This is a genomic window from Xanthomonas sp. NCPPB 2632, assembly GCF_041228075.2.
GTDB lineage: Bacteria > Pseudomonadota > Gammaproteobacteria > Xanthomonadales > Rhodanobacteraceae > Luteibacter.
In genome coordinates this window covers 3,489,163-3,604,505 of record NZ_CM192979.1, presented here as the reverse complement: position 1 = coordinate 3,604,505, position 115,343 = coordinate 3,489,163, and the positions used below count along the sequence as shown (strand labels likewise).

Annotated in this window: 84 protein-coding genes, 1 tRNA gene and 1 pseudogene (2 of these 86 only partly in view); 39 read left to right on the top strand and 47 right to left on the bottom strand. The window is 64.3% G+C overall.

What is annotated here, in order from left to right; translation table 11 throughout:
- The 3 genes in view from AB8808_RS15330 to AB8808_RS15320 are tightly spaced (each overlapping or abutting the next) and all read right to left on the bottom strand, a layout consistent with a single transcriptional unit that may run on beyond the window.
- Positions 1–582, bottom strand: partial view of an SDR family oxidoreductase gene (locus tag AB8808_RS15330; RefSeq protein WP_369930497.1) — the 5' portion only. It extends 216 nt beyond the left edge of the window; the window shows 582 of its 798 coding nt (coding positions 1–582); it begins with the start codon at positions 580–582; the stop codon falls past the left edge of the window.
- Positions 579–1,412, bottom strand: coding sequence for an amidohydrolase family protein (locus AB8808_RS15325; RefSeq protein ID WP_369930496.1), 834 nt, complete (start codon positions 1,410–1,412; stop codon positions 579–581). Before AB8808_RS15325 ends, AB8808_RS15330 begins: the two co-directional genes overlap by 4 nt.
- Positions 1,409–2,431: an aldo/keto reductase gene (locus tag AB8808_RS15320; protein WP_369930495.1), complete on the bottom strand. Its 1,023-nt coding sequence runs from the start codon at positions 2,429–2,431 to the stop codon at positions 1,409–1,411. The genes AB8808_RS15325 and AB8808_RS15320 overlap by 4 nt, the downstream gene beginning before the upstream one ends.
- A 350-nt stretch (positions 2,432–2,781) precedes the next feature.
- On the opposite strand from AB8808_RS15320, the gene AB8808_RS15315 reads away from it, so the two are divergent.
- The 3 genes from AB8808_RS15315 (at position 2,782) to AB8808_RS15305 (ending at position 8,258) form a co-directional block, all read left to right on the top strand.
- Complete coding sequence (locus AB8808_RS15315) at positions 2,782–5,511, top strand: TonB-dependent receptor (RefSeq protein ID WP_369930494.1); 2,730 nt, start codon at positions 2,782–2,784, stop codon at positions 5,509–5,511.
- A gap of 96 nt (positions 5,512–5,607) precedes the next feature.
- The gene (locus tag AB8808_RS15310; RefSeq protein ID WP_369931270.1) at positions 5,608–7,206 is read left to right on the top strand and encodes an alpha-L-fucosidase; all 1,599 of its coding nucleotides are present in this window, start codon (positions 5,608–5,610) and stop codon (positions 7,204–7,206) included.
- Positions 7,203–8,258, top strand: a complete 1,056-nt coding sequence (locus AB8808_RS15305; RefSeq protein ID WP_369930493.1) for a glycosyl hydrolase family 18 protein — start codon at positions 7,203–7,205, stop codon at positions 8,256–8,258. Before AB8808_RS15310 ends, AB8808_RS15305 begins: the two co-directional genes overlap by 4 nt.
- Here AB8808_RS15305 and AB8808_RS15300 read toward each other — a convergent pair.
- The 6 genes from AB8808_RS15300 to AB8808_RS15275 are packed head-to-tail and all read right to left on the bottom strand — an operon-like array spanning position 8,242 to position 17,702.
- Complete coding sequence (locus tag AB8808_RS15300) at positions 8,242–9,621, bottom strand: alpha-L-fucosidase (protein WP_369930492.1); 1,380 nt, start codon at positions 9,619–9,621, stop codon at positions 8,242–8,244. The two genes, AB8808_RS15305 and AB8808_RS15300, sit on opposite strands and share 17 nt — an antisense overlap.
- Positions 9,622–9,651: 30 nt before the next feature.
- Entirely contained in the window at positions 9,652–11,487 is a 1,836-nt protein-coding gene (locus tag AB8808_RS15295) for a glycoside hydrolase family 35 protein (protein WP_369930491.1), read from the bottom strand.
- On the bottom strand, positions 11,484–14,087 hold the full coding sequence (locus tag AB8808_RS15290) for a glycoside hydrolase family 3 protein (protein ID WP_369930490.1): 2,604 nt from the start codon (positions 14,085–14,087) through the stop codon (positions 11,484–11,486). Before AB8808_RS15290 ends, AB8808_RS15295 begins: the two co-directional genes overlap by 4 nt.
- Positions 14,084–16,432, bottom strand: coding sequence for a beta-N-acetylhexosaminidase (locus tag AB8808_RS15285; protein WP_369930489.1), 2,349 nt, complete (start codon positions 16,430–16,432; stop codon positions 14,084–14,086). Before AB8808_RS15285 ends, AB8808_RS15290 begins: the two co-directional genes overlap by 4 nt.
- Positions 16,429–17,466, bottom strand: coding sequence for a glucokinase (locus tag AB8808_RS15280; RefSeq protein ID WP_369930488.1), 1,038 nt, complete (start codon positions 17,464–17,466; stop codon positions 16,429–16,431). Before AB8808_RS15280 ends, AB8808_RS15285 begins: the two co-directional genes overlap by 4 nt.
- Positions 17,466–17,702, bottom strand: a complete 237-nt coding sequence (locus tag AB8808_RS15275) for a hypothetical protein (protein WP_369930487.1) — start codon at positions 17,700–17,702, stop codon at positions 17,466–17,468. Before AB8808_RS15275 ends, AB8808_RS15280 begins: the two co-directional genes overlap by 1 nt.
- A 21-nt stretch (positions 17,703–17,723) precedes the next feature.
- Between AB8808_RS15275 and AB8808_RS15270 the strand changes: the two genes are divergently transcribed.
- The 14 genes from AB8808_RS15270 (at position 17,724) to AB8808_RS15205 (ending at position 33,836) form a co-directional block, all read left to right on the top strand.
- Entirely contained in the window at positions 17,724–18,041 is a 318-nt protein-coding gene (locus tag AB8808_RS15270) for an STAS domain-containing protein (RefSeq protein ID WP_354515049.1), read from the top strand.
- A 10-nt stretch (positions 18,042–18,051) separates the two neighbouring features.
- Complete coding sequence (locus tag AB8808_RS15265; protein ID WP_036140506.1) at positions 18,052–18,414, top strand: response regulator; 363 nt, start codon at positions 18,052–18,054, stop codon at positions 18,412–18,414.
- A gap of 50 nt (positions 18,415–18,464) precedes the next feature.
- On the top strand, positions 18,465–20,441 hold the full coding sequence (locus AB8808_RS15260; RefSeq protein WP_369930486.1) for a chemotaxis protein CheA: 1,977 nt from the start codon (positions 18,465–18,467) through the stop codon (positions 20,439–20,441).
- 346 nt (positions 20,442–20,787) lie between these two features.
- On the top strand, positions 20,788–21,303 hold the full coding sequence (locus tag AB8808_RS15255; RefSeq protein ID WP_036140509.1) for a chemotaxis protein CheW: 516 nt from the start codon (positions 20,788–20,790) through the stop codon (positions 21,301–21,303).
- A gap of 84 nt (positions 21,304–21,387) precedes the next feature.
- Positions 21,388–23,112: a methyl-accepting chemotaxis protein gene (locus AB8808_RS15250; protein ID WP_369930485.1), complete on the top strand. Its 1,725-nt coding sequence runs from the start codon at positions 21,388–21,390 to the stop codon at positions 23,110–23,112.
- Between the two features lie 2 nt (positions 23,113–23,114).
- Entirely contained in the window at positions 23,115–23,990 is an 876-nt protein-coding gene (locus AB8808_RS15245) for a CheR family methyltransferase (protein ID WP_369930484.1), read from the top strand.
- The gene (gene cheD / locus AB8808_RS15240; protein WP_036140514.1) at positions 23,987–24,646 is read left to right on the top strand and encodes a chemoreceptor glutamine deamidase CheD; all 660 of its coding nucleotides are present in this window, start codon (positions 23,987–23,989) and stop codon (positions 24,644–24,646) included. Before AB8808_RS15245 ends, cheD begins: the two co-directional genes overlap by 4 nt.
- 90 nt (positions 24,647–24,736) lie before the next feature.
- Positions 24,737–25,864 (top strand): protein-glutamate methylesterase/protein-glutamine glutaminase, encoded by a 1,128-nt coding sequence (locus tag AB8808_RS15235; protein ID WP_036140516.1) that lies wholly within the window; start codon positions 24,737–24,739, stop codon positions 25,862–25,864.
- 16 nt (positions 25,865–25,880) lie between these two features.
- The gene (locus AB8808_RS15230; RefSeq protein ID WP_285401929.1) at positions 25,881–27,062 is read left to right on the top strand and encodes a methyl-accepting chemotaxis protein; all 1,182 of its coding nucleotides are present in this window, start codon (positions 25,881–25,883) and stop codon (positions 27,060–27,062) included.
- Between the two features lie 11 nt (positions 27,063–27,073).
- Positions 27,074–27,379: an STAS domain-containing protein gene (locus AB8808_RS15225; RefSeq protein ID WP_036140518.1), complete on the top strand. Its 306-nt coding sequence runs from the start codon at positions 27,074–27,076 to the stop codon at positions 27,377–27,379.
- Positions 27,380–27,971: 592 nt separating this feature from the next.
- Positions 27,972–28,916, top strand: coding sequence for an IS110 family RNA-guided transposase (locus AB8808_RS15220; protein ID WP_369929567.1), 945 nt, complete (start codon positions 27,972–27,974; stop codon positions 28,914–28,916).
- Positions 28,917–29,210: 294 nt separating this feature from the next.
- Entirely contained in the window at positions 29,211–30,884 is a 1,674-nt protein-coding gene (locus tag AB8808_RS15215) for a collagen-like triple helix repeat-containing protein (protein WP_369930483.1), read from the top strand.
- 88 nt (positions 30,885–30,972) lie between these two features.
- Positions 30,973–32,634: a ShlB/FhaC/HecB family hemolysin secretion/activation protein gene (locus AB8808_RS15210; RefSeq protein WP_369930482.1), complete on the top strand. Its 1,662-nt coding sequence runs from the start codon at positions 30,973–30,975 to the stop codon at positions 32,632–32,634.
- Between the two features lie 95 nt (positions 32,635–32,729).
- Positions 32,730–33,836: a catalase family protein gene (locus AB8808_RS15205; RefSeq protein ID WP_369930481.1), complete on the top strand. Its 1,107-nt coding sequence runs from the start codon at positions 32,730–32,732 to the stop codon at positions 33,834–33,836.
- Between the two features lie 4 nt (positions 33,837–33,840).
- On the opposite strand, the gene phbB is transcribed toward AB8808_RS15205, so the two are convergent.
- Together phbB and gluQRS are read right to left on the bottom strand one after the other, a co-directional pair.
- Complete coding sequence (gene phbB, locus AB8808_RS15200) at positions 33,841–34,581, bottom strand: acetoacetyl-CoA reductase (RefSeq protein WP_036144051.1); 741 nt, start codon at positions 34,579–34,581, stop codon at positions 33,841–33,843.
- A gap of 57 nt (positions 34,582–34,638) precedes the next feature.
- Complete coding sequence (gene gluQRS / locus AB8808_RS15195; RefSeq protein ID WP_369930480.1) at positions 34,639–35,529, bottom strand: tRNA glutamyl-Q(34) synthetase GluQRS; 891 nt, start codon at positions 35,527–35,529, stop codon at positions 34,639–34,641.
- Positions 35,530–35,718: 189 nt separating this feature from the next.
- On the opposite strand from gluQRS, the gene htpX reads away from it, so the two are divergent.
- The 5 genes from htpX (at position 35,719) to AB8808_RS15170 (ending at position 42,387) form a co-directional block, all read left to right on the top strand.
- A complete protein-coding gene (gene htpX / locus AB8808_RS15190) occupies positions 35,719–36,609 on the top strand; it encodes a protease HtpX (protein WP_369930479.1) in 891 nt (296 codons plus the stop codon).
- Between the two features lie 64 nt (positions 36,610–36,673).
- Positions 36,674–38,539, top strand: coding sequence for a molecular chaperone HtpG (htpG, locus tag AB8808_RS15185; protein ID WP_506193227.1), 1,866 nt, complete (start codon positions 36,674–36,676; stop codon positions 38,537–38,539).
- Positions 38,540–38,734: 195 nt separating this feature from the next.
- On the top strand, positions 38,735–39,658 hold the full coding sequence (locus AB8808_RS15180) for an AEC family transporter (protein ID WP_369930478.1): 924 nt from the start codon (positions 38,735–38,737) through the stop codon (positions 39,656–39,658).
- 39 nt (positions 39,659–39,697) lie between these two features.
- Entirely contained in the window at positions 39,698–40,096 is a 399-nt protein-coding gene (locus tag AB8808_RS15175; protein ID WP_369930477.1) for an RNA-binding S4 domain-containing protein, read from the top strand.
- A 239-nt stretch (positions 40,097–40,335) separates the two neighbouring features.
- Positions 40,336–42,387 (top strand): hypothetical protein, encoded by a 2,052-nt coding sequence (locus tag AB8808_RS15170; protein ID WP_506193226.1) that lies wholly within the window; start codon positions 40,336–40,338, stop codon positions 42,385–42,387.
- A gap of 451 nt (positions 42,388–42,838) precedes the next feature.
- Here the strand turns inward: AB8808_RS15170 and mutS are convergent, their stop codons facing one another.
- From mutS to AB8808_RS15155, 3 genes are all read right to left on the bottom strand, one after another.
- Positions 42,839–45,430 (bottom strand): DNA mismatch repair protein MutS, encoded by a 2,592-nt coding sequence (gene mutS, locus AB8808_RS15165; protein ID WP_369931268.1) that lies wholly within the window; start codon positions 45,428–45,430, stop codon positions 42,839–42,841.
- A 181-nt stretch (positions 45,431–45,611) separates the two neighbouring features.
- Positions 45,612–47,765, bottom strand: coding sequence for a M13 family metallopeptidase (locus AB8808_RS15160; protein ID WP_369930475.1), 2,154 nt, complete (start codon positions 47,763–47,765; stop codon positions 45,612–45,614).
- A 150-nt stretch (positions 47,766–47,915) separates the two neighbouring features.
- Positions 47,916–48,491 (bottom strand): DUF1349 domain-containing protein, encoded by a 576-nt coding sequence (locus AB8808_RS15155; protein WP_369930474.1) that lies wholly within the window; start codon positions 48,489–48,491, stop codon positions 47,916–47,918.
- Between the two features lie 355 nt (positions 48,492–48,846).
- Here AB8808_RS15155 and AB8808_RS15150 point away from each other — a divergent pair, with 355 nt between their 5' ends.
- Genes AB8808_RS15150 through AB8808_RS15140 form a run of 3 tightly spaced genes read left to right on the top strand, consistent with a single transcriptional unit; the run spans position 48,847 to position 64,038 of the window.
- Positions 48,847–50,502 carry a ShlB/FhaC/HecB family hemolysin secretion/activation protein gene (locus AB8808_RS15150; protein ID WP_369930473.1) on the top strand — a complete coding sequence of 552 codons (1,656 nt, stop codon included), beginning with the start codon at positions 48,847–48,849 and terminating at the stop codon, positions 50,500–50,502.
- A gap of 44 nt (positions 50,503–50,546) precedes the next feature.
- Positions 50,547–63,779, top strand: coding sequence for a hemagglutinin repeat-containing protein (locus AB8808_RS15145; RefSeq protein ID WP_369930472.1), 13,233 nt, complete (start codon positions 50,547–50,549; stop codon positions 63,777–63,779).
- A 10-nt stretch (positions 63,780–63,789) separates the two neighbouring features.
- The gene (locus tag AB8808_RS15140) at positions 63,790–64,038 is read left to right on the top strand and encodes a MafI family immunity protein (RefSeq protein WP_369930471.1); all 249 of its coding nucleotides are present in this window, start codon (positions 63,790–63,792) and stop codon (positions 64,036–64,038) included.
- Between the two features lie 57 nt (positions 64,039–64,095).
- Here the strand turns inward: AB8808_RS15140 and AB8808_RS15135 are convergent.
- Positions 64,096–65,204 (bottom strand): IS3 family transposase gene (locus AB8808_RS15135; RefSeq protein WP_369926556.1). Its coding sequence is split into 2 segments (ribosomal slippage): positions 64,096–64,943 and positions 64,943–65,204, totalling 1,110 coding nucleotides; the frame shifts between segments, so codons are not numbered across the junction.
- Between the two features lie 81 nt (positions 65,205–65,285).
- On the opposite strand from AB8808_RS15135, the gene AB8808_RS15130 reads away from it, so the two are divergent.
- Positions 65,286–65,657 carry an HI0074 family nucleotidyltransferase substrate-binding subunit gene (locus AB8808_RS15130; RefSeq protein ID WP_369930470.1) on the top strand — a complete coding sequence of 124 codons (372 nt, stop codon included), beginning with the start codon at positions 65,286–65,288 and terminating at the stop codon, positions 65,655–65,657.
- Complete coding sequence (locus tag AB8808_RS15125; protein WP_369930469.1) at positions 65,654–65,983, top strand: nucleotidyltransferase family protein; 330 nt, start codon at positions 65,654–65,656, stop codon at positions 65,981–65,983. Before AB8808_RS15130 ends, AB8808_RS15125 begins: the two co-directional genes overlap by 4 nt.
- On the opposite strand, the gene AB8808_RS15120 is transcribed toward AB8808_RS15125, so the two are convergent.
- Genes AB8808_RS15120 through AB8808_RS15110 form a run of 3 tightly spaced genes read right to left on the bottom strand, consistent with a single transcriptional unit; the run spans position 65,918 to position 71,608 of the window.
- Positions 65,918–67,129 carry a phosphatidylinositol-specific phospholipase C1-like protein gene (locus AB8808_RS15120; RefSeq protein ID WP_369930468.1) on the bottom strand — a complete coding sequence of 404 codons (1,212 nt, stop codon included), beginning with the start codon at positions 67,127–67,129 and terminating at the stop codon, positions 65,918–65,920. The genes AB8808_RS15125 and AB8808_RS15120 overlap by 66 nt on opposite strands.
- 17 nt (positions 67,130–67,146) lie before the next feature.
- Complete coding sequence (locus tag AB8808_RS15115; RefSeq protein WP_369930467.1) at positions 67,147–69,393, bottom strand: GH92 family glycosyl hydrolase; 2,247 nt, start codon at positions 69,391–69,393, stop codon at positions 67,147–67,149.
- Positions 69,394–69,421: 28 nt separating this feature from the next.
- The gene (locus AB8808_RS15110) at positions 69,422–71,608 is read right to left on the bottom strand and encodes a TonB-dependent receptor (protein WP_369930466.1); all 2,187 of its coding nucleotides are present in this window, start codon (positions 71,606–71,608) and stop codon (positions 69,422–69,424) included.
- A 277-nt stretch (positions 71,609–71,885) separates the two neighbouring features.
- On the opposite strand from AB8808_RS15110, the gene AB8808_RS15105 reads away from it, so the two are divergent.
- From AB8808_RS15105 to AB8808_RS15095, 3 genes are all read left to right on the top strand, one after another.
- On the top strand, positions 71,886–72,587 hold the full coding sequence (locus AB8808_RS15105; protein WP_036140546.1) for a TetR/AcrR family transcriptional regulator: 702 nt from the start codon (positions 71,886–71,888) through the stop codon (positions 72,585–72,587).
- Positions 72,588–72,694: 107 nt separating this feature from the next.
- Positions 72,695–73,480: a lysozyme inhibitor LprI family protein gene (locus tag AB8808_RS15100; RefSeq protein ID WP_369930465.1), complete on the top strand. Its 786-nt coding sequence runs from the start codon at positions 72,695–72,697 to the stop codon at positions 73,478–73,480.
- Between the two features lie 27 nt (positions 73,481–73,507).
- Positions 73,508–75,397, top strand: coding sequence for an XVIPCD domain-containing protein (locus tag AB8808_RS15095; protein WP_369930464.1), 1,890 nt, complete (start codon positions 73,508–73,510; stop codon positions 75,395–75,397).
- Between the two features lie 61 nt (positions 75,398–75,458).
- Here AB8808_RS15095 and AB8808_RS15090 read toward each other — a convergent pair whose 3' ends face one another.
- The 29 genes and pseudogenes from AB8808_RS15090 to AB8808_RS14950 all read right to left on the bottom strand — a co-directional run bounded on the left by AB8808_RS15090 (position 75,459) and on the right by AB8808_RS14950 (position 106,329).
- Positions 75,459–76,979, bottom strand: coding sequence for a peptidoglycan-binding protein (locus tag AB8808_RS15090; protein WP_369930463.1), 1,521 nt, complete (start codon positions 76,977–76,979; stop codon positions 75,459–75,461).
- Between the two features lie 41 nt (positions 76,980–77,020).
- Positions 77,021–77,563: a hypothetical protein gene (locus AB8808_RS15085; RefSeq protein ID WP_369930462.1), complete on the bottom strand. Its 543-nt coding sequence runs from the start codon at positions 77,561–77,563 to the stop codon at positions 77,021–77,023.
- 53 nt (positions 77,564–77,616) lie between these two features.
- Positions 77,617–79,299: a type IV secretory system conjugative DNA transfer family protein gene (locus AB8808_RS15080; RefSeq protein WP_369930461.1), complete on the bottom strand. Its 1,683-nt coding sequence runs from the start codon at positions 79,297–79,299 to the stop codon at positions 77,617–77,619.
- A gap of 108 nt (positions 79,300–79,407) precedes the next feature.
- A complete protein-coding gene (locus AB8808_RS15075) occupies positions 79,408–80,646 on the bottom strand; it encodes a glucosaminidase domain-containing protein (protein ID WP_369930460.1) in 1,239 nt (412 codons plus the stop codon).
- Positions 80,647–80,663: 17 nt separating this feature from the next.
- On the bottom strand, positions 80,664–81,353 hold the full coding sequence (locus AB8808_RS15070; protein ID WP_369930459.1) for a hypothetical protein: 690 nt from the start codon (positions 81,351–81,353) through the stop codon (positions 80,664–80,666).
- A gap of 6 nt (positions 81,354–81,359) precedes the next feature.
- Positions 81,360–82,844 (bottom strand): XVIPCD domain-containing protein, encoded by a 1,485-nt coding sequence (locus tag AB8808_RS15065; RefSeq protein WP_369930458.1) that lies wholly within the window; start codon positions 82,842–82,844, stop codon positions 81,360–81,362.
- On the bottom strand, positions 82,841–83,431 hold the full coding sequence (locus tag AB8808_RS15060; protein WP_369930457.1) for a hypothetical protein: 591 nt from the start codon (positions 83,429–83,431) through the stop codon (positions 82,841–82,843). Before AB8808_RS15060 ends, AB8808_RS15065 begins: the two co-directional genes overlap by 4 nt.
- Positions 83,432–83,446: 15 nt before the next feature.
- A complete protein-coding gene (locus AB8808_RS15055) occupies positions 83,447–84,937 on the bottom strand; it encodes an XVIPCD domain-containing protein (RefSeq protein ID WP_369930456.1) in 1,491 nt (496 codons plus the stop codon).
- Entirely contained in the window at positions 84,934–85,506 is a 573-nt protein-coding gene (locus tag AB8808_RS15050) for a hypothetical protein (protein WP_285401962.1), read from the bottom strand. Before AB8808_RS15050 ends, AB8808_RS15055 begins: the two co-directional genes overlap by 4 nt.
- 277 nt (positions 85,507–85,783) lie before the next feature.
- A complete protein-coding gene (locus AB8808_RS15045; protein WP_369930455.1) occupies positions 85,784–86,356 on the bottom strand; it encodes a hypothetical protein in 573 nt (190 codons plus the stop codon).
- 98 nt (positions 86,357–86,454) lie between these two features.
- Positions 86,455–87,036: a hypothetical protein gene (locus AB8808_RS15040; RefSeq protein WP_369930454.1), complete on the bottom strand. Its 582-nt coding sequence runs from the start codon at positions 87,034–87,036 to the stop codon at positions 86,455–86,457.
- 2 nt (positions 87,037–87,038) lie between these two features.
- Positions 87,039–88,310 carry an XVIPCD domain-containing protein gene (locus tag AB8808_RS15035; protein WP_369930453.1) on the bottom strand — a complete coding sequence of 424 codons (1,272 nt, stop codon included), beginning with the start codon at positions 88,308–88,310 and terminating at the stop codon, positions 87,039–87,041.
- 4 nt (positions 88,311–88,314) lie between these two features.
- A complete protein-coding gene (locus tag AB8808_RS15030; RefSeq protein ID WP_369930452.1) occupies positions 88,315–89,622 on the bottom strand; it encodes an XVIPCD domain-containing protein in 1,308 nt (435 codons plus the stop codon).
- Between the two features lie 324 nt (positions 89,623–89,946).
- Positions 89,947–90,456: a hypothetical protein gene (locus tag AB8808_RS15025; protein WP_369930451.1), complete on the bottom strand. Its 510-nt coding sequence runs from the start codon at positions 90,454–90,456 to the stop codon at positions 89,947–89,949.
- An 804-nt stretch (positions 90,457–91,260) separates the two neighbouring features.
- Complete coding sequence (locus AB8808_RS15020; RefSeq protein ID WP_369930450.1) at positions 91,261–91,770, bottom strand: DUF4189 domain-containing protein; 510 nt, start codon at positions 91,768–91,770, stop codon at positions 91,261–91,263.
- Entirely contained in the window at positions 91,767–92,894 is a 1,128-nt protein-coding gene (locus AB8808_RS15015; protein ID WP_369930448.1) for a TrbL/VirB6 family protein, read from the bottom strand. The genes AB8808_RS15020 and AB8808_RS15015 overlap by 4 nt, the downstream gene beginning before the upstream one ends.
- Positions 92,895–92,999: 105 nt before the next feature.
- Entirely contained in the window at positions 93,000–93,890 is an 891-nt protein-coding gene (locus tag AB8808_RS15010; protein ID WP_369930446.1) for a hypothetical protein, read from the bottom strand.
- 32 nt (positions 93,891–93,922) lie between these two features.
- Complete coding sequence (locus AB8808_RS15005) at positions 93,923–96,391, bottom strand: VirB4 family type IV secretion/conjugal transfer ATPase (protein ID WP_369930445.1); 2,469 nt, start codon at positions 96,389–96,391, stop codon at positions 93,923–93,925.
- A 64-nt stretch (positions 96,392–96,455) separates the two neighbouring features.
- The gene (locus tag AB8808_RS15000) at positions 96,456–96,764 is read right to left on the bottom strand and encodes a VirB3 family type IV secretion system protein (protein ID WP_354514989.1); all 309 of its coding nucleotides are present in this window, start codon (positions 96,762–96,764) and stop codon (positions 96,456–96,458) included.
- Positions 96,757–97,185: a TrbC/VirB2 family protein gene (locus AB8808_RS14995; protein ID WP_354514988.1), complete on the bottom strand. Its 429-nt coding sequence runs from the start codon at positions 97,183–97,185 to the stop codon at positions 96,757–96,759. The genes AB8808_RS15000 and AB8808_RS14995 overlap by 8 nt, the downstream gene beginning before the upstream one ends.
- Positions 97,186–97,933: 748 nt before the next feature.
- Positions 97,934–98,434 (bottom strand): annotated as a pseudogene (locus tag AB8808_RS14990) (lytic transglycosylase domain-containing protein); the annotation flags it as partial.
- A gap of 39 nt (positions 98,435–98,473) precedes the next feature.
- On the bottom strand, positions 98,474–99,514 hold the full coding sequence (virB11, locus tag AB8808_RS14985; RefSeq protein ID WP_369930443.1) for a P-type DNA transfer ATPase VirB11: 1,041 nt from the start codon (positions 99,512–99,514) through the stop codon (positions 98,474–98,476).
- Between the two features lie 17 nt (positions 99,515–99,531).
- The gene (locus tag AB8808_RS14980; RefSeq protein WP_354514985.1) at positions 99,532–100,797 is read right to left on the bottom strand and encodes a TrbI/VirB10 family protein; all 1,266 of its coding nucleotides are present in this window, start codon (positions 100,795–100,797) and stop codon (positions 99,532–99,534) included.
- On the bottom strand, positions 100,794–101,564 hold the full coding sequence (locus AB8808_RS14975) for a TrbG/VirB9 family P-type conjugative transfer protein (protein ID WP_354514983.1): 771 nt from the start codon (positions 101,562–101,564) through the stop codon (positions 100,794–100,796). Before AB8808_RS14975 ends, AB8808_RS14980 begins: the two co-directional genes overlap by 4 nt.
- Positions 101,564–102,529, bottom strand: coding sequence for a VirB8 family type IV secretion system protein (locus AB8808_RS14970; RefSeq protein WP_369930442.1), 966 nt, complete (start codon positions 102,527–102,529; stop codon positions 101,564–101,566). Before AB8808_RS14970 ends, AB8808_RS14975 begins: the two co-directional genes overlap by 1 nt.
- 27 nt (positions 102,530–102,556) lie before the next feature.
- Positions 102,557–103,015, bottom strand: a complete 459-nt coding sequence (locus AB8808_RS14965; RefSeq protein WP_354514979.1) for a hypothetical protein — start codon at positions 103,013–103,015, stop codon at positions 102,557–102,559.
- 779 nt (positions 103,016–103,794) lie between these two features.
- On the bottom strand, positions 103,795–104,337 hold the full coding sequence (locus AB8808_RS14960; RefSeq protein WP_369930441.1) for a hypothetical protein: 543 nt from the start codon (positions 104,335–104,337) through the stop codon (positions 103,795–103,797).
- Between the two features lie 20 nt (positions 104,338–104,357).
- On the bottom strand, positions 104,358–105,566 hold the full coding sequence (locus AB8808_RS14955; protein WP_369930440.1) for a peptidoglycan-binding protein: 1,209 nt from the start codon (positions 105,564–105,566) through the stop codon (positions 104,358–104,360).
- A 7-nt stretch (positions 105,567–105,573) separates the two neighbouring features.
- Entirely contained in the window at positions 105,574–106,329 is a 756-nt protein-coding gene (locus AB8808_RS14950; protein WP_369930439.1) for a hypothetical protein, read from the bottom strand.
- Positions 106,330–106,582: 253 nt separating this feature from the next.
- On the opposite strand from AB8808_RS14950, the gene AB8808_RS14945 reads away from it, so the two are divergent.
- The 9 genes from AB8808_RS14945 to AB8808_RS14905 all read left to right on the top strand — a co-directional run.
- A complete protein-coding gene (locus tag AB8808_RS14945) occupies positions 106,583–107,092 on the top strand; it encodes a CinA family protein (protein WP_506193225.1) in 510 nt (169 codons plus the stop codon).
- 97 nt (positions 107,093–107,189) lie between these two features.
- Positions 107,190–108,230: a recombinase RecA gene (recA, locus tag AB8808_RS14940; protein WP_036140566.1), complete on the top strand. Its 1,041-nt coding sequence runs from the start codon at positions 107,190–107,192 to the stop codon at positions 108,228–108,230.
- Positions 108,217–108,723 carry a regulatory protein RecX gene (locus AB8808_RS14935; protein ID WP_369930438.1) on the top strand — a complete coding sequence of 169 codons (507 nt, stop codon included), beginning with the start codon at positions 108,217–108,219 and terminating at the stop codon, positions 108,721–108,723. Before recA ends, AB8808_RS14935 begins: the two co-directional genes overlap by 14 nt.
- Positions 108,724–108,793: 70 nt before the next feature.
- A complete protein-coding gene (alaS, locus tag AB8808_RS14930; protein WP_369930437.1) occupies positions 108,794–111,427 on the top strand; it encodes an alanine--tRNA ligase in 2,634 nt (877 codons plus the stop codon).
- A gap of 303 nt (positions 111,428–111,730) precedes the next feature.
- Positions 111,731–111,940: a carbon storage regulator CsrA gene (gene csrA / locus AB8808_RS14925; RefSeq protein ID WP_354514968.1), complete on the top strand. Its 210-nt coding sequence runs from the start codon at positions 111,731–111,733 to the stop codon at positions 111,938–111,940.
- A 76-nt stretch (positions 111,941–112,016) separates the two neighbouring features.
- Positions 112,017–112,109 (top strand) — tRNA-Ser (locus tag AB8808_RS14920).
- 134 nt (positions 112,110–112,243) lie between these two features.
- The gene (locus tag AB8808_RS14915; protein WP_369930436.1) at positions 112,244–113,683 is read left to right on the top strand and encodes a sensor histidine kinase; all 1,440 of its coding nucleotides are present in this window, start codon (positions 112,244–112,246) and stop codon (positions 113,681–113,683) included.
- 179 nt (positions 113,684–113,862) lie between these two features.
- Complete coding sequence (locus tag AB8808_RS14910; RefSeq protein WP_369930435.1) at positions 113,863–114,939, top strand: site-specific integrase; 1,077 nt, start codon at positions 113,863–113,865, stop codon at positions 114,937–114,939.
- Between the two features lie 67 nt (positions 114,940–115,006).
- Positions 115,007–115,343: the beginning of an AbiU2 domain-containing protein gene (locus AB8808_RS14905; protein ID WP_369930434.1), read on the top strand. It continues 389 nt past the right edge of the window; the window shows 337 of its 726 coding nt (coding positions 1–337); its start codon is at positions 115,007–115,009; its stop codon lies off the right edge, out of view.

Sequence of the window (115,343 nt, the reverse complement as noted above, 5' to 3'; positions counted from 1 at the left end):
GATCGCGTTGCAACGGATGCCACGGGCGACGTAATCGGCGGCGATGGAGCGCGTGAGGCCGATGACCGCGGCCTTGCTGGTGCCGTAGGCGAAGCGGTTGGGGACGCCTTTGATGCTGGAGGCCACGGACGCCATGTTGAGGATGCTGCCCGCACCGCGTTCCAGCATGCCCGGAAGCACCGCGCGGCAGGTATGGAACATGCTGTCGACGTTGATCGCGAACGAACGGCGCCACGCGTCGATGTCCGTGTCCAGCAGGGTGCCCGCATGCACGTAGCCGGCGCAGTTGAAGAGGATGTCCAGCGGGCCCGCGTCGGCGACGAGCGCTGCGATCGCCGCCGCATCGGTCACGTCGAGGCGTTGCGTGCGCAAGGCACCCCGCACGGCCGACGGCGTGGCGGCGAGGTGCTCGTCGAGCGCGGCGGCCAGTCCGGCCAGTCCTTGCTCGTCGATATCCGTGGCCAGCACGGTGGCGCCTTCGGCGGCGAAGGCCAGTGCGGTGGCGCGGCCGATGCCGGCGCCGGCAGCGGTGATCAGGGCATGCTTGCCGGCCAGGCGGCCGGAACGGGCGGACGATGTCATGGGGAAGACCTCGATGCGGCGGAGTAGAGAGCGATGGCGTTGTCGCCGAAAACGGCCGACTCGGCATGGGGGGCATGACGCAGCACGCAGGCGCGGGCCACGGTTTTCCAGGCGTCGTAGGTAGCGTGCGTGGTGACCACAGGCCAGTCGCTGCCCCAGATGAGGCGCGAGGCGCCGAAGGTCTCGAACAGGTGGCCTACGTAGGGTTCCAGCGCGCGCGGATCCGCGATGGCGCCGGTGCGGTCGAGCAGGCCGGAGAACTTGCAGTGCACATCCGGCATCTGCGCCAGTCGCGCGATGGCGCCGGCCCATTCGGCAAAGCCGCCGCCGGTGATGTCCGGCTTGGCCGCATGGTCGATCACCGTGCGCAGGCCCGGATGCCGGGCCAGTCGCATCGACAGCGTGCGCAGGTGGCGACCGTCGACCAGGGCCTCGAAGACCAGGTCGCGGTCGCGCAGGTGATCGAACGCCCGGTCGAGCCCTGGCGAGGCCAGCCAGGTGACATCGGGAATATCCTGCACCATCGGGCGGATGCCGCAGAGCAGGCCCTGGCCGTCCGTGAGCAGCCAGTCCAGGCGCGCACCGACATCGGCCGCTTCCATGTCGATCCAGCCGATCACGCCCAACACCTCGGGCCGTGCGCGGGCCAGTTCGAACAGGAAGCGCGTCTCGCGTTCGTCCGGCGCGGCCTGGACGAGGAAGCAGGCATCCGTCGGCGCGCCGGCATCGTCGGGCAGGAAGGCCGCTTGCAGCGACGGCGGTGCATTCGCCAGCCAGCCGTAATGCAGGCGCGACGGATCCCAGTAATGGCGATGTGCGTCGACGATCATGGCGTGGGCACCCCGGGCGCAAGCAGGCCTTCGTCGATCAACGCCCGCCATGTCGCAGCAGGCACGTCGGCGGCGCGACGCCGCAGCGCGGTGTCCACTTCCGCCACCGAACGCAGGCCGCAGACGACGCTGGCCACGGCGGGATGGGCCAGCGGGAAGTGCAGGGCGGCCGCACCGACGTCCGCGCCCGTGCGCCGGCACACGTCGTAGAAACGCTGCGCGCGCTCGCGTACGGCGGGCGACGCCGGTGCGTAATCGTAGGTAGCGCCGGGATGGTCGGCGTTGCCGAGCAGGCCGGAGTTGTAGGGACCGGCCACCAGGATGGCCACGTCGTCGGCCTGGGCCTTCGCCATCACGCGCGTGCTGGCGGTCTGTTCGAACAGCGTGTAACGACCGGCCAGCATGATCGCATCGAGCGGGAAGCGGGCCATGACGTCGAGGCAGACAGCTTCCTCGTTGACCCCGATACCGATGGCGCCGACCGCGCCTTCGTCGCGCAGGCGTGCCATTTCCGGCAGCGCTTCGTCGAGGGCCTGTGCCAGTACCTCGGCATGCCGAGGGCCGTGCGTCAGCGCGCCGATGTCGTGCAGGAAAAGGATATCGATGCGATCGGTGCGCAGGCGACGCAGGCTTGCCTCGAAGCTGCGACGCACGCCGTCGCGGCTATAGTCGAAACGCGCGACGCGACCGTCCACGGCAAAGCCGTCCTGGTCGCCGTGGCGGCCGGAAGCATCCTCGACCAGCCGGCCCACCTTGGTCGACAGCCCGTAGCTGTCGCGCGGCAGATCGGCCAGCGCCTCGCCGATACGGCTTTCGCTGAGGCCGAAGCCGTAATAGGGCGCGGTATCGAAGTGGCGGATGCCACCCTCCCACGCCTGCCGGAGGGTTCGCAGCGCCTCGGCCTCGTCCACCTCGGTGTAGAGGTTGCCCACCGGCGCGCCACCGAAGGCCAGCGACGAAAGTGTGGCGCAACGGGCGGGCGGCACAGTGGCGGTCGGGCTCGCGGACGGCAGCGGCATGGGGGCTCCAGGGAAACACACGGCAGACGGTATCGCCTGCACAGGTATAAATACTACGTTTATAGGTGAACCCGTGTACAGGTGACGGCGCGATGAAATTTTTGTTGCAGCGCAACTTGAATCGTGCGAAACATATCTGAATACTGCGTTCGCCAGTGAACGGATGGTAGGTAGCGACACACCAGGGATGACAACGTTGTCGGCGAGGGGTCGATGACGCGTGCCACGAATACATGGGCTGTTAGCCCGCGCCGTCGCCGACGGTTGCGGTTCCGTACGGACGAAGCGCACTGCCTGCCGGGCGGATCGCCAGCATCCGGAATAAGAAGAGTTTGGGGGAGAACATCCGCATGACCATCAACAAGACCCTGCTGTGCGCCAGCATCCTTTGTGCATTCGCCGCCGCGGCGCACGCACAGGACACCACGACACCCCCCGCCGCGCCCGCCAGCGCGCCCGCGGACCCGAACAAGCCGGATGCGGCCAAGACCGCCCAGGAACGCGCCGCTGAAAAGCAGGCTGCGACGCTGCAGGCCGTGACCGTCACCGGTTACCGCGGCAGCCTGGAGAAGGCGATCGACATCAAGCGCAACGCCAACGCCGTGGTGGATGCGATCAGCGCGACCGACATCGGCAAGTTCCCGGATACCAACGCGGCCGAGTCGCTGTCGCACCTCCCGGGCATCACGGTGGACCGCCAGTTCGGCGAAGGCGAGAAGATCAGCGTCAACGGCACCGACGCCGCGCTCAACCGCGTGCTGCTGAACGGCCAGACCATCGCCTCGGGCGACTGGGGCGGCAACCCGACCGACACCAGCGGCCGCACGTTCAACTATTCGCTGCTGTCGCCCGAGATCATCGGCAACATGCAGGTGTACAAGTCGCCCGAAGCGCACATCGACGAAGGCAGCATCGGCGGCACGGTCATCATCCAGACGCGCAAGCCGCTGGACCTGCCGGCCAACACGCTGCGCGGCTCGCTCGGCTACAACTACAACGACCGTTCCGCACAGGGCAACCCGCGCGCCTCGGCGCTGTGGAGCTGGAAGAACGACGACAGCACGCTCGGCTTCCTGACCAGCGTCACGCACGACAAGGAAAACCTGTCGCGCGCCGGTATCGAATTCTTCGGCTACACCACGGGCGACAAGATCACCAGCAACCCCACGGTGACCGGCGACCCGAACTACGCCAATTCCAAGATCCCGGTGGGCATCAACAGCGACTACTTCCAGCAGACCCGTGAGCGCAACGGCCTGCAGTCCACGTTGCAGTGGCGCCCGGACGATCACAACGAATTCAACCTGACCGGCCTGTACGTCAAGGGCAAGTACGACAACTTCAGCGAGGCGCGCTATGTGTGCCCGGGTTGCGGCGACCTCAACAAGCTGACCAGCATCACCAACAGCAACGGCTACATCACCAATGGCGTGGTGTCGCCCAACACCGGTAACGGCCAGCCGTATGCCGAGCTGGATACCAACTACCGCAAGACGGAAGTCTCCACCAAGAGCATCAACCTGCGCCACGATTTCACCGGCGACGAGTGGCAGTTCACCAGCCAGGTGGGCTACACCAGCGCCAGCGGCGGCAAGGACCCCGAGTACCTGATGAAGTACCTGCTGAAGAACGGCGGCTACAACTTCGGCTACGACGGCCGCAACACCAGCACCAACTACGACAACGGCTCGGCCGCCAACTGGGGCCTGCCGGGTTCGCCGGCCAACTCGCCCCCGGGCGATCCGACCTTGCCGGGCCAGAACCAGGCCGGTGGCATCTACTACGAGCAGACCACCGACCGCGAGCGTTACGCGCAGTTCGACGCGCTGCGCGACCTGTCGTGGGGCCCGATCAACCAGATCGAAATGGGCGTGAAGTACACCAACCATTTCAACGGCACGCAGTCGCGCGGCAACCGCATCAACACCACCGATCCGGTGTCGTTGACGGACTTCGATCCGGGTTCCACCCCCAGCGGCCTGTACGACGGCCTGCACGCCAGCGGCAACATGACCGACTGGGCCACGGCCAGCCAGAGCAGCGTGGTCAACTACCTGAAGTCGCAGCCGCAGGGCCCGTACACCATCAACTACCCGTCGATCTTCGGCGTGGCGGAGATCACCAAGGACGCCTACCTGCAGCTGGACTTCGAATCTGGCAAGTGGCGCGGCAACGTCGGCGTGCGTTATGTCGACACCAAGGACACCTCCAACTACTACGTGAACAACAACGGCGGCACGTACAGCGCCGTGTCGAACACCACGCACTACTACAAGCCGCTGCCCTCGCTCAACGTCGCTTACGACCTGGACGAGGACAAGGTGCTGCGCGCGTCGATCGCCAAGGTGATCGCCCGCCCGCGTTACGGTGACCTCGCCGGTGCCACGTCGCTCAACGGCGCATCCACGGGCAACTTCACCGCCAGCGCCGGCAACCCGGACCTGAAGCCCTACCAGTCGACCAACTTCGACGTGTCGGCGGAGTGGTATTTCGCCCCGGCCAGCCTGCTCTCGGTCGAAGGCTTCGTGCGCAAGATCGACAGCTACATCGTGACGACCACCAGCGAGCGCTCGCTGACCGATCCGACCACGGGTCAGACCAACCTGTACCAGGTGACCTCACCGGTCAACGCGTCCAACGCCAAGGTCTCGGGGCTGTCGCTGATCTACCAGCAGGACCTGGGCTACGGCTTCGGCATCCAGACCAACTACACGTACAGCAAGGCCACCACGCAGACCCAGGCCGATGGCGGCAAGCTCAACCTGCCGTACCTGTCCAAGAACACGGTCAACATCATCCCTTACTACGAGCACGGTCCGTGGTCGGCGCGCATCAACTACAGCCGCCGTTCCCCGTACTTCACCCAGGTGGGTCGCCTGAATTCCAACGTGTTCGCCGATGCGTACAAGGAACTGGACCTGAGCGCGTCCTACCAGGTCAACGAATGGATGGGCGTCACGCTGAGCGCGACCAACCTGCTGGATTCGACGTACTACCAGTACGCCGACATCAAGTACGCTCCGATCGGTGAGTACAAGAGCGGCCGTACGTACTCGATGACCCTGAACTTCAAGCTTTAGCGCGCTACCGGCGGCGATCGTCTCCCTGCGGCGCCGCCGGGTTTTTTTACGGAACGAGGAGTGCTTTCGATGGTGCGACGATCCCTGGTCCCCCTCATGGTGGCGGCGCTGGCGTTCGGTGCCGCCCATGCGGGCGAAGCGACGGCGCCCACCGCCGGCACCGTGTCCCCGCAGGTACAGGACCTGCGCTGGCAGCAGGCCACCGCCCGGTTCGCCCCGGCGCGCAAGGCCATCCTCGATCATGTCGGTACCGACGTCGCCAAGGGCCCGTTCCGGCCCGACTGGGCTTCGTTGAAGGGCTACCGCTCGCCCGCCTGGTACGACGACGCCAAGTTCGGCATCTTCATCCATTGGGGTGTCTACTCGGTGCCGGCCTTCGGCAGCGAGTGGTATTCGCGCAACATGTACCAGCAGGGCACCAAGGAATTCGCGCACCACGTGGCCACCTATGGCCCGCAGTCGCGTTTCGGCTACAAGGATTTCGTGCCGATGTTCAAGGCGGAGCGGTTCGATCCGGACGCTTGGGCGGCGCTGTTCCGTGAGGCGGGGGCACGCTACGTGGTGCCCGTGGCCGAGCACCACGACGGCTTCGCCATGTACGACTCGAAGCTGTCCGAGTGGACGGCGGTGCAGAAGGGCCCGAAACGCGACGTCATCGGCCTGCTGGCCAAGGCGATCCGTGCGCAGGGCATGCGCTTCGGCGTGTCGTCCCACCGGGCCGAGCACGACTGGTTCTTCGATGGCGGTCGCCACTTCGATTCAGACGTGAACGATCCCGCCAATGCCGGGCTCTACGGGCCGGCGGTGGACCACCTCAGCAAGGACGACCAGAACCTGGCCGACGACTGGACCTTCGTCTCGCAGGCCTGGCTGGACGACTGGCTGGCCCGCACGGCGGAGCTGATCGACGATTACCACCCGGACATCATCTACTTCGACTGGTGGATCGGTCACCCGACCTTCCGCAACACGCTGCCCACCCTGTTGTCGTACTACTACAACCAAGGCGCGAAACGCGACGGCGTGGTGGTCAACTACAAGCTGGGTGACTTCCCCGAGGGCGCCGGCACGCTGGATATCGAGCGCGGGCAGCTCACCGGCATCCACGCCACGCACTGGCAGACCGACACGTCGGTCAGCGAGGCCTCGTGGGGTTACATCGACCACGACACCTACAAGTCGCCCACGGTCATCATCCACCTGCTGGCGGACGTGGTCTCCAAGAACGGCAACCTGATGCTCAACATCGGGCCGCGCGCGGACGGCACCATCCCGCAGGGCGCGCAGGATACGTTGCGCGGCATCGGTGCGTGGCTGAAGGTCAACGGCGAGGCCATCTACGGCAGCAAGCCGTGGCGGGTGTACGGCGAAGGCCCCACCGAGGTCATCGGCGGCACGTTCCAGGATACGAAGACCAAGCCGTTCACCGCCGACGATTTCCGCTTTACCACCGGCAACGGCAAGCTCTACGCGATCGAACTTGGCTGGCCGGCGGCCGGCAAGGCCACCGTGCACGCGATCAAGCCGACCGACGCCGTGTCGAAAGTGGAGCTGCTCGCTGACGGTAGCAACGTGCCCTTCACCCAGGACGGCACCGGGCTTCACCTGCGGGTTTCCTCCCATCCCGTCGGCAGCGACGCGTACGTGTACCGCATCACGCTGGCCACACCGACTACCTCCAAGGCTTCCCCATGAATCGCTGGAAACTCCTCATTGTCGCCGGCCTGTTCTCGCTGCCGCTGGCCGCGTTCGCCAAGGCGCCCGTGGCGCTGTTCTACCTGATGGGCACGCAGAAATCGGTGGCCTCGTTCGAGGCGCACGTGGACAAGATCGACCTGCTGGTGCCCACCTGGTACGGCGTGGACGAAAACGGCCTGGTCTCCGGTGGTCCCGACGACTACGTGTTGAAGATCGCCCAGGCACACAAGCTGCCGGTGATGCCCATCGTGTCGGCTGCGGGCGACCGCGCCAAGTTCCACGCGCTGCTCACCAACGAAACCGCGAAGAAGGCGATGATCGCCAGCATGATCGAACAGGCGAAGCTGCACGGCTTCGTCGGCTACCAGTTCGACTTCGAGAATATCGCCTGGACCGATCGCGACGCGCTCACCCTGATCACGCGCCAGACCTACGAGGCGCTGCACAAGAACGGGCTGAAGCTGAGCATGGCCGTGGTCCCCAATGCACCGGGGTATGCTGGGCAGGGCGCCTTCGGCAAGTGGATGTGGGAATACTGGCGTGGCGCGTACGATCTGAAGGAGCTGTCCAAGGTGCTCGACCTGGTCTGCCTGATGACCTACGACCAGCACACGCGCTGGACCACGCCGGGCCCGGTGGCGGGCATGCCCTGGGTGATGGAACAGCTGCAGTACGCGATCAAGATCGTGCCCAAGGACAAGCTGTCGCTGGGCATCGGCCTGTACGGCTACCGTTGGTTCACCGGCAACCCGGTGGGCGCGGACGGCAAGGAAAACTCGAACATCTCCGGCACCTATATCGATGCCGACGAATCGTTCCCGCTGGCGAAGCAGTTCGGCGTCACCATGCAGTGGGATCCGGTGGAGCACGAGTCGTGGTTCTACTTCTACCGCGACCAGATGCGCGAGTGGGTGTTCCTGCCCGATGCGCGCGCCTTCCGCGACCGCTACGACGTGGTCAAGCAATACGGGCTGGAGGGCTTCTGCGCCTGGGTGCTGGGTTCGGAAGACCCGAAAATCTGGGACGAGCTGCCTAACGCGGTGCGTTGACCGCGAACAGCTTGAACTCGCGGATGCGCGCCGTGCCCACGGCGGACAGGATGTTCAGGCGGACGCGCCGTGCGGTAACCGGCGCGAAGCGATCGATCTTCATGTGACCGATCGCCTGGGCCTGGGCGACGGTTTTCCATCCGTTGCCGTCCCAGATTTGCACCGCGTAACCGTGCACGTTCTGGCCGCCGTCCAGCCATTCCATCGTCATGGCGCGGTCGAAGGTGACCTCGCGACCCAGGTCCACCTCCAGCGTGGCGTTGGCCGACCCGTTCGGTGCGGACCAGAACGTCGACGGATCGTCATCCAGCGCCGCCGCGGTGTTGGCGTCGGTGGGCGCGTGCTTGGCCACCAGGTTGGCCGCATCGCCGTAGCGTGCCTTGAGCGCCTTGCCAAAGTCGGCCAGCCGGCGCACGTCGGCCTCGGGCAACAGGCCATGGGTGTCCGGCGCCACGCCCAGCATCAGCTGGCCGCCGTGGCCGACGCTGCTTTCCCAGTTGTCCATCAGTTCGTCCACGGTCTTCAGCGACGTGCCGAAGTCCGGCCTGGAGCTGTAGAACCAGTGGCCCTTGTGCAGCGGCGTGTCCACTTCCAGGGGCCGCCAGCGAAGCTGTCCGTGGCGGTCGATGACGTTCCAGTTTTCGCCCTGCACCACGCCGTCCTCGTTGCCGACCCAGCGGATGTCGCCGTAGTCGAACAGGGCGACATCGGCGAAGATCATCGCGTTGGTCTGGTAGGTCCGCAGCGTTTCCACGTATCTGGCGAAGTCGTAGACATGCCCCGCGCTGCCGGCGCCGTCCAGCCACCACTCGGTGAGCGGTCCGTAGTGCTGCACCAGTTCTTCCAGCTCGGACAGGTAGTACTTGTCATACGCAGCGGCGTTGGCGTAACGCGGATCGTGTCGGTCCCAGGGGGATAGATAGATGCCGAAGCCCAGGCCGTTCTTCTTCGCCGCGTCGGACGCCATGCGCACCAGGTCGCCCTTGCCGCCCTTCCACGGGCTGGCCTTCACCGAATAATCGGTCTGGTCGGTGGGCCACAGGGCGAAACCGTCATGGTGTTTCGCCACCAGCACCATGTAGCGCACGCCGGCCGCCTTGACCGCGCGCGCCCACTGGTCGGGATCGACCTTGTCGGGGTTGAACACGCTGGGCGACGCGGTGCCGTCGCCCCACTCGCGGTCGAGGAAGGTGTTGGTGCCGAAGTGCACGATGACGCCGAACTCCAGGTCCTGCCAGGCCACCTGCTGCGGCGACGGCTTGACGTCGGTGAACGACTCGGCCGGCGCGATGCCCGGCAGGGCCGCCAGCAGCGCCGTCGCGAGGCAGGTCTTCAGGCGGCGGAACGGAACGGACGTCGACATGGGCAGGCACTCCAGCACAGGCGCAAAAAGTCAGGGTTGTTTGGCGGGGTCGGACCACAGCCGGTGATCGACACCCCTTACGACGGGTTTGTCGCGCGTGTCCAGGTCGAACACCACGACGTCGTTGCGGCCCCGGTGGAACCAGGGGCCGGGCGCGTAAAGGTCATGCTGGGGTCCGATCGACCAGATCCGGCCCAGGTTTACGTCGTTGAGCCACAGGGCGCCCTTGCCGAACGCCCGTGTGTCCAGGAACGTGTCGGCAGGCGTCCCGATATCCACGTGGCCGCGGTGGAACGCCGGGCCCGCGACCGGGGCGGTCGTCCAGCCGCGCAGCGTGCGCAGTGTGTCCATGGGCAGGGGATACACCTGCCAGCCGGTCAACACATCGGTGCCGAGCATCACCGGATCGACCAGGCCGGCGCGGCCGTCGTCCAGGTGCGGCCCGTAGTTCACGCGGCCGGTGTTTTCCACGAGGATATCCAGCGTGTGCTCGCCGCTGCCGACATCGAGCGGCACGGACACCTGCTTCAGTCGTCGGTCGACCGTGCCGCGCGCGTCGCGATCGAGGTAGATCGCTGCATAGTCGCGCACGTCGCCCAGGTACAGCGTGCCGTGGAACGAACCATGCACCGTGGTGCGGTAGAGGATGTAGCCGTAGGACTGGCCATACGCTTCCATCGACCGGGGTTGCTCGGACGCGTGCGGCGCCGGCAGGTTGTCCCACAGCGATGCGGATTCGTCGAGGGTGAAGGCGGGAAGGCTGCGCAGGGGCGGCGACGCCGGCACCGGGGGTAGGGCCTGCCCGGTCGCCTTCGCGATCACCTCGCGAAAGCGCAGGTACTTCGGGGTCGGGCGTCCCGCTTCATCCAGCGCGGCGTCGTAGTCGTAGCTGGTGGTCTGCGGCGTGTAGTGGTCCGAGGGGTTGCCCTGGAAATTGGCGCCGTTCATGAAGCCGAAGCTGGTGCCCCCATGCACCATGTACACGTTGACCGAGTCGCCCCGAGACAGCATCCAGGCCAGTTCGTCGGCCTGTTGCTTCGTATCGGTGTCGGCATGCTTGCCGCCCCACGCATCGAACCAGCCGGCCCAGTATTCGCCGGCCATGCGCGGTGCATCCGGCCGGAAGCGCGCCAGCGTCTCGAAGCTTTTCTTCGCCTCGCCCGGCGCGAAGTCGATCACCGCCGTCACATCGGGCAGGGTGCCATTGGCGAGCAGGTCGGGGCCGTCGTAGGTGAGCAGCAGGTCGTCCGCCAGGCCCGACCGCTTGAGCATGTCGCGGATCTGGCCGAGGTAGGCCTTGTCGTCGCTGTAAGAGCCGTATTCGTTTTCCAGTTCGGTGGCGACGATGGGGCCGCCTCGGGCCGCGAGCAGGGGCGCCAGTTCCTTGCCCAGGCGTTGCAGGTAGCGATCGGCGGCGGCGAGGAAACGCGGATCGCGAGTGCGCACGCGCATGCCCGGTTCGGCGAACAGCCAGGCGGGGAAGCCGCCGGCATCCCACTCGCCGCACACGTACGGTCCCGGACGCAGGATGACGTTGAGGCCCTCGGCCTGGGCCGCTTTGACGAAGGCGGCCACGTCGTTGTTGCCGCTGAAGTCGAACCGCCCGGGCGCCGGTTCCACCGCGTTCCAGAACACATAGGTGGTGATGGTGTTCAGGCCCATCGCGCGCGCCTTGCGCAGCCGGTCGGTCCAGTACGCCCGCGGCACCCGCTGGAAATGGATGTCGCCGGCGATGATCTGGTAAGGCTTGCCGTCACGCATGAAATGCGCGCCGGACACGGTCAGCGGCGGGTTGGCGAAGGCCGCAGGCACCACCACGAGCAGGCCGGCCACCAGTAACGCGAGACGCGGCACGAGGCGCGTCATCGCGGCAGCACCTGCCGGCCCTGGAGGGTGAACTCCAGCGACTGGCCCGGCGCATCGCCCGGCTGGCCGCCGCCGAGGAAGAGTCGGTAGCTTCCGGGGACGACGGCACGCTGTCCGGCCGCATCCACGGAGCTGAGCCGGCGGGGATCGAGGACGAAGGTGATCCGGCGTGTTTCGCCGGCGCGCAGATGCACGCGCTGCAGCCCGACCAGCGTGCGGTGCGGCGCGAGTTTGTCGTCCTCGGGAAAACCGAGGTACGCCTGGACCACTTCGTCGCCGTCGCGCTCGCCGCTGTTGCGCACGTCCACGCTGGCGGTAAGGGTATCGCCAGCCGTCAGCGCCGGTTGCGACAGGCGTGCCTCGGCGTAAGCAAAGCGCGTGTAGCTGAGCCCGTGGCCGAAGGGGTACAACGGCGTGCCGTCGAAGTAGCGGTAGGTGCGCCCCTTCATCTGGTAACTGGTGAAGGGAGGCAGGTCGCGCACGGAACGGTAGAACGTGACCGGCAGGCGCCCGGCGGGGTTGTCGTCGCCCGCCAGCAGGCGCGCCACCGCGGTGCCGCCGCTCTGGCCCGGGTACCACGCGGCGACGATGGCGGCGGCGCGCTCGTTCGCCTCGTCCAGCGCCACCGCGCTGCCGGACATCAGCACCACGACCAGCGGCTTGCCGCTGGCCGCGGCACGCATGAGCAGGGCGCGTTGCGCAGCGGGCAGGCCGATGTCGGTACGATCGCCACCGGCAAAGCCCGGTACCTCGATCCGCAGTTCCTCGCCTTCCACGTCGGGCGACAGGCCGACGAACGCCACGGCGACATCGGCGTCGGCCAATGCGCGGTCCACCTCGGCCAGCTGCGCGTCGGCGGGCGCCAGCCACTGCAACCGCACGCCCTGGTCGTTGCCGCTGTGCACGTACTCCAGGCGGATGTCGTGCGGTCGGGTGTCGTCGAAGTGCAGGCGGGCCTGCATGGCCGTGTCGCTACCGTCGTCCTGCACCACGAGCTTGCCGTCGACGAACAGGCGCACCGGATCGTGGCCGACGCAGTCGAAGCAGCGATCCACGTGCACCGCCAGCGTGTAGTCGCCGGGGCCGGGCGGCAGCAGAACGCCGGTCCAGCGCACCGCGTAGGTGCCCTTGGGCAGGCCCGCGGGGGTCACGTGGTCCCAGTCGAAGTCGATGCTGCGATCCACGCGCGTGGCGCTGGGCTTGCCCTGGAAACCGGTGCCGACGAAATAGCTGCCGCTGAGGCCGATCGCGGCGCCGGGTGCGGCCTGCGTGCGCAGTGCGGTTTCCGGTACCGGCACCGGCACGCCCACGGCCACCGGCGAGCCCTGCGCATAACGAATGCGTTCGGTGCCGAACCGCGTGCGCAGTCCCTGTAGCGGCGTGACCGGTGCGCGCGACGTGGCGTGGTAGTTCGCTTCCAGGGTTTCCACGGTGTCGGCGTTGGGTCCGATCACCGCGATGCGCGGGGTGCCGCGCAGGGGCAGCGCGCCGTTGTCGTTCTTGAGCAGCACCATCGATTGCGCCGCCGCGTCCACGGCAAGCGCCGCATGCGCCGGCGACTCGGCGGGCCGGGCACGGGGCGATGCGGACGCGTCGAGTTCGCCGAGCCGGTAGCGGGCCGCGAACAGGCGGACCAGGGCCGTATCCAGCACCGACACGTCCACGTCGCCGCGGCGCACCGCCTCGCCAAGCTCCGCATAGGCGAAGCCGCAATCCAGGTCGGTGCCCGCGCGCAGGGCGGCCGCCGAAGAGCCGGCGTTGTCTGCGCGGTAATAGTGGAACTTGGTCATGTCGTCCACCGCATCGCAGTCGGACACGACGAAACCGGTGAAGCCCCAGCTCGTGCGCAGCGTGTCCTGGAGCAACCCCGCATCCGCGCACACCGGCGTGCCGTGCAGCGCGTTGTAGCCACACATCACCGAGCCCGCGTGGCCTTCCGTGATCGCGGCGCGGAACGCCGGCAGGAAGGTCGCTTCCTTATCGTGCGGCGACACGTCGATATCGAAGCCGTGCCGACCGGCTTCCGGTCCGCTGTGCACGGCGAAGTGCTTTGGCGTGGCGATGGCGCGCGGGTGCGCCGCGTCGGGCCCCTGGATACCCTGCACGAAGGCCACGGCCAGTCGGCCGGTGAGGTAGGGATCCTCGCCGTAGGTTTCCTGGCCACGGCCCCAGCGGGGGTCGCGGAAGATGTTGATGTTCGGCGACCAGATGGTCAGTCCTTCGTAGCGGCCGTGGTCGTGGCCCGCGCCGATGGCGTCGAAGCGTGCGCGCGCTTCCTGCGCTATCGCCTCGCCCACCTGTTGCAGCAGGTCGGGATTCCAGCTGGCGGCCAGGCCGATCGCCTGCGGAAACACCGTGGCATAGCCCGCGCGTGCCGCACCGTGCAGGCCCTCGTTCCACCACTCGTAGGCGGGAATGCCGAGCCGGGGTATCGCCGGCGCCGCGCTCTGCAACTGCGCCACCTTCTCGTCCAGGCTCATGCGCGAGACGAGGTCGCGGGCGCGTTGCTCGGGTGGCGCCGCTGGCGTCACGGCAGACGCGTGGCCCACCCACAGCAGCAACGCGGCTGCGACACGCCGTGTCGCGTGACGGCCGCTCATCGCGCCGGCCCGGTCAGTTTCACCGCACCCAGGCCGTAAAGCGGGCCGGTGATGGGTGCGGTGCTACGCAGGCACAGATCGTGGTCGCCACGCACCGCGGGCAGCGTGCCTTGCAGGACGAAGCGCTCGCCCAGGGCTTTGCCCGGTGGCAGGGGCAGGGTGGCCAGTAGCGGGCCCATGCAGGTGTCCTGGTGGACTTCCAGCTCGCCGTAGGCGGTTTTCGCCGGGTAGGACACGACCTTGGACAGTTCGTGCGCCAGGCCGTAATTGCGGGCCAGCCGGGCCACGTCCACGCGGATGCCGGTGATGCCATCCAGCGGCGCGGCCGGGTAGGCCCAGCAGGCGTGGAACAGGTCGATGTCGAATACCGCGGTGTCCATCGCGCCCAGGTCGGGCAACAACGGCATCCGCAGGCCCAGGCTGCCGTCGGCGCACTTCGTCAGCTCGCCGGTGCGTCGGGTGAGCAGCGTGTCGCGGTCGATCGTGCGGCTGCGTACCGCGGCCATCCGTGTGCCGTCGGGAGCGAACGTCGCGGCGCGAACGGTGGTCGGCAGCGTCACGGCGAAGGGCGCGGCATAGACCTTGGCCTGCGTATCGGGCAGGCTGCCGTCCGTCGTGTAGCGGATCGTGCCGAACGTCGTCTGGGCGTCGATCCGCACCGTGGCCTTGCCGGCGCGCAGGATGCCGGACACCGGCTCGTCCAGCTGGATGGCCGGGGCGAACGCGGTATCCGACGCGTCGATGTCGAGTGCCGCGTAGCGACGCACCTGCGCGGGCAGCCGCTGCAGGAAGCTGTCCCAGTTGCGCACGTCTCGCGGCGACCAGGCGATTTCCGCCATGGCATCCAGGCGCGGGAACAGTGCGTGCTGTATGTGGCGCGTGGAGGGAATGAACTCGCTCCAGAGGGTGGCCTCGGTACCCAGCACATGCCGGGCCTGTTCCGGCGTCAGCGACGCGTCCACCGGTTCGAAGCCGTAGACGCGCTTGAGGTCGAGCACGGACAGGCGGCCGTTGGGCTCGTCGGCGCGGTCGCTCTGCAGGTTGTCGAAATACATCCAGCCGGCGGGCGCGAGCACCACGTCGTGGTCCTGCTTCGCCGCGGCCACCGCACCCTCGACGCCGCGCCATGACATGACCGATGCCGTGCGCGGCAGGCCGCCTTCGAGGATTTCGTCCCAGCCGATCAGGCGCCGGCCGTGTTTGGCGAGGTAATCGCCCAGGCGGTCGGTGAACCAGCTTTGCAGGGCGTTTTCATCTTTGATGCCCAGCGAGGCCATCTTCGCCTGCACGGCGGGCGACTGTTTCCACTGGTCCTTGACCGCTTCGTCGCCGCCCAGGTGGATATACGTGGACGGGAACAACGCCATCACCTCGTCGAGCACGTTCTCGATGAAGGTGAAGCTCTTGTCGTCCACGTTGTAGAGATAGGGATTGACGCCCCAGTCCACGGAAACCGCGGGGTGCTCGCCGGTGACACCGACCAGCTCGGGGTAGGCAGCTACCGCGGCCTGTGCATGTCCGGGCATGTCCAGTTCCGGCACCACCGTAATGTGGCGGGCGGCGGCGTAGGCCACCACGTCGCGCACCTGCTCCTGCGTGTAGAAGCCACCGTAGCGTTCCGGCTCGCCGAATGTGCCCGCGCCCGGCGGCGTCCGCCAGGCGCCCACGTCGGTAAGGCGGGGGTAACGCTTGATCTGGATGCGCCAGCCCTGGTCGTCGCTGAGGTGCCAGTGGAAGACGTTGAGCTTGTGCTCGGCCATGGTGTCGAGCACCTGCTTGACCGTAGCCACGTCGTGGAAATGCCGGGCCACGTCGAGCATCAGGCCGCGCCACGCGAAGCGCGGCCAGTCACGGATGGCGACATCGGGCAGCTGCGTCGCACCCTGCCGGCCATCCGCGCTCGCCAGTTGCCACAGGGTGACCGCGCCGTAGAAAAGACCCGCGTCGCCGCGCGAGGCGATCCGGGCGCCGTCGCCGGTAATGTCGAGGGTGTAGCCGTCCGCCTGGGTCACGCGGGCGGCCGGATCGGTGCGCAGCACGATGGCGCCATGGGGTGGCTGCCGTGTGGCGACGGGCGTCAGGGACAGGCCGCGGCTGCGTTTCAGTTCGGCGGCCAGGTAGACCGCGGCGGCTTCGGCGCCACGGTCGCCGGGCGCATAGGCAATGACGGTATGCGCGTCGATGGCCAGCGAGCCCTCGGTCTGCCGGATGTCGGCGGGCAGGGGAATGAGCGGCAGCGCGTCGGCGTGAACCAGGCCGCCGGTACAGGCCAGCGCGGCGGCCAGGGCCAGGCGGCGGCCAAGGTGCCGTGCTGCGGGCTTCCGGCCGTTGCTGCCGACGGTCATCGTGAGCCCACCCGCGAGCCCGCGCGCATCGTGGCCGCGCCCAGCACGCCAAGGTGACCGTGCTCCACCAGCCACACCGGCACGCGCTCCAGGAAAGGTCGCATGACGCCCTTGTTGAAAAAGCGCTCGCGGAACCGGCTGGCCAGGACGAAGTCGCTGATCTGGGGAAGGATGCCGCCGGCCAGGAATACGCCACCGTGCGCGCCGTAGAGCATGGCCAGGTCGCCGACGAAACCGCCCAGCACGGCGCAGAAGACGTCCAGCGCGGCATGCGCGGTCGGATCGGTACCGGCCATGCCGGCCGCGCTCACCTCGCCGGGGGTGGCCAGCGACGCGTCCCGCCCGTCCAGTTCGGCGAGGGCGCGATAGGTGGCCAGCAGGCCGGGTCCCGACAGCAGCGACTCGACCGACACGTAAGGCCGGGTCCGGGAGAGGATGCGCAGGATGGCCGCCTCGCGCTCGTCGCCGGGGGCGAAGGCGATCTGGCCGGCTTCCGTGGGTAGCACCCTGGCCTGCCCGTCGCCGGGCAGCAGCACGGCCGAGCCCAGGCCCGTGCCCGGTCCCATCACCACGACGGGACCGTGCGCGCCGCCCGGGATGCCCGGAAGCAGGGAGATCGCCTCGGCGTGGTCGATGAACTGGCTGGCGAAGGCCACGGCCTCGAAGTCGTTGACCACCTCCAGCGCGTCGCCCGCCACGGCGCGGATGTCGCCCAGCGCGACCGGCCACGGCAGGTTGCTGTTGGCGACCTGATCGTCCAGCACGTACCCGGCGATGGCGATGGCGCAGCGCTCCACCCCCAGCGGTGCCAGGTGGGCGTAGGTGACCAGGAAGTCCTCCAGGATGGCCGCCAGGCTGGGCCATTCGGCGCCGACATAGCGACGGTGACACAGCAGCTGGACGGTGGCCTGCGCCGGCCCCTGGGGATAGACCAGCGCGACGCGCGCATGCGTGCCGCCGACATCCGCCGCGAGCACCGGGCGTCGTGCCGAGGCGATGTCCGTGACGACCGGCTGGTTGGAGAAGGTTCCCATCATTGACCCCGTGATTGCTGGCGATCGCGGCGTGACGAAAAGGCCATGCGGCGCGACGATACGGTTCGAGTTTTTTCCGCCATGACAACGTTGTCAATGAATATCATGTTCACTGGTGAAGATGGGTGATTTTCATAATGGTTGGCGGCGGATTTCATAATCGGTGACGCATCGCCTAAAGCTTTCCCCCGTGGGGCCGATAAGCCCATCGAACGACCCCAGGCGATCTGCGCCACGGGGTCCCCATGGTACGGACGATGGCCAAGAAATCCTCCAAAGAAGCCACCAGCACAGCGCTGGCACTCGATGCCGACCTGCGCATCGCCGCAGCCCCCGCGCTGCGCGATACGCTGTTGGCGGCGCTCGCCAGCGGCGGTCCGGTCGGTATCGACGGCAGCGCGGTGGCCCAGGTAGATACGGCGGCGCTACAGTTGCTTGCCGCGTTTTCCCGCGATGCGCGGGCGGCAGGACGCACGGTCACCTGGACAGGCGTCAGCGATCCCCTCCAGCGCGGCGTGGCCGTGCTGGGTCTCAACAGTCTGATTGAACTGCCGGCCCACGCCGGCGTGAACTGAAGGTGCTTCGATGGCTAAGATTCTTGCGGTAGACGATTCGGCTTCCATGCGCAGCATGGTCGCCTTCACCCTGCGTGGCGCCGGTCACGACGTCGAAGAGGCCGACAACGGCCAGGCGGCGCTCGATTCCGCCGCCGTGCACAAGTTCGACCTGATCCTCGCCGACGTGAACATGCCGGTGATGGACGGTATCTCGATGGTTCGTGAGATCCGCACCCGTCCGGACTACCGCGGCGTGCCCATCCTCATGCTCACCACCGAGTCCAATCCGGAAAAGAAAATGGAAGGCAAGGCGGCCGGTGCCACCGGCTGGCTGGTCAAGCCGTTCGATCCGGAGCAGCTGCTGGCCACCGTCGGCCGCGTTCTCGGCTGATCCTTCCGCAACTCGCTTCCTTACACGTTCCGGTCATCCAGGGTTCCCCCATGTCCAAAGTCGATCTGGCGCAATTCCACAAGGCGTTCCATGAAGAGAGCCTCGACGGTCTCGACGCCATGGAGCAGGCGCTCCTCGCGTTGGACGAGGGTGCCGAAGACCCGGAACTGATCAACGTCGTGTTCCGTGCCGCCCATTCGATCAAGGGCGGTGCGGCCACGTTCGGTTTCACCGACGTCGCGGCCTTTACGCACGTGGCCGAAAACCTGATGGACGAGGTCCGCAGTGGCCGCCGTCCAATGGAAAAGGCCGTCGTCGAACTGCTGCTGCGCTCGGGCGATACGGTGCGCGACATGCTGTCCCTGTCGATGGCCGGCCAGCCGGCCGCCACGGCGGAAAGCCAGGCGCTCCTGGCCGAGTTGTCGGCCATGGTCTCGGGTGCGCCGGTCGCGCCGGTGGCGGTCAAGGCCGCCGCACCGGTGGAAGCCATCGAGGGCTGGGACATCGCGTTCCGCCCGTTCGACTACCTGCTCAAGACCGGCAACGATCCGGCACGCATGTTCCGCGAGCTGGAGGCCATGGGTCCGCTCACGGTCACCTGTGACACCAGCAAGCTTCCCGCGCTGGCCGACATGAACGCCGAGTCGTCCTATCTCGGCTGGACGCTGAGCCTGGACGCCGGCGCCAAGCGCGCCGCCGTCGAAGGCGTGTTCGACTGGGTCGACGGCGACTGTGACCTCACGGCCACGCCGCGCCTGTCGGCACCGGTGGCCGCGCCCGTCGTCCAGGCCGTCGCGCCGGTGGCGGCCGCCGCGCCACGCGCCGTCCGCGAACCCGCGGTCAACAGCGAGTCCAGCTCGGTCCGCGTGGGCATCGAGAAGATCGACGTCCTGATCAACCTGGTCGGCGAGCTGGTCATCACCCAGTCCATGCTCACCCAGTTCAACGATGGTGTGGACGAATCGCAGCTGGAAATGTTCCGCCAGGGCCTGGCCCAGCTGGGCCGGCACACCCGCGAGCTGCAGGAAAGCGTGATGAGCATCCGCATGCTGCCCATCAGCACGGTGTTCAACCGCTTCCCCCGCCTGGTCCGCGACCTCGCGCAGAAACTCGACAAGAAAGTCGTGCTGGATATGCGCGGCGAAACCACCGAACTCGACAAGACGGTGCTGGAGAAGATCGGCGATCCGCTGGTCCATCTGGTACGCAACGCGATCGACCACGGCCTGGAAATGCCGGACAAGCGCCTGGCCTCGGGCAAGGGCGACACCGGCACGCTGCGCATGGAGGCCTTCCACCGTGGCGGTTCCATCGTGGTCGAAGTGGCGGACGACGGCGCCGGCCTCAATCGCGACGCCATCGTCGCCAAGGCCGTGTCGCGCGGCATCATCGCCTCGGGCGAGCACCTGTCCGACGACGCCGTGGCCGACCTCATCTTCGAGGCGGGCTTCTCCACCGCCGCCGCCACCACCGACCTGTCCGGCCGTGGCGTGGGCATGGACGTGGTACGCCGCAACGTCATGGACCTGGGCGGCACGGTCAATATCCGTAGCGTGCAGGGCCGGGGCACCACCTTCACCATTACGCTGCCGCTGACGCTCGCGATCATCGACGGCCTGACGGCGGCGGTGGGCGAGGAAACCTACATCGTGCCGCTGGTGTCGATCGTGGAGTCCGTGCAGGTCAAGCCCGATGCGACGCGCAGCGTGGCCGGCGGCGGCGAGTTGTTCCGCTTCCGCGACCAGTGGCTGCCCATCGTCCGCTTGTTCGACGTGTTCAACTGCGAAGGCCAGCGCCGCACCATCGACGAGGGCATCGTCATCGTGGTGGAAGGCGAGGGCAGCCGTATCGGCCTGTTCGTCGACGAGCTGATCGGCCAGCAGCAGGCGGTCGTCAAGTCGCTCGAGGCGAACTACCGCCGGGTCAGCGGCATCTCCGGCGCCACCATCCTCGCGGATGGCTCGGTCGCCCTGATCGCCGACGTCGCCGGCCTGGTCCGCCTCCAGGCCCGCCGCAAGGCCGCCTGACGCCCGCACCGCGGGGCACTCCCCCCCGCGGTGCATGTCCATATGTAGGAGCGCGCGCTCGCGCGCGACATCTTCTTGCGATCACCCCCGAGCTGGCGCGCCACCCCGGGGGCACGGCCCCAAAACATGTCGCGCGCACGCGCGCGCTCCTACACGCGGCCGTCCCATACGCGCCGTTCCGATGCCCGCCCGTCCTGCGCGCGCGGCCCATGCACGCCCGTCCGGGCCTGCCTGATCCACATCCGCGCACATCCCGTTGAAATTGGCCCTCAAGCTCCGCTGGGGATAGCCGATACCCCAAGGGAAGGGGTCCCGAACCGCCGATCCGATCCGCCGTGGGAACGACATGAACCAAGCAGCCAATACCGCCATCGACGCGTCCGAAGAGGCCGCGCAGTATCTCACCGTCAACCTCGGCAACGAGGAATACGCGGTGGATATCCTTGCCGTCCGCGAGATTCGCGGCTGGACAGCCGTCACGCGCATCCCGCAGGCACCGCCCTACGTGCTGGGCGTGCTCAACCTCCGCGGGGCCATCGTCCCGGTGCTGGACCTGCGCCTGCGCTTCAGCCTGGATCGCGAGGACTACACCGCCACCACCGTCACGGTCATCGTGATGGTCAACGGTCGCCAGTTCGGGGTGGTGGTCGACGCCGTCTCCGATGTGGTGGAAGTCGCCCCCGGCAGCATCCGCCCGGTGCCCGACATGGGTACCACGGTCGATACCGAATACCTCAAGGGCCTGACCTCCGTCGGGGAGCGCATGGTCCTCCTGCTCGACGTGGATCGCCTGCTGCAGCCGCAGGACGCCCAGATGCTGGAAGCCGCCCTGGCCTCCACGGATGTCAAAGCCGTCGCCTGAGCCCGAGCGTGCGGCGGTGGCCCCGGCTGCCGCGACACGCGATGCCTGGTTTGCCTTTGCCGCACCTTGCCGATTGGAACCGTAATGAAGAAGTTCAAGTTCAAGAAGCCCGCACTGACCGTTCGCGGTCGTCTCTACGGCGTGCTCGGCCTGCTCACGATCATGCTGCTCGGCGGCGCCGCCGTGGGCCTGGGCGCCATGCACTTCCAGAACGAAGGCATGCGCAAGATCTACCAGGAAGGACTTGCACCCTCGGAGATGCTCGCGCGCATCGCCACCAATTCGCTGATGTCGTTCGTGGTGCTCGGCGAGGCCGGCACCAAGGTCAGCAATGCCGACCAGGTGAAGCAGAAGCTGGCCGAGTTCGACAAGTACCAGGCGGACAACGACAAGACGCAGGCCGAGTTCCTCAAGATTCCCATGTCGGCCAACGTCAAGAAGCTGTACGACAAATGGGAAGCCACCGCGTCCGATTACGACCAGGCCAAGGCCGACATGATCGACGCGCTGAAGCAGGCCGACGAAGGCGCTTCGGACGTCCTGGAAATGCAGGTGCGTCCGTTGCTGATGGATCGCCAGTCGCAGCTGACCAAGCTGATCGAGGCCAAGCGTGAAGAAGCCTCCGAGATCTATGCCACCGAATCCTCGCAGTACGCGCTGATCCGCACCTTGAGCATCGGCTCGCTCGCCCTCGGCCTGGCGATCTGCCTGCTGATCGGTGTGCTGGTGATCCGCTCGGTCATCCGTACGCTCAACGAGGCGGTCGGTATCGCCAACGAGATTTCCGAAGGCAAGCTGGGCCACGACGTGCAGGTCACGCGCAACGACGAACTGGGTCAGCTGCAGTCGGCGTTCCGCGCCATGGACGAGCGCCTCAGTGCCATCGTGACCGAGGTGCGCCACGGCTCCGGTTCGGTCAGCACCGCCGCGCAGCAGATTTCGCGCGGTAACGACGACCTCTCCCAGCGCACGCAGGAACAGGCTTCCAGCCTGGAACAGACCGCGTCCTCGATGGAAGAAATGACCTCCACGGTCAAGCAGAACGCCGAGAACGCCAGCCACGCCAACCAGCTGGCCCGCGGTGCCCGCGAGCAGGCGGAGAAGGGCGGTGAAGTGGTCGCCCAGACCGTCGTGGCCATGCGCGAGATCAACAGCTCCAGCAAGAAGATTTCCGACATCGTCAGCCTCATCGACGAAATCGCCTTCCAGACCAACCTCCTGGCGCTCAACGCCGCGGTGGAAGCGGCTCGTGCCGGTGAGCAGGGTCGCGGCTTCGCCGTGGTCGCCACCGAGGTCCGCAACCTCGCCCAGCGTTCGGCGGGTGCGGCCAAGGAGATCAAGGGCCTGATCAACGACAGCGCCAGCAAGGTCCGGGCCGGTTCGGAACTGGTCGACCAGTCCGGCAAGGCGCTGGCCGAGATCGTCGAGAGCGTGAAGAAGGTGACCGACATCGTCGCCGAGATCGCCGCAGCCAGCTCCGAGCAGTCCGCCGGCATCGACCAGGTCAACCACGCCGTGCTGCAGATGGACGAAATGACCCAGCAGAACGCCGCGCTGGTCGAGGAATCCGCGGCCGCCGCGCGAGCCATGCACGAGCAGGCCACCGAGCTCAGCCGCCAGGTCTCGTTCTTCCGCGTTACCGGCAACGTCGCCTCCACGCCGGCCGCCAAGGCGCCGCGCAAGGATGCCACGCAGCAGGAAATGGAAACCGTCTTTGCCGCGGTGCGCAGCACGCCTGTCGCCGCACCCGCCACCCGCGCATCGCGTCCGGCCGAGTCGGCCGACACAGGCGCCTGGAAGGAGTTCTGATCATGAACGCGCTCGTCCATTCCAGCGACACGGTCGCGCAGACGAGCGCGTCGAGTCCGAACCTCGGCGATGCCGAGTTCACCTTCCTGCGCGAGTTCGTGCTGCAGCATTGCGGCATCTCCCTGGGCGAGCACAAGCGCCAGCTGGTCCAGGGGCGCCTGCTGCGGCGGCTGCGCACGCTGCAGCTCGACGGCTTCGCCGCCTATTGCGACCTCCTGCGCCGCGATCCGGACGGCGAGCTGGGCGAACTGGCCAGCTGCATCAGCACCAACGTCACCTCGTTCTTCCGCGAGATGCACCACTACGACATGCTGGTCGACGAACTCCTGCCGCGCTGGCTGGAGGAAAAACGCAACGGTGGCCGCCTGCGTATCTGGTCCGCCGGTTGTTCCACCGGTGAAGAACCCTATGCCATCGCGATGGTGCTGGCCGAGGCCATGGAGCGTACGGGCATCCAGGTCGACGCGAAGATCCTCGCCACCGATCTTTCGCCCCAGGCGCTGGAATTCGGTCGCAAGGGTGTCTATCCGGTGGAGCGCCTCTCGGGCGTGAGCGATGCCAGGCGCAAGCGCTGGTTCCTGCGCGGCGAGGGTGCTTTCGACGGCTTTGCCCAGGTGCACCCGCGCCTACGCGAGCTGGTCACCATCCAGCCGCTGAACCTGCTCCACGATTGGCCCATGCAGGGCAAGTTCGACGCCATCTTCTGCCGCAACGTCGTCATCTATTTCGACAAGCCGACCAAGCAGCGCCTGTTCTCCCGTTACGCCGGCATGCTGGACAGCCGCGGCTACCTCTTCCTCGGTCACTCGGAATCCATGTATGGACTGTCCGAGGACTTCGACCTGATCGGTCGGACGGTCTACCGGAAACGCACATGAGCGACACCTTCGTTGCGCAACCCAGGACCTTCGCCAATTTCGATCCCAAGGCGGTGCTGCCCGGGTTCGAACACATCCGGCGATTCTGGGACCCTGCGCAGGAAGTGGTCACGGTCAAGATCCTGCCCGGTGAGTACTACGTCAGCCGGCAGGAGGAGATGATCTCCACCGTGCTCGGATCGTGCGTGTCGGCGTGCGTGCGGGATACGCGCCTGCGCATCGGCGGCATGAACCACTTCATGTTGCCCGAGCCGGCCGGCGAGCGCGACAGCTGGAGCTCCACGGTCGGTCGCGCCGCGCGTTACGGCAACGACGCCATGGAACAGCTGATCAACGCCATCCTCAAGGCCGGCGGTCGCCGTGACGACTTCGAGGTCAAGATCTTCGGCGGCGGCCGCGTGCTCGCCACCATGACCGACATCGGCCAGCGCAACATCGCCTTCGTGCAGCGCTACATCGCCACCGAGAAGCTGCGGCTCTGCGCCTCGGACGTCGGCGACATCTTTCCGCGCCAGGTGCAGTTCTTTCCGTTCAGCGGCAAGGTGCGCGTGCGCCAGTTGCGCGCCGCCCACGACAACAATCTTGCCGATCGCGAGAAACGATACCTCAAGCGATTGGCCGACGATCCGATAAAGGGAGAGGTGGAACTTTTCTGACGCGCAAATCGTCAGTTCGTTCCACCCAGACATTCAGCGCCGTTCGGTTCCACCGACGGGGACGTCACGCCACCCGAGTTGCAAGCATCCATGCAGAAAGTTCGCGTTCTCATCGTCGACGACTCGGCCCTGGTACGTAAGGTGCTGTCGACCATGCTCGAGTCCGATCCGGGCATCGAAGTGGTCGGCACCGCCGCCGATCCCCTGATCGCCCGCGAGAAGATCAAACAGCTCAACCCCGACGTGCTCACGCTCGATGTCGAGATGCCGCGCATGGACGGCCTGACGTTCCTCGAGAACCTCATGCGCCTGCGGCCGATGCCGGTGGTGATGGTGTCCACGCTGACCGAGAAAGGCGCGGAAGTCACGCTGCGCGCGCTCGAGCTGGGTGCCATCGACTTCTTCACCAAGCCGTCGGCCGACCTCGCCAACACCTTCATGGAGCACGCGCCGGAGATCTGCGCCAAGGTGCGCCTCGCCGCCGGCGCCAAGCCTCGCGAACGCTCCGAGGTCACCCGTCTTGACGTGCCGCGGTACGACTTGCCGCGCATGGACGTGCCGCCGCGTCTTTCCGCCGACGCGGTGCTGCCGCGCGCGCAGACCGCCGGCAGCCGCGGCGGTACCCGCATCATCGCCATCGGTGCCTCCACCGGCGGCACCGAAGCCATCCGCGTGGTGCTCGAGGCCATGCCGCCGACCGCCCCGCCGATCGTCATCACCCAGCACATCCCCGCGGCGTTCAGCGGTCCGTTCGCCGCACGCATGGATACCTGTTCCGCCATGCGCGTGTGCGAGGCCCGTGACGGCCAGCCGATCCAGGCCGGTCATGCCTATATCGCGCCGGGCGGGCAGCACCTGCTGGTGATGTGGGATGGCGCCAAGCATGTGTGCCGCCTGCACGACGGCCCGCCGGTCAACCGGCACAAGCCTTCGGTCGACGTGTTGTTCCGCTCCATGGCCGCCAGCGTCGGCGCGGCCACCGTGGCCGTGCTGCTGACCGGCATGGGAGACGACGGCGCCCGCGGCCTGGGCGAACTGAAGGAAATCGGCGCGCCCACGCTGGTCCAGGACGAAGCCTCATCGGTCGTCTGGGGCATGCCGGGCGCCGCCTGGAAAGCCGGTGCCGCCAGCGAAATGCTGCCGCTGGACGCCATCGCCGCGCGCTTGCTCGCGCTTGCCCAAACCCCCGTTTCCGCCGTCGCCCGCGTCGGCACCTGAAGAACGAGACATCATCATGGTCATCCCGAAGAACGAACGCAGCATCGGCTTTATCGCCAGTGCCATCGCCCTGGTCATTGTCCTGGTGTTTCACGCTGCCTGGGTCGCCCCGGTCGTCGTGGCGCTGCTGACGGCTACCTGGATCGCCATCAGCCTGGTGCCGGCCCCGTTGCCGGAGGTCGAGGTGGTGCTCAACTCGCACGCCACCAGCGACGAGGCATCCGTACGCGAGGCCATGGAAGACGTGCGCAGCGCTATCGTCGACGAACTGGGTCACGCCAGCCGCGAACTGCACCAGGCGCTCGACCTGGTCCGTGATGCGGTAGCCGAACTGGGCGGCGGCTTCAACGGCCTGTCGCACAAGACCGGCAAGCAGCAGAAGCTGCTGACGGAGATCATCGAAAGCGGTGGCCAGGGCATCTCGGTGCAGGATTTCGCCTCCCGCACCGCCGGCCTGCTCGAGCATTTCGTCGGCCTGATCGTCCAGCTGTCGCGCGAAAGCCTGCGCATCGTCTACCGCATCGACGGCATGGCGAAGGAAATGGACGCCGTGTTCGCGCTGCTTAAGAACGTCAACACGATCGCCGAAGAGACCAACCTGCTGGCGCTCAATGCCGCCATCGAAGCGGCGCGTGCGGGTGAATCCGGCCGCGGCTTCGCGGTGGTCGCGGGTGAAATCCGCAACCTCGCCCAGCACAGCAACCAGTTCAACGAGAAGATCGGCACCCACGTGGAGCGCTCGCGTACCGCCATGGAACAGCTGCGCGAACTGGTCGGCCACATGGCCTCGCAGGACATGAACGTGGCGCTGTCGGCCAAGGGCGACATCGACCAGATGATGTCGACGATCACCGAGTCCAACCAGCGCACCAGCGCCGCGGCGGACGAGGCGGCCACCATCAACCGCGGCCTCGGCAACGACGTGTCCACCACCATCCGTTCGCTGCAGTTCGAGGACATCCTCAGCCAGCTGCTGCACCAGACGCGTTCGCGCCTGGTCGAGCTGCAGGAGATCACCGCCGACTGCACGCGCGACATCGAAGAACTCGCCTGCGCGCCGTCCGACCCGTCCGAGCTCGGCGGCCGCGCCCAGCGTGTGCGTGCCCGCCTTGCCGAGCAGCGTGAACGTGCCCGCCTGCGTGCCCGCGGCCCCGCCCTCCAGCAGTCGATGGCTGCCGGCGACATCGACCTGTTCTGAGGAAGACACCCATGTCCATCAACGTTCACAACGATGCCGAGCACGGCTGCCTCACCCTCCACCTGGGCGATCGCTTCGACTTCTCGATCCACCGTGCCTTCCACGATGCCTGCCTGGGCGACGTGCTGGCGGCACGCAGTTATGTGCTCGACCTGGAGCAGGTGACCAGCATGGACAGCTCCGCGCTGGGCATGCTGATGCTGCTGCGCGAGCATGCCGGCGGCGATCGTGCGGAGATCCGTATCGTGAATGCCGGGGCGGATTTGCGGAATACGTTGCGTATTGCGGGGTTCGATAAGTTGTTTACCGTGCATTGAGCGGTTTTTTCAGGTTTTGAAACACGCCCCGGTATCGGGGCGTTTTTTTTGGGCTGGTGGGGCGGGCTCGGCGTTGCCATCGCGTTGGCCGGCTCGGCTACGCCATCGCGTTGGCGGGCTCGGCTTTGCCATCGCACTGGCCGGCTCGGCTACGCCATCGCATTGAACCGCTCGGCTACGCCATCGCACTAAACCGCTCGGCTTCGCCATCGCGTGCGGTTGTAGGAGCCGACGATGTCGGCGAACCCTTGCCATTCATTGGGCGAGCGAAGCCTTGCGCCTGTCAAAGCCGGCTTCGTTTTTCGCTCGGAAACGCCAGCACGTATGTCATGCATGGCCTCTTTCGCCATGGCCACGTTTAGGGTTCGCGCACGTGCGTGCGCTTGTGTCTTTTCGATGGGGTAGATTCGAAGTCGAGAGCGGAGTGTGGCAGGCCGATTGTGCGCGGTGCCTTGAGCACGTGTAGGAGCCCGGGCCGCCACACTCCCTTCTTTCCACCAAGCCCGAACAGTTGCCCGAGTTAACGGCTCGAACATCACAAGCGTGGGCCCGTGGAAAGTGCTCTCTATCCCGCCCTAGCTGGAACGAGACGATGACTTTTTACCTCGGTATCGACGTCAGCAGCAAGACGCTTGACGTGGCTTTCTTCCGTGCCGGTGAACAAACCGGCGCCTGTGAGCAGTTCGACAACAGCCCAGCCGGTGCGAAGAAACTGCTTCGCGTCATGGCCAGGCTGGACGTGCAACACGTGGTCCTGGAGGCCACCGGTGGCTACGAGAACCTGATTCTGGATGCCATCGCCCAGATCTATACGGTGACCCGGATTGCCTCGCATCGTGGCACCGCTTTCGTGCGTAGCCTGGGCAAGTTTGCCAAGACCGACAAGGCCGACGCCAGGGCCTTGGCCCACATGGCCCAGACCATCACGCCGCAGCCCTATAAGCCGCCAACGCCGGCGCAACGCCATCTGCGCGGCCTGGTGAAGGGCCGGGATCAGTTGATCCGGCAGCGCGACGACAACCGCCGCCGGATCAAACGGTGCGAGTCGATGGTCGTCCAAGGGGCGCTAGAGCGGGTAGGCGCCCTGCTGACCGCGGAGATCAAGGCACTCGAAGGGCTCATGGCGGAAGCCGCCAAAGCCGCCGATGCGCCGCTTGCTGAGCAACTGCTCCAGGTGCCTGGCCTGGGCAAGATCGCCGTCGCCACGCTGCTGGCCTTCCTACCGGAGCTGGGCCAACGCGGCAATCGGCAGATCAGCGCGCTGGTCGGCGTCGCGCCGTACACCAAGCAGAGCGGGCGGCGGGACGGCCCCCGCCAGATCATGGCCGGCCGGCCCTTCGTGCGGCGCATCCTTTACATGGCCGCACTCGCCGCCATCCGCAGCACCCAGTCACCTCTGAGAGCCCACTATCAGGCCCTTAAAGCGCGAGGCAAGCCTCCGAAGGTGGCCATCGTGGCCTGCATGCGCAAACTGCTCATCACCCTCAACGCCATGGTCCGCGATCAGACTCAATGGCACGGCACGGTAGAGGCCTGAAAAAGACAGTTGCTCCTACAACGACGTCAGGGAAATGACGTGGATTTTTTGGCGTTTTGACTGGCTTGCACGAATTCGTCGTTTTGCTCGATCCAGTGCGTCGGGGGGTTGACGCAACTACACAAATGGCCGAATCGGCTTGGAATATGCGGGTTTATTGGCCTAATTTGCGTAATACGGCACAGGTGGCGGGCGTTACATGAATCACCGGGTGTGACGTGGGTCACAGTCGATGTTCCGCTCCCGCAGGTTGGGAGCAGTGTCCAAAATGCCGTGCGTTCGGAGGGGTGAATCATGAGCGAGCAGAAATTCAGCAAGGTTCTCACACGTACCGTCCTCGTCAGTTGCCTGCTCGCAGGTGCTGTGTCGATGACGGCCTGCAGTGGTCATGGCTCCACCCGCTCCGGCAGCAAGACGGGCAGCAGCGTGAGCCCCGGTACGGCCGGCGGTCCCAGCGGCAGCGGTAGCGACGGCGCGGGAAGCGGCGGCTCCGGAAGCGGCGGTACGGGGAGTGGCGGTTCGGAAACGGCAGGCGGGCCTTCGGATACGGGTAGCGCCGGTGGAACGGGCGGCACCGGTAGCACCGGCGGCGACAGCACGGCGGGCGGCCCCAGCGGTACGGGCACAGGCGGCACCGGCGGCGGTACGGGCGGCACGGGCGGCGGCACAGGCGGTACCGGCGGCGGTACGGGAGGCACCGGCGGTACGGGCGGTACCGGAGGCGGTACCGGCGGTGACGGTGGTACGGGTGGCGGTACGGGCGGTGGCACCGGCCCGACGAATGCGGCGGCCAGCACGGCCGTCGGATCGCTGGCGACGGGAGCGGGCGGCATCATCGCGGCGATCGGCAGCACGGTGACCGGCGTCGGTGCGCAGTTGCCGACGACCACGGTGCTGGGCGGTACGGCGGGCCTGACCGATGCGCTGAGTTCGGCGGTGCAGGGCGTGGGTGGTGCGGTGACGACGCTCGGCAATGCCACCAGCGGCGGCCTGGGCCAGATCGGCAACATCGCCGATCCGGTCGGTACGACGACGGACAGCCTCGGCAATGTGGTGACACAGGTCGGCGGTGCGGTGAACAATCTGGGCGACGGCGTCGCGACGGTGGGTGCGGGCACGCCGATCATGCCGATCACCCAGGCCGTAGGCAGTGTCGTGGGCTATACGGGCTCTGGCGTGGGGCAAGTGGGGTCGTCGCTCGATGGCGCACTGGACTCCGCTTCGGGCAACTCGTTGACGCAGGCCTTGAGCAACGTTCTGACGCCGGTGGTCGGCGCGCTGGGCGACAGCGCCTCGCCGATCAACTCGGGCAACCTGGTCGCGGCGGTCGGTTCGGCCAGCGGCAGCCTGGTCAGCGGCGCAAGCGCGGGCGTGTCGTCGCTGGGTAGCAACATCGCCGCGGTGCAGGGACCTGGCACGACGTCGGGCCTGACCGCAACGGCCGGCCTGGCGGTGCAGAACGTGGCATCGACGCTGGCGCCGGTGGGCGCGGGCCTGTCCAACGGCCTGGGCAAGGCAGGCGTCGGCGGCGGCGATACCGTCGGTACCACGCTCGCAGGGGCCACGGCGGCCGTCACCGGTGCGGGTAACACGGTGTCCGGCCTCGGTACCGGCGCGCTCGCGCCGTTGGCTCCGGTGACCTCGGCGCTCGGTAGCACGGTGTCCAGCGTCGGTAACGGTGCCACGGCGGCTGTTTCCAACGGTGGCGCGCTGTCGGGTGCGACCTCCGCGGTCAGCACGGTGGTCAATACCGTCGCCGCAGCCACGGGCACTCTCTCTGGCGCCACGGCAGGCGGCGGCTCGACCGGCACGGCTCCGGCCGGCCTCGGCGGTGCGCTGGCCGGTGTAACCAACACGGTGGGCGGTACCGTCGGCGGACTGGTCGGCGGCCTCACGGGTGGCGCATTGAATGCGAACGAAGGCTCCAAGCTCGGCTTGAAGATCGGCGTCGGCGGCGGTACCCGCTGATTCCATCGTGATGTCGAAGACGGGCGGCGCTCCGGCGTCGCCCGTCCACCTGTTCCGTTTCCGGTCCGATGGACCCAGGGGAGTGTCCATGAATCGATGGCTCGGCTTCCTTATCGGTATGGCCGTTGTGTGTTCTGCGCAGGGGCAGGTGCGTGCCCCTGCCAATCCGCTGCAAACCCTTCCCCGTACCGAGACGCCCAGGCAGGCGCCGGTCAAGGTGAATGTCGAAGGGCCCAGCCAGGCCGTCGAGGCGTTGCTGGCCCGTCACCTGACGCCCACCCGTTTCGACGTGACGGGCGTGAAATCCATCCCGTTCGACAAGGTGGCCGCCGAGTTCGCGCCGATGCGTGGCAAGGACACTACGGTTCGCGACCTGATCGCCGCTGCCGACCGCGTCACGGCGATGTACAAGCAGGCCGGCTACGCGCTGTCGTTCGCGTTCGTGCCCAACCAGAATTTCTCCGGCGGCGTGGTGCGTGTGGCCGTCGTGGAAGGCTATGTGTCCGAGGTGCGCGTCACCGGCGATGCCGGCAACATGGAGTCGCGCATCCGTGCCATCGCGGCGCACGTGGTCGGCGAGCGGCCACTACGGCAGCAGACCTTCGAGCGCTACACCCAGCTGCTGGGCCAGTTGCCCGGGCTGACCATCGGCGCGAACGTGCCGCCGCCCACCACGACCGACGGCGCGACCCGTCTGGAACTGAGCGCGAAGCGGCAGCGTTACGACGTCAGCTACGGCATGGACCTCAACCATCCCGGCGCGCAGGGCGTGTTCACGCTGCTGGAAAACGGTGCCACGCCGCTGGGTGAGCAAGTCAGCCTGTCCACACTGTTTCCCAATGGCGGCGGCCAGCGCCTCTACGTGCTCGGGTACATGCAGCCGTTCGGCTCGCAAGGCTGGCAGGGCAAGGTGGACGCCACCCGCTATTGGGGTACGCCCGACACCGACAACCAGTTGCCGGCGTACCTGGATCACCGGCTCACCCAGGACCGGCTCGCCCTTTCGGCCGTCTATCCGCTGTTGCTGACCAACAGCAAACGTTTGAACCTGACGATGGGGATCTATGCCTCGAAGCAGGACGATCGCTACCGCAACACGCTCAACGGCGCGATGGTGGCGTTGCAGTCCAGCGTGCGCGTGCTGAACGCCGAGTTGTCGTGGCTGCAGGTGGGCACGCAACGCACGCAGCAGTTCAGCGCCGCGGTGTTCCATGGTTTCGCGGGCATGGGTGCCTATTCCCGCGCGGTCAGCAACACGGGCCCGCTGGCGATCGCCACGCCCGATGTGAGTTTCACGCGCTACACCACCAGCATGAGCTGGGCCGAACAGTGGAAGCACCGCTTCGGCACGGTATTCCGGGCGACCGGGCAATACAGCGACAACGCCTTGCCATCGACCGAGCAGATCAACTTCGGCGGACCGAGCTACGCCTATGCGTACGATCCCGGCGACGCCGCGGGTGACAGCGGGTGGGCCGCCTCGGCGGAAGTGAACCGCAGCTTCGTCATCGGCAGCCGCTGGGTCAAATCCGTGGTGCCGTACGTCGTGTACCAGAGCGCGCACGTTTACCTCAACGGCGCGCGTCCCCTGATCGACAAGCTGGACTCGGCAGCCGTCGGGGTGAGAGTGTCGGACAACCGGCACTATTCGGTGGATTTCGCACTGGCCCGACCCACGGGCGACCGGCCGCCGGAAAGTAACGATCGCGATACGCGGTGGAACCTGACCTTCAGCTACAAGTTGATGTAGCGGAGGTTCCGTTCACACACCGGGCGGCGCACCGACCCGGTGTTCACAAGCACGGCGGCACGATCCTTCCACGCCACCTGCCCGGAAGCCGCCCCATGCCCCTCTCGTTGACACCACCGCCCATCCTTTTCGACGAATCGCTCGAGCACGTCGGTCCCGACGAGGCCGAGACCGCCGAGCAGCTGATCGAAACGCTGACCAGGATCAACGAGACCACGCTGGAGCACGAGAAGCACGCCTACCGGTCCGTGCATGCGAAGAGCCACGGCCTGCTCACGGGTGAACTGGTGGTGCCCGACGGCCTGCCGATTGAGCTGGCCCAGGGCATTTTCAGGAAAGCCGGGCGTTACCCGCTGGTGATGCGCCTGTCGACCGTACCGGGCGACATCCTGGACGACAGCGTGTCCACCCCGCGCGGCATGTCGATCAAGATCATCGGCGTGGAAGGTGACCGTCTGCCCGGCAGCGAAGGCGATGCCACGCAGGACTTCGTCATGGTCAACGGCCCGGCATTCGGCGCGCCCACGGCGAAGAAGTTCGCCGGCACGCTCAAGCTGGTGGCCGCCACCACCGACCGGGCGGAAGGGGCGAAGAAAGTCATTTCCGCTGTGTTTCGTGGCACCGAGCGCCTGATCGAGGCCTTCGGCGGCAAGAGTTCCACGCTGCTGGCCCTGGGTGGCCAGCCCGAGACCAACCCCTTGGGCGACACGTATTACAGCCAGGCGCCGATCCGTTTCGGCGACTACGTGGTGAAGGTGTCGGTGGCTCCGCATTCGCCCAACCTCACCGCGCTCACCGGTGCCGAACTGAACGTCAACGGCAAGCCCGACGGCCTGCGTGATGCGATGGTCGAGCATTTCGCGCGCGAGGGTGGCGAATGGGATGTGCGCGTGCAGTTCTGCACCGATAGCGAGAGCATGCCGATCGAGGATGCATCGGTGGCCTGGTCGGAAGAGAAAAGCCCGTACATCGACGTGGCCCGCATCGTGTTGCAGCCGCAGTCGGCGTGGGACGAAGCCCGCAAACAGGCAATCGACGATGGGCTGTCCTTCAGCCCCTGGCACGGCGTGACCGCGCATCGCCCGCTGGGTTCGGTGATGCGCGCACGACGCGTGGCCTACAGCGTGATGGCGAAGTTCCGCGCTCACCATAACGGTCTTGCGATCAGCGAGCCGACGTCTCTGGACGACCTCAAGCTCTGAAGCCTTACCAGCCCATGTAGTGGCCGCCGTTGATGGCGAGATTGGAGCCGGTGATCCAGCCGGAATCCTCCGACGTCAGGAAGGCCACCGCATGGGCGATTTCCTCCGGGCGCCCCAGGCGTCCGACCGGAATCTGCGCGACGATCTTCGCGCGGATGTCTTCGGGCACCGCCATCACCATGTCGGTGCCCACGTAGCCGGGCGACACGGTGTTGACCGTGATGCCAAAGCGCGCGTTTTCCTGGGCCAGCGAAATCGTGAAGCCGTGCATGCCCGCCTTGGCCGCGGCGTAGTTGGCCTGGCCGTACTGGCCCTTCTGCCCGTTGATCGAGCTGATCTGCACGATGCGTCCCCACTGCCGCAGGCGCATGCCCTCGATGACGGGGCGGGTGACGTTGAAGCAGGCGTTGAGGTTGGTGTTCACCACCTCGGTCCACTGCTGGTAGTCCATCTTGTGGAAGGTGGTGTCGCGGGTGATGCCGGCGTTGTTGATGAGGATTTCCACCGGGCCGGCCAGGGCTTCCACCTCGCGGACCATGGCTTCGGCCGCATTGGGATCGGCCACGTCCCCCGGCACCATCACCACGTCGATGCCGTCGCGGATCATGTCCTCGCGCCAGGCGGTCGCGCGGGCCTCGTCGCGGTAGTTGGTGGCCACCCGATGCCCTTGCCGGGCCAGGTAGCGCACCAGCGCCGTACCGATGCCGCCGGTGCCCCCGGTGACCAGTGCCGTGCGTTGCGTGATGCCCTGCTTCATGTCTGACCGTATCCGTGGGTGATCCGCTGCGCGGTAAGCCGACTTTTATAGCGTCGGCGTGTGGGTAAGACTACTGCGGCGAAGCGACGCAGGGTCGAAGACCGCCAGGGCGTCGCGCAGGAAGTGCTCCGGGCGCGTGGCCGTGGAACGGGCCGGCACCCCCAACTGCGCCAGCGCGAGGCGCAGGGCAGGCAGCGGTTCGGCCGGGTCCACCGGCCACGACGACACCGATTTGGATAGCTTGCGCCCTTCGGCATCACAGACCAGGGGCAGGTGCAGGTAACCCGGCGAGGGCAGTCCGAGCAGGCGCTGGAGATAGCGCTGGCGGGCGGTGGAATCGAGCAGGTCGGCACCGCGCACGACATGGCTGATGCCCTGGGCGCCGTCGTCCACCACGCAGGCCAGTTGGTAGGACCACAGCCCCTCCACTCGGCGGATGACGAAGTCGCCCGCCGCCTCGCGGAGGTTTTCCGTTTGCGGGCCTTGCAGGTCGTCTGTCCAGGCGATGTCGATGTCCGGCGTGCGCAGCCGCCACGCGACGGGACGCGACGGGTCGGGCGGTGCCACGCAGTGGCCGTCGCGGTGCACGCCACCGTAGGGCGCCAGATCGGCGCGACTGCAGCCGCAGGGGAAGAGGTGGCCCTGGTCCTGCAACTGCGCGAAGGCCGCGGCGTACAAGGCGCCCCGGTCAGACTGGAACACCGGCGGCTCGTCCGCGACCAGGCCGAAGGCGTGCAGCGTGGACAGGATGTCCGCCGCCGCGCCGGGCACTTCGCGTGGCGGGTCGATGTCCTCCATGCGCACCAGCCAGTCGCCGCCGTGGTGCCGGGCGACCAGCCAGCTGCCGACCGCCGTCACCAGTGAGCCCAGGTGCAGCGTGCCGGTGGGGGAGGGGGCGAAGCGTCCCCGATAGCGCGAAGGAGGCGGTGGTACCACGGGCTGAGTCGTTTCTCAGAGCGTACGGGACGCGATCGACCCAGTGTAGGCGATGCCGCCAGGCGGCGAGCCGCGCCGGGCCGAGGCCCGGCGGCATGCACGCGCCGCAGGCATTGAATCGTTCAGCGTCCGCCCCGAAAACTTGCCGTGCGCGGCGCCCTCCAGCCAGCCGCCCAGAGAGAGAAGACCATGTTCAAACGTATCGCCCTCTTCATCGCGACCAACCTCGCGGTCATCCTGCTGCTCACCTGCGTCACCCGCGTGCTGGGCATCGACCAGTGGGCGGCCCAGCGCGGCATGGGCATCGGCGGCCTGATCGTCTTCGCCTCCATCTTCGGCATGGGCGGTGCCTTCGTGTCGCTGGCCATCTCCAAGTGGATGGCCAAGATGACCACCGGAGCCAAGGTCATCACCCAGCCGGCCAACGAGACCGAGCGCTGGCTGGTGGATACCGTGCGCGGCCATGCGGAGAAGGCCGGCATCGGCATGCCCGAGGTGGCCATCTACGACGCCCCGGAAATGAACGCGTTCGCCACGGGCATGAGCCGCAACAACGCCCTGGTGGCCGTCAGCAGCGGCCTGCTCCAGCAGATGGACCGTGAGCAGGTCTCGGCTGTGCTGGGTCACGAGATCGGCCACGTGGCCAATGGCGACATGGTCACCCTGACCCTGATCCAGGGCGTGCTCAATACGCTGGTGATCGTCCTTGCGCGCGTGGTGGGCCGCGTGGTCGACAGCTGGATGAGCGGCGGCCGCGAGCGCGACGGCGAGGGTGGCATCGGCTATTTCGTGGTGGTGATGGTGTTGCAGATCGTGTTCGGCTTGTTTGCCTCCATGATCGTCATGTGGTTCTCCCGCTGGCGCGAGTTCCGGGCCGACGCCGCGGGCGCCAGCCTGGCCGGTCGCACCTCGATGATCTCGGCCCTGCAGCGCCTGTCGGCCAACCACGGGGATACCAGCCTGCCGCAGACGATCCAGGCCTTCGGCATCTCCGGGCACCTCGCCTCGGGCTTCAAGCGCCTGTTCATGAGCCACCCGCCCATCGAGGAACGCATCGCCGCCCTGCAAAAGGGGCGCTGACCTTTTTTCCTCACGGGGGTGCCCCCATAATCCGCTGCCTGTCCACCCATGAAGGAACGGCATCGTGAGCCAGGAAACCCGTAAGTTCGAAGCCGAGGTCGCCCAGGTCCTGCATCTGGTCACCCACTCCCTCTACTCGCACAAGGAAATCTTCCTGCGCGAGCTGATCTCCAACGCCTCCGACGCCTGCGACAAGCTGCGCTTCGAGGCGTTGGCCGATCCCGCGCTGGCCGCCGACGATGCGGACCTGCGTATCCAGATCAGCTGGGACCCGGACGCCCGCACCATCAGCGTCCGCGACAACGGCATCGGCATGAGCCGTGACGAGGTGGTCGCCAACATCGGCACCATCGCCAGCTCCGGCACGCGCCGCTACCTCGAGGCCATGTCGGGCGAGCAGAAGGCCGACGCCCGCCTGATCGGCCAGTTCGGCGTGGGCTTCTATTCCGCGTTCGTCGTGGCCGACAAGGTCACCGTCATCACCCGCCGCGCCGGCGCGCCGGATGCGGAAGGCGTGCGCTGGGAAAGCGACGGCAAGGGCGAATACCTGCTCGAGGACACCAGCGTCGCCGAGCGCGGCACCACCGTCGTGCTGCACCTGAAGGCCGACGAGGACGAATTCCTCAAGTCGTGGCAGCTGCGTTCGCTGGTCACCAAGTATTCCGACCACGTGGCCTTCCCCATCCGCATGCCGGTGGAAAAGGACGGCAAGCCCGATCCGACCGAGTGGACCACCATCAATTCGGCGTCCGCGCTGTGGTCGCGTCCGAAGAGCGAGCTGACCGACGAGGACTACCAGGGCTTTTACAAGGCGCTGGGCCACGACTTCAACGACGCCCTGGCCTGGACGCACAACCGCGTCGAAGGCAGCCAGAGCTTCACCACGTTGCTCTACGTGCCCGAGCAGCCGCCGTTCGACCTGATGATGGGCGGCCGCGAAGAGCGCAAGGGCCTTAAGCTGTACATCAAGCGCGTCTTCATCATGGATGCCGCGGAAGAACTGCTGCCAAACTACCTGCGCTTCGTGCGTGGCGTGGTCGATGCGGACGACCTGCCGCTGAACGTCAGCCGCGAGATCCTGCAGCAGAACCGCCAGCTCGAGCGCATCAAGGCCGCGTGCACGAAGCGCGTGCTGGACCTGCTCGAGAAGGTCTCGCGCGACGAGCCGGAGAAGTTCGCGACGTTCCTGGCCGGCTTCGGCAACACGCTCAAGGAAGGCATCGTCGAGGACACCGCCAACCGCGATCGCATCGCCAAGCTCCTGCGCTTCGCCTCGACCAAGGGCGAGGGCTCGGCCAAGACGGTGTCGTTCGACGAGTACATCAACCGCATGGCGGTCGGCCAGGACACGATCTGGTACGTCACCGCCGATAGCTACGCGGCCGCCGCCGGCAGCCCCCAGCTGGAAGCGCTGAGGGCCAAGGACATCGAAGTGCTGCTGATGTTCGACCGCGTCGACGAGTGGATGCTGGGCTACCTGACCGAGTACGAAGGCAAGCGCCTGCGCAACGTGGCCAAGGGCGAGTTCCCGCTGGACGAGGCCGACAAGGCGAAGCAGGAAGCCGCCACGGAAGCCGCCGCCCCGCTGATCGAGCGCGCCAAGGCACTGCTGGGCGATCGCGTCGGCGATGTCCGCATCTCGGCCCGCCTCACCGACTCCCCGTCGTGCCTGGCGCTGGCCGATTTCGACCTCGCCCCGCACCTGGCCCGCCTGCTGCGTGAAGCCGGCCAGGACGTGCCGGAGTCCAAGGCCGTGCTCGAACTCAACCCCGAGCATCCGCTGGTGAAGCGCCTGGCCGCCGAGACCGACGACGGCAAGGCCGGCGACCTGGCCGGCCTGCTGCTGGAGCAGGCCGAGATCACCGCCGGCGCGCAGCTTTCGGACCCCGCCGCGTTCGTGCAGCGGATGAACCGCGTGCTGCTGGCGTAAAGCTCACGGTGTCGCACCGCCCCCGGTGCGACACCGTCCGTCTGCCCCGCAACACCGCCCGTCGTAGGAGCGCACGATGTGCGCGACATGTTTTGAGGCCGGACCCATGACCTGGCGCGCCAGCTCGATGGGCACCGCGAAACCATGTCGCGCACATCGTGCGCTCCTACATGCCGGGCGGCGCAAGAGGGGACGATGTTATCGTCCGACATCATGTCCGCCTTGCTCATCCTCTTCGTCTGCCTCGCGCTCGGCATCCTCTGCCGGCGTTTCGCCAGCCTGCCCGAGGGCATCGTCCCGGGCATCAACTGGTGGGTGCTCAACGTGGCGCTACCGGCGCTGGTGCTGGCGCTCGTCCCGCAGGTCACCGTCGATGCCCACCTGTGGTTCCCGGTTGCGGGGATGTACATCACTTTCTTCGGCGCCTGGGGTCTGTTCGCGCTGTTGGGCAAACTCCTGCGCTGGACGCCGCAACGGATCGGTTGCCTGACCCTCGTGGGTGGCTTCGGCAATACCTCGTTCATGGGCTACCCGCTGATGGAGGCGCTGCACGGCAAGCCGGGCCTCTCCATCGCGGTGATCGCCGACCAGCTCGGGTGCTTTCCGCTGCTGGCGGCGGGCGGCATCGTCGTGGCGTCGCTGTATTCGGGCAAGGGCACCCGCGCCACGGCCATCGTGCGGCGCGTGCTGACCTTCCCGGCATTCCTGGCGCTGCTGGTGGGCGTGCTCGTGGGCATGGCGGGGGGCTGGCCTCCCGCCTGCGAGAAGGTGCTGCTACAGATCGGCCAGACCCTGACGCCGCTGGCGCTGTTCTCCGTGGGCCTACAGTTCCGTCTGCAGATGCGCAGGGAAGAAACCCTTCCCCTGCTGGCCGGACTGGGCTGGAAGCTGCTGTTGGCGCCGTTGGCCGTGCTGGCGTTGGGCCTGTCCACCAGCGTGGGCGGACTGATCCTCACCGTCGGGGTATTGCAGTCGGCCATGGCGCCGATGATCTCGGCAGCCATCCTCGCCGACCAGCACGGTCTGGAGCCGCGGCTGGCGAACACGGTGCTGGGCGCGGGCATCGTGCTCTCGCTGGTGACCTTGCCGCTCGGCAACCTGCTGCTTCCAGCCGCGTGAGCGCTTGGTTTTGCCCCGGCACGTCCGCACACTCAGCCCATGACCGATCAGACCAGTAGTCCCGGGGTTCGCGCCGACGTATGGCTATGGGCAGCCCGCTTCTTCAAGACCCGCAGCCTGGCCAAGCAGGCCATCGAGGGCGGCAAGGTGGCGCTCAACGACGCTCCCTGCAAACCGGCCCGTCCCGTGGTGGCCGGCGACACGCTGCGGATAACCCGCGGCGACGAGCGCCTTGTCTGCCTCGTGGTGGCGTTGTCCGCCAAACGCGGCCCGGCGCCGGAGGCGCGCAAGCTCTACACCGAGACCGAAGAGAGCATCGCCGAGCGCGAGCGGTTGCGTGAGGACAAGCGGCTGACCGGCGGTGCGCTGCTGCGTCCGGACTCGCGGCCGGACAAGCGTTCGCGGCGACTTATCCAGGACCTCAAAAAGACGTTGTGACTTGCGGTTCCGCCTCTTTGAACCAGTTGTGAGAGTGATCCTTCCAGCAATTTCCGTCTGGCCTTGCCCTCGGTTCTACGTAAGCGAGACGGCTATCGCGATAGCGTTCGCTCCCATAAAACTCCGCGTTGAGTGTGTGGCCGCCTTTTCAGACTAGACCGCTTGTTCCCGCAACCCGTTCAGTGTCCAATCGACGGGTGCCACATGGCAGCGCCATTTCAGGGAACAAGGACAGCATGATGTTTAACGATCTTCGCCGACTGGACCGTCGGTATGCCGCATCGATGTGCCTTATGGGTATCTCCGCGCTTCTTTTCCTGGCAGCTTGTCCTGCCGCTCGGGCCGCCGATACGTGTGAGTCCACCTTCAAGGCATCAGGTAGCCTTTTCTCAGGCAAGGTATTCGAAGCGCGCTGGATCGCGCCTGGTGTGACGGCACAAGGCGCGGTTGAGCAAATGAAGGTCATTGCCCCAGGCGAAGACTTCCAAGTCGGGCAAGATACGCTTGCCGGATCAACCGCTAAGCTCGCTCTCACAAGCAAACCCCAGGGGAACTCACGGGGTTTCCCCGTCGAGTTTTCGGCTGACGACAGCGGTCAGCTCGTGTTGAAGGCCAGCCTGCCTGCAGGTATGGGCGCCAGCGAAAAAAACATGAGAGCGTCGATGTGCGGCATTCTCGCGAAGGTGAAGCCGCGCGGAGTGGAATCTTCCGTGCCGGCCACGGCCACGACGGACGCGCGCGCCGCTCAGGGTGCGCCGGGTGCCTTGCCTGGTCCTATCTCGCCCGAGGATTCAACCCGTCTGTGCGAGGCGAATTTTACCGATGAAACCGATGTCGTCGGCGGCACCCGTTCCGTCTTCGGCACATGGACACTGACCTCGTCCGGCGACGACGCGCAGCATGCGTTCGGACGTCTCAAGGCATTTCTGGCCAAGACCTCGGATGCCCGCATGCTTCGGGAGGACTTCCACGGCAAAAAGGGTGCAATGGATATCTCGCTGACCAGCGGCGCGTACATCCGTTCGACCATCATGGACGCGCCCGACGTTCGACCGTTCCCGGTGCGAGTGGAGTTCGACAGTGACATGGGGGCGGTTTCATTAGTCCTTCGTACGTACTCCAAGCAACAAGGCTCCCGAGACGCGCTTCGTAGTATCGCGTGCGCAATGCTCTCCGCCACCGCGGCCGGTACGGCGCCGTCTTCGCCGAATCAATCCGAAAAGACGCCGCGACTCCGTAATCCGTTCAAGAAGGTCGAGAACTCTGCTATGGCCAAGCGAACGGACGATCTTAAACGCCGAAATGATGGCATGGAGGCCTTGTTTGTACGTGCTATCTACGCAGGTAAGGCATTCGTGGCCATGCCGACCCTGTTCGTATTCAAAAAATACCAGGGTACGGGTGTCGACCAGCTCCGGGAAGAGCAGCTCGTGAACTACTGGATCGACCTTACTGCCACCACTCAGTGGCAACGAGCGGACGACGCAGCCGATGTCCTGCAAACGGGCTCCATGTCCAGCATGACTGAGCAGGGGCTGCACGGCTTCGCTTATAGGTATCCAGGTGGAAGCGGCAAGTCGGAGTACGGCCTATTCATCGTTGATCCCGGCACCTACCAACTTAAAGGGACGAGTACCGAGTTCCGTCGCGCTTCTATGCCGGATATGTCGACGCAGGCCGGGCCAGCGAAGTCATCGCTGGGATCGGTATCGTTTGTGTCGACCCAGGACACGGAATACTACAAGACCCAGGCCTGGCAAGGCGCCACTTATCAAAACGGGACTTATACAGGTACGTATTGCGCCCTCATGGATTCATCGACAGGCGGATGTGCGGGTTTCGACGTCGGCACGCGAAGCTACTCGAAGCAGGTGAGTTCGGCAGGTTACAAGACCGTGCAACTCGACAAGCAGGTAAGCGGTTTGCTCGTGACTACGGCGTTGTCGCGCCCATTCGCATCGTTCCGGGTCGGAAAAGGGGACGTGGTCTATGCGGACGGCTTTGTCGTTGATGGAGCGAGCATCGCTATCAATCACGATGCGTGCAAACAAGCGGATGCAGATACGGCAACCTGTGCCTTGAAGTCCTTCAACGTGCTCCGCGTCCCGGCGACGGCTGAGCATGTCTCGGAATGGCAGCGAAGTGGCTTGATCGCCCCCTCCCTGGCTGGCCTTCTCGGCAAAGCCAAACCGGCGGACATAACCCTAGGGGCAGGAGTTGTAGCCCTGCCCCAGAAGCCGGGTACGTTTGAGGCCGGTTGGGCGACTCGCTACGCGCTCAAAAGCAAATAAAAAGGATTCTTCACAACTGACGTGCCGAATCAGGTTTAGAGCGCTGTTCCAGCAACCGTTTCGTGCCATGCCGTCGCCAATGCTCTCCGTCCCCGCTTACCTCTGTCGTCACGGAGGTGGCGGGTGGTTACGCTCTGAGCGAGTTCGGCCGCTTGCGGCCGTTGTTTGAGCGCAGAGTGTGACCACCCGGCGCCTCATTGCCGCGCCGTACGAGCGGCGGCGGCTCCGGCATGGGCTCCGGGGCAGGCCCCGGTCATGTACGAAGAACCCAAAAAAACCGCCCCCGCATCCCATGTCCCGGGCTGCTGACTCGGGGATGGGGCGGAGGCGTCACGGAGTCGGAAGATGGAGAGTCGTAAGACCCCGTGAAATCGACAACGTCACTATAAGCAGCGCAGTTCCCAAGGGGAATTCGATTGTTTGGATCGCCCCGATAGGGTGACTCAATGGTTCAGCGCAGCATTTTTCGCAGCTTGTAGAGCTGGTCCAGGGCCGCACGTGGCGTCAGGTCGTCGGGATCCATCGCGCGAAGCGCCTCTTCCACGGGCGAGGGCAAGGGCGGGGCGAACAACCCCATCTGCGGCGCGGCCGCCGCCGGCGTCGCCACGGCTGCGGTCACTTCGTGCCCCTGTTCCAGCGCAGCCAGATAACGCCGGGCATCGGCGATCACCGCCTTGGGCAAGCCGGCCAGTGCCGCCACCTGCAAGCCGAAGCTGCGATTGGCCGGGCCGTCCTTCACCGTGTGCATGAAGACCAACTGCTCGCCGTATTCGACGGCGTCCAGGTGCACGTTGGCGATGGTGCGGTAATCGCCCGCCAGTTCGGTCAGCTCGAAATAATGCGTGGCGAACAAGGTGTACGCGCAGCTCGTCGCCGCGAGATGGACGGCCGCGGCGCGGGCCAGCGACAGCCCGTCGTACGTGCTGGTGCCACGGCCCACTTCGTCCATCAGCACGAGGCTGCACTCGGTCGCGTTGTGCAGGATGTTCGCGGTCTCGCTCATCTCCACCATGAAAGTGGACTGGCCGCGCGACAGGTCGTCCCCGGCGCCGATGCGGGTGAATATGCGATCGATCGGCCCGATGCTGGCGGCGGAGGCCGGCACGTAGCTGCCGACATGGGCGAGCAGCACGATCAGGGCGTTCTGCCGCATATAGGTGGACTTACCGCCCATGTTGGGGCCGGTGATGACGAGCATGCGCCGCGCGGCGTCCAGCGCCAGGTCGTTCGGTTCGAACGGCTCGTCGCGCACCTTCTCCACCACCGGATGGCGGCCGCGCTCGATGTGGATGCCGGGCACGTCGGTGAGCACCGGTGCGGCCCAGTCGAGGGCTTCCGCACGGTCGGCCAGGTCGGCCAGCACGTCCAGTTCGGCCATCGCCGCGGCGGCGATCTTCAGCTCGCCCAGGCGCTCGGTCAGCTTGTCCAGCAGCAGTTCGTACAGCGCTCGCTCGCGCATCAGCGAGCGTTCCTTCGCCGACAGCACCTTGTCCTCGAACTGCTTCAGTTCCTCGGTGATGTAGCGCTCGGCATTCTTCGTGGTCTGCCGGCGGGTGTAATGCGTCGGTGCCTTCTCGGAGTGAGCCCGCGAAATCTCGATGTAATAGCCATGCACGCGGTTGTAGCCGACCTTGAGCGTCGGGATACCGCTGGCAGCTTTCTCGCGTTCTTCCATGTCGACCAGGAACTGATCCGCGTTGGTCGACAATTGGCGCAGTTCGTCCAGTTCCTCGTCGTAGCCCTCGGCGAGCACGCCGCCGTCGCGCAGCAGCACCGGCGGCTGCGCGATTACCGCGCGCATCAGCAGATCGGCCGTGTCGGCATGGTCGCCGATACGCTCCACCAGGTCGTGCAGGAGCGGGCTGTCCAGGCCGGCGATGTCGTCGCGCAGCGCTGGCGCAGCGGCCAGCCCATCGCGCAGCGTCGAGAGATCGCGCGGCCGCGCGGAACGGAGCGCGACGCGCGCAAGGATGCGCTCCAGGTCGCCGATGCCGCGCAGGCGCTCACGTAGGGTGGCGTGCCGGCGCGTATCGATCAGGCTGCCGATGGCCTGGTGGCGGCCACGCAGCACGCCGCGATCGCGCAACGGACGGTTGAGCCAGCGTCGGAGCAGGCGCGCCCCCATCGGCGTTACCGTTTCGTCCAGCACGCCGAGCAGGGTGTTTTCCACACGGCCGCTCTGGTGCGTGTCGATCTCCAGGTTCCGTCGTGTCGCCGCGTCCATGGCGATCGTCTCGCCGGCGTTTTCCACGGCCATGCCGGTGAGGTGAGGCAGGGCGGCCTTCTGGGTTTCCTCTACGTAGCCCAGCAGGCAACCGGCCGCGGCGACCGCCATCGGCATGCCGTCCACACCGAAGCCGCGCAGGTCGCGCGTACGGAAGAAGCGGCAGAGTTCTCGCGTGGCGGCATCGCCGTCGAAGTGCCACGGCTGGCGCTTGCGCAGGCCGGGCAGGGAGGCGACCAGCTTCGGCCAGGCCACGTCTTCGCCGACCAGGGTCTCGGCGGGTTGGAGGCGGGCCAGCTCGGCGGCCAGGCCCTCGGCGCCTGTCACCTCGGTCAGCAGGAAGCGTCCGGTGGACAGGTCCACCCAGGCCAGTCCGTAACCGGTCTGGCCGGCGGCGATGGACAGCAGCAGGTTGTCGCGACGCTCTTCCATCAGCGCGGCATCGGTTACCGTGCCCGGGGTGACGATTCGCACCACCTCGCGCTTCACCGGGCCCTTCGACAGGGCCGGATCGCCGATCTGCTCGCACAGCGCCACGGACTCGCCCAGCTTCACCAGGCGAGCCAGGTAGTTCTCGACGGCGTGGTAGGGCACGCCGGCCATGGGAATGGGCGCGCCGGCCGACTGGCCGCGCTGGGTCAGGGTGATGTCGAGCAGTCGCGCCGCCTTGCGGGCGTCGTCGTAGAACAGCTCGTAGAAGTCGCCCATCCGGAAGAACAGCAGGATATCCGGATGCTCGGCCTTGGCCGCGAGGTACTGGCGCATGAAGGGCGTGTGGCCGGCGACTGCGGTCGAGGAAAGAGTGGAGTGCTGTTCCATCAGTGCCTTAAGGTGAATCGGTACGAAAAGTGAGGGCATGCCGAGGCCCTTCCGGGACCCAGGCCCTATATCGTATTCGATGAGTACCGGCACGCGCGTCGTGGAGGTGACAACCGCCCCCATCGCTGGTCACGATGGGGGGGGGCGATGCCTCCCAGCCTATCCTGCCATTCAGCAGGAATTACCAGATCTTCACCTGCTTGTCGCCCGAACGAACCATCTTCGCATTCGGCTTGCACTGGAACGCGGTGGCGAAGGCGTCCATGTTCGACGGCGGACCGATGGCACGCAGCGACGAGGGTGCATGCGGGTCGGTGTTGAGGTAGAGCATGGCCTGTTTTTCACGCACGCTGCCGCGCCACACGCGCGCCCAGTTCAGGAAGAAACGTTGGTCCTGGGTGTAGCCGTCGATCTTCGACTCCGCTTCCTTCGGGTTCTTCTTCAACGCTTCCTGCAGGGCGTCGTACGCCACGGCCGTGCCGCCCAGGTCGGCGATGTTCTCGCCCAGGGTCAGCTTGCCGTTGACGTGCAGGTCCGGCTTGTCCTTGATCGGCGTGTATTCGTCGAACTGCTTCACCAGCTTGGCGGTGCGTGCATCGAACTTGGCGCGATCGGCCTTGGTCCACCAGTTGCTGTTGTTGCCTTCACCGTCGAACTGGCTGCCCTGGTCGTCGAAACCGTGGCTGGCCTCGTGGCCGATCACCGCACCGATACCGCCGTAGTTGATCGCGTCGTCGCCGTTGGCGTCGAAGAACGGCGGCTGCAGGATGGCGGCCGGGAAGTTGATCGTGTTGTCGGTCGGGTTGTAGTACGCGTTGACCGTCTGCGGCGTCATGCCCCATTCCATGCGGTCGGTCGGCTTGCCGATCTTGGCGATGTCGTAGTGGTAATTGAACTTCTCGGCCGCCTCGACATTGCCGAAGTAGTTCTCGCCGGTGATATCCAGGCCGGACCAGTCACGCCACTTGTCCGGGTAGCCGATCTTGGGCAGGAAGGTGTTCCACTTGGCGATGGCTTTCTGCTTGGTCTCGTCGCTCATCCAGTCGAGCTTTTCCAGGCGGGCCTTGAGCGCGTTGCGCACGTTGTCCACCAGCTCGCTGGCGCGCTGCTTGGCTTCCGGCTTGAACACCTTGGCCACGTACAGCTGGCCCAAGCCTTCGCCCATGGAGGTGTTGACCGTGCCGAGCACGCGCTTCCAGCGTGGCCTTTGCTCCGGCTGGCCCGAAAGCGTTTTGCCGTAGAAGTCGAACTTGTTGTCCTGGAAGGTCTTGGACAGGTACGGCGAGGCACTGTCGATGGCGTGGAAGCGCAGGTAGGCCTGCCAGGTGGATACCGGCGTGGAGGCCAGCATCGTGTCGAACGCCTTGAAGAACTTCGGCTGCGACAGCGAGAAGCCCTTGTCGACGGTGACGCCCTGGGCGGCGAAGAACTTCTCCCAATTGAAATGCGGGGTGACCTTGTCCGCTTCCTTCACGCTGACGAAGTGGTACTGGTTTTCCGGTGCGCGCAGTTCCACCGGCGAGAGCGAGGCCGCGGCGAGCTGGGTCTCGAATTTCATGATGGCGTCGGCCTGCGTCTTCGCATCCGCGTCGGACACGCCGGCCAGCGTCAGCGTCTTGACGATGTAGTCGACATAGGCCTTGCGGTTGTCGGCCTGCTTGGGATCGGTGTAGTAATCCTTGGTCGGCAGGCCCAGGCCGTCCTGCTGGGTGAAGCCGATCTGCATCTTGGCGTTCTTGAAGTCGGCGCCGGCGCCGAAGCCGAACACGTAACCGTTGCCGTCGTTGAAGCTGCTGTCGAGGAAGTCCACGATGTCCTGCGGCGACTTCAGCGCGTCGATCTTCGCCAGCTCCGGCTTCAGCGGTTCGATGCCGGCCTTCTCGATGGCATCCTCGTTCATGCCCGAACGGTAGAGCAGGCCGATCTTCTGTTCGATCGAGCCGGCCTTGGCGCTGGCCGCGCCCTTGTCCATGGCGTCGACGATGTCGTGCTGGGTGTTCAGGCTGGTTTCTTCCAGCTGGTCGAAGGCGCCCCATTCGGTGTGATCGTCCGGAATCGGGTTGGCGGCCACCCACTTGGCATTGACGAAGCCGTTGAAGTCGTCGCAAGCGTCGATGCCGGTGTCGAGGTCAGCCACGTTGAACGTGGGGCCAGCTGGCGCGGCGGCGGCCGTGGTGGCCGGGGCGGGCGCGCTGCCCGTGACGGCCGGGGCGTTGGCCGTCGAGGCACTGCCGGCTGCGGCGGACGTGTCGGCATCGCCGTGCTGGCTGCACGCGGTGCCGGCGAGCGCGATGCTCAAGGCCAGCGCGAGCGGCTTCAGGTCATGCTTGGTCATGGGTGCCCTCGTATGAAAGTGACGTGCATCGGCGCCTCCGGGCGCGACTGCCGAGCATAGCGTCTGGGAGGCGGGCACAGCACCATGGGCAACGAACATCCCGGGGATCGCAAAGACTTGCGAGGCAACGTCCGCTCTCAGGTTTTCTCGTCAATTCAGGTCATGAAGGTCCCTACTCTGCGCCACCCCGACCGAAAAATGACGAAACGTCACCCGCAGGCTTTCGCCCTGCGGCGAGCAACACATCGGCCCGATCGAAAGTCCATCCTCCGCGGGAAAGGGACATAGCCGAAGCAGTGGCCAGCGATGGCCATCGGTCGAATATTGCACACGTAGCACGCCGTCCTTCAGCGTCATCCGTACCCAGAAACCGCCGGATGTTTCGGGCATGCGACAGGTCGCCCAGTCGGATTGCCCTTGGGTCAGCACACTGCCGATCATCCGTTCGCCGTCGCTGAACTCCACGCCGGCCTTGCACCATATCTCGGGGCTCGCCCGGAGCATAAGGCCGGCCTGTTCGTAGAGATGCTGGAAGTCCGCTTCGACGAAGACCTGTGCGGTGAAGTGGGCGGATACCGGGACGGAGAGTAAATGACCGGAGTCGTGCACGAAAGCGTAGTAGGTATGGCGCCAGAAATCGCCCTCCGGACCTGTGGTGACGTGCAGGACGCCGTCGGCGATGTTCCAGTGCGGCGGTTCGTTGAGCCAGGTTCCTCGTTCCAGCATGTTTCGTCTCCGGTTTTCGATGCTCGAAAGAGGCTAGCTCAATCGAGGGCGTGTGGGATTTCAGGAGATGTCTCGTAAGGGATCGCTGTTGATTTACAAATGAGAAACGTTATTGTTTCCGACCCGTGGCCGTATGACCCAGGCCGAGTTTGGCAATCGACGCCAGATCCATCGCATCGGAACTATTTTTTCGTATCAGCCCTAAAGCTTTCGGCAGGATGGCCGACAACATCGCGGATCGCCTGTACAAGGGGCGATCCCGTCATGGAGAAGCCGCGCTCGCGCGGGCTTCCCGCACATTCGGACGTGTGGAGTGGACAGCATGGGTTTTCAGGGGGCGCGCCGTTGGCGTGCCATGGGTCGGACGCTGCTGGTCAGTAGCGCCGTCCTGATAGCGGGGGTGGCGCTGGGGCAGACCACCCTCGACAAGCAGGAACAACTGCGTCGTGCGCGCCGGTTGGACCAGAAAGAGACCGAACGCCAGGAAGAACCGTTCCTGCCATTGCCGCCGAGGGCCGTCGAGCGGCTCGATGCGCCGTTGCCGAAGGAAACGATGTGCTTCACCTTGCGCGCGCTCCGTCTGGAAGGCGACCGGGCCAACGAGTTCGGCTGGGCACAGCGCTACCTGGACCGATTTGTCGGCCAGTGCGTGGGGCGGGCCGGGCTCGAGGCGTTGCAGCGACGCCTTTCCAATGAACTGATCGCCCGGGGTTTCGTCACCACGCGTGTCGGCGTGCCGGCGCAGGACATCGCCCAGGGTAGTCTGCGCATGCTGTTGGTGCCGGGCACGATCCGACGCATCCGCTTTGCCGAAGGCTCGCCCACGCTGGACTGGCGCACGGCGTTTCCCTTGCGCGAGGGTGACCTGCTCAACCTGCATGCCATCGAGCAGGGGCTTGAGCAGCTGAAGCGCGTCCCGTCGCAGGACGTGACCATGGATATCGCGCCGGGCGGTGAGGTCGGCGAGTCCGACGTGGTGCTCACCGTGCATACCACGCGGCGATGGCATGTCGTCCTCGACGCCGGCGACGCCGGGTTGAAGGGCACGGGACGGTACCAGGGCAACCTCAACCTGTCCCTGGACAATCCGCTGGGCTGGAACGATCTCTTCTCGATCGGCGCGGGGCACGCACTGGCCACCCACGCGGACGGCGGGAGCACCTTCAGCGAGAACGCGACCTACAGCGTGCCGCTGGGCTGGTGGACGATCAGCGGCTCGGTGTCCACGTACCGCTACCGGCAGTGGATCGAAGGCTTCCAGCGGCGGTTCCGATCCACCGGCACGTCCACATCCAGCGACGTGACCATCCAGCGCCTGCTGATGCGCGGTACCTCCAGCAAGACTTCCGTCGAGGCGCGCGTGGCGACGCGTAGCGCACACAGCTATATCCAGGGCGTGGAAGTGGGGATCCAGCGGCAGCGCGTGGCAAGCGCCGAACTGGCCCTGGTGCATCGTCATTACCTGGGCCACGCGCAGCTCGATGCACGCCTGGGCTACCAGCGCGGCACGCCGTGGTTCGGCAGCCAATGGAACGCGTACGACCCCGCGATCGGCTTCCCGACCAACCGTTACGGGCTGACCACGCTGGACATCTCGCTAAGCCAGCCGTTGCAGTTTGGCATGCAGGCGGCGATCTGGGACAGCAGCCTGCGCCTGCAGAATTCGACGGATCACCTGCCGGCCGCGGAACTGCTGACCATCGGCGGCCGTTACTCGGTACGTGGTTTCGATGGCGAGCAGACGCTCGCCGGCGAGCGCGGCGGCTACCTGCGCAACACGCTGACCTTCCCCATGGGAAGCCTCGCTCCGTATATCGGTGCGGACATCGGCCGGATCTCCGGACCCGGCTCGCAGGCCAGCCACAAGCAGCTGGCGGGCGCCGTGATCGGCATGCGCGGCAGTTACCTCGGCCTGAGTTGGGACCTCTTTGCAGGACGGCGGCTCCATGCGCCACGTGGTTTCGATACCGATCAGCCGGCGACCGGCTTCCAACTGATCTACCAGTTCTGAATTTGCCAGACGACGCCGCCGAGCGGCGATCCAGGGAACATGTCATGAAGACGAGCAAGGAAACGACGGGCCGCCCGCAGGGCGCGCGCCTTACCGGTCACGCGCTGCTGCGCAGCGTGCCGATCGCCGTGGCACTGGCCGCGGTAGGCATCCCGGTGGTCTCCTGGGCCCAGGTGGTCCCGGACGCGGCGGCAGGCGCTCATCAGCCGAAGATGGATTCGGCGGCCAACGGGGTTCCCGTCGTCGACATCGTCGCGCCCAACGGTGCGGGCGTTTCGCATAACAAATACCAGCGCTTCGATGTCGATCAGCGTGGCGTGATCCTCAACAACAGCGGGTCGATCTCGCGTACGCAGCTCGGTGGTTACATCGCCGGCAACGACAACCTGAAGAACGGCGAAGCCTCGCTGATCCTGAACGAGGTGACCTCGGGCCTGCCGAGCAGCCTGCGCGGTTACGTCGAGGTGGGCGGCAAGGCCGCGCCGGTGGTGATCGCCAACCCCTACGGCATCACCTGCGATGGCTGCGGCATCATCAACAGCCCTCGCTTTACGCTGACCACCGGCACGCCGGTGTTCGGTGGCAGCGGCAGTCTGGACGCATTCCACGTCACCGGCGGCAGTATCGCCATCGGCAGTGGTGGGCTGGACACCGCGACCATCGATCGGACCGACCTCATCGCCCGCGCGCTACAGGTGAACGGGAAAATCTGGGCGAAGGACCTCGGCGTCGTCGCCGGTAGCAACGACGTGGGTTACGCGGATGCGAGCATCCGTGCTGGTGAGGCGACCGGGGCGCGCACCGGCGTGGCGATCGACGTGGCAGCGCTGGGCGGCATGTACGCGGAGAAGATCCGCCTGGTAGGTACCGAGGCCGGCGTCGGCGTGGTCAGCAGCGGGGTCATCGCGGCCCAGGCCGGTGATCTCACGCTGAGCAGCGCGGGCGAGGTGCGTCTGGGCGGTACCACGGTTGCGATGAACCGGCTGGGCCTCGACGCGGCCGGCCCGGTCACGCTCGACGGCACGTTCGGTACGCAGACGGGCGATGTGTCGCTGACCACGCAGGGCGCACTGGCCTTGCGCGGTAGCGTCATCGCGGCGAACGCCTTGAGCATGCGCGCCTATGGCGACATCGACCAGTCCGGACGGGTCAATGCGGGTGGCAACCTGACACTCGCCACGTCGGGTGCGCTGCGCAACAGCGGGGTGGTCTACACCGCGCAGTCGTTCGATATCTCGACGGGTACGGTCCTGCGTAACGACGGCACGATCTATGCGATGGGAAGCGGCCGCGCGTCGGCGGGTGGCGCGGTAGAGACGACGGCCTCGAGCACGCTGCATGCCGGTAACGCGTTGTCGGTGGACGCGGGCGCTCTGAGTAGCCTCGGTGTCATGGATGCCGGTGGCGCGCTCGCAATGGCGAGCCGGGGCGACACCACGCTCGACGGCGCCGTCCAGGCCGGTGGCAATCTTTCTGTCCTGGGCGCTGGCGTGGTCGTCAATCAGGGTTTGTTGTATGCAGGCGGCGATATGTCGCTGGCAGCGGCAGCCCTCAGCCAGGCCGCGACGGGACAGATCTACGCCGTCGGCAGCGTCAAGGCGCTGGTTGCAAGGGACACCGTCAACAGCGGTAGCGTGGTCGGCAGCCGCGGTCTGAGTGTGGATACACACGGACTCGTCAGCACCGGCGAACTGGGCACACGGCAGGGTGATGCTGCGCTGACCAGTGCGACTGACATGACCCTCGCCGGCAACACCGTGGTCGGTGGCGCGCTGCGCACTCGCACGGCCGGCAACCTTCAGCAGACGGGCCAACTCACTGCCGGCTCGCTGGACGTCGACGCGGCCACACTGTCGAACACCGGCTCGCTCTACGGTCGTGGCGACGTGGTCGTGCATACGTCGAAGGACCTGACCAACAGCGGCTCGCTTTACGGCGACGGTTCGCTGGCCCTCAACGCAGATGGCAGCGTGGTCAATACCGGCACGCTGCACGCAGGCGCCGACCTCGGCATGCAGGCGCGCACGATCGACAGCGGCAAGCAGCTCGATGCGGGCAGGGATGTACGCCTTTCGGCGGATACGATCCGCACAGCAGGTATGGTGCAGGCGGGCCGCGATCTCTCGCTGGCTACCGGCGGTACGCTGGACAACGATGCACAGGTGGTTGCCGGCCGGGACCTCGGCGTAGACGCGGCCTCCGTGACGAACACGGGCGCCTTGTCCGCTACCCGCGACATCGCGCTGACCGTCACCGGTGACGTCGCGAACAACGGCAAGCTCTACGCGGGTCACGCCCTGGGTGTGGATGCGAATGCCATGTCTCTCGGCGCATCCGGTGCGGCGAGTGGGGCGGATACCGCGGCAATGAACTTGCGCGGTGATCTCCACAACGAGGGCAACCTCGTCGCAGGCACCTCACTGAACGTCACCGCCGCCAGTATCGATTCCAGCGGCTCGCTGGGGTCGACGCTAGGCAGCGTGCGTCTCACGTCCACACAGGGCGACGTGCGCCTGACCGGTACCACCTCCGGCGCGGGCGCGCTGGTCACACGCTCGGCCCAGGACCTCGTCGTCGACGGCACCCTCAGCGGTGCCTCGCTCGACATGGGCGCGGCGCGCTCGATGGCATTGGCGGGTACCGTCTACGCCGATGGTGATCTTTCGCTGCATGCCGGCACCACGCTGGATGCCTCGGGCACGATCCACAGCGGCACCGACATGAATGTGTCGGCCGACGCGCTGACGACCCGCGGCGTACTCGATGCGGGTCAGGATCTCCGTCTTCAGGCCGCGACGACAATGCTGGGCGGCACGCTGCAAGCAGGGCGCGACGCATCCATCGACGCAGCGGCAGTCACCAACGACGGCGCGGTATCCGCATCGCGGACGCTCGCCGTCACCGGCAGCGGCACTTTTACGAACAACGGCAGCCTCTATGCGGGATCGAACCTCGCGCTGCGCACGAACGGACTGAGCCAGACTGCCAACGGACAGATCAGCGCGGCGCAAGCCATCGACCTCGTGTTTTCGGGCGCCTTCATCAACGCGGGACGCCTCGTCGCCGGACAGGGCCTGACCATCACCGCGGGCAGCCTCGCGAGCTCCGGGCAGCTCGGTACCCTCGCGGGCGACGTCGCGCTGAGCGCGACGCAGGGTGATCTCACCCTCAGCGGCAAGACGGTATCCGCCGGTGGCCTGCAAGCCACCTCGGCCGGCGACCTGGCGCAGACAGGCTCGTTAAGCGTGAAGACGCTCTCGTTGGGAGCGACGGGCGCGATTCAGCTCTCGGGCAGCACATACAGCGACGCCGATGCGACGCTGAGCGCGGGAACGACCCTCGCCGTCGACGGCACGCTCTCGGCGGGCACCCAGGCCACCTTATCGGCGGCCCAGGGCATCACGGTAGGCACCGCCGGTGTGGTGCATGCCGGTGGCGACATCAAGTTCGACACGGCATCGATCACCTCGCAGGGAACGCTCGACGCGGGCAACGACGCGGCCCTGAATGCGGCATCGGTCGATCTGGCGGGACGCCTACAGGCGACGCGAGACATTCATCTCTCCGGTGGCACGTTGCGTAATGCGTCGACGATGGTCGCCGCGCGCGACGTCATCCTCGGCAACACCCAGGCGACCAACCTCGCCAACGGCGCGATCAGCGCGCAGCGCAATCTCGCGCTGACCGTCGCTCAGGATGTCGTCAACGATGGTGTGCTTTACGCGGGTCAGCTGTTCACACTCGACGCGACCCGTTTCATCCAGGGCACGCAGGCGCAGACCACCGGCCATGCCGGGCTGACCGTGGGCCTGAGCGGTGCGCTCGACAGCGCGGGTAGCATCGTCGGCGGGAATGGCCTGGCTATCCAGGCCGGAAGCCTGCGTAGCACCGGCCAGCTCGGAACCACGCAGGGCGATGTCGGCCTGGCGACGATGCAGGGCGACCTCACGCTCGCCGGCACGACGGTCGCCGCGGGCAACTTGCACGCCACCTCGGCCGGTGCGTTGGGTCAGACCGGTTCGCTCAGCGCGACGACCGTGGACCTCTCATCCGCGGGCGACCTGATGCTGGCTGGCGACACGTCCAGTCATGCGGGCATGACGCTGGGTGCGGCGACGTCGCTGCACGCCAGCGGCACGGTCTACGCAGGCAGCGATCTTGGCGTGCATGCCGGTGGTGGCTTCGACAACAGCGGCGTGATCGGCGCGCAGGAGGCCACGACGCTCGATATCGGCGGTGCCTTCACGCAGACGGCGTCCGGCACGCTGCAGGGCAACGGCGCACTGACCATCGTGGCTGGCAGCGTCGACAGCAAGGGTGTGATAGCCAGCGCCCAGGACCTGCAGCTGACCGGTCATGGCAACGTCGCGCTGGCGGGAACCACCCAGGCGGCCGGCATGCTCCGTATCGATGCCGATGGCGATCTCGCCAATGCCGGCAAGCTGGCGTCCGGATCGGCGATGACGCTGACCGGTATGCGTATCGCCCAGGCATCGACCGGCAACCTTTCCTCCGGCGGCACCCTGGTCATCGCCGCGCGTGGCGTGCTGGACAATCAGGGCACGCTCTATGCCGGCAAGGCACTGACCCTGGGTGCCTCCGCGCTCAACCAGGGCGCCTCAGCGCAGATGTATGGCGCGGACACCGTCGCCATCGACGTGGCGGGTGCGTTGCAGAACGCCGGTAGCCTCGTCGCGGCGAAGGGCATGGACCTGCGCGCGGGCAGCGTCGCCACGACCGGCACGCTCGGTACGCAGCAGGGTGACATGGCCGTGCTCGCGCGACAGGGCGATCTCACGCTCGGCGGCACGGTATCGTCCGCGGGTCGCCTCGATGTGTCGACCGCCGCCGCGCTTCACCAGAGCGGCCAGCTGACCGCCACGACCCTCACGTTGACGGCGCAGGGCGACCTGACGTCCGATGGCGATATCGTCGTGCAGGATGCCGCGCTGAAGAGCGGGGGCACCCTGAGCCAGAACGGTGCCCTCGGCGCGAATGGCATCACCCTCGTTGGAACGACCGTGAACAACAGCGGTCGCACGCTGTCGTCGGGCGACCTGACCGTGCGTGCCCGGAGCATCGGCGTCGACGGCGTGCTCGGTGCCGGCGTGAAGCAGGACGGCTCGCTGGGCACCAGCGGCACGCTGCATACGCTTGCCGACGCGGGCCTGACGGCGCATGGCAGCCTGCTGGCCGGTGGTGCGCTCGACGTGCAAGCCGGTGCGCTGGACCTTTCCAACGGCACGCAGCGTGCGGGTGGCGACGCCTCGCTGATCGCTCGCGTCGGCGATATCGATCACACCGGTGGCGATCTCGCCATCGGCGGCGTGCTGACCGCGCAGACCAACGGCAAGCTCACCAACCGCAGCGCGAATGGACGCACGGCGCGTATGCAGGCGGGCCAGCTCTCGCTCACCACGGGCAGCCTCGACAACGGTGCGGGACAGCTACTGCAGACCGGCGTGGGTGCGACCTCGATCAAGACGACCGGCGTGCTCGACAACACCGGTGGCACGATCGCCACCAACTCGGCAGGCCTCGCCTTGCGCGGCACCCGACTGGTCAACACCGGTGGCAACGTGCAGGTGGCGGGTACGGGTGTGCTCGATATCAACGTGTCCCAGGACATCGACAACCGGCAAGGCACTCTCACGGCCAACGGCACGACGCAGGTCGTCGCCGGCGCCGGCGTCGCCAACGATGGCGGCCTCATCAATGCGCACGGCGGGACGACCGTTTCCGGTGCGTCGCTGAGCAACACCGCCAACGGTGCGATATCCGGAAGCACGCTGGACGTAACGGTTTCCGGCGCGGTCGGCAACAGCGGTGGCCTGCTCCAGGCGACGTCTGGCACCACGCACGTCGGTGCGGGCAGCCTGAGCAACGTGGGCGGTGCGGTGCAAGCCGCCAACGGCGCGGTGAACCTCGGCATCGTCGGCATGCTGGATAACCGTGGCGGCACGATCGCCGCCGGCTGGGCCGCGCAGCTCGATGCGGCGAGCCTGAGCAACGTCGGCGGCGTGGTCTCCGGCGGTACGCTGGGGCTGCAGGTCGGCGACACGGTCAACAACAGCAACGGCTTGTTGCAGAGCCGCGGCAACCTCGACCTGCGCACGGCGAATGGCCTCACCAACAACGCGGGCCGGATCGAAAGCAACGGTGCGACGACGTTCAATGTCGGCTCGCTGGCCAACGTCGGCGGCCGTATCGCCAATGCGAGCGGGCTGGTCACCCAGGTCAGCACCGGCGGCGCGATCGACAACCGTGGTGGCACGCTCGGCGGACAGGGCGACGTCAATCTCACGGCATCGTCGATAGGCAACAGCCAGGCGGGTACGCTGGTGGCGGCCGGCAACATGACGCTGTCGACCGGCCAGCTGGACAACAGCAACGGTACGGCATACGCCGGCAATACCTTCACCTTCACCAACGGTGGTGCGACCGCCTACAACGCAGGCGGCAAGATCACCGCCGGTCGCCAGCTCAACCTCAGCCTGCTGACGATGGAGAACAGCGGCGGCACAGTGCAGGCCGGCATCGACGGCGTGGGCGGCGTGGGTAACGTCGTGCTCGACATCCGCAACCTCGTTGGGCAAGGCACCATCGTCGCCAACAACACGCTGGGCATGCACCTGGTCGGCGACTACATCCAGGCGGCGGGTTCGAGCATCAAGGCGATCGGTGGCTTCAACCTCGCGGTGGATGGTCAGTTCGTCAACAACGGCAGCATCCAGGCGGTGCAGGGCCTGACCATCAGCGCGGCGAACATCACCAACAGCGCCGGCGCGCTTCTCAACTCGTCGAACACCCAGCTCAACACGGGCGGCACGATCACCAATGACGGCAGCATCCAGGGCGACACGGTCGGGCTCCATGCCGGCTGGGTGAACAACACCGGCACGATCATGGGTGGCGACGTCACGGTGCAGGCGGGTACCGTGATCAACGGTGCCGACTTCGGTGCGCAGACCGCTAACGCGGCGTATCAGAGCGGTACGATCGCCGCGACGCGCAACGTCGACATCTACACGAACTACCTGCTCAACCGCGACGCGCAGGTGTTCAGCCTGGGCAACATCAATATCGCCGGCGCGGGTCGCAATGGGCAGGGCCAGTTCGACACACGCGCCGGTCAGGTGGACAACTATTCCGGCTCGATCCAGGCGCAGGGCAGCATCCTGCTGGCGGCGAACCAGATCAACAACGTGCGGCGCGTGCTGCAGACCGACAGCCATACGTTGACGCAGGCGGAGTACGACGCCTCACAACCGCTACCACGCTCCGACTACACCTATGCGATGAACAAGGTGCAGGAGTACGAGACCTGGACCGAGTACCACACGATTTCGCAGTCCACCGTCGTGGCCGCGAGCGCGCAATCGCAGATCGTCTCGGGTGGCAACATCTCGCTATACGGCTCGGTGAACAACAACACGTCCACGATCGCCGCAGCGGGTTTCCTTGCCATCAACCAGGCCGGTGCGGGTGGCGGTACCGGCATGGTGTTCGGTAACGAGAATGTGGCTAACCAGTCGCTGGCGTTGGGGCGCACGATCCAGGCCGTTGCCGTCAACCACCATATGGGCTGCGGCTGGCAACAGAGTCTCTGCCGCCCCGGTCAGGAAAAGGAATCGTACACGCGCCGCCCGGATACCGATCCGACGCATTACATCCACGACAATTACAACGCGTTGCCTGCCGTGATGTCGGGCAGCCAAGGCGTGTCGATCGGCGGCGTGAACGTCAGCAACGGCGGCGTCACGGCCGACGGCCGTTCCGTGTCCAACGCGCGCCTCGACCCGAACGGACAGGCGATCGGCCTGTCGTCCGCGAACAAGGGTGGCGCGCAGGCCGGCGGTGGTATCGCCATCGGTGCGCAGGTCGACCCGGCTACCGGCCATGCTCTGCAGGTGCTCGGCGGCGCGGGCCAGCCGCTGGCGGGCGTGACCCTGCCGACCGGCGGTATCTACTCGGTACGCGCGGCCGGTGCCGGCCAGAGCGTTACCGTGGACGGCGGCAGCTCGTCCGCGCCGCTGACCGGTGGCAGCGGCGGCAACACCGTCACGGTCGACGGTCCGATCGGCGACAACCTCGTGCGCAGCGTGAGCGGTGGCCAGCGCGTAGCGGTAGGTGGCGTCGATGCGGGCGTGCTCTCGGCCACGGCCGGCAGTGCCTCGGCGCGCTCGGTGCGATCGATGGGCAGCGCCTATCTCACGGCCTTGCTCGGCCACGCACCGAGCAGCAACTACCTGATCGAGACGAACGCACGCTTCGCCGACTACAGCCAGTTCATCAGCAGCGACTACCTGCTCGACCACTTGGGTGTCGATCCGGCCCGCACAATGATGCGCCTGGGCGACGGCTTCTACGAGCAGCAACTGGTCACCCAGCAGGTGACCCAGCTCACGGGTCGTGCGTACCTGTCGAATTACGCCAGCGGCCTGGCCGAGTACCAGGCGCTGATGAACAACGCCTCGAACGTGTCCCGGGCGATGAGCCTCAGCGTCGGCGTGGCGCTGACGGCCGACCAGGTCAGCTCGCTCACGCAGGACATCGTCTGGCTCGTTCAGCAGAACGTGCAGGGTCACGACGTGCTCGTTCCGGTGGTCTACCTGGCCGGCGGCAGTCTGGGCCTGACCGCGCAGGGTGCGGTGATCGCCGGCAAGGACGTGACCATCGACGCCAGCGGCACGCTCGCCAACGATGGCCTCATCCGCGGCCAGAACAGCGCCGTGCTGTCCGCGCAAAACCTGCTCAACAGTGGACGGATCTCCAGCGATGGCCTGACCGCGCTTTCGGCGAGCAAGGATATCGTCAACACCAACGGCCGTATCGACGGCGCCGGCGTGGCGCTCGTGGCGGGTGGTGACATCCGTTCGGAGAACCTGACCGGGCTCGGCGTGCGTGGCCTGGAGGTTTCCAGCATCACGGCCACTCAGGGCTTGCAGGTCAGTGCCGGCCACGACCTGTCGTTGAGCAACACGTTGGTTTCGTCGGGTGGAAATGCGCTGCTGACGGCCGATCACGACCTGTCGCTCAGCGGCCATGGCGTATCGGCTAGTGGCAGCCTGGCCCTGATGGCGGGCAACAACCTCTCGTTGTCGTCTACCGTCACTACCGAAACGCCGTACCGCTGGAGCAGCATCACGACGACGCGTGCCGATGGTATCGGCCTGAGCGCCGGCGGCAACCTGTCGCTGGTGGCAGGCAACGACATGACCCTGTCCGGCTCGACACTGAGTGCCGGCGGTGACGCCATGCTCCAGGCAGGTCACGACCTGACCCTCGGCGCCGTTCAGACCGGCAACCGTTGGAATACGCAGACGCTGGGCACGCAGATCAATGCGGGCGGCTCGCTTGGGCTGTCCGCCGGCCACGACCTCAACGCCGAGGCCGCGACGCTGAAAAGCGGTGCAGACATGGCGCTGCTCGCCGGTCACGACCTGTCGCTGACCGCCACCACCAACGGCAACGCCAACCACGTCACTCACCAGGTGACGACCCTCGATGCCGGCGGCAACCTGAGCATCGCCGCCGGCAACGACGCGTTGCTGCAAGGCACGCAGCTGACCGCCGGCAAGGCGGTCGGCCTGCAGGCCGGCAACGACCTGACCCTGGCGCCCGTCACCGACAGCGCCTCGCAAACGTCGAGCTGGAAGGAAGGCAAGAAGCGCATCACCCAGACGACCACGGACGACACCGTGCGCGGCGTGGCGGTGAATGCAGGCACCGGTGTGCAGATGGTTGCCGGGCACGACCTCACGCTACAGGCGGCGGACGTGAAGACTGCGGGCGATATTGCGCTGGGTGCGGGTCACGACCTGTCGCTGACGACGGCCGACGAGACGCATACGGTCGTTACAGATACGAAGAAAAAGAAGAGTGGCCTGCTCAGCAGCAAGACCACCACGACGCATGACGAAACCTCCAAGACCCTGGCGGTCGGTACGAGCCTCAACGGCGATAACGTCAAGCTGGTGGCCGGTAACGACCTCACTGCCACAGCCGCTTCGGTCACGGCCAAGGGCGACATCGGCTTGTCGGCCGGTCACGACTTGAACCTGCTGGCGGGTGACGACGTCTACGACGAGAGCCACAGCAAGACGACCAAGCGCTCCGGTATGACCCGCGGGCTGATGCCGACCGACTACAACTACCAGACCCAGACCAGGGCGAACGCCGACGTTAGCGAGGACCACGTAGCGGTCGGCACGCTCCTGAGCGGCGACACGGTGACGGTCAGCGCCGGTCGTGACCTCTCCACGCAGGCGGCGCAGGTCGCCGGTACGCACGATGTGACGCTTGCCGCAGGCAACGACCTGAACATCGGCACGGCCGTGAGTACCCACGCCGAAGGTCACAAGCAGAGCGTATCCACGTCGGGCTTCATCCAGAACGGCCTGAGCGTCACCATCGGCAACCAGAAAACGAAGAACACGCTGGAGGTCACCCAGGTCGATGCCACGGGCAGCATGGTGGGAAGCACAGACGGCAAGGTGACCATGGCGGCCGGCAAGGACGTGCATATCACCGGCTCGAACATCCTGAGCCAGACCGGCACGACCATCGTGGGCCAGAACGTCACGATCGACGCCGGTCTCGGTACGGTCGACACCAAGCAGACCCAGTCGGTGCACTCCGGCGGGATCAACGTCGGTCTCACCGGTGGCATGGCCAGCGCGGCGCAGGGTGCGTACGAATCGGCGCATCGCGGCGGTCAAGCCGACGACGACCGGCTCAAGGCGTTGTATGCGATGCAGGCGGGTTACGGCATCGTCGATACGGTGAAGGGTGCCGGTGCCGCGGTGGCGGGCGCCCAAGGAAAAGCGGCCGGGGGCAACGTTCCGGACGCCGACGGCAACACGGCCAGCGGCGCGGAGGGTGCGGCCAAGGCAAGCGGCGTCAGCCTGCGTATCGGTTTAGGTGCCAGCACGGCGAACAGTCGCGCCACCACACACGACGACACCACGGCGGGAAGCACGCTGCGCAGTGGTGGCGACATCACCATCGCCGCGACCAACGGCGATCTCAACGTCATCGGTAGCCAGATCGACGGCAAGAACGTCAGCCTGGCTGCGACCCACGACCTCAACCTGCTGAGCCAGCTCGAAGCGCACACGCAGAAGAGCAGCAGCGCGAACGCCAGTGGCGAAGTCGGCTTCAGTGTCGGCAGCCAGACGGGCATCTACGTAACCGCGTCCGTCGGCAAGGGCCTTGCCCACGGCAACGGCACGACGAATGCCAACACGTCGGTCAATGCTTCCGACAAGCTGAGCATTATTGCGGGTAACGATGCCAACATCCTCGGCGCACAGGCCAGGGGCGAGACCGTCGTCGCGGCGATCGGCGGCGACCTCAACATCGCCAGCCACCAGGCCACCAACGACTACGCCAGCCAGTACTGGCAGGTCGGCGGCACCTTCGTATACGGCTACGGCAGCCAGGTCAGCGTCGCCGTCGGCAAGACCACCAGCAACTACACCAGCGTCGACCAGATCAGCGGCATCGGCGCCGGCAAGGGTGGCTACGACATCTATGTCGGTGGCAACACCGACCTGAAGGGCGCGGTGATCGCCAGCTCCGCGGACGCATCGAAAAATGCACTCAGCACCGGTTCGCTGACCTTCAGCGACCTGCAGAACAAGGCAGATTACAGCTCCTTCAGCGCGAGCGTGTCCGGCGGCGGTGGCGGCTTCAGCGGCAGCATGAGCGTGCCGCAGTCGAAGGATTCGAGCAGTACGACCAAGGCGGGTATTGCTGCTGGGGCGATTGACGTTCGTGAGCAGCCGGGTAGGGATCTGAGTGGGTTGGATCGGAACCCGGACATCGACGCCGGTGGGTTGAAGGCGATCTTCGATCAGAAGAAGGTGGCTGAGCGGCAAGAGATGGGGCAGGTGGCTGGCTATGTCGGCATGCGGGCCGCGGGGGACCTGGCAGGTCAAATGGGGTGGGCCGAAGGAAGCAAGGAGCGAACCGTTCTGCACGGTGCGGTAGGAGCAGCCATCGCATCGCTGGGCGGTGGTGATGCGATGGCTGGCGGGCTGGGAGCAGCAGCGAATCAGGCCGCCATACCGGCGATAGCGAGCTACTTGATCGACCAGGGTTATAAGGCCGACTCGCCCGAGTTTGCCACGATGATGCAGGTGGCGGCCATTTCGATAGGCGCTGTCGCCGGCGAAGGTAGTGGTGCTTCTGCGGCGCTGGATGGCACCAAATACAACTACCTGAGCCATCGCCAGATAGACGAGCTGAAAGATGCCCTGGCTAACTGCAAAGATCAGGCTTGCAGAGATTCGGTTACCGCCGAGGCGAAGAAAGCCTCGGCATCGAACGATCTCGCACTTGCCATGACGTGCCAGAGCGGAGACTCTACTGCTTGCTATAAGGGGCTGGGTGCGCTCGAGTCGTACTATGGCAACACGTCTGTCCCTGATTCACTTAGGAAGGATCAGCGACTAGACGCTGCGCTGGAGCAGTCCAGTTACTTCGGAGATATCGGGCTCTGGGGAGGGTTGCGTTCATCGGCTTATGCGTATCTGCCGCAGGACGACGAGAGGGGGCTTTTTGCAGCGGGAGCCGTGATCGGTGCCGTACATGGCGCAGTCCCTTTTCTGGGAAACGACGAGCAATCTAATCCTAATAACCCTTTCTTCCCGAAGCAGCCCGGCAGTGCACCAGTCGATTACACGACGAATATGCCTTCGGGCATGGCTCAAGGCACCGCTTTCGGAGAAGGCGTAGGTAGCGTCGCTTGGCTAGCTTTTACAGAGGGCGCATCGGCTACTGTAGACGCGAATCTCGTAAACAATGCTGCACGGGCCCACGGTACGGCCAATGCCGCGCGTGAAGGTCAGCTCGTTGCCGGTGCTGGAACCGAAAGCTCGATCTTATCGAATGCTGTTCTCAATGAAACGCAGGTAGGATACGGTCCCAAAGACCTTCCAAGCGTCGGCGATTTTATTAATCTAGCTAGTGACCAAAGAACTCAGCACATTTTGCTGGGTGATGCTACAGGTGGAGGACATCTATGGCCTGGCGCTCCAGGAAAAACGCCTTTTCCCGATTCTTGGAGCGTTGATAAAATTATGCATAGTGTTTCTGACTTGGCTACGGATCCTAATGCGTCATGGACTCAATTAACTGGTAAGCCCGGAGCACAATACACTACGAAAGGTAAGCCTGTCCGCTGGGCTGTTGAAGGCGTTTATGACGGTGTGAACGTGCGTGTAATAGTGGAGCCTAACGGTGAGGGTATTATTACAGCGTATCCAAAGTAGAGAGGGGAATATGTGCAAACCAGAAAAAATAATCGGAGCAGTTTTGGAAGAGCTCTCTGGATGCTTTAGCGACGACACGGAAGCTAACGTCAAAGGATTGCTTTCTTCTGGCGAGCCAGGAGTGGGGCTAGAAGTATTGTGTTCTCAGTTGGTTGAATTTGATATTCCTGTTTCAGCAAATGTAAAAGAACAGCTTAAATTAGTTGCGAGAGTTATGGAGATGGACATTGAGGAGCTAGACGAACTGAAAGTCGTGTAGCTTCTTGAGTGAAACCTACAGATAGTGCTGTAGACAATTTTGTCGACCCCCCATTAGTTAGTGCCAACCATAACCCAAGGTCGCCGGATCATTTTGCTGCCTGAATTCTGCGGGCGTCAGCCCGCCTAAGCTGTCGTGCGGTATCTCGCGGTTGTAGTCGGCTAGCCAAAGCTCTGCCTGCTCGCGTACTTCGGTCAGGTTCCGAAACACGTGCATGTCGAGGACACCACGCCGGAAGCTGCCGTTGAAGCGCTCGATGAAGCCGTTCTGCATCGGCCTTCCCGGCTCGATGAAGTCGAGCTTGATGCCTTTGCGTTCTGCCCATTCCGCCAGCGCAAGAGCGACGAATTCCGGACCGTTGTCCAGGCGAAGCTTCGACGGATAGCCGCGCCACGCGGCGACACGTTCGAGCGTTCGGATCACTCGCGATGCAGGAAGATTAAGGTCGATTTCCACAGCGAGTGCCTCGCGGCTGAAGTCGTCGATGACGTTGAACGTTCGGAAGCGGCGGCCGTCCCACAGCGCGTCGGACATGAAGTCGATGGACCAGCTTCCGTTGATCGCCTCGCCGGCCACCAGTGGTAGCGGGTGACGCGTCGGGACACGCTTCTTGCCGCGTCGGCGGCGATTCAACTGCATCTGGCAATACACGCGCCACACCCTCTTGTGGTTCCACGGCAGACCGCGCCGGCGGATGATCTGAAATAGCTTGTCGAAGCCGCGCTCGGGGAATCGCTCAGCCAGCTCCGCTAATAGCCCGATGACGGGCTCGTCGCGATCAGGGCGAGCCTCGTAGCGCAGCGTAGATCGCGAGAAGCCTAGTGCCTCACAGGCCCGGCGCTCGCTCCATCCGTGCTGCTCGACCAGCCAGGTGATGAGCGGGCGCTTATGCGCCGGGTCTACAGCTTTTTTGCGATGAGATCCTTAAGCCCGTGGTTCTCCATCGCCAGATCCGCATACATGCGCTTGAGCTTGTTGTGCTCCGCTTCCAGGTCACGCAGGCGATGAACGTCCGACGCCTCCATGCCACCGTACTTCGATTTCCAGGTGTAGTAGGTCGCCTCGGAAATGCCGAGCTCCCGGCACATGTCCTTGACCTGCCTGCCGCCTTCGACCTGCTTCAGCGTCGCAACGATCTGGCTCTCGGTGAATTTGCTCTTGCGCATCGTGGGTCTCCTTGGGGATATTTTGCCCGGAGACCTCGGTTTATGTCTGGAGTAAGTTTACGGGGAGGCGACAAGCGAGCCGTGGCACGCCTTACGGAGGGCTGGATACGCTATCAGCAGGACATCACCGATACACAAATCCGCGACGGCCTGATTCAGCGTTTCGAGTTCACCTACGAAATCAGCCACAAGATGCTCAAACGGTTCCTTGAAATGACCTCGGCCAATCCCGCCGAGTTTGACGGTATGACCTTTCAGGACCAGATCCGTAGCGCGAACGAACGCAGCTTGCTGCGCGGCGACTGGCCCGCCTGGCGCAGATATCGCGATATGCGTGGGAGGACCAGCCACACCTACGCGGAAGAGGTGGCACTGCAAGTTGTGACTGGTATCCCCGACTTCATCGAGGAAGCCCGGTACCTACTGAAGCGCCTGCAGGAAGTGTGTACGTGAACGGAGAAGGCACGGCAGTGCCGGACATCGACATTCTTCCAGAGCAATGGGCTGTCGTGAGGGACATCTTGCATCGACGGGTGCCCCAATACGAAGTATGGGCTTTTGGCTCTCGTGCCAGGAAGAACGCCAAGCCCTATTCCGACCTCGACCTGGCGATCATCACCGACGTGCCGCTACCGTTGGACATCGGTGCGGCATTGCGGGATGAATTGTCGGAGTCCGATTTGCCCTGGAAGGTGGACATCGTGGACTGGGCCTCAACGGACGACGTGTTTCGCGACGTGATCCGGCGAGGCAAGGTGATTGTGCAACGCCGTCGCTGATGTCAGCGTAACGGCCTTTCCGGAGACCTCCAGCGCCGCGTGCGGGCACTGCCCCTTCGTCGTAAGCACCAGATTGCATCGCACCGTCACCCCACCCGGAAACCCCACCGAGTAACCGTGCTCCGACGGTTCGCCCGCCGGGTAATCCGTGCTTATCAACTGGGCCCCGCTAGCCAAGACGACATCGCGGCGTGCGGTGTCGTTCTTCAGCGCTTGCCCCTGCGCCGGATCGTCGGTCCGCGCACGCACGATATAGCCACGACGCACCAGCGCGTCGATCTCGTCCGCCGAGCATTCGTTGCACTCGGTGAACGCGGCATCGTCGGCGCCCGGCGTGGCGTTGGTGAAGATCAGCCGACCACTTAGCGAAGGATGACCTTCGCCGTACACGCCTTCCACCTTGCGCTGGTCGAGCAGGAACACCACCTTGCCGCGTGCCTTGCTTAGGCTGGGCCAGCCACCCGCACGCACGGCCTCGTCGAGGCTGGCGTGATCGCCGCGCACATCGTCGGGAACGATCATCTCGTCGCGCGGGAACACCGACGCGATCTCCGCATCCAGGGCATCGAAGACGGCGGGCGTGAAGGGCTCCGGCGTCACGGTCGGGATCTTCGCCTTGAGCGGCTCGTCCTTGGTTTCCACCAGCACGAACAGCGGCGCGTGTCCCGGGTGCGCGCGCGACCACGCACGCAGTTCGGTCAGGCAGGCGGTGAACGGCTGGCAGGTGCTGCGCTGGTCCACACCCTGGATATGCATGACCTTGAAGCCGGGCTTCTCCCAGACGCCCGGCGCCGCGGTCGGCGGGTCGGGCGGGAGGCCGTTCATCGCGATGAGGTGGTCGATTGCCGGTTCGAGGTACAGGCCGCCCTTGGCATCCGCGAACACATCCAGCTCCACCTGGCGCACGCCGTCGTCGAGCTGACGGGTCAGGGAAGGGTGGCGATAGTCGATGGCCGCGAACTCCTTCGGTGCTTCCTTCTGCATCACGCGCGTGGCGCTGGGCGCAAAGCCGGCGTGATAGCTGTTGTGCGTGCCGATGACCTGGATCTGGTTGAGGCGGAGGTCACTCGTCGCGGCGAAAGCGGCCGATGCGAAGAGGAACGAGGCCGCGGCGAGCGGCAGCAGGCGGAAACGAAGGGAAGCCATGGGTATCCTCGGGGCGATCAGTGGCGGGCACGTGTGCACAGGGCGAAGTCGGGGTCGGACAGGGACGGTGGGAGCGACGTGGTGCCCCAGCGCGAGGGCGACGGCCCCATGACGAGGTCGAGGGTGCCGCCCTTGTCGATCTGGCCGTGGCGGAACCACGCCGCATCCAGCGGCTGTCCATTGAGCGTGGCCGACTGCACATAGCGGTTCGTACCGTCCGGTGTGAAGTTCGTGGCATGCACGGTAAAGGTCTTGCCACCGCCCAGGTCGATCCGCGATTCGCTGAATGAGGGCGTGCCGATGAGGTAGACGTCCTGTCCCGCGTTCGGATAGAAACCCATCGACTGGAAGGCGTACCAGCTGGACATCGCACCGGAATCGTCGTTACCCGGAATGCCCGCGCGATCCGCGCCGAACGCGCGATGCAGGAACGTCGTGACGCGATCGGCGGTGAGGTCGGGGCGTCCTGCCCAGAGGTAGAGGTCCGGGATCAGGAAGCCCGGCTCGTTGGTCATGTCGAAATGCAGGTTGTCGAACACCGTGTCCAGGCGCTTCACAAAGGCCTCGTTACCGCCCGACAGCGCGATCAATCGGCGGACGTCCTGCGGGGCGTAGAGCGAATACGTCCACAGATCGCCTTCGTAGTAGAAGTCCGGCCACGTGCCTCGGCGGACCAAGTACTGCGCCGCCCAGCTACCATCCTCGTTGCGGGGACGCAGGAAACCGGACACGCCCTCCTGCGTGCTCGTGGCATCCCACAGGTTGGCCCAGTTACCGGCGTGCTCGCGGTAAAGCTTTGCCTCATCGGCGTGGCCCAGGCCGCAGGCCACCTCGGCGATGGCGAAATCGTCGTACGCGTATTCCACGGTGCGCGACCCGGCGCGCTCGGTCGGCTGGGCCACGTAGCCCAGGCGGTTGTAGGTCTCCAGGCCGCCACGTCCTTCCTTGCGTGCATCGGTGGGGGCGACGGTGGCGTCTTTCATCATCGCCTTGAACGCCGTGGCGTAGTCGATGCCGGTCAGCCCTTTGACGTATGCATCGGCCACCAGCACATCGGCATTGCTGCCGCCCTGCGTGCGTCCGTTGTCGTTACCGACCCGCGCATCGGGCATGTAGCCGGTGTGGCGGAAGGTATCGACCAGCGAGCGCACGATGTCGCGTTGCACGTCCGGCGCGATCAGGGTCAGCAACGGGCCCTGGCTACGGAACGTATCCCAGATGGCCTGGAAGTCGTCGTAGTACGGCTCGTTCGAGGTCCACTTCGGGTTTTCGCCCGTGTGGTCGGACGGCATCATCATCGTGTGGTACAGCGCCGTGTAGAACATGCGGCGCCGGGTCGCATCCGCCCCCGCGATCTCGATACGTCCCAGTGCCTTGTTCCACGCTGCCACCGCCGCCTGGTGCACGCCGTCGAAATCCCAACCGCGCGCTTCGGTCGCCGCGTTGCGGCGGGCCTGGGCTTCGCTGACGAACGAGATGCCGACCTTCGCCTGAATCGCCTGGCCGCCTTTGACCGCGTAATCGAACGAGACACCGAGTGGCATGGCGCCGGTGGTGCTCACCGTCGATGCGTTGCTCACGGCGGTGTCGAGCCACGTACGCGTGCCCGACGCCGGAGTGTCGACGATCATGTCCACATACACGTCGTACGGGCCGCCTTCGTTCCAGCCACCGACGTAATGCCCCACGCCCGTGACCTCGGTGGGCGAGACCACGCGCAGTTCGCCGCCGAGGAACCGCTGGCTTTCCGGGCCGGTGTCCTTGTAGAGCAGGTCGAGGTCGAGCGTGATGTGGCCGTCGCCATCCTTCGCGAAGGTGTAGCGATGCATGCCCATGCGGCGCGTGGCCGTCATCTCGGCTTTTACGCCGTATCGCGTGAGGTCCACGGCGTAGTAACCGGCGGCGGACACCTCGTTGGCCCGTGGCGAGTGGAACGCACCGGGTTCCAGCTCACCGGTGGTGGCCATGACGCGCACGTTCTCGTATTTGCCCGATCCGCCACTGAGATGCAGGTGCGAGAAGCCGCGGATGTCGCCGGTGCTCTGGAAACCCTTGCGATAGCCATAATCGCGCAGGTCCGGGCCGACCTTGACCATGCCGAAGGGCAGGGTGGCGCCGACGAACACCTCGCCGAACCAGTCCGATCCGATGAGCGGATCGACGTCGCCGGCATGGTCGGTGGCCATGGCGGCAGGCGTTGCGAGGATCAGGCAGGCGAGGGCGACAGCGAAGGTGTTTCGTACCGTGGAGCGGTGGGTATGCATCGGTGCACTTTCCTGTTCAACCGTCCGATCAGAACGTGTAGGTGGCCTGCACGGTGTAGTTGCGCCGTGCCAGGTAGTAGTACGTCGGGTCCTTGGCCAGGCCGTTGCCCTGGATCGCGGTGCGATGGTCGAACAGGTTGTTGGTCGACAGCTGTAGCCTCAAATCGGGCGTGAAGCGGTAGCCGATGTTGAAATTGGTGTAGTTGTAGCGGGGCAACCGCGTGTTCGGGTTGTACGTGGCGCCACCGGTCTCGCCCACGCCGGCGAAACGCGTGCCCACGTACTTGACCAGGAACGAGCCATACAGCGGGCCGTGGTCGTAGATGAAGCCGGCATCCGCCGTGGACATCGGCGCATTGGCGATCTGCCGGCGGGTCGTCTTCGAATACGCGCTGTTGATGCTGCCGTTGGCGGTCACGCTGAACCCGGAGTCGCCCAGGATGTGCGTGAGCTCGCCTTCCACGCCCTTGTAGATCACGCCGCCCTGGTTCACGAACACGCTGACCAAGGCGCCGCCGGGCCCGATCGGTTCATCGACGCTGGTGACCAGGTTGCCGAAGTCGATGTAGTAGACGTCCACGTCCGCCACGGTGGTCGGGGTCTTCCAGACCACGCCGGCCTGGTAGTTCGTGGTGGTCTGCGGCTCGACGTTGCCGGTGCCGGCTGTGCCCTGCAGGATGTTGACCTTGGGCGCCTGGAAGCCTTTGGCTACCTGCGCATACGCGGCCAGGTTCGGCGAGAACCGGTAGTTGGCCGCCACAGAGGTGAGCGTGGTGGAAAAGTGGCCGCTACCGCCCACCGGCAGGAAGTTGGATACCCCATCGAGCGTGCGGTTGAACACGATCTGCTTCACGCCCGGCACGATGCTCAGGTTCTCCAGCGGATGCCAGTCGATTTCGAGGTAGCTCTGCGTGGTGTTCGTGTGCTGGCGGGTGTCGATGATGTTGGCGTTCGGCTCGCCCTTGAGGACGCGCGGCGTCATCGTGGAAAGATCCACCGTCACCTGGTCCTGTACCTGGTAGGTGCGCTCGGCCCAGATACCCGCTTTCACGGTGCTCTGGAGCCAGCCGCTACCGACGTCTTTCTCCGCGGTGAGGAAATCGCCCACCGCGCGATACCGGCTGTTGTTGAACGCACCCGGGACACCGCCAGCGGGTAGCAGTGCGTTGTTCGGCACCGCACCGATCAGGCTCACGGCCCCCGGACCGCTGTCACGCAGGCCGTAGGTGTAGAACTTGTTGTCGACGCGCCAGTCGCCGTAGTCGCCATGCAGCTGGAGGTATTCGAAATCGGCATGGCGGTCGTCGATGTTGTAGCGGGCGTAGCCCTGCGAGGTCGGATCGTCGTTCAGGCCACCGAATTCCAGGCCATAGAGGTCGGTGCGCTTCCGGGGCTGGGCGGTGAAGGTGTTCCACTTCACCTTGTTGTAGTCGGCTACCAGGGTGAGCGTCGTGTTGTCACCGAGTGGCTGGCTGACCTTGAACAGCACGTTGTCCTGGCGAAAGCCGGCGTGGTCGATCAGGCCGTCGGATTCGGTGTGGCTGTAATTGACCGAGGCCTCGGTGCCGATCTTGTTCATCGCACCGGTGTTGCCGGTGCCGGCCACCTGCCACGTAGCGCCGCTGCCGTACATGGCGGACACCTGGCCGGACGGTTTGTCCGTAGTGGGTGCGGAGTACAGCGCCACGGTGCCGCCGAAGGTCGCGTTGCCGAGGTTGCTGGCCGTTCCCGGGCCGCGGTCGACCACTACCTTGTCCAGGGACGGCCCCGGAAAGAAAGCCGTGGTAGCGTGGCCGAAGGCGCCGGGGTCGCCGAAGGGAATGCCGTCGAACGTCACGTCGTATTCGCCGTCCTGGAAGCCGCGGATGGTGGCGCTCTTGCTGGACAGGCCGGCGCCGTTCGGAGCGGCGTTCACCGCGGAAGGCGTGAGTTCCACCAGCGCCAGGTAGTCCGCCTTCGGTGTCGCGATCGTGTGGATGAAATTCGCGCTCAGCACCGACTGCGGCTCGATCTCGAACAGGTTGCCCTGTGAAGGCGCGAGCGCCGCGGCACTGCCGGGCGGTGCGAGATTCGGATCGTCCACGCCTGCGGATACCGCGACACCTTGCAGGGTGGTCGTCTGTTTCGTGATGTCGGCGTCCGTGGTGCCCGCCGTCGCGCCGATAGCGGTGGCGAGCGCCGCCAGGCCGAAGCCAAACCGTACCTTCTGATGCATTGCGTCGAAACTCCTGCGTAAATCGGCCGCGCGGTGGCCCGCAACGGTCAGCTCTGACGAGGCCGAAGGGCATGGGATGGAAGCTGTGGGGGAGGGGTGTTTAAAACAGTAATCAAAGCTATCGTGTGCACGTGACAGTGCCTTGACGTTTACATGGCGTCTGGTGCGGAAAGCCTGCGTCTTGCGTTGCAACGTGCGTGCACGCATGGAAGAACTATCATGCGAAACCCTTCAACTGATCGTCAGAATTTGCGATCACTCCTTTCGAGGTGGACCCATGAAAAGCGTTACGCGTCGAAGGAAGAACGACGCGCGTCCGGCGATACCGCTGGACACCAAGCAGCAGCCGGTCCAGCAGCGTTCGCTGGAAACTTTCGAGTCGATCCTCGAGGTCACTGCGCGGCTGCTTGGAGAAGTCGGCGTGGAACGGCTTTCGACGAACCTGATTTGCGCCCAGGCGGGCATCTCGCCGCCGGCGCTGTATCGCTATTTCCCCAACAAGTACGCCATCCTCAAGGTGTTGGGCGAACGCCTGATGGCCTGCCAGAACAAGGCCTATCGCGCGTGGCTGGAAGAGGAACAGGCACTGGAGTACGACGGCTCGCGCGAGGCCAGCATCCGTGGCCTGCGCGACATGCAGGCGGCGATCAATGCCGCCACGCTGGCCTTTCCCGGTGCCGTGTGGATCATGCGAGCGCTGCGCGCCATACCCACGCTGCGCCATATCCGTCTCGATTCACACGACGACGTGGCGGAAACGAGCTTCAAAGGTCTACGTGACCGCTACCCGAGCGCGGACCCGGAAGCGCTGCGCGTAGCGATGAGACTCTCCACCGAGGTGATGTATGCCGCGACGGAAATGGCGGTGGATCATCCGACGATGGATGGCCATGTCATCAACAGCGAGGTTGCCGAGATGGTGGTGCGTTACTACGACAAGTTCGTCGAGGGCGAAAAGCGCGAGGCCGAAAAGCGCTAGGCGTTCGCGGAACGGGTTGGCGCGGGTCATGGCGAATCGTTCACTCTTTCGCTGTTACCCTCCCGCGCGGGAACAGGGGTTACCTCTCATCGGGAGTTGCAATGCGTGTGACGCGAAAGGATAGGATCCAGGTACGTGGTGCCCTGCGCGGGTGCGGCCTGGCCGTGGCGCTGGCCCTGTGCCATGTGGCTGCCGCGGCCCCGACCGGCCAGGACGAGGCGACACGTAACTACGACGCGCAGGATGTGCGGCTCAATGCCGTGTACAAGAAGCTGATGCAGTCCCTGGACGAGCCGGGACGCAAGGCGCTTCGCGACGAAGAGCGTCAATGGGTGGCCGGCCGCGACCAGTCCTGTGGCGTGCCCCCGGGCAGCACGGCCAAGAACGAATGCACCACCACCCAGGCCAGCTTCCGGGCCGACGAGCTCGCATCGCGCCTGAAAGCCGCCGGTGGCACGCGCGTATCCGCAACTCCGTCCACGACAGGCGCAGCCACAGGCACCGCCATCGTTGGCGACTGGGGCTACCGCAGCGACTGCAATCTGGGTCATGCCGCCCAGCTCGGCGTCACCGCGTCGACCGCAAAAACGGCCGAAGGCACCTGGTCCGACGGCACCCACCAGTCCGGCAGCCAGGGTCGCTTCAAGGGCGAGTGGCGGGACGGCAAGCTGTATACGCGTTTCTGTGCCGACCCGGCCGAGCGCGGCGGCTATCCCGCGTGCCCGGCCTACGGCGACGTCGCGGCCTATGTCGTCCCCGAGGGCAAGCGGCTGGCGTGGTACCAAGCCGAGGGCCCGGCCAGCGAAGGCAACTATTCGAAATACGTCACGCTTGACCGCGTGCCGAAGGGTGGCAGGGCGCCGCTCGATACCCAGTGCAAGGACGCCCCGTAACACCGACCGTTAACCAGGAGTTGGAAGATGCCAGGATTGACCGATAACGAAGCCAGGGCGCTGTCGTATTTCGCCATTGGCGTGAGTTCGGAAGGCGGCGATGTCGCCTACAAATTGAGTTTCGCGGGCAATGTGCGCAACGACGCGCACGGCAACCCAGCGATGCACCCGATCGGCAACAGCGGCTTTTCCATCGGTACGCTGCAGACCGACCTGGGCCAGCATCCCGAAGTGGCCACGCAACTCACCGACGCCTACCAGACGTGGGCGCGTACGGCGCATCCGGACTGGGCCCTGAATGCGGCCCAGCGCACCCAGACGATCGACGACCTGGGGCGCACCGGCCGCCAGATCACCGCCCAGCATGGCCGTCCGCTGGACGCGACGGTCAAGTCGCACCTGGACAGCTTCATGGCCAGTGATGCGGGCGTCGACTTCGTGCACCGTCACGACACCGCGCAGGTGGACCGCCTGATGACCAAGGCGATCGGCCCGCTCCAGCAAACGCCGCTGTACCAGCATGCGTCGGAGCAGGACCAGGCGCGGCTGATCACGATGACCGCCAAGCTCTACAACCAGAGCGAGGTGTACGGCAATCGCCTGGTCGGGCAGTTGCAGAACAACGAGCACCACAGCGTCGACGACGTCAAGCACTCGATCGACCGCTACCCGGATTACGTACGCGACGGCCGCGACCACGCGCTGGCCGGCACCGCGCTGTTCAACGACATGCAGGCCACGGGTGCGAACCATCCGCTGCGCCCCGCGTGGGACCACGTGCTGACCAACCCGACGGTCAATCCGACGCAGCTTGGCAACGATCCCACCCATCCCAACCTGCCGCACGAATACGCCGCCATCCGCGATGCGTTCACCGATCCGGCTCACTCGCGGGGCATGGTGCAGGCGCTGGGTGAGGGCGGTTCCTATGCGAATACGCAGAACAAGCGCGGGTTCGTGGCGGAAGGTCGCGACCTTGTGACATGGGATCGTTCGGGCCACGCGCAGGCGCTGGTCAACGGCCAGTGGAGCACGCTCAACAGCCGGGACATTTCCACCCACGTCAACGCGGACAAGACCCTGGACGTGAACGTGCATCGCAACGGCGCTGACGAGCGGCTGCTGCATGTCACCCATCCTGGCCGTGTGCATAGCCAGCCGGCCGCCGCGCCTGCCGCGCACGGACAGGCCGCGTCGCACGGTCAGGCCGCACCGCACAGCCAGGCCAGCGGCGAACATATCCAGCGCGCTGGCACGTTGCGCGAACACGATCGCGCTCCACAGGTCCAGGCGTTACAGGGTCAGCTTGCCGCTCTGGGTTACAAGGGCGCGGACGGCAAGGCCCTGCACCCCGACGGCGATTTCGGCGGCAACACCAGGCACGCGTTGCAGTCGTTCCAGCGCGATCACCGGCTGACCGAGGACGGCATCGCCGGATCGAAGACGATGGATGCATTGCACACGGCCACCCAGCGTCAGACGTCCCCGACCCAGAGCGCCGGACTCGCCGATCCCACGCACGCCGGTAACGCGATGTACAAGCAGGCGCTGGATGCCGTGCACGGTATCGACGCCAAGCAGGGCCGCACGCCGGACCAGTTGAGCAACAACTTTGCTGGCTCGCTCGCGAACAAGGCCCACGAACAGGGCCTGACCCGGATCGACCACGTCGTGCTCAGCGACGACGCCAAGCGTGCCTATGCCGTGCAGGGCGAGCTGAATTCGCCGTTCAAGCGGATCGCCGAGGTGGACGTGGCCCAGTCGGTGGCCAAGCCGCTGGAGCAGAGCAGCCGCGAATGGCAGCCGGCGTTGCAGCCGCAGAACCCGACGCCGCAGCCGACCCAGGCGCAGCAGCAGAGTGCGCCGACTCCGACTCCGACTCCGACGCCTCCGGAGCCGATGGCACCGCATCGCTGAGGCACTAAAAAACCGGCCGCCTTGTGGGCGGCCGGCTAGCGCGGTGGATACGGTGGTCCGATTACCGCGCGGGTCCGCTTTGCTCCAGGTTCTGTTGCTGGCTGACCGTCGGCGTCTCGGCCTGCTTGTCATGGGTATGTGCAGCATGGCCGAGGGCTTCCATGCTGCTCTGTGCCAACGGGGTACGTGCCGCCTGCGCCACGTTGACCTCGGCGTGCTGCTTGAACGGCGAGTTTTCCGCGCCCTGCATCGCATAGGCCTTGATCGCGTCCTGGCCGAGTACGACACGGTCGATCTGGCTCATGCCCGCGGTCGTCGCCGCTGCGGTCAATGCGCCCGCGATAGGGTGAGTATGCGGGCCCGATTCGCGGCCGTGCTGCGCGTCCAGGGCCTGGACGTGCCCCAGTGCCTGCCGATACATGGCGTTCGCTGGATGATTCGCGCTCTCAAGAGACAGTGACGCGCCTTGGCGCTGACTATCGCTGAGTGCCTGCATGGTCTTCGGGCCGGCAATGCCATCGGCCTCAAGGCCGTGTGCGCGCTGGAACGACTGCAAAGCGTCTCTGGTCTGTACGCCGAAGGCCCCATCGGCACCGACAGGCCGACCGTTTGACCCGGTATAACCCTGATCGCGAAGCTGCGTCTGAAGTGCCTCGACTGCGGCGCCGTTGGCCCCATGGCTCAGCGTGACCGCTGCCGACACAGGAGGCGTCGCCGTGTGTACGGTTGTCGACTTGTCCTGCTGCGGCGCCTGCTGGAGCGCCTTGAGCGTTGCAGGCCCGACGATGCCATCCGGCTTCAGCTGGTGATCGGTCTGGAAGCGTTCGATCGCCAGGCGCGTTTCCTTGCCAGCATGTCCGTCCACGACCAAGGGCTTGCCGTTCGAATCGACATAGCCGTGCGTATTCAGAAGCGTCTGGACCTGTTCGGTTTTCTGTTTGCTCATGCCATGCGACGCTCCGGCCATCGGCATGGCGTCCGGACCGCCGGGTTTGTAACCCTTGTCCAGGGCGCCTTCCCACGCTTGCGCGGCCGCCTTGCGTGCGTCGAGCCCATTGTGACCGCCGTTGATGTCCTTGCAGGCACCTGTTACGTCGTTCTGGTGGCCATTGGCCTGCACGCGGTCCTTCCAGTAGTGAATGGCGATCTTTGCCGCGACGTCGCGGTCGGCGGCCAGTTCGGGATGGTGGGCAAGGTCGATGCCCAGTTCCTTGCCCACGCGCTCGTAGTTGTCCCGGCCGGTGAGCTGCACGAAGCCGCGGCCATGGAAATTCCATCCATCGCCCGGCTGGGTGTTGCCGAGGTTTTTCTTCCCCCATGCGCCGCCATAAATCTCGTTGGCGATGGACTCAGGGCCGCCCGCGGCAATGGCATTGGCCTTGCTGAGGGTATCCATGCCGTTGCGGCCGGGAAAAACTTCGAACAGTCGGCTACCCGAGTAGCCGAGGCCTTCGTTCATGCTGGCGTACCCGCCGCATTCGACTTGCATCTGACCCATGAAGTTGGCCAATTCCTTGGGGTCGGTAATACCCGCCTTCATGGCGGCGTCCATTAAATAGTCGGCGTTTTCTTTCGCGGACATGGTGTAACTCCTGGCTAATGATAAGGAAGGAACCGGTGCGATCAGCGCCCCGGTATCCCGGTTTTCTCGATCGCAGGGTCGCTCTTCCACTTGAGCGTTGCGTCGATGAGTGCATCGTCTTCCGTGTCGGTGATCTTGCCAGCCTGGCAGGTGCTCTGTTTCAGGGGTTTCGCCTGGCCATCCTTGGTGACCGTCAATCCGCCATCCTGAAGGTTGTTGGATCCCGATACCGAGTAGACGACGTATTTGAAACCCGCGTTGGTGAACGCATACGCATAACCGCCGCTGTTACCGCCGAACATGAGGTGGGTACGCGTGAAAGCGGCTGTTTCACCGCTGGCGGGGTAGATCAGCTCGGGCTTGGCTCCGGCCCGGCCATAACTGTAGTAGAAGCGGCCCGCGCCATGGGCGACGTCACCCGCTGCGCAGATGGAGACCGTCTTGCTTCCGCCAGCGAGCGGGCAGGAGAACACAGGCTGGTCGCCGTTGGCGCACATCGTCGGTGCGGGCTTGGCGACGCCGGCGTTGGCCGCGAACGGGGCCATGGCGACGAACAGTAACAGGGTCCGGGAACGTAGCTTCATAGGTCAATCCGATTAGTGAGGTTTTCTCCAAACGACAAGCGCGTGGACAGTCGTCAGATCGTCAGCGGCTCGACCTTGGCCTTTTCCATCAGGCGCGAGGTGAAGTACTTGTCCTGGTAATAGCGGATCTTCTCGCACATCACCGGATGCGGGATGCCCTCGTACAGGAACACTTCCTTCTCCGTACCCATCGCCTTGAGCTCCTGCGGCAGCATGAGGGCGCGCTTCTCTTCCGAATGGCTCTTGGAGATATCGCCCTTCTTGCTCTTGGTGATGTTCTCCCGGCGCACGGTGGTGTAGCCGAGCATGTCGGAGTAGTCGTTGGCATCCTGCTGCTCACGCGGCGCGTAGACGATCTGCAACGCGTGGTTGGTGATGACCGTGCGCGAGACGTCCTTGCCGTAGGTGGCATCCAGCTGGGCCATGCTCTGGATGATCGGCAGCAGGCGGATGTTGTAGCCGGCCATGTACGACACGGCGGACGCGATGATCTCCACCTTGCCGATGGAAGTGAACTCGTCCATCAGCAGCAGGCACTGGTGCTTGAGTGCCGGGTTGTTCTGCGGCAGCTCCTTGGTATTGAGGTTGATGAGCTGGCTGAAGAAGAGGTTGACGATCAGTCGGCTCTCGGCCAGCTTGTTAGGCTGGATGCCGATGTAGATAGTCATCTTCTTCTTGCGCACATCGGTCAGCAGGAAGTCGTCTTCGCTGGTGGCGGCATCCAGCACCGGGTTGATCCAGGCGTTGAGCGGTTCCTTGAACGTGCCGAGGATCGACGCGAAGGTCTCGTTGGCCTGCGACAACATGTTGGCGAACGCCGACTGCGCGTTGGCGCTGAGGAACGGTTCCTTCGACAGGCGCGTGTAGAGCTCGCGCAGGTCGGTGCCGTCACCTGAGGACAGGCGGTAGATCATGCCCAGAGTGGGCTTGTTGCGCAGGATGGCGGGCAGGCCCTTGTTCTCGTCGTGCTCGTACTTCTCGCACAGGTACAGCGAGAACGCCATGAAGGCATTGCGTGCCTGACTGACCCAGAATTTCTGGTCGTCCGAGCCGTCCGGGTAGAGCATCGAGGCGATGCTCATCAGGTCCGACACGCGGAACGCCGGATCGGTTGAGACATAGCTCAGTGGATTCCAGCGATGGGTGCGGCGGTCCTCCGCGAACGGGTTGAACAGGTAGATTTCCTGTCCCTGCGACTTGCGCCAGCCGCTGGTCAGGTCGAAGTTCTCCTGCTTGATGTCCAGGACCACGATGGATTCCTGGTAGTCCAACAGGTTGGGGATGACCACGCCGACGCCCTTGCCCGAGCGTGTGGGTGCCGCGAGGATCACGAACTGCTGCCCGGGCAGGCGGACCAGCTCGCCCTTGAACTTGCCGACGAGGATGCCGTTGTCCGCGGGGGAAAGCATTTTCTGCTTGCGCAGGTCGGCGGCCGTGGCGAAGCGGGCGTCGCCATGCATCGCCTGCTTCTTCTTGCGTGTGAGAAAATACAGGCTGACCAACCATGCGGCCAAGGGCACGAAGAACCCGATGCCGCCAGCGGCCTTGATTTTCCACGCATACGGCTGGACCTGCGGGAGGTCAAGAGCGCGGATATATTCGTAATAGGTGGCGAACCTCAGGGGCACCTGGCCCAGGCCGAGGAACGACAGGGTGAGGTAGCCCGAAAGCATCTCCCCTATGACCAATGCGACGAGCAGAAGCCCGGCCGCCCAATATCCCCTGTTTTTGCTCATGCGTTGTTCGCCCTTAGACCTTTAAGTCGCAGAGGGAGCGACGCCTGCATCGCCCCTTCCTGCTATGCGTTCTGTGTACCCAGGATTGTAGCGCCCTGGGCTGACGATTCAGAGACTTGGACCTGACGTGTGCTGCGTCGATGTCGGCGCGGGCGTCAGTGGCGTCAGTGGATGCGTCGGAGCCTGTTCCTGCAGCGGCTGTGTCTGCTGCTGGACCTGAGCCTGTGTCGCCGCACGCGCCAGGTGGGCGTCGACGATCTGGGTGCTCTGTGCCAGCGGCGTGTTCAACCCCCGAACCACGTCGACCTCGGCCATCGACTTGAAGGGTGACTTGAGGTCGCCCTGCACGGCGTACATCGTGCGGGCATCGTCGCTGAGTACGACGTGGTCGATGCGGCTCATCTGTGCCAGCACTGCGGACGTGGCAAGCGAGCCGGACAACTGGCTGCTCTGCAGCGACGGCTCACGCCCGTACTCGCGATCGATACGGCAGACGCCAGCGTCGGCCTGCGTGTACAGACCGTTGGCCTTGTGGCTGGGATCGGCGAGCGTGGCCGTCACCGACTTTTCTTGGGCCGCTTTGAGCGCTTCGAGCGCTTCGAGCGTCTTGGGGCCTGCGACGCCATCGTCCTTCAGACCGTGGTCGCGCTGAAAGGTCTTCAGTGCGGCTTCGGTGTTGGCACCGAACTTGTGGTCGGTGCCGAGCGGCGTGCCGTCGGCATTCTTGTAACCCAGCTTCTGTAGCGAGGCCTGGAGTTCGCCAACGTCCTTGCTGTTGTCGTTCTTGCGGAGGACGCCTTTGTCGGCGTGACTGTCGGCCGCGTGGCTTTTACCGTTTCCCTGGCTGTGGGCCGGTTGGTCATGGCCCGTGGCTAGGGCCAGGCCCTTGCGCATGGTGGGTCCGTTGGCGATTTCGATGAGGTTCTTGGCGTAGTTGGGATCGGTCGCATAGCCGGCCGCCTGCAAAGCCTTGGCTTCGCCTTCGAGGTTGCCCTTGACGCCCGGATCGTTCAAGCCGTGCTTGGCGTAGGTCGGGTTTTCCTGCACGAACTTGATACGGTCCTTGATCGATTCCTCGTACGACCCGTACACCCGGAACTTGGCATCCTCCATGACCCGATGATGGTTCCGGAACTCAGGAACATGGAAGGTCTTGGACTCGCCGTGCCAGCCTGAGTCGGCCTTGATGTTGTAAAGATTGTTCGTTCCAGCCAGCGTCTTCTGGCCCCAGCCTGTTTCTGCGGCAGCCTGCGCTAGAAGCAGTTTCTCCGAGACACCGGTTTCCTGTGCGACCTTGTGCACGGCGGGGTAGATATCGACGATGAACTGTTGCTGCGGCGTCGTCATGGTTAAGGTCCTTGTCCTTACTTCGACGGATGGGCGGGAAGGGTGGCGGTAAACGGCATCCGCTTGTTTGGATCAGCCATCAGGAAATACTGTCCCGAGACCTTGATCTGGCCATGGTCTTCGTGAAAGCCCTCCTTGCCCTTGTCGACCCACGATGAATAGGCCGCGTCGACACCCGGCACGTCAGCGTACCGGTCGCTCACGATCTTCCCGTCAGCTGGAGATAGCTCGACCACGTTAAGTAGAGTCTGCGACAGCGACGTGGCCTGATTAGTGTCGCTCTGCACCAGTACGAACAGCGATCCACCCATGGCGAAGCAGTGGGTAGCGCGATTCTGGTAATAGTCGGGCGATACCGGGATAGCGGTCACCCAGCGTGGTTGCTGTGTCCGTGCATCCTTGAAATAGACAAAGGCACGACCGTTCATGCCTTCCTTCGTGACATTTCCCGCGATGCATTCGCCGCCTTCGACGGAAGTGGAGCCGTAAGCGCTGAAAGCCTTCGGTACCTTTGCGGAAGTGGCAGTCGTGGTGGGAACCTTGGCAGCATCGGCTGCGATGACGGCACTCGGAAGGACGACCAGCTGCGTTGCCAGCAGGCCCACCAACCATCGTGCGTTCAAGTAGGCGGATTTCGAACGGTCAGTCGTCACGTTTATCTCCTGTTTGACGGTCACGCTTGTCTGCGCGGTGGTGACGGCTTTCATCCGCGCTTACAGCCCTGGACCGGGTGCGCTGTGATCGCGGGTGGGCGGTTGCTGCTGAGCCTGTGCTTGCGCCTGCGCCGCCTGCACCTGCGAGGCCTGCTGCGCCGCACGGCTCCATGCCTCGCTGCTTTGCGCCACGCTGGTATTCACCGCTTGCTCGGTGGGGACCTCGGTAACCCGCTTCAAGGGGGATTCGGGCGTACCCTGCACGCCGTAGATGCGCCGCGCATCGTCGCTCAGCACCGCGCTGTCGATGCGCTGCAGGCCGTCCTGGCGTGCCTTGACCACCAGGCTACCGGCGACGTTGTCACTGACCACGTCCGGCTGGCGGCCCTGCGCCTTGTCCATGGCATGCACGGCCTTTTGCGCCTGCTGGAACATAGGGTGGTCGGGGTGAGCGGCATGGTCCAGGGGCACGGTCGGTTTGTCATGGTTGAACCATGCGCCCGGGTGCGTCACGGTGTTCCACGCGGCATGGGCTTTTTCCTCGGCGGCGTGGAAGCCGTCCGCGATGTCGTGACCCACGTGCTGCACGCCATCCTTGAGATGATCGAAGCCTTCCCTGGCCTGCTGCGTCACACGCTCGACGCCGTGCTCCACGGCAAGTACCCCGGCACCCACCGCCTCGCCCACGCGGTGCTCGATGTTGTCTTTCAGCTCGCCGATCGCCTTGGGAATCTCCCAGCTGGCGGACAGGCCCAGGCGAATGTCGCGAACATCGTTGCGGTAGCGATCCACCATGTTCTCGTGCGCCGCGTACCGCGCCTGGTTTTCCGGATCGATGATGGAGTGGCCCAGCAGCTTGCTGTTGGGCACGAAGTTATCGATGGCGTGGGCGCTGAAGTCCGTCGCTTTGATGGGGTTGCGCGGAGTGAGGATGCCGCCGTCGTCCTTGTAGCCGGCGCGGGATAGCGTGTCGATGTCCTGCTGTGCCGCGTAGATGCGCACTTCGCCGAAATGCGGGCTGGCCGCACTGACCAGATCACCGGCGCGTACGTGGTCGATCACCTGCGTACCCCCTTCGGGCACGTTACCTCGCAGGCTGGCGGCGCCATAGGCGTTGAAGGTCTCGCCGTGCAGGCCGAACTTCGACGCGTTGAGCTCCGCCAGCGTACCGCCCAGCGAATGGCCGGTCACCGTCACCTGCAGGGGGCGATGGTGCAAATCGGCATCGAGTTTGGCATGCTCGAGCACGCGCTGGGTGAAGGCCTCCGAATCGGCCTGCTGGAGGTTGATCCCGGCCAGTACCATGCCGGCATCCACGCCACCGTCCTGCACCGGTTCGCGCTTGAACTCGGTGCCGCGATATGCGATGACGACCTCGCCCGTATCCATGCGCCGGTAGGCCGTGGCCTGGAAGCCGGTGACCGGGTTGTTGGCCACGTCGATCGCTTCGTAATTGACGCCGCCCAGTTCCTTGGGTTTGTTGAGTACGGGATCCTGGTAGGCATCCTGCGAAAGCAGCGCGTAGTCGGTAGATGAGAGGCTCACGGATGCTTCTCCTCGGCATGCAGCGTCACGGAGAACGTGGCGTTGGCTTCGTCCTGGTACTGCGCGCGATCCGCCTCGCCCACGTCCACACGATCCATTTGAGTCGTGGCATAGGAACGGTGGGAGTAGTAGCGCGTGGCGGCCTTGCCCTTGAGCAGGTCGTCATGGAACAGCGGTGCGCTGAAATCGACCTGCTTCACCCAGAGGTTGGCACTCGTGGCGACCACCGACCAATGGCAGACGCCCTTGCCGAAATAATCCTCGTCTTGCAATAGGTCAGCGAAGATCTCGCCCTTGTAGACGTTGTCGCCGGCGGGCGCGAGCTTGACCGGCACCCGTTTCTCCGGCGGCACCGTGGCGCCCGTGACCGGCGTCAGCGGTACGCAGGCTTCGTTGGCCACGCGGTAGTCCACCACGCCTTCGATGCGATCGAACGGACCCGGTGCGCCCTCGACCTTGACGGTGATCTCGTAACGCATCCGGGGATGGGGATTGAGCTTGATGTCGGGCTGGGTCATGGAGGCACCGTAGGCAGGGGAGTGGATGGCGAACAGGGTGGCGACGGTTAGGGCGAGTCTTCGCTTCATGGCTGGCTCGTGCTCCTATCGGCTCATCGACGGGCCGGAATGGGTGGATGGGGTTTCGGTGGAAACCGCGTGCTGCGCTGTCTGGCTGGCAACGACGGACGAGGTGGCCTGGGTCGCTTCGAGCTCGCGCCACGCGCTGCTGCTGCGTTCGATGGACGTGGCGATACCGATCTCCGTGGGCACCTGGGCCGTTTTCCGGAAAGGCGAATACATGTCGCCCTCCACGGCATAGGCGCGACTGAAGTCGTCGCTCATGGTGACCTGATCGACACGGGCGAGACCTTGCCGGCGGGCCTCGACGGTCAGAGCCGCGGCGAGGTTCTCGCTCATGTGGTCGGGCTTGCGGCCGGTATCGGCGTCAATGGCGTGGACGCCGCGTAGCGCCTGTCTGTACAACGGGTTGTCCGGGTGCGTGGGGTCGTCCAGCCGGGGCGGGTGGAGCAGGCGCTCCAGTTCGGCGGAGCGCGTGGGTGACCCCCAGACGCCGCTGGCGACGGACTCGTGGACGAGGCCGAGGGTGCGGGCGCCGGTGATGGCGGTGGTGCGTGCGTGGTCTGCGCCTACTTCCATCGCATGCCCCGCAGCCACGGCACCGCGTCCTGCGGCCTCCACGACGGGCTTGCTGCGCTCCACGAGTTCGTTCCAGTCGTGCTCTAGTCGGTCGACGTAGAACTGGCCGGCACGGATGGCCAGGGCCGGTGCCACGACAGACGGCGCGGTCGCGACCTGCGTGGCGATCTCGCGCGACGTGAGCACGTCGGATCGATAGCGATCGACCAGGGTGCTGTTTGCGCGGTAGCGTGCTTCAGCTTCAGGACCGAGTAGCGGTGTCTCGTCGCCTTTGGGAATGAAGTTGGACATGGAGTGCGAGCTTGGGCTGACGGCGGATAACGTCGCACCCAGGCCGGTGTGCGGCCTGTCGTAGCCGGCATGCTTCAGTGTCGTGATGTCGTCGGCGGTTGCGTAGATTTTCACCTCGCCGAAGTGTCGATTGGCGGCACTTACCGGGTCGCCCGCCCGTACGTGGTTGATGACCTGGTCGCCACCCTCTGGCGTGCCGCGTATCAGGCCGGCTCCGCCGTAGGCGTTGAAGGTTTCACCTTTGAGGCCGAATTTTGCGGCGTTGACTTCGGCGAGGCCGCCGCCGAGGGAGTGGCCGGTGACCGTGATGTCGGGCTCTCTGCCTGCTGCGCGGGCTTCTCTCGTAGCACGAGCAATCACTTCACGCGTGAATAGCTCAGATTCGAACTGCTGAAGGTTGATCTTTGACGCCGCCATTGTGGTGTCCACCAACGCATCCAAAGGATCGTCTGTTCCGCGGAACGCAATGACAACTTGTCCTGTATCGACATCGCGATAAGCTGCTGCGAAGAAGCCCGTTAGGCCATCCATGGCAGTGGATTCGACGGAGAAGGTGCGATCTCCATTCTTAATGCTTCTGTCAAGAGGGTTTGCGGCGTAAACCTTGGTGGCGAGAAATACATAGTCCTCTGTACGATTCGTCATTGCTGCGTCGCCCTTGCAGTAACTCTGATAGAAAACGTATCCGCTGCATTGCGATATGCATTTCGGTCTGTGTTGCCTATGTTATGTGTATCGACATTGCTGTCGCGATAAGAGTCAAAAGAGTAGTATCGCGTTTCGTCTTTTTTCGAAGAAAAGTTTTTAGAGGTTAGTGGGGTGGTGAACCTCATTCGGTTTTTCGTCACATTGACCATGACTGCTGCTAACGACCAATGACATGTTCCTAGAGAATAGTAGTCTTCGTCCTTGATAAGGTCCGCGTACATGTCTGCCACGTACGTCGTCTCGCTCAGCTTAGAAAGCTTCAGTGGTACATGCTTTTGGGGAAGCAGACGAGCACCGGATATAGGCTGCTCGGGAACGCAATCGAAATTCGACACGCCGTAGTCCACCGAGGCTTCGATGTTGTCGAAGGGGCCGGGCGCGCCTGCGATAGTTACGGTGATCTTGTAACGCATCGTCGGATGCGGATTCAGTTCGATCCTTGGGTCTTCCATGTTTCCACCACATGCAGTCAGTAAGAAAAACAGGCCGGGGACGGCGACCTGCACGATTCTCAGGGAAATCGCTAAATGAGCTACCCGGAGAGGTGCGCTAGGGACGAATCGCGCGAAACGAATGAAGCGATAAATGACCATCTAAGTGTACGTCAGTCGCTGTTGTCGTCTAGAGTTACGTTTTGGTGAGAGCCAGCATGAAATTTGGTTGGCTTGTCCATGGTGATTTGGCCGCTTTGGTCGCAGCGTCCGGCCAGTCGTGCTCTGTTGTCATCGGTTGCGGTCGTGTAATTGTCGAGCGCAATGTAAGAGTAAACTTCTATCTTGTATTTCATTGGATAGCCTCCCGTGCCGACAGCGTCACTGAGAACGTCTTCGATGGGTCGGCGTAGGCATTGCGATTCTCGTTGCCGGTTATGGCAAGACGCATCCCTCTTTCGTTGTAGGCGTCATAGGAGAAGTAGCGAGTAATCCCACCTTTTTCAAAGAATCGTGGCACAAAGAGCGGCGTGTCGAACTCCATCTTACCGTGGCTTGCCCGGATGCTCACGGCAACCAGCGACCAATGGCAGATACCGTGCGCGTAATAGTCGTGGTCCTTCATTCGGTCGACGTATACCTCTCCTATGTAGTCGCCGTCTGCCGATTTTTGAAGCTCTATTTTCATTCGCTTGCTAGGAACGATTCTTGCGCCCGATATTGGTTGTTCGGGAGCGCAATCGTCGTTGGTTACCTGGTACTGCGCGTCGGCCTCGATCGTGTCGAACGCTCCCGGTGCATCGACAATGCTCGCTGTGATCGTATAGCGCATCGTCGGATGCGGATTCAGTTCGATCCTTGGGTCTTCCATGTTTCCACCACATGCAGTCAGTAAGAGAAACAGGCCGGGGACGGCGACCTGCACGATTCTTCGGGCAACCGTTATACGAGTTGCCTGGAGAGGTGCGCTAGGGACGAATCGCGCGAAACGAATGAAGCGATAGCCGATCATCGGAGGGCGCTTTAGCCTCCGTTATCTTCGGGCTTCAAGCCCATGGAGTATTCATCGACCTCCTTGCCGTCGACCCACCCCGTGGCGCAATCGCCTGCGTAGTGACCGTCCGGCTTGAGCGTGCACGCGGTGCCGCTGGCTGGGCGAGTCCATTCGACCTTCGCATCGGCGCCCTTGCACATTTCGTTGCCCTTGCAGAGCTTCACGGTGCGGGTTGGGATCGCCTTGACGAGGGCGCGGACCAGCACGCCGTCCTTGCGTTGCGTGGCCTGGATACAGATCAGCTGATTTGCACCCAGGTGGGCGACGGGCTTGGCGGCAGTCGCCTTGAAGTTGTCCTCGAGCGTCGCACCCTTGTCGGCTCCGATCACACCGAAAGACATATTCGATGTGCAGTCGTCGCCGGCATCGACCGCGACGCCGTCGATGGTGCAAGCGGTGTTGCCATGCTTATCGCCGTTGCAGGTCACGGGGGACCCGGGTGACGACGCCTGAAGCATTGCCTGTAAGGCGCGGGCATCGCCGGGCGCCGCAGAGGCCGTTGCTGCGGTCAGGAGAAAGGTCGCGGCCAGCATCCATCGAGAGGTCTTCATGATCACAACCCCGCCGGCGATGCGGGCTGCTGCTGTGGTGCCTGCTGCTGCGGCTGGCTCCGGGCTTGCTCGGCAACATGCTGCTGCACGGCCTCGCTGCTCTTTTCCAGTGGTGTGGCCATGCCTTGCATCGTGTTGACCTCGGCAATCTGTTTGAAAGGTGAGTTGAGGTCGCCCTGGACGGCGTAGGTGCGGGTGGCGTCCGGGCTGAGCAAGACGTGGTCGATGCTCTTGAAACCGCCCTTGACGGCGTCGGCCGTCACCGAGCCGGCCAGCTGGTGACTCTGGATGTCCGGCGTGCGACCGTGCTCGGCGTCGATGCGGAACACGCCGTCCTGGGCTTGGCGGAACATCGCGTGGTACGGGTTGGCGGGTGAATCCAGGCGAGAGCCGGTGTGCGCCTGCTTGTCGAGCGCTTCCATCGTCTTCGTGCCAACGACGCCATCCGGGTCCAGCCGATGATCGCGCTGGAAGCGCTCGACGGCGGCCTTGGTGTGGTCGCCGAAGCGGCCATCGGGGTTCAGGGCATGGCCGTTGTCGTCCCTGTAGCCGAGGCGGATCAACGATTCCTGGAGCGCGGTGACCTTCGCGCCTTCGTCACCCTTGCGAAGGGTATCGGGATGTGCCGCCGTCGGTTTCGCTTCGACGTGCTTCGGCTCGGCCTTCGTATGCGCGGTGGTATCCGCGTGTTGCCCGGTCGGCGTCGTGGCGTGACCATGGACCGGCTCGTGCGTGCGGAACTCGGGCTTCGCGCGCAGGGCGCCCACGATTTCCATGTTCTTGGTGAAATACGACCGGGCGTCCATCGTGACCGCTGCCGGGCCTGTGGACGTCTGCGAGCCTATGAACTCGATATTTCCGTGCGCGTCGTAGCCCTTGAAGATGGCGACGTGCTGGTTCGACCCCGTCTTGCTCTTCAGCATGAGGATGTCGCCCGGTTGGAGATCACCGGGATGCTTCGATGCATCCGCCTTCGAAATGACATCGAAGTGCTTCTGCGCGTAATCGGTCGTCTTATTGCCGTTATAGAGCGCATGCGTGCTGAACGGCTGGTCGCCGACGTCGTAGCCCGCGTTCTTCATACCGCGCCAGACGAAGGACGAACAGTCGACGCCACGGTAGCCGTCACCGTCCAGATCCTTCTCGGTACGACTCCGGTCGGTCATGCCATGAGCCGAGTTGGTCTTGTTTTGCGAGTCGGGGCGGCCGTATTCGAACTTCATCCCGGAATGGAAGAAGTGCTCGTCGGCGGCATCGAGGATGTCTTTGCTCATGGCGTTATTCCCTGGGCGTCATCGCGGGGGCGGGTGAAGGCGTTTCGGCCTCCTGGACCGGTTGCCGGGTGTGTTCGGCAGGGGCGGCGGGTTTCTGGGCCAGCTTCGCGATGTCCGCGCTGCTTTGTTCGATCGGGGTGTTGACGGCCTTTGCGGTGTCGACTTCCGCCATGCGTTTGAGCGGTGAATTCAGCTCGCCCTGTACGGCATAAGCACGGCTGCCATCGTCGCTGAGCACAACATGATCGATCTTCGTCAAACCCTGGCGCTTCGCTTCGACGGTTGCCGCGCCAGCGAGCTGGTCGCTCTGCACGTCGGGTGTGCGCTTGTACTGAGCGTCCAGTGCATGGACGGCTGTACGTGATTGTTCGAAGAGGGTGTAGTCAGGATGTCCCGGATTATCCAGGCGGCCTGTGGCGGCGGTACGCTGCACGGCGTCCTGATGCTTGGCCTGCGCAATGGCTTCCATGGTCTTCGGTCCGGCAACGCCATCGGCCGTGAGGTGATGGTCGCGCTGGAAGGCTTCGAGTGCGGCGCGTGTGCCTGCACCGAAGACGCCATCCGTATGCAGTTCGCCGTGGGGTCCAGGCGTATAGCCTAGGCGCTCCAAGCTGCCTTGCAGGAGACGGACATCCTCGCCTTTTGCGCCCTGGGTGAGGGTGGTCGACGGGGCAGGGGCGTCCACCGGATGCGACGGCTGCGGGCGGCCGACGTTGCCTTCAGCAAGACGATGCATGACCTCCGGATTCAGGCGGCGCTGCCAGTCTTCGAAGCGGTTCTCGCGATCTTCCAGTCCGTTGTATTTACCGTTGACCGCTTTGGTCGCCGCGCGCACGTCTTCCTTCGCGTTGTCGGGAACGCGGTTCTCCCAGTACCAGACGGCGATCTTCGACGCATTCTGGGGATCGGCGGCGAGTTCGGGATGCTTTACCAGATCCAGGTCGAGTGCCTCGCCCGCAGCGCGGTAATTCGCCTTGCCGGTGAGCTGGATGTAGCCGCGCCCGTGGTACTTCCAGCCGTCACCCGGCTCGTCGTTGCCGTTGCGGCCGCCGTACATCAGTTCGGCCAATTTCTCGGGCTTGCCCATCAACGCCTGCTTGCGTGCGGCGTCCAGGGCCTCCGGACCTTCGCGCCAGGCCGACTGCACCGGGATCTGCGAGATATTGCGCGTGTAGCGAAAGCTTTCTTCGAGCCGGTTCAGCCCGTTGGATTCATGAGTGACCTGGGCCATGAAATTGGCCAGCTCCCTCGGTCGCGTGATGCCCGCCGCGGTCGCGTCGTTCAGCACCTGGGTTTCACGATCAATCGCCATGTGGAGCTCCTGGTTGACTCGCGTGCCTTGATGCGTCCTTAAGCCTGTCTGATCCGCTGTCCTTGGCGGAGGCCGTTGTCGAATGCGTTATAGGGGGCTGGACTCAGCGCATGCGTGAGTCGGGGGCGCGGACGCGAAGCGCTGCAAGGGCAGTCTGCCAGGAGCAGAGGCGCCGGCTTGGACGGGTGCGCACAAGGAAGAGCTGCCGGAGCGTGCCGGCGAGAAACGATCAATCGTCATGTGTAACTCCTGTTTGATGTCCGGTTGGCTTTGCCTCTTGCTGGCCTTACCCGCCTTCCTGGCGGGGTGTTGCGTCATCTGACTTCAGGGTAGTGTCGGTTCCGGCAGGTGACTGGGGTCGAAATCACTGAAAAGCACGGTGCCCAGCTCCCGACTCGTCAGGTCGAGGTGCTTCTCTTTGCCGGTGTCCGTGTCGGTTACCTTCCGGGCCACTCCTGATGTTATCCAGTTCTTTTTATCACTGACGTAGGTGAAGGTGTACTCATCGGTCCAGCGTTCGCGGCTACCGCCACCGACGACGACGGTGAACTGGCCTTTGCCGACCTTTGAATAGGCATACGGGTCGCCGGAAACGCCGCCGCACAGGGCGCAGGGGATAATGCGGGCGTTTGCGGCTGCCTTGTGCAGCCGCCCCGCGTCGTCACGTACCAACAGTACGACGTTGCGGTTCGGGCCCTGGCCCAGTTTCTCATCACCTTTTGCGGGGGGATCGAGCACCAGGAGCACGTCGGCGTGGCCGGCGCCCGTCAGGTCGCCCTTGACCGACTCGAGCACCTTGGCGCCACTGGTGGCGAACGCGGTGAGGTCGTCCATGGCGTGTCCTTTGGCCGTTTTTGCGGCAGTCGGGGCGGAGCGGGCGTAGGGGTTGGGGCTTTGCGCGTTGACATTGAATACAATGCCGAAGCAAGCAACGAGAATGAACCTAAACGATCCAACAACTTTGTTCATTTGAAAGCTTCGATTGTTTTTGGATCGATGGGGTGCACAGCAGGGTCGTGTATCAGTGGAAGCCTGGGACGAATTCAGGAGATCCACCCGTATAGTTCCAACCACCCGGCTGCCGGCCTATGGGGCACACAGTCTGATACTGAGTCATGGAAGCAACGTCGTCGGCTGACCAAGCTTTACCGTAAGGATAAGGCTCGCACGACGGCGAGATCACGAATGCGGTGCCTCCCGTGTAAGGTTGTATTGGACGCCAGCACCGGCCAGGGTCAATTTGTCCTTCAGTGCAGAACAAGAATGGGTCACTTCCCCGGTAAGTAAGGGTTTGAGCTGCTGTGGCGGTACAAATAAGACTGAGTGTGAGAAAAAACCAGAACTTCATGAGGATTCCTTGTTCCCTTAAGTGCACGCCATGGCGCAGTGGATTTAATGGCCAGTACATTCCAAGTTTGGATTTACACGACCGACAACTTGTCATTTAATCAGCTGCGGGCGATAACAGAGCCCCGGCGGTTTGCCAATTAGGCTGCTGATAACGATGTGGGCGTACCTGATTGCGAACACGGAGAGTGATCTTGGTCTGCTGGGATACAGTCTGAATTGCGAGCAAAAGTTACGCCTGACGACAACAGCACTGACGTTGCAAAAAATACTCTGTGACTCGTAGTCATGCTACTTTACACGACGAGCATCGCTACATTCGCTGTAAACAACTTTGCAGCCCGTAGTAGCAGCCTCTCGACAACTCTGCATTGCTATATTTTCTGCTCTTTGTTTGTCAGGGCTTCTAGCTGATGCATGTCCATCGTCACCCCATGCAACCGCAGCACACTGATTACTAAAAGCCAAATCTAGCTGACAGTTCTGACCTCCTCGCATCTTGCAGTCATGCATTGCATCATTGATCGCATTTGCTTTACTAGATCGATCAATTACAGTGCCCGCCGCTCCCGACTTTCCATCAATTACGATAGCCCCCCAAGTATCCTTCCATACTGGTCTTGGCTGTGATTGTTCGGCGTTACCGGGCGCGGAACTATATCCTGGCATACCTGCAGCATCTGGCGGCACACAATTTCCGCCACCAGTGTCTACACCCGTCGCGCATTGCGCTAATACATTAGGAGCAGCAATGGCCTGTAAAAGGAATAAGGCGGCAGCATACTTTAAGCGAATTTTCATACCTGTCGGCCATCCTTCTGCTTAATTTCTTCGTGTTGCGTTGAATAATTTGATCCAGAGGTAAGCATCTGTGATCCGTTGTTGAAGCCTCCAGTTTTGCCTGCCTCTGATCTAGGGGTGGAATCTTCTCCCCCTGTTCTTGGCGGAATGTAACTGGGGGACCCCGGAGGGCCGTAACCGCCACCGCCACCGCCGCCATGCGGCTCAGGCTTGATATGCCCAAACGGCGAGTAGGCATTGAACTGACCAAGCGTGCCTTGGAAGAAGGCGGCTGCCATAGGCGGAGCGCTGATGATCATCGTAGTCAGCAAAATACCGAGTCCACCCTGTTGTAGAGCCATACTGTTGATGCCATCCGTGGCGGTGCCATCGCCCAAGGGGGGCATTGATGCCAGATACTTGACCGCAAAGGCGGCGGTAATGGCTGCCATCATCTTCATGGCAATCGTGACCATGACACTCAAAACCGCCAGAGAAAACACCGTACCGATCCCGTATAGCAGCCACTTGTTGAACAGTTGCTTTGTGGGCTCGAAAAGCAGGCACATGATGAAGATGGGGCCAAAACCAACGAATAGCGCCAAGGCAATCTTATTCAAGAGCAGCATCGATCCAGCGATAACACTGGGTCCAGCGATGCCGATGCCGGTAAACCATCGATCGCGATCTTTGTCTGCTTGTGCTGCCTGGTTGCCACCAGTATCGATGGCATCGATCGTTCCCATTGCCAGCTCCATGCCAGCAAGGTTGTTGTCGATATGCTGGAACGGGCTGCCATCCTCGCCGGTAACATATTCGGCGATGGTCGTCGACATGCCGTCGCTAAGGCTCCAATACACTGACGACGATGTATAGGCTGCGGTGGTTGCGATGAAAACCACCAGTGTCGCCTTCAGTGCGTCGCCTACAAGCACCATCATCGGCTGCCGCGACTGCCCGGTCACGATACGGAAGCCCTGGAACATGATCCACACTGTCAGCACGACAGTGGCAACCACACCAATGATGGCGGCCGAACTCGACAACAGCTTCCACTGCATGATGTCGATTTCAGTGCGCAAAAAGTCATTGATCGTCTTGAAAAAGACGAACTGGGTGGCGGAGTCGAGCGGTCCGGCGAACATGGCTACTCCCGAGTGACCAAATAGACTACTCATTGAGTCGACCATGGCACGATATTCCTTTTCATAGAGGTTGCACCCTCAGCGCTGATAACGGCGCGCCGATCATCAGTAGCCATTCGATTCACCAATGCCCAATGTCTTCATGCCCGCCGGTTTGTCTGACTGTGCTCCCTTGAGCGCAAGCTCCAAGGCAGCACCCGTAGCTAGTCCTTGGATGACGGAGTCAAGCGAGATACTTCCTATGCCAGGAATGGAGATGCTGCCAGTGGACGACGTATCCTTGCCTGTCGAGGCCGCGTTAGCAGCCAACGTCTGCTTCGCCTGGAGGTAACGTATGTTCGCCTCGTATGCGTAGTTCACCGTCTGCATCTGCTGGTAGTCCAGCTGGATCAGGTTGTAAAGCGCCGTAAGCTTGTTGGTGTTGTCTTCGAGCTTGCCATATTGGTTGGGATCGTTGTTGTTAATGTTTTTACGCTCTTCCAACAGTGACCGAAGCATGGCATCACGCGTATTGGTATTTTCGTACATGGTAAGCATGTACTTATACTGCGCATTCTGCAGGGCTACGATGTCTTGACAGGTTGCCTTCTGCTGGGGAGCGATTGAGTTGCAGCTGGCCCCGTCGTCCAGTGCGGCACTAGTGGACGCAGGAAGCGCTTTGTCCGGATCTTTCAAACGAGGGCCGGGCTTGGCTTCATCGTACGTGCCAATCGTGAGCTTGCGGTTAATCGCATCAAGGCGGCCATTGACCGTGGCGCTGTTGTAATCGTCGCCGGTATTGCCAATAGTCTGATTGGTGTGATCGGTACTTTTATCGATCTTGCCGGAGTTTGTATCTATGTTGCTAAGGTGACTGTTAGCTTCGGCATCGTTGACAGACCACTGTGCGTGGGCCGCCGGCGCTGCCACGCATAGCGCGAGCAACATCGCTGCGCTGCTGGCCATGCGACGCAGCAGCCGCTTCGCGTGCCTGGTTTGAGGAAGGTGCTTGGTCATGGTCGGCTCCATCGTCAATTCGAAATACGGCTTCAACGCGTCGCCGTGCGGGCGGTACGCGTCGATTGGGGGGAGGGGTTGGGCTTCTTACCACTGCCCTTGCGATTTTCGTAGAAAGTGGTCAGCCACTGGTCCGGATGCAATTGATCCTGCGTAACGCCTTCGCGATCCGCACACTGCGCGATAACCTCGTGCATGATCTCGATGTTATCCGTCGATGCAGAGATGACGGACAGGGCATCGTCCATGCCGCGCAGATTGAGCTGGCAAACGGCGGATGCATGTCCCTGTTTGACCAGGAATCGACGTGACCGCTCGTCAAGGCCGACGACCACTTGATATTCGGCCTCCGTCAGCTTCAAACCGTTTACGTAGTCCTCGCGGCTGGCGTTCGGATTCGGTAGAAGGATCATGGTCGCAGTCTGCTCGATCAGCGCCGCAGAAATATCACTGGCCAAAGCATCTTCCGGGCTCTGCGTCGCGAAGATGCCCATGCCGTTCTGCTTACGAATGGTCTTCTGCTTGTTCTTCGCAAATTCCTTCAGGCCGCCCTTGCCATCGAGGATCTTCCAAAACTCGTCCATGACGTAAATCAGGCGACGGCCGTCGATCAGTGCTTCGAGTCGATGCAGCAGGTAGTTGATGACCGGTGCGCGCACTTCCGGATTGTCGATGATGTCCGTGTAGTCGAAGCCGATAATATTGGCGTTCGTCAGATCGACGGTATCGCGCGGATTGTCGAAAACCCAGCCAAGTGAGTTACCCGCGGTCCATTTCCGCATGCGGATGAACAAGCCGTCGTCACCCAGGTTGGGCAGGCTCTTCTGGAAGTTCGTCATCGTGCGAAGGTGCATCGGCGTATCGAGGATGTTCTCGACGGCGCGGAAGATGTCTTCTTCTTCGCGTGAGCTGTAAACGACCTTGGCCGCGAGTACCTTGATCAGTTCGCCAAGGAATTGCACGTTCTCTTCCGTGCGCTCGCACTGGAACGGATTGAAGCCGGTCGGCTTACCGTTTTCCAGGGCCAGGTAGTTACCGCCGCATGCACGCACGAAGATCTCTGCACCCCGATCCTTGTCAAAGAAGAAGATGGTCGGTGCGGGGTCGAGCTTCTGGACCTGGCTGAGGAGAAAATTGATAAGCGCCGTCTTACCGGTACCGGACTTACCGATCACCATGGTGTTGGCGATGGCCTTCTCGCCAAAGGAATTCTCGGCAGGGTGCGTGGCATGGAAGTTGAAATAGTACGGCTGACCGTTGGTGGTCTGCAGCGTCGTTACGCAGTCACCCCACGGGTTATTGTCTTTCTTGCCCGTGGCGAAGTTATGCAGGGGCGAGAGGCCCAGGAAGTTCAACGAGCTGACGTTGGCCAGGCGCGTGCGGTATTTCCAGTTCCCAGGGAACTGCGCGTAAAACGCAGAGGTAACGGCAAGGTCTTCCTTGACGGTGACGAATCCGGCGTTCGACAACTCCGCGCGCGTGGCGGCGATCTGCTGCGACAAGGCATCCTGGCTCGTGGCATACACGGCCATGGTGAAGTGATACTCACCGAGGACGAAATTGCCCGACGCAAGTTGGTCCATGGCATGGTCCATTTCGATGATCTGACTTACCGCCTTGTCGCCGGACGAGATCATCATGCCCTTGGTTCGTTCGAGCGCTTTCAGCGCGTCGGTACGCCCCATGGGACTGAACGAGTGGGTTATCACATATTCGAAGTCGAGGTACTTGAGTCCGTTGAGGATGCCCGGATAGGTAGCCTCGGCATATTCCTTGACGTTCAGGATCGCACCGAAATGATTGACGCCGTTCGGCGTCGTCAAGACGAAGTCACCCGTTTTGGCCGAGAAACGCTGCCGACTTACTGGAAGGTAATCCGGTACGGAAGCATTGAGCACCGGCACGGGTTCATCGATGCGATTCAGGATATAGCCGTAGAGTTCGAACACTTCTGAGAAGACGATGCCGTTGGGCGTCTCGTACATGCTCAGGCGCGATGGCGCGTAGTCCTTCAGCACGGCCTCTACGTTGGTGGCTAGCTCCAGGATCGTGGCAATCGCCTGCGTTTGTTCAGTCTGAAGACGTGAAACGTCGGCGGATTTTTCAGCGAAGCGTTTGCCGGAAACGACAGGTCGATACAGCATCGTAAGATAAAGCTCGTTCTGCATGAGCTTCTGGTTCGACAGTGCTTCGTAATAACCGTCAGACAAGTCCTGATTGAACGCATGTTCGAACTGGGACTTGTTCTTGATGCCGCGTCGGCGACGGATGTCGTGTACCCAGAAGGCGACATTGACGAAATCAGGCGCGCGCAACGTCTGCAGCATACGGTTGAACGTGTTGTGGCGATGTTCGATTTCCCACTCTTCGCGTCCAACGAAGGGCAGGCCTGCCAGGCGCCACACCAACAGGAAATCGCCGCCTGTCGTTTTGACGACTGTCGGAGAAACGTGGGTGGAGAAGGGTATGAAGTCGCCGATCGAAGCGTCTGGTGTAAACATGGCCTGAGTACCGTTGGAAGCGCGGAAAGGCCCTGGCAGTTACCTGCCAGGGCGAGGGAACGCTCTATCGCTTGGCCTTGCCTGGCTCGCGGTAGATATTGGGTGAGAACACCCACATGCCGTCATGATCCTGCTGGTTCCTGACCTTCGTACGGAATTGCAGGCGTAAAGCCAGCAACCGAAAGATCATTTCATCGCGTCTTGCCATCTGACGCATGATGAACGTCACGATCGGGATCCAGATCAGGAACCACAGGTTGAAATACATCGCCATCAGCAGGCCGCTACCTGCCCCCATGAAAAAGGGCAGATACGGCACGCCCATGAACATGGCGGGACGTGTGCAGCCGCGGAAGAGGGCGTTTTTATGCATGGAAGTGGAGGAAGCTCATGCCCATCTGCACGGCGTCGATCAGGAAGGAGCTGGCCGCACCGCTGCTCGAGGTGCAAGCGCCCGACGCGCCGCCGTCGCCACCGACCACCATCTTTGCTACCTGGGCCGCAGCACCGATCAGTACGCCACCGATCAGAGCCGGCGCTACATCGGCGATGCGCTTGTGGGCAAACGCAATCTGGTAGCCCGAGAAGATCACTGCAATAGTCACGACGACGATCGATGCCGCGTTCAGCAGGCTGTTGATGTTCTGGAAGAAGCCGCAAACCTTCTTGGATGTCTCAGTGACGTCCTGAGCCAGACCAACGGTCGGCATAAGCAGTACGGCGGCGATCATGAGGAAGAGCACCATCTTGGTCGTCTTGTCGACATTCACGGTGGGAAGCTTAGGCAGGGCCATCTCTACGTTCCTTTTGGGTTTCAGGTCTTTTGGAAATGCCGCGGGTATCACGACAACTTGGAACGGCTACGCAAGTTGTAGCCGGGTGGTGACGACCTATCCCTGACAGGGCGGGGATAGGTCAAAAAACAAAGGCACCATCGCCCCTCCCTTGTCGGGTATCGGCCGGATCGCCGGCGGGAACAGAGGGCGTTGCCGGTGCGGCAGCTGTGGGGGCCATCGCGGGTGGATCGTTGGGTCCATGGACCTCTGGGACGAAGATCTGACTGTCCTGTGCAGGCGCCATACCATCGGGATTCGCTGAAATACCGATCTGCGCCATGGCAGAAGCGGTACCCGCGTCGGTCTGAATTCGGCCCTGGCCTGTCGATACATTGTTTGAGGCAGCGGCTGCTCCCACCTGAGACATCAATGCGGCCGTAGCTGGATCCGTCGGGATCCGTCCGGGCGCAGGCCCACGTGTAGGTGTAGGAAGCGTTTGCCCCGTTAACGGCATCTGAATACCGTTGATGCCCTGGAGCGCCTGAAGGCTACCCGCAGTAGCCGAGTCGACAGCCTGGGCTATGGATGCTTCGTCGGGCAGCGGCTGCGTAAAGGCGACGGCTTCGACCGGCACCGTTCGGCTAGGTGTACTTACGCTCGCCGCCGACGCCACGGCAGGAGCAATGGCTGCCGAGACAGCGGCATCGGCCACACTTCGCATGGCTACGCGGTAAGCGGAACTATCGGGGCTATAGACCTGACTACCCTTGATCGTTACCGGCTTGGGCGAACTTACCAGTTGAATGGGAATCGCCGTCGCGTTTGCCGCTGCCGAGCGGGCCATGGAGTCGAATATCTTCTGGACGTAACCGTCCTGGTACCCGGTCGTGAAGTTGCCCGAGTAGTAACAACTGAAGGCCTTGCCCCAATCATTACCGGCGCTGGCGTAACACTGGGCCAGTATCCGCGAGCCGGCCACCAGGTTCGGGCATACGTCGAAGGCTTTCTCGTAGGTGTCCAGTCCGAACTTGCCCAGATTGGCGCGATTGACCTGCGCCACTCCCAGGGAGAAGTTGTAGCCTTTGTCCTCGAGCATGCGCACCGTTGCGACGGCTTCACCCAGGTTCTGTGGTTGACGGACGAGCTGCGCGCCAACGACGCCGATCGCAAACGGATTGCGCGACGATTCAACGTTGACGACGTGCTGCATCACCTCAGCCGGTACGGCAAGGTTAGGGCAAGCCATCATTTCCAGTCCTGGTACCACCGTTACAACTCCTGAATAATGTCCGGGTTGGTGTGAGCGTTACCCCCCGTCGTCGCCGAGCAGGCGAGCGGGGTTGAAATCGATGCCGGTTATATGTCGTCGCCCGGCGTGAGCTTTGATATGAACGACGATATCGATGGTCATCATCAGCAATCGCTTGATCGTTGAGAATTCCAGTCCAGCGCCCTCGGTTGAGGCCTTCACCATCAGCGCCAGCTGATCCCAGGTCTGCTCGACACTGCCCGCATGGCAGCTTGTGATCGACCCTGGGTGTCCCGATGCGCAATTTCGGATGAAGTAAAACGACTCATCGCCACGGAGCTCTGCAAGGATGATCCGGTCCGGCTTCATGCGCAGACAGGCTTCCATGCAGCTTTTTGCGGTGACGTTTGTTGTGCTCTGACCACCTTTCGAATAGATCAGATGCACCACATTAGGCTGATCGATGAAAAGCTCGCGTGCATCTTCGATGGTGACAAGCCGCTCGTCGCTTGGAATGTGGCCAACCAGGGACTTCATGAAGGTGGTCTTGCCGCTGCCGGTCGCACCTGAAACGACGATATTTTTCTTGCTCTTCACCGCGTGGCGAAAGAAGTCCGCGTAACGCCGCTCCGCGCGAAGTTCCAGCAATTCACGATCGGCTTGGCTGATCGTGTTTGCGCCCTCGAGGATCTCGTCAAAGAAGCCATCGTCCTGGTACTGAGCGAGTGACTTGTTATGTTTGGATGGCAGCCGGATCGTGATCGATACACGACCGGCCTCTACGGCAGGAGGAATGACGAACTGAGCACGTTGGCCGGTGGGGAAGGTCAGGGACACCACCGGATCGATATCGGTAATGCGCTGCCCCGTATTGCTCTCATTGACGACCGCAGTGCAGAACTGGCGTGCCCGTTCGAATGTCAGCGACGGCACATCCACGCGTTCCCACAGGCCCGCTCGCTCCAGGTAAAGCTCACCCGGGCGATTGATGCAGATTTCGGTCACGTCCGACGAGGCGAGATAGTCCCGGACGCCCAGCACTTCGTACTGGTAGTCCAGGAAATCGTTGCCGACGGCGGCGATAGCGGTATCAGTCATTGCTTAACGGGTCCGCATCAGTACCGGGCGACCACGCCGCTGAAATCGACATCCTTGGCGACATAGATAGCCAGAACGGTACCCTGATTGATGGTGACCGTAGCGGGGCGGTTGGCGGCGCGCTGAACGGCTGTATTGGCGATGCTCTGCATAGTCGATGCCGTGTTGCTTTCAAAGGGGCTCTGCGTCACCACGCCATTGCTGATCGTGGTTTGCCGAGGGCCGTGCTCGGCGGCTTCGTACTTGAAGGCGTCACTGAGCATCGAAATCAACAAGGCGGCGCCGATACGGCTGCCCCAATGCGCGTTGTAATAGCCGGGGTGACCCGCGCCGCCCAAGGCGTCAACGCCCGGACTGGCCATCGAGACGTCGATGCCCGTCGGGGTGACGATACGGTCCCAGATGACGGCGACGCGAGGCCCGTTCGGTTCCATTTCGTACTTGCCGAGAACTTTAGAGCCCTTGGGCAGGAGCAGACGCTTACCCGTGAACGAATAGACCGGCTCCGTGACCACGCAGGAGGTGAAGCCCGGAATATCCGTAATGATTCGGGTTTCCAGTACGCAACGAATAAAGGTACCGCGGAGCATCAGTGTGTCCGGATGCGTGAGCGGCTGTGCGTTTGAAACGTCCGGCAGGCTCTTGCCACCGTAAGCGCCGTTGATCGGCACGCCGTTGATCGCATTGGGGTTGGAGCCAGGGAATCCCGGCATGCCCATGCCACCGAAACCCGGCTGCTGCGGCTGCTGTCCACCTTGGTAGCCGCCACTGCCACCCACGGCTTGTGCCGCCTCGGTGTCCATCATGCGGCGCTCCACGAGACTCGGGCCAGTGCGCTGGCGCGGCATTTCCGCGGGCTGCATCTGGGCGGGCGTCGGTAGCGGCGGAGGCGGCGCGAGCGCGATCGGCTGCGGAAGGGCAGGGGCTTCCGGTTCGGGAATCGGAGCGACCTTGGGCGCGGTGGGCACGCTGACCGTCTCGTCGCGAACTTTCTTCGGCGGTGCGGCTTTATTCGAGCCACCGCTCAAGAGGAAATACGCGGCGAACAGAAGCAGGGCAATGATGCCCCCCAGGAACACCAGCGCGCGCCGATTCATCCGTCGAACATCCGACGCCGCTAACTGCGGAGCAGCCGCGTCAAGATCCGGCGGAGGCGCATGCCTCTGATTTGCGGAATACGGGTTGCCCGCAAGCGGGTCTGCCTGCTCGCGCGGCCGGTCCTGTGGCGGAACCTGGCTCTCGCGATTCTCTTCGTCCGGGTGGTAGGGATTATTGGGGCTCACTTCTTGGTGTTCCTTCGCAGACCCACGACGTTGTTGTCGTGCCGGATAACCAGGTAGTTGTACGTGCCATGGACAACGATAGTGTTGCCCTCGACTGTCGTGTTCACCACCGAGTCCTCACCGTGTTCCTTTTCACGCATGTAGACCGTTGGGAAATTCCCCGTTGGGAACTGCTTGAGGTCAGGCATCTTGATATAGGTAAACCGGCCATCGTCGTAGACGTTGATCGGTACCAGCCACGGAGCCGTCTTACGCTTCTTGGCATAGTCGTAGTTGAAGTTGTAGTCGCGACCCTTGACCAGCGCGGTGTCCAGCTCCGGTGTGGCCTCAACCTTCTTGGTTTCAGCAAGGAAGCTGGTGTCCGCGGGGTAGGTGAAAGTCACCTTGTATTGAACACCTGCGCGTCGCGCCTGTTCCAGTGTCTTCCAGTCGGTTGCTACCACCTTCAATTCGAAGATATAGGAGTGGGTGGCTGTACGAACCATCATGTTCGTGTCGACATCCACATTCTTCGGCTTGACGTAGAAGACGTTGTCGCGGCGGGTCAACTCCCAGCCGCTGCTGAAACCGGTGCTGAAGTCGAGAATTTTCTCGTTCGGGCTCAGCTCGATTTGCGTCGTAATGCCAAGGCCGGTTCGCACCGTGTAGATGTGGTCAGGCTGGTACTCATACGGCGTCACCGTCGTCTGGGCAATTGCGACAGAGGACAGGCTGCCCGCGGCTATCAAAGCGGCGATGAGAAGATAGTGTGTTTTGACGCGCGTCATTAACGGCGCCCTCCATTGGCGGCGTTTCGAGTGGCGGGAGCCTGAACCTGCGGAGACGCAGCAGATGGTGCTTGCTGAGGCTGCGCGGCAGGCGCGAAGTTAGGTGCTTGGGCCGGGATAGCGCTTTCAACGGGGACCGGCGCTGGTGCTGCGTTAACCTGCTGCGCGGCGGGAGCGCTGCCAGCGACGGACGCTGCTGCTGCGGGCGTATCGGCGTCGGTCGCAGGCGTTTCCGGCGGCGGGGCATCGCCGTAATCGTTGTCGACCCGATAGTCGGTGACCTGGAAACCCAGTGGATTTTCAACCCGGTACTGGTCGTCCATCTTCAGATTGGGCTTGTAGGAGAACGCCATCGTTGCGATCTTGCTATCGAGCGGTACGGTCTGCCCGGAGGTCTTGTTGTAGACGACCCGCTGGAAGCGGACCGTCGCGCCCTTCGGTGTGCCGCCGTCATCACCGCCGATCAGGACTATGCTGAGGATCTTCACGCGGATGGCGCGATCCCGACCATAGATTTTGAACGGCGCATTCGGATTGCCCTGCGCGTGCATGTCCGTATACGCCTTGGCCACGTTCGGTGCAGCCATCGTCAGCACCGTAGCCCAGTCACGCAAGCTGATCATCGTCACGTCGAACGATTCGCGGGCGAGAATGAAGTGCGCGATGTTGCTGCGATTGATGGCCTCGCTTGCTGTGATCCGGCGATTGATGACATCGTCCGTGATTCGGGCAACAGAGCTCGTGCCGGTATAGGCATCCGCCATGACGATGTACGGCACCTTTTCTTTCAACGGGAGCATGTAGAACATGCCACCTGCAAGAACCAGTGACATGCTCGTGGCGATGAACGCCACCATCCATGCACGACGCTCGCTCTTCCTGGCGAGATCGGCCACGGTGATTTCGAAGTTGACGCTTTGCGCGACGGCCGCATCGATCTTCGGGGAGCTTTTCTTATTGAACATGAGTGGCGACGGCCTGAGGTTCTTCGGTTACTTGGTCGTTGAGGGCGCAGCAGCCTGACCCGCCGGGGCAGGAGGCGCGATCGCGCTCACTTCCTCGACGACCAGCTGAGGCCCGTCCACGAGGACAGCGACGCCCTGGGGTGCGTAGATCGCACTCAACTGGGACGCAGCGTCACGCAGTTCGCTGGTATGGATTGCGGAAGCCGACTTGGGAAGTGTGAAGTCGGAGCGAAGCTTGTAGTTGAGCTTGGCTCCCGTATCAGTCGTCCACCGAGTCAACATAACCTTCAACGTGCCATCCATCGGCGCCGCATAGTAGGTGTACGGCACGGCGAGCGGGATCTCGACCACCTTGTCGTCGTATTTGTTGACCGGCTTCCAGCGGCCGCCGAAGTCCTTGGCGGAAGGCGTGCCGCACGCGGTCAGCACCAGGGCGAGGCCCGAGGCGAGGAGAAGGGTGCAAGCGGGGTTGAGGATTTTTTTCACGCGTGGCTCGTAAGTCATGTAAGGCAACAGAAAACATCAGCGGCCCTCGTCGTCGGCCTGGCCGGGACGCGGGGTCGAGAAATCGTTTACATCGCTACGAAACTGACGACCCAACCAGATGTCCGGCGCCTGGCCGGGTCTGGTTCGGTCGATTCGCCACGACGCGAAGCGCGTTCATGGCAAACACCCCCCTTGAACAGCTGAAACCTAGGGCCCAACGGCCACGAGCGTGATGCAAATCGTCCATAAAACATCCTGTATCGAGCGCCTGGGCGCCGTTGCACTACGTAACCGCTAAAGACCGGCCGAACGGGTTCCCGGAGCGATGTGATGAATCGCCACTTGCGGTTGCCGCGTTGGAGCCTTGAGGTTTCCCCCACCCTGAATGGAGCTAGTCCACGTTGTTAAGATAAAGCAATATTCATGCGCTGGCTAGGGGTCTGTATACGCGTTTCTGCGGCCGATATCACACAAATTCCGGCCGTAACGTGAATTACACAGCCCGAAGGTGACGTGGATCACGTTCGTAAGGCTGGTGTAAGAGACATGGCGAAATGTCTACATTCCGTGAAGTGGTCTTTTTGCGCATATCTGGATCCCTTGCTCGTAACGGTGTCACGGGTATATGTCAGGTTTGCTACATGCCATTAGCTGCGTGTCGAACTGGCCCGGCACGAGAGGCTACATACTGACCGAGGCACCGGCGAGTGAGCAGTCGTCCACGCCCATGCCTTTGGGTCAGTCGCGCCCGCGTGAGTTCTCCGGGCGTGGCCGTGCGCTCAACGAGCCAGACGATGCCAGCGTTTGTTGACATACACGCACACGCCTCCCTCGGGACAGGGGCGCAAACTCCCACGTATCCGCGCCTCATGCAGTTCACCTGCCCAGGCGGTGTCTTCTCTGTAGGTATAAGTGCTCCAGCCGATGGTGCATGTGGCAGCAGCGATGGCCAACAGGGCGCCTCCGGTGGCGAACAGGGCTTTCCAGACACTGAGGGCGTGCAGCCGCTTGAGCGCATGGATCCTCTCCTCCAGGCCCGTACTTGCTCGTGTCACCGTCGACGACGCGTCCACGATCACGTGCTCGAGGTCGGCCGTCACGGCTTGTGTGCTTGCCAGGATCGCCTTGCCCGCATGGGACATCAGGTCGCTCGTGGCCTGTCGTGCGCTGGCTTCCGCGGTGCTGGCCAGGGCGTTTGCCGTGCGGGCCAGCTCCGTTTGCGCCCATTCGGTCTGGCGGGTCAGTCGCTCGCCGAGGTCTTTCAGCCCCGCGGCCAGCATGCCCAGTTTCACCGCGAGTTCTTCGACGTCCGTTCTATCCATGTGTCCTTCCATTCCTCGTCTCAGAGCGACATCACCGGGCCGCTTCGTTGCGGCGCGGCCATGACTTCCTGTTGCTGTATCTGGGCCTGCTGTGCCTGTTGCGCCGCCAGTGCGTCCTCGGCCGTCTGCTGCCTGGCTTGCTCGCCATCCATCAGGAATTCGCGTCCGCCCGGTGTGTTCGCATAGATCTGGCCAACCCGGCAAAGGGCGTCGATGTCGCGATCGTGTCCCGCCTGGCACAGCGCCTCGAACATGTCGTGAATCGAAGGCTCCTTCGGGGCGGCTTCCGTTCGACCGGCGACCCTGTCATCGGCGTAAGGCCCCCGGTTTTCCTTCAGATGCCGATGCGCGATGTCTGCGGCATCCAGCGTCCGTGGGCCGGCTACGCCATCCGCGGCCAGGTCGTGGTTATGTTGGAAGTCCATCACCGCATGGCGCGTGGCATGGCCGAAATCGCCATCGATACGCACGTCGTAGCCGAGTTCGTGCAGTTGTTCCTGCATGTGACGAACATCGGCGCCGTGCGCTCCGGTCCGCAGCGTTGCGGACCGGAGCGCGCTGGCAGGTTGCGAGACCTGTAACGGCTCACGTCCGAGCAGGTCATCGGGAGTGAGGGTCTGCTGGCGAAGCCCCTCGACCAGTTCCGGGGTGATGACCGCCGCCCAGCCTGCCACGGCCTCCACCCTCTCGTCGTAGCCATTGGTACCGCCGTTGATCCGTCGCGTTACCGCTTCGACATCGGTCCGGTCGACGTGCTTCAGCCGCTGCTGCCAGTAGGCGACGGCGACATCGGCCGAGACCTCGGGGTCGGCGGCGCGCTCGGGGTGTTCGATCAGGTCGACTCCGACCAGGCGCCCGTAGGTTTCGTAGTTGGCCCGACCGGTCAGTTGGATCACGCCGCGTCCATGGAAACGCCAGCCATCGCCCGGCGTCGTGTTACCCAGGTCGGTACGCCCGTCGTAGAAGAGGTTGGCAGTCGCTTCCGGGTCGCGCGCGGCGAGCACGGCGGCCACTTCGTCACGGGTGTGTCGCTGGCGAAGCTGTCCTACTACGCTCATCGCACGGTCGGCGCTGCGATAACGGAAATCCTCGTGGGTGCGGGTGAACCCGGCGGATTCCACGGCGGTCTGGCCCATGAGGTTGGACAGCTCCGCGGACGAGGTAATGCCGCTGTCGATGGCGCGCTTCAGCAGCTGCGCGGAATGCGGATTGAATCGAGGCGTGCGCATAGCCGGGTCAGTCGTCCGTCGAGGTGCGCGTGTCCAGCAGGCGCTGCAGCGGCGCCACCTTCAACTCGCTCATGGGGGTAAGCGGAAAGTCGCGCGGGGAAGCGATTTCGCCGTATGCCATGACGACATCACCGTTGGGCCCGGCGGCAGTCAGCACATAGCCCTGGCTCATCGAGCCGACATACCAGTGGCCGCCGGCACGGTGATAGACAAAGGCAAAGGTCGTGTGGCGCCGTACGTCCTGGTTGCTCCAGGTGATCGCTCCCGGTTTGACCAGCAGGTTGTCGCGATAGGCCATTTCCCTCGGGCGATCCATGACCGGGTTGTCCACGCAGTCGATTGCCTCGCGGCTCCGCTCGGCCTCCTTCCATGTGCTTTGCGCGCCGGTGCCGGGGCCCGAACCCGTGAAGACGAGCAGTTCGCACGCGTTACCGGCTGAGGTGTCGGGCTGTTCCGTGAACCGGGCGCCGCGGTACACGGCGATCACGAGGTCCATGGCGCCATCGCCCGTGGCATCCGCCTTTTCATAAGCGAGGACAAGGTCGTCTGGTGCGAGGACTGCGCGGACCTCGTCTGGCACCGCAGGCATGGCATCCACCGCAGCCACGGCAGGCAAAGGTGGCGCGAAGAATAATGCCGCCATCGCACCGAGTACGATCGAACGGCAATAAACGGTTGCCGTCACACCGCGGGAGATGCGGGATGGCTGACCGGTCCTTTCCATTGGGCGTGCTCCTTTCCAGGGCGCGCCGGAGCGCACCATCGGATCAACATCGAAGGGGAGTGCAGGGACGCTGTGCCGCAACCGCTGGCACGACGCCTCGTTTTTGAATGGCAATCTAGGTGTGACGTGCTACGTCACTAATGGGTTGCCATCGTAGCCGTGCGTAGTGGCCGCGACAATGCGTTCGGCATAGAACTTTTCTGAAAAATCGTCAGCATGTGGTGGGCGTTGCATCGACACGCCGACACGATCCGGGTTAGAACCTTGGCCTTTATCGACAGGTAGCCCAGGTATGGCCACACAGAACATGCCCACCGACGATGACCTCATGGTGCTCGCCCAGGCCGTTGCCGCTGCTGCCCAGGAGCGGCGCGTCATGGTGGCCACGGCCGAATCGTGCACGGGTGGGTGGATCGCCAAGACCCTGACGGACTTGGCCGGGAGTTCGGCCTGGTTCGAGGCGGGCGTGGTCACTTATAGCTACAGCGCCAAGGAGTCGCTGCTCGGGGTCAACCCGCGCACCCTGGAGCGCACGGGTGCGGTCAGCGAGGAGACGGTGCTGGAAATGGTCTCGGGCGCCCTGGCGCGCTACGGCGCGGGCGTCGCCGTGGCGGTCACCGGTATCGCGGGCCCGTCCGGCGGCACTCCGGACAAGCCTGTCGGCACCGTGTGGATCGGATGGAAGCGGCGCGGGGGCTACGCCCACGCCAGCCTTCACCATTTCGACGGCGACCGCGAGGCTGTCCGGCGGCAGACGGTAGCGGCCGCACTTGTTGGAATGGCTACCGAACTGAAGGGCTGAACGCCCCGGGCTATGGCAAACTTGGGGATTGCGGATCGCAGTCCCTGAGACGACGGTCCGTCAAGATACCTACATACACAAGAGACCGGATATGACGATGGACGACAATAAGCGCAAGGCGCTGGCGAGTGCCCTCGGCCAGATCGAAAAGCAGTTCGGCAAGGGTGCGGTCATGCGTCTTGGTGACCGCGTCGACGACAACATCGACACGGTGTCCACCGGCTCGCTGGGCCTGGATATCGCCCTGGGCATCGGCGGCCTGCCGCGCGGCCGCGTGGTCGAGATCTACGGCCCGGAATCCTCGGGTAAGACCACCCTGACCCTGCAGGCCATTGCCTCGTGCCAGCGCGCTGGCGGCACGGCGGCCTTCGTCGACGCCGAGCACGCGCTCGACCCGAGCTACGCCGAAAAACTGGGCGTCAACGTCGCCGACCTCCTGGTCAGCCAGCCGGACACCGGCGAGCAGGCCCTCGAGATCGCCGACATGCTGGTGCGCTCGGGCGCCGTGGACATGGTGGTGATCGACTCGGTGGCCGCGCTGACCCCCAAGGCGGAAATCGAAGGCGAGATGGGCGACTCCCACGTCGGCCTGCACGCCCGCCTGATGAGCCAGGCCCTGCGCAAGCTCACGGCCAACATCAAGAAGACCAACTGCCTGGTCATCTTCATCAACCAGATCCGCATGAAGATCGGCGTCATGTTCGGCAGCCCGGAAACCACCACCGGCGGTAACGCGCTGAAGTTCTACGCCTCGGTCCGCCTGGATATCCGCCGCATTGGCGCGGTGAAGAAGGGCGACGAGGTCATCGGTTCGGAGACCCGCGTCAAGGTCGTCAAGAACAAGGTCGCGCCGCCGTTCCGTCAGGCCGAGTTCGAGATCCTCTACGGCGAGGGCACCTCGCGCGAAGGCGAGATCATCGAACTGGGCGTGCGCGAGAACCTGATCGACAAATCCGGCGCCTGGTACAGCTACAAGGGCGACCGCATCGGCCAGGGCAAGGAAAACGTCCGTCAGTTCCTGCGTGACAACCCGGGCATCGCCAACGAGGTCGATACCGAGCTGCGCGCCCGCCTGCTGGTCAAGGCGGGTCCCAAGTCCGAAGCCTCCACCGAGGCCGACGAGCTTGAGGAAGTCTGATAAGGGCACCGGGCAGGGCGACGGCAAGGCCGCTCGCCCCACCCGCACCGCGTACGACAAGGCGCTGGGCCTGCTGGCCCGGCGCGAGCATTCCCGCCGCGAACTCAAGCAGAAGCTCGAGCGCGGCGGTTTTGCGCGTGACGAGTCCGCCGTCGCCCTGGAGCGGCTGGGCGACCAGGGCTACCAGGACGACGACCGTTTCGCGGCTTCGCTTTTTCGCAGTCGGGCAGGGCAGGGCTACGGGCCGGCCCGCATCCGTGCGGAACTGCGCAGCCAGGGCGTCAGCGACGCCACCATCCGCGAGTTGATGGAAAACACCGATATCGATTGGCACGATCTGGCCGCCAGTCAGCTCCGTCGGCGCTATGGCGGGCCCTCGGCCGACCCGGCTGAACGGGCCCGACGGGCGCAATTCCTCTTGCGTCGCGGCTTCGCCGCCGCCACAGTACGGGGTCTAACTCACGCCGATGCGGAAGACGCCGACGACGATTGAAGGCCACCAGCCTTGATTGGGACGGAGCGTCGACGCAACGCGTCTCGCAGCTCCCCAGCCACGATCGCTCATGAAAACCGCCGAAATCCGTTCGACCTTCCTCGAGTTCTTCCGGTCCAAGGACCACACCATCGTGCCGTCGGCATCGCTGGTGCCTTCGAACGACCCCACGCTGCTGTTTACCAACTCCGGCATGGTGCCCTTCAAGAACGTGTTCCTGGGCAGCGAAAAGCCCGGGTATGTCCGTGCGGCCGACGTCCAGCGCTGCCTGCGCGCGGGCGGCAAGCATAACGACCTGGATGCCGTGGGCTACACCGCCCGCCATCACACCTTCTTCGAGATGCTGGGCAACTGGTCGTTCGGCGATTACTTCAAGCGCGATGCCATCCGCTATGCCTGGGAGCTCCTGACGGGTGTCTACAAGCTGCCGGCGGAGCGCCTGTGGGTCACCGTGTACCACACGGATGACGAGGCCTTCGATATCTGGAACAAGGAAGTGGGCGTGCCGGCCGAGCGGATCGTTCGCATCGGCGACAACAAGGGTGCGCCCTTCGCTTCCGACAACTTCTGGCAGATGGCCGACACGGGCCCGTGCGGCCCGTGCACGGAGATCTTCTACGACCACGGCGCCGACGTGGCTGGTGGCCCTCCAGGCTCGCCCGACGAAGACGGCGATCGCTACATCGAGATCTGGAACCTGGTCTTCATGCAGTTCGACCGGGCACCGGACGGCACGCTGGCGCCGTTGCCGGCGCCCTGCGTCGACACCGGCATGGGCCTGGAGCGCCTGGCCGCCGTCCTGCAGCACGTGCACTCCAACTACGAGATCGACCTGTTCGCGCACCTCATCGCCGAAGCGGGGCGTCTGACCGGCACCGCCGACCTGTCGAACAAGTCGCTGCGCGTCATCGCCGATCACATCCGTGCCTGCTCCTTCCTTATCGTCGACGGCGTGCTGCCCTCGAATGAGGGGCGCGGCTACGTGCTTCGCCGGATCATCCGTCGCGCCCTGCGCCACGGCTGGATGCTGGGCGTGCGCGGCGATTTCTTCTGGAAGATGGTGACCCCGCTGGTGGCCGAGATGGGCGAGGCCTATCCGGACATCGCCCGCAAGCAGGCCTTCGTGGAGCAGGCGCTGCGCACCGAGGAAGATCGCTTCGGAGAAACGCTGGAACACGGCATGCGCCTGTTCGACGACGTGGCCTCCAAGTCGGAGAAGGTGATCCCGGGCGAGCACGCGTTCCGCCTCTACGATACTTACGGCTTCCCCGTGGACCTCACCGCCGATATCGCTCGCGAGCGGGGCATGAGCGTCGACATGGACGGCTTCGAGCGGGCCATGGGCGAGCAGCGTGCCCGTGCCCGCGCGGCCAGCAACTTCGCCACCAAGGCGCAGCTGCCGGCCGAGGTGGCCAGCGCCGTGGCGCCCACCGTCTTCACCGGTTACGACGGCCTCGAACTAGCCGATGCGACCGTGGTTGCCATCGTGCGCGACGGCAAGTCGGTGGACCGTCTGGCGGACGGCGAGCAGGCATTCCTGCTGCTTGACCGCACGCCCTTCTATGCCGAATCCGGCGGCCAGGTCGGCGATACCGGCATACTGCGTAATCCGGCGGGCGCATTGGCGGTGGAGGACACGCAGAAGGTCGGCGGCGCGTTCTTCGCGCACTTCGGCACGTGGCAGGGCTCCGCACCGCTGAACAAGGGCGATGTGGTGGGCGCGTCGGTGGATGCCGCCCAGCGCCAGGCCACTGTGCTCAACCATTCCGCTACCCACCTGCTGCACGCGGCGCTGCGCACCGTGTTGGGTGACCATGTGTCCCAGAAGGGATCGCTGGTGGCTCCGGAGCGCCTGCGCTTTGACTTCTCGCATTTCAAGCCGCTGACGGCCGACGAACTGGCGCTGATCGAGCGCATGGTCAACGACGAGATTCGTCACAACGACGCCGCCGAAATCCACAACATGGGCTACGACGAAGCGATCGAGTTCGGGGCCATGGCGCTGTTCGGTGAAAAGTACGGCGCCGAAGTGCGCGTGCTGAAGATGGGCGATTTTTCCACGGAACTGTGTGGTGGCACCCACGTGTCGCGCACGGGCGATATCGGCCTGTTCAAGATCGTCTCCGAATCCGGCGTCGCCGCCGGTGTCCGCCGCATCGAAGCGGTGACCGGTGCGGGCGCCATGGCGCGCGTGGCCGATGAAGAGCGCGTGCTGGGCGAAGTGTCCGGCCTGCTAGCCGCCACGGGCGACGACGTGATCGAGAAGCTTCGCCAGCTGTTCGATCGGCAGAAGAAGCTTGAGCGCGAGGTGGAGTCCTACAAGTCCAAGGCCGCCAGTTCGGCCTCGGCGGGCCTGGCCGAGTCGGCGGTCGACATCGCGGGCATCAAGGTGGTCGCGGCCCGCGTCGAGGGCCTGGACGCCAAGTCCCTGCGCGACAGCGTGGACGTACTCAAGCAGCAGCTGGGCGACTGCGCCATCGTGCTGGCCGGTGCGGTCGACGGGCGCGTCGCGCTCGTGGCCGGTGTCGGCGGCTCCGCGCTCGGCCGGGTCAAGGCGGGCGACCTGGTGGGCGAAGTCGCCTCGAAGATCGACGGCAAGGGCGGCGGTCGTCCCGACATGGCCCAGGGTGGCGGTGTAGATAGTCCGGCATTGCCTGGCATCCTTGCCGCCATTCCGGGATGGGTGCAATCCCGTCTGGGCTGAACGGCGAGTGGGCTGCGCGAGCATGGACGGCTGTAAGGCCGTTTGTGTAAACGTCTTCACGTGCTTGCGCGTTGCTTACCCGGGATTGGCTCAGCTAGTATGATCCGAATGCCGAAAGCGTTTTTCGGTATCGATCCTTCGGATCGGAAATGGCAGGACAGCTGGTCAGCGACACACACAACTAGAGCCGGGGAAGGCAGTTCGGCCTTCGATGGTCGAAACGTCAATCCATCGACGGCAAGCACTCGGGGTGAGGTTGTCGTTGGTGGGGAAGCCAATACCTGATTTTATGGAGTATCAATCATGCTGATTCTGACCCGCCGGGTCGGTGAAACCCTGATGATCGGCGACGAGGTGACCGTCACCGTTCTGGGTGTCAAGGGTAACCAGGTGCGCATCGGCATCAATGCACCGAAGAATGTCGCGGTCCACCGCGAAGAGATCTACCAGCGCATCAAGAACGAAGGCGACGCCGGCACGCATACCGGGGACGACCACGACCAAGACCAGTAAGGCCCGAGGCTTTACGAGGCGTGCAAGGTTAAGTATCCTTGCCGGCTCGTGAGGGCAGGTTCTTCACGACAATCCCGGAGAGTTGCCCGAGTGGCCGAAGGGGCTCCCCTGCTAAGGGAGTATAGGGTCAAAAGCCTTATCGAGGGTTCGAATCCCTCACTCTCCGCCAGTTTGCAAAAAGCCCTGTTCGCAGGGCTTTTTTGTGCCCGCTGAACGGCTCCGTCAGCGCGCAAGGCGGCAAGCTCCTTTCCCCTGGGCATCCCCATTATCCTCCGCACTGGTCCCCCTACAGCTGCGCACCCCATGCCTGTCCCGTTGCCCCACCGACTCAACCCGGGTCGGATCGCCGCACTTCGCCGCAGTGGCATCCTCGACGAGCCGGGCGGGGCACAGTACGCGCACCTTGTCGAACTGGTCCGGATGATGCTGGGCGTGCCGGTGGCCATCGTGTCCATCGTCGACGAGCACCGCCAGGTGTTCGCCGGCCATAGCGGCCTGCCCGAACCATGGTCGTCCCGTGGGCAGACGCCCATCACCCATTCGTTCTGCCAGCACGTGGTGGACCGGGGTGCGGCGCTTTCGGTAAACGACGCCTATGCCGAGCCGCTGGTGCGGGACAACCTTGCCATTCCCGACCTGGGCGTGGTGGCCTACCTGGGTGTGCCCATTCGCCTGCCCGGTGGCGAACTCATCGGGGCATTGGCTGCGATCAATACCCGGCCTCATGCCTGGACGGCGCACGATCAGCGTTTTCTCGAGTCGGTCGCGGTCATCGTCGACAAGGAGATTCGCGTCGGCGCGTCGGAGCGGCGCTACCGTACGCTGTTCGAACAGATGCGCGAGGGCTTCTACGTCGGTGACGTGGTCCGCGATGGCAGCGGCACGGTGGTCGATTTCCGTTTCGACGAGGTCAATCCGTCGTTCACTCACCTCACCGGCCTGGGTGGCGTGCAGGTCAACGGCGCCCTGCTTAGCGAGGTCGTGCCGGGTGCGGGTGAGGAGATCCTCCCTGTGTTCGCGAAGATCGTCGACGAGCAGGTTCCGGGCGTTCATGTCAGTCGCTCGACGCTGCTGGCGGGACGCTGGTTCGAAACGCGCATGACCCCGCTGGGGCCGGATCGGATGATCGGCTTCGTCAGCGACGTGACCGAGCGACGCACGCGGGAAGAACTGCAGGAGGTGCTCAAGCACGAGATGAGCCACCGGCTGAAAAACACGCTGATGATGGTGCAGGCGCTGGCGACGCAGACGTTGCGCGCAGTGCCCGAGCGCGCGCCGGTGGAGGCCCTGGAAGAACGCATCACGGCACTGAGCTCGGCCCACGACATCCTGTTCGACAAGAACTGGGAAGGCGCCTCGGTGGAGGCGATCTCCCGGGCGGCCCTGGGGCGCCTGTGTATCGACAGCCGCATCGACTTCCGCGGGCCGCCTGTCGAGATCGGCCCCAAGGCCACCTTGTCTCTATCGCTGCTGCTGCACGAACTGGCGACCAACGCCCTGAAGTACGGCGCGCTGTCGAATGCGAAGGGCCGTGTCGAGCTCGGCTGGGCGCAGGAGGGCGGCGATTTCCTGATGACCTGGCGCGAGGTGGATGGCCCGGCCGTCATGCTGCCATCCCGCAAGGGTTTCGGCTCCAAACTGATCGCCATGGGCCTGGGCTCGGGCAGCGTGAAGACCGAATACCTCGCCGAGGGCCTGCTGCTGCAGCTGTCCGCGCCGGTGTCGCACCTGCAACAGGCCTAGGCCGGCCGCACAAATAAAAACGCCGGCGCTAGGCCGGCGTTTTCATAACGAACGTATTCGTTGGTCGGGGAGACAGGATTCGAACCTGCGACTTCTACGTCCCGAACGTAGTTAGAAACGTAGATGCAGAGCCATTTCATCGCATATAATGGAGTTATTGGGACATAACAGGGACACTTGTGGCGACGATCACCAAACGCGGGGAGCTTCAGTGGCAGGCAAAGGTTCGTCGCATGGGCTTTCCTGTGCAAACGAAGACCTTCTCGTATCGCGAGGACGCCGAGAAGTGGGCGCGAGCGCTAGAGCGCGAGCTTGAGACCACCGGGTTCGTGGATCGCCGCGAGGCTGACAAAACGACACTCGGCGAGGTGCTAGAGCGCTACCGACGGGAGGTTACTCCCAATAAAAAGTGCGCCCCGATCGAGTCGGTCAAGATCGACGTCATCTTGCGGGACCCAATTCTTCCCAAACTGAAGATGACGGCGATCACCAGTGCAGCGGTCGCCGCTTGGCGGGATCGCAGACTCAAGGTTGTCACCGGAGGGACGGTCAACCGAGAGATCGACGTTCTGTCCTCCGTGTTTAACCACGCGCGTCGCGAATGGGCAATCCACATCGAAAACCCTATACCCCACGTCAAGCGGCCCGATAAAGCGCGGTCGCGTGATCGGCGGCTTTCCGCCGAGGAAGAGAGGTATCTCTTCGCGGCGTTCCAGGAATGTGAGCGGAGGCAGGATGGGACGCTCGGTTCTGGGTCGCGGAACCCGTGGCTTGCCCCGGTGGCGGGGCTCGCGATAGAGACCGCCATGAGGCGGGGCGAGTTGCTAGCACTGCGTTGGGAGCACGTTGATCTTGAGAAGTGCACAGCCCATCTCCCTGACACGAAGAATGGCGATGCGCGAACGGTGCCGTTGTCGACTACGGCGATTGCATTGCTAAGGGGTATTCGGCCTCACGCGAAGAGCGAAAGGGTCTTCCCCACCTCTCCTGCGGCATTTCAGAAGGGTTTCTGGCGCGCCGTGGAACGCGCACGTTCGCAGTATCTGAAGGATCGGGCCGCTTCGGGGCAGGGAGCCGACGAATCGTTCCTGGTCGATGTTCACTTTCACGACATGCGACATGAGGCCGCATCCCGCCTTGCAGATAAATTATCCAATGTGCTGGAGCTGTCTGCGGTGACCGGGCACCGGGATTTGCGCATGTTGAAGCGCTACTACCATCCTCGTGCCGAGGACATAGCAAAGAAACTTGGCTAGATCGCGGCTGGGAAGCGCCGTCGCTTACATGCGGCGGTCGGCCCTACAGGTTTACGGACCGGCTCTCGTGGAGGAAGAAGTGACAAAAGTTGCTTGGGCTGAGTTCGAGCTAGAGCTGGGCATTTTCAACGAGGAAGTTCACACCCTCGGAGCGAGCCTTGGCGCATTCATGGCCATCAACGAAGAGCACAACTCGCGAGAGGCTGTGCGCTCTGCCATGGGCGGAACGCCATGGTTCTGGCAAGCGACGGTGACAGCACTGCGGGCCGCGATTTTCATCACCCTCGGTCGCATCTTCGATAATCACGCAAACCAGCCACATTCGATTGCCAAGTTGCTCAGCCTCGCAAAGCGCGACATAGCCATGTTTGGCCCGGCCGCGATCCTGGAGCGCCGCCGAGCTA

Coding starts and splice junctions, on each gene's coding strand:
- AB8808_RS15325 (WP_369930496.1), bottom strand. CDS start 1,412: ATGATCGTCGACGCACATCGCCATTACTGGGATCCGTCGCGCCTGCAT.
- AB8808_RS15320 (WP_369930495.1), bottom strand. CDS start 2,431: ATGCCGCTGCCGTCCGCGAGCCCGACCGCCACTGTGCCGCCCGCCCGT.
- AB8808_RS15315 (WP_369930494.1), top strand. CDS start 2,782: ATGACCATCAACAAGACCCTGCTGTGCGCCAGCATCCTTTGTGCATTC.
- AB8808_RS15310 (WP_369931270.1), top strand. CDS start 5,608: ATGGTGGCGGCGCTGGCGTTCGGTGCCGCCCATGCGGGCGAAGCGACG.
- AB8808_RS15305 (WP_369930493.1), top strand. CDS start 7,203: ATGAATCGCTGGAAACTCCTCATTGTCGCCGGCCTGTTCTCGCTGCCG.
- AB8808_RS15300 (WP_369930492.1), bottom strand. CDS start 9,621: ATGTCGACGTCCGTTCCGTTCCGCCGCCTGAAGACCTGCCTCGCGACG.
- AB8808_RS15295 (WP_369930491.1), bottom strand. CDS start 11,487: ATGACGCGCCTCGTGCCGCGTCTCGCGTTACTGGTGGCCGGCCTGCTC.
- AB8808_RS15290 (WP_369930490.1), bottom strand. CDS start 14,087: ATGAGCGGCCGTCACGCGACACGGCGTGTCGCAGCCGCGTTGCTGCTG.
- AB8808_RS15285 (WP_369930489.1), bottom strand. CDS start 16,432: ATGACCGTCGGCAGCAACGGCCGGAAGCCCGCAGCACGGCACCTTGGC.
- AB8808_RS15280 (WP_369930488.1), bottom strand. CDS start 17,466: ATGGGAACCTTCTCCAACCAGCCGGTCGTCACGGACATCGCCTCGGCA.
- AB8808_RS15270 (WP_354515049.1), top strand. CDS start 17,724: ATGGCCAAGAAATCCTCCAAAGAAGCCACCAGCACAGCGCTGGCACTC.
- AB8808_RS15265 (WP_036140506.1), top strand. CDS start 18,052: ATGGCTAAGATTCTTGCGGTAGACGATTCGGCTTCCATGCGCAGCATG.
- AB8808_RS15260 (WP_369930486.1), top strand. CDS start 18,465: ATGTCCAAAGTCGATCTGGCGCAATTCCACAAGGCGTTCCATGAAGAG.
- AB8808_RS15255 (WP_036140509.1), top strand. CDS start 20,788: ATGAACCAAGCAGCCAATACCGCCATCGACGCGTCCGAAGAGGCCGCG.
- AB8808_RS15250 (WP_369930485.1), top strand. CDS start 21,388: ATGAAGAAGTTCAAGTTCAAGAAGCCCGCACTGACCGTTCGCGGTCGT.
- AB8808_RS15245 (WP_369930484.1), top strand. CDS start 23,115: ATGAACGCGCTCGTCCATTCCAGCGACACGGTCGCGCAGACGAGCGCG.
- cheD (WP_036140514.1), top strand. CDS start 23,987: ATGAGCGACACCTTCGTTGCGCAACCCAGGACCTTCGCCAATTTCGAT.
- AB8808_RS15235 (WP_036140516.1), top strand. CDS start 24,737: ATGCAGAAAGTTCGCGTTCTCATCGTCGACGACTCGGCCCTGGTACGT.
- AB8808_RS15230 (WP_285401929.1), top strand. CDS start 25,881: ATGGTCATCCCGAAGAACGAACGCAGCATCGGCTTTATCGCCAGTGCC.
- AB8808_RS15225 (WP_036140518.1), top strand. CDS start 27,074: ATGTCCATCAACGTTCACAACGATGCCGAGCACGGCTGCCTCACCCTC.
- AB8808_RS15220 (WP_369929567.1), top strand. CDS start 27,972: ATGACTTTTTACCTCGGTATCGACGTCAGCAGCAAGACGCTTGACGTG.
- AB8808_RS15215 (WP_369930483.1), top strand. CDS start 29,211: ATGAGCGAGCAGAAATTCAGCAAGGTTCTCACACGTACCGTCCTCGTC.
- AB8808_RS15210 (WP_369930482.1), top strand. CDS start 30,973: ATGAATCGATGGCTCGGCTTCCTTATCGGTATGGCCGTTGTGTGTTCT.
- AB8808_RS15205 (WP_369930481.1), top strand. CDS start 32,730: ATGCCCCTCTCGTTGACACCACCGCCCATCCTTTTCGACGAATCGCTC.
- htpX (WP_369930479.1), top strand. CDS start 35,719: ATGTTCAAACGTATCGCCCTCTTCATCGCGACCAACCTCGCGGTCATC.
- AB8808_RS15180 (WP_369930478.1), top strand. CDS start 38,735: ATGTTATCGTCCGACATCATGTCCGCCTTGCTCATCCTCTTCGTCTGC.
- AB8808_RS15175 (WP_369930477.1), top strand. CDS start 39,698: ATGACCGATCAGACCAGTAGTCCCGGGGTTCGCGCCGACGTATGGCTA.
- AB8808_RS15170 (WP_506193226.1), top strand. CDS start 40,336: ATGTTTAACGATCTTCGCCGACTGGACCGTCGGTATGCCGCATCGATG.
- mutS (WP_369931268.1), bottom strand. CDS start 45,430: ATGGAACAGCACTCCACTCTTTCCTCGACCGCAGTCGCCGGCCACACG.
- AB8808_RS15160 (WP_369930475.1), bottom strand. CDS start 47,765: ATGACCAAGCATGACCTGAAGCCGCTCGCGCTGGCCTTGAGCATCGCG.
- AB8808_RS15155 (WP_369930474.1), bottom strand. CDS start 48,491: ATGCTGGAACGAGGAACCTGGCTCAACGAACCGCCGCACTGGAACATC.
- AB8808_RS15150 (WP_369930473.1), top strand. CDS start 48,847: ATGGGTCGGACGCTGCTGGTCAGTAGCGCCGTCCTGATAGCGGGGGTG.
- AB8808_RS15145 (WP_369930472.1), top strand. CDS start 50,547: ATGAAGACGAGCAAGGAAACGACGGGCCGCCCGCAGGGCGCGCGCCTT.
- AB8808_RS15140 (WP_369930471.1), top strand. CDS start 63,790: ATGTGCAAACCAGAAAAAATAATCGGAGCAGTTTTGGAAGAGCTCTCT.
- AB8808_RS15120 (WP_369930468.1), bottom strand. CDS start 67,129: ATGGCTTCCCTTCGTTTCCGCCTGCTGCCGCTCGCCGCGGCCTCGTTC.
- AB8808_RS15115 (WP_369930467.1), bottom strand. CDS start 69,393: ATGCATACCCACCGCTCCACGGTACGAAACACCTTCGCTGTCGCCCTC.
- AB8808_RS15110 (WP_369930466.1), bottom strand. CDS start 71,608: ATGCATCAGAAGGTACGGTTTGGCTTCGGCCTGGCGGCGCTCGCCACC.
- AB8808_RS15105 (WP_036140546.1), top strand. CDS start 71,886: ATGAAAAGCGTTACGCGTCGAAGGAAGAACGACGCGCGTCCGGCGATA.
- AB8808_RS15095 (WP_369930464.1), top strand. CDS start 73,508: ATGCCAGGATTGACCGATAACGAAGCCAGGGCGCTGTCGTATTTCGCC.
- AB8808_RS15090 (WP_369930463.1), bottom strand. CDS start 76,979: ATGTCCGCGAAAGAAAACGCCGACTATTTAATGGACGCCGCCATGAAG.
- AB8808_RS15085 (WP_369930462.1), bottom strand. CDS start 77,563: ATGAAGCTACGTTCCCGGACCCTGTTACTGTTCGTCGCCATGGCCCCG.
- AB8808_RS15080 (WP_369930461.1), bottom strand. CDS start 79,299: ATGAGCAAAAACAGGGGATATTGGGCGGCCGGGCTTCTGCTCGTCGCA.
- AB8808_RS15075 (WP_369930460.1), bottom strand. CDS start 80,646: ATGACGACGCCGCAGCAACAGTTCATCGTCGATATCTACCCCGCCGTG.
- AB8808_RS15070 (WP_369930459.1), bottom strand. CDS start 81,353: ATGAAAGCCGTCACCACCGCGCAGACAAGCGTGACCGTCAAACAGGAG.
- AB8808_RS15060 (WP_369930457.1), bottom strand. CDS start 83,431: ATGAAGCGAAGACTCGCCCTAACCGTCGCCACCCTGTTCGCCATCCAC.
- AB8808_RS15055 (WP_369930456.1), bottom strand. CDS start 84,937: ATGACGAATCGTACAGAGGACTATGTATTTCTCGCCACCAAGGTTTAC.
- AB8808_RS15040 (WP_369930454.1), bottom strand. CDS start 87,036: ATGAAGACCTCTCGATGGATGCTGGCCGCGACCTTTCTCCTGACCGCA.
- AB8808_RS15035 (WP_369930453.1), bottom strand. CDS start 88,310: ATGAGCAAAGACATCCTCGATGCCGCCGACGAGCACTTCTTCCATTCC.
- AB8808_RS15030 (WP_369930452.1), bottom strand. CDS start 89,622: ATGGCGATTGATCGTGAAACCCAGGTGCTGAACGACGCGACCGCGGCG.
- AB8808_RS15025 (WP_369930451.1), bottom strand. CDS start 90,456: ATGGACGACCTCACCGCGTTCGCCACCAGTGGCGCCAAGGTGCTCGAG.
- AB8808_RS15020 (WP_369930450.1), bottom strand. CDS start 91,770: ATGAAAATTCGCTTAAAGTATGCTGCCGCCTTATTCCTTTTACAGGCC.
- AB8808_RS15015 (WP_369930448.1), bottom strand. CDS start 92,894: ATGTTCGCCGGACCGCTCGACTCCGCCACCCAGTTCGTCTTTTTCAAG.
- AB8808_RS15010 (WP_369930446.1), bottom strand. CDS start 93,890: ATGACCAAGCACCTTCCTCAAACCAGGCACGCGAAGCGGCTGCTGCGT.
- AB8808_RS15005 (WP_369930445.1), bottom strand. CDS start 96,391: ATGTTTACACCAGACGCTTCGATCGGCGACTTCATACCCTTCTCCACC.
- AB8808_RS15000 (WP_354514989.1), bottom strand. CDS start 96,764: ATGCATAAAAACGCCCTCTTCCGCGGCTGCACACGTCCCGCCATGTTC.
- AB8808_RS14995 (WP_354514988.1), bottom strand. CDS start 97,185: ATGGCCCTGCCTAAGCTTCCCACCGTGAATGTCGACAAGACGACCAAG.
- virB11 (WP_369930443.1), bottom strand. CDS start 99,514: ATGACTGATACCGCTATCGCCGCCGTCGGCAACGATTTCCTGGACTAC.
- AB8808_RS14975 (WP_354514983.1), bottom strand. CDS start 101,564: ATGACGCGCGTCAAAACACACTATCTTCTCATCGCCGCTTTGATAGCC.
- AB8808_RS14970 (WP_369930442.1), bottom strand. CDS start 102,529: ATGTTCAATAAGAAAAGCTCCCCGAAGATCGATGCGGCCGTCGCGCAA.
- AB8808_RS14960 (WP_369930441.1), bottom strand. CDS start 104,337: ATGGATAGAACGGACGTCGAAGAACTCGCGGTGAAACTGGGCATGCTG.
- AB8808_RS14955 (WP_369930440.1), bottom strand. CDS start 105,566: ATGCGCACGCCTCGATTCAATCCGCATTCCGCGCAGCTGCTGAAGCGC.
- AB8808_RS14950 (WP_369930439.1), bottom strand. CDS start 106,329: ATGGTGCGCTCCGGCGCGCCCTGGAAAGGAGCACGCCCAATGGAAAGG.
- AB8808_RS14945 (WP_506193225.1), top strand. CDS start 106,583: ATGGCCACACAGAACATGCCCACCGACGATGACCTCATGGTGCTCGCC.
- recA (WP_036140566.1), top strand. CDS start 107,190: ATGGACGACAATAAGCGCAAGGCGCTGGCGAGTGCCCTCGGCCAGATC.
- alaS (WP_369930437.1), top strand. CDS start 108,794: ATGAAAACCGCCGAAATCCGTTCGACCTTCCTCGAGTTCTTCCGGTCC.
- csrA (WP_354514968.1), top strand. CDS start 111,731: ATGCTGATTCTGACCCGCCGGGTCGGTGAAACCCTGATGATCGGCGAC.
- AB8808_RS14915 (WP_369930436.1), top strand. CDS start 112,244: ATGCCTGTCCCGTTGCCCCACCGACTCAACCCGGGTCGGATCGCCGCA.